The 115,343-nt window shown below is 48.7% G+C and carries 99 protein-coding genes, 1 tRNA gene and 2 pseudogenes (2 of these 102 cut by a window edge); 58 read left to right on the forward strand and 44 right to left on the reverse strand.

The window, feature by feature from the left end:
* Window positions 1-762, reverse strand: the 5' portion of a protein-coding gene (locus PGW97_RS18990) for a phospholipase D family protein (RefSeq protein ID WP_273860446.1). 552 nt of this gene lie to the left of the window's left edge; only the first 762 of its 1,314 coding nucleotides appear in the window; the start codon lies at window positions 760-762; its stop codon lies off the left edge, out of view.
* Between the two features lie 648 nt (window positions 763-1,410).
* On the opposite strand from PGW97_RS18990, the gene PGW97_RS18995 reads away from it, so the two are divergent.
* Window positions 1,411-2,427 (forward strand): manganese-dependent inorganic pyrophosphatase, encoded by a 1,017-nt coding sequence (locus PGW97_RS18995; RefSeq protein ID WP_273860618.1) that lies wholly within the window; start codon window positions 1,411-1,413, stop codon window positions 2,425-2,427.
* 101 nt (window positions 2,428-2,528) lie between these two features.
* Here the strand turns inward: PGW97_RS18995 and PGW97_RS19000 are convergent.
* Window positions 2,529-2,619, reverse strand: a tRNA-Ser gene (locus tag PGW97_RS19000).
* 808 nt (window positions 2,620-3,427) lie between these two features.
* Window positions 3,428-4,015 (reverse strand): LysE family translocator, encoded by a 588-nt coding sequence (locus PGW97_RS19005; protein ID WP_273860447.1) that lies wholly within the window; start codon window positions 4,013-4,015, stop codon window positions 3,428-3,430.
* A 114-nt stretch (window positions 4,016-4,129) separates the two neighbouring features.
* Here PGW97_RS19005 and PGW97_RS19010 point away from each other — a divergent pair, with 114 nt between their 5' ends.
* Window positions 4,130-4,573 (forward strand): Lrp/AsnC family transcriptional regulator, encoded by a 444-nt coding sequence (locus PGW97_RS19010; protein ID WP_273860448.1) that lies wholly within the window; start codon window positions 4,130-4,132, stop codon window positions 4,571-4,573.
* A gap of 75 nt (window positions 4,574-4,648) precedes the next feature.
* Here PGW97_RS19010 and PGW97_RS19015 read toward each other — a convergent pair whose 3' ends face one another.
* The 4 genes from PGW97_RS19015 to PGW97_RS19030 form a co-directional block, all read right to left on the reverse strand.
* Entirely contained in the window at window positions 4,649-5,398 is a 750-nt protein-coding gene (locus PGW97_RS19015; protein WP_047884513.1) for a DUF2076 domain-containing protein, read from the reverse strand.
* Window positions 5,399-5,751: 353 nt separating this feature from the next.
* Entirely contained in the window at window positions 5,752-6,321 is a 570-nt protein-coding gene (locus tag PGW97_RS19020; protein ID WP_047884512.1) for a YceI family protein, read from the reverse strand.
* A gap of 1 nt (window position 6,322) precedes the next feature.
* Complete coding sequence (locus PGW97_RS19025; protein ID WP_047884511.1) at window positions 6,323-6,856, reverse strand: cytochrome b; 534 nt, start codon at window positions 6,854-6,856, stop codon at window positions 6,323-6,325.
* Window positions 6,857-7,214: 358 nt separating this feature from the next.
* Entirely contained in the window at window positions 7,215-7,919 is a 705-nt protein-coding gene (locus PGW97_RS19030) for an HAD family hydrolase (RefSeq protein WP_107193834.1), read from the reverse strand.
* 333 nt (window positions 7,920-8,252) lie between these two features.
* Here PGW97_RS19030 and PGW97_RS19035 point away from each other — a divergent pair, with 333 nt between their 5' ends.
* On the forward strand, window positions 8,253-8,564 hold the full coding sequence (locus tag PGW97_RS19035; RefSeq protein WP_273860449.1) for a hypothetical protein: 312 nt from the start codon (window positions 8,253-8,255) through the stop codon (window positions 8,562-8,564).
* A 206-nt stretch (window positions 8,565-8,770) separates the two neighbouring features.
* On the opposite strand, the gene PGW97_RS19040 is transcribed toward PGW97_RS19035, so the two are convergent.
* Together PGW97_RS19040 and PGW97_RS19045 are read right to left on the reverse strand one after the other, a co-directional pair.
* Window positions 8,771-9,367: an NADPH-dependent FMN reductase gene (locus tag PGW97_RS19040; protein ID WP_273860450.1), complete on the reverse strand. Its 597-nt coding sequence runs from the start codon at window positions 9,365-9,367 to the stop codon at window positions 8,771-8,773.
* A 9-nt stretch (window positions 9,368-9,376) separates the two neighbouring features.
* Window positions 9,377-10,276, reverse strand: coding sequence for an EamA family transporter (locus PGW97_RS19045; RefSeq protein WP_047884508.1), 900 nt, complete (start codon window positions 10,274-10,276; stop codon window positions 9,377-9,379).
* Between the two features lie 393 nt (window positions 10,277-10,669).
* Here PGW97_RS19045 and PGW97_RS19050 point away from each other — a divergent pair, with 393 nt between their 5' ends.
* Window positions 10,670-11,200 carry a GNAT family N-acetyltransferase gene (locus tag PGW97_RS19050; protein ID WP_273860451.1) on the forward strand — a complete coding sequence of 177 codons (531 nt, stop codon included), beginning with the start codon at window positions 10,670-10,672 and terminating at the stop codon, window positions 11,198-11,200.
* A 173-nt stretch (window positions 11,201-11,373) separates the two neighbouring features.
* Here PGW97_RS19050 and PGW97_RS19055 read toward each other — a convergent pair whose 3' ends face one another.
* Window positions 11,374-11,961 carry a TetR/AcrR family transcriptional regulator gene (locus tag PGW97_RS19055; protein WP_273860452.1) on the reverse strand — a complete coding sequence of 196 codons (588 nt, stop codon included), beginning with the start codon at window positions 11,959-11,961 and terminating at the stop codon, window positions 11,374-11,376.
* Between the two features lie 130 nt (window positions 11,962-12,091).
* Here PGW97_RS19055 and PGW97_RS19060 point away from each other — a divergent pair, with 130 nt between their 5' ends.
* Entirely contained in the window at window positions 12,092-13,297 is a 1,206-nt protein-coding gene (locus PGW97_RS19060; RefSeq protein ID WP_273860453.1) for an MFS transporter, read from the forward strand.
* 170 nt (window positions 13,298-13,467) lie between these two features.
* Here the strand turns inward: PGW97_RS19060 and PGW97_RS19065 are convergent, their stop codons facing one another.
* Window positions 13,468-14,046 (reverse strand): TetR/AcrR family transcriptional regulator, encoded by a 579-nt coding sequence (locus tag PGW97_RS19065; RefSeq protein WP_047884505.1) that lies wholly within the window; start codon window positions 14,044-14,046, stop codon window positions 13,468-13,470.
* Window positions 14,047-14,314: 268 nt separating this feature from the next.
* Between PGW97_RS19065 and PGW97_RS19070 the strand changes: the two genes are divergently transcribed.
* Complete coding sequence (locus PGW97_RS19070; RefSeq protein WP_273860454.1) at window positions 14,315-14,845, forward strand: HPP family protein; 531 nt, start codon at window positions 14,315-14,317, stop codon at window positions 14,843-14,845.
* 167 nt (window positions 14,846-15,012) lie between these two features.
* Here the strand turns inward: PGW97_RS19070 and PGW97_RS19075 are convergent, their stop codons facing one another.
* Window positions 15,013-15,588: a TetR/AcrR family transcriptional regulator gene (locus PGW97_RS19075; protein ID WP_217392892.1), complete on the reverse strand. Its 576-nt coding sequence runs from the start codon at window positions 15,586-15,588 to the stop codon at window positions 15,013-15,015.
* A gap of 107 nt (window positions 15,589-15,695) precedes the next feature.
* Between PGW97_RS19075 and PGW97_RS19080 the strand changes: the two genes are divergently transcribed.
* The 9 genes from PGW97_RS19080 to PGW97_RS19120 all read left to right on the forward strand — a co-directional run bounded on the left by PGW97_RS19080 (window position 15,696) and on the right by PGW97_RS19120 (window position 23,115).
* A complete protein-coding gene (locus tag PGW97_RS19080) occupies window positions 15,696-16,307 on the forward strand; it encodes a glutathione S-transferase (protein ID WP_047884502.1) in 612 nt (203 codons plus the stop codon).
* An 11-nt stretch (window positions 16,308-16,318) separates the two neighbouring features.
* A complete protein-coding gene (locus tag PGW97_RS19085; RefSeq protein ID WP_273860455.1) occupies window positions 16,319-16,987 on the forward strand; it encodes a glutathione S-transferase family protein in 669 nt (222 codons plus the stop codon).
* 292 nt (window positions 16,988-17,279) lie between these two features.
* Window positions 17,280-17,849: a pyridoxamine 5'-phosphate oxidase family protein gene (locus PGW97_RS19090; protein ID WP_047884500.1), complete on the forward strand. Its 570-nt coding sequence runs from the start codon at window positions 17,280-17,282 to the stop codon at window positions 17,847-17,849.
* 30 nt (window positions 17,850-17,879) lie between these two features.
* A complete protein-coding gene (locus tag PGW97_RS25210; RefSeq protein ID WP_273860456.1) occupies window positions 17,880-18,554 on the forward strand; it encodes an AAA family ATPase in 675 nt (224 codons plus the stop codon).
* 322 nt (window positions 18,555-18,876) lie between these two features.
* The gene (locus PGW97_RS19100; protein ID WP_273860457.1) at window positions 18,877-20,118 is read left to right on the forward strand and encodes an NRAMP family divalent metal transporter; all 1,242 of its coding nucleotides are present in this window, start codon (window positions 18,877-18,879) and stop codon (window positions 20,116-20,118) included.
* A gap of 179 nt (window positions 20,119-20,297) precedes the next feature.
* Entirely contained in the window at window positions 20,298-20,765 is a 468-nt protein-coding gene (locus PGW97_RS19105; protein WP_047884497.1) for an OsmC family protein, read from the forward strand.
* Window positions 20,766-20,788: 23 nt separating this feature from the next.
* Window positions 20,789-21,208: a GNAT family N-acetyltransferase gene (locus tag PGW97_RS19110; protein ID WP_273860458.1), complete on the forward strand. Its 420-nt coding sequence runs from the start codon at window positions 20,789-20,791 to the stop codon at window positions 21,206-21,208.
* A gap of 718 nt (window positions 21,209-21,926) precedes the next feature.
* Window positions 21,927-22,301, forward strand: coding sequence for a GreA/GreB family elongation factor (locus PGW97_RS19115; protein ID WP_273860459.1), 375 nt, complete (start codon window positions 21,927-21,929; stop codon window positions 22,299-22,301).
* A gap of 430 nt (window positions 22,302-22,731) precedes the next feature.
* Window positions 22,732-23,115 carry a VOC family protein gene (locus PGW97_RS19120; protein WP_047884494.1) on the forward strand — a complete coding sequence of 128 codons (384 nt, stop codon included), beginning with the start codon at window positions 22,732-22,734 and terminating at the stop codon, window positions 23,113-23,115.
* Between the two features lie 262 nt (window positions 23,116-23,377).
* Here PGW97_RS19120 and gcvP read toward each other — a convergent pair whose 3' ends face one another.
* The 3 genes from gcvP to PGW97_RS19135 all read right to left on the reverse strand — a co-directional run bounded on the left by gcvP (window position 23,378) and on the right by PGW97_RS19135 (window position 28,146).
* A complete protein-coding gene (gene gcvP / locus PGW97_RS19125) occupies window positions 23,378-26,257 on the reverse strand; it encodes an aminomethyl-transferring glycine dehydrogenase (protein ID WP_273860460.1) in 2,880 nt (959 codons plus the stop codon).
* 125 nt (window positions 26,258-26,382) lie between these two features.
* Window positions 26,383-26,763: a glycine cleavage system protein GcvH gene (gene gcvH / locus PGW97_RS19130; RefSeq protein WP_047884492.1), complete on the reverse strand. Its 381-nt coding sequence runs from the start codon at window positions 26,761-26,763 to the stop codon at window positions 26,383-26,385.
* Window positions 26,764-26,850: 87 nt separating this feature from the next.
* The gene (locus PGW97_RS19135; protein WP_047884491.1) at window positions 26,851-28,146 is read right to left on the reverse strand and encodes a serine hydroxymethyltransferase; all 1,296 of its coding nucleotides are present in this window, start codon (window positions 28,144-28,146) and stop codon (window positions 26,851-26,853) included.
* A gap of 579 nt (window positions 28,147-28,725) precedes the next feature.
* Here PGW97_RS19135 and PGW97_RS19140 point away from each other — a divergent pair.
* The 3 genes from PGW97_RS19140 to PGW97_RS19150 all read left to right on the forward strand — a co-directional run bounded on the left by PGW97_RS19140 (window position 28,726) and on the right by PGW97_RS19150 (window position 31,574).
* Window positions 28,726-29,361, forward strand: a complete 636-nt coding sequence (locus PGW97_RS19140; protein ID WP_047884490.1) for a helix-turn-helix domain-containing protein — start codon at window positions 28,726-28,728, stop codon at window positions 29,359-29,361.
* Between the two features lie 373 nt (window positions 29,362-29,734).
* On the forward strand, window positions 29,735-30,853 hold the full coding sequence (gene gcvT / locus PGW97_RS19145; RefSeq protein WP_273860461.1) for a glycine cleavage system aminomethyltransferase GcvT: 1,119 nt from the start codon (window positions 29,735-29,737) through the stop codon (window positions 30,851-30,853).
* Between the two features lie 304 nt (window positions 30,854-31,157).
* Window positions 31,158-31,574 (forward strand): hypothetical protein, encoded by a 417-nt coding sequence (locus tag PGW97_RS19150; RefSeq protein ID WP_273860462.1) that lies wholly within the window; start codon window positions 31,158-31,160, stop codon window positions 31,572-31,574.
* 4 nt (window positions 31,575-31,578) lie between these two features.
* Here PGW97_RS19150 and PGW97_RS19155 read toward each other — a convergent pair whose 3' ends face one another.
* From PGW97_RS19155 to pdsR, 3 genes are all read right to left on the reverse strand, one after another.
* Window positions 31,579-32,220 (reverse strand): hypothetical protein, encoded by a 642-nt coding sequence (locus tag PGW97_RS19155; protein ID WP_273860463.1) that lies wholly within the window; start codon window positions 32,218-32,220, stop codon window positions 31,579-31,581.
* Window positions 32,221-32,797: 577 nt separating this feature from the next.
* On the reverse strand, window positions 32,798-35,098 hold the full coding sequence (pdsS, locus tag PGW97_RS19160) for a proteobacterial dedicated sortase system histidine kinase (protein WP_273860464.1): 2,301 nt from the start codon (window positions 35,096-35,098) through the stop codon (window positions 32,798-32,800).
* A 1-nt stretch (window position 35,099) separates the two neighbouring features.
* Window positions 35,100-35,786 carry a proteobacterial dedicated sortase system response regulator gene (gene pdsR, locus PGW97_RS19165; RefSeq protein WP_217392905.1) on the reverse strand — a complete coding sequence of 229 codons (687 nt, stop codon included), beginning with the start codon at window positions 35,784-35,786 and terminating at the stop codon, window positions 35,100-35,102.
* A gap of 376 nt (window positions 35,787-36,162) precedes the next feature.
* On the opposite strand from pdsR, the gene pdsO reads away from it, so the two are divergent.
* Together pdsO and PGW97_RS19175 are read left to right on the forward strand one after the other, a co-directional pair.
* The gene (pdsO, locus tag PGW97_RS19170) at window positions 36,163-36,918 is read left to right on the forward strand and encodes a sortase-associated OmpA-like protein PdsO (protein WP_273860465.1); all 756 of its coding nucleotides are present in this window, start codon (window positions 36,163-36,165) and stop codon (window positions 36,916-36,918) included.
* Window positions 36,919-36,966: 48 nt separating this feature from the next.
* Window positions 36,967-37,260, forward strand: a complete 294-nt coding sequence (locus PGW97_RS19175) for a hypothetical protein (protein ID WP_273860466.1) — start codon at window positions 36,967-36,969, stop codon at window positions 37,258-37,260.
* 581 nt (window positions 37,261-37,841) lie between these two features.
* Here PGW97_RS19175 and PGW97_RS19180 read toward each other — a convergent pair.
* A complete protein-coding gene (locus tag PGW97_RS19180) occupies window positions 37,842-38,789 on the reverse strand; it encodes a chemotaxis protein CheV (protein WP_217392909.1) in 948 nt (315 codons plus the stop codon).
* A 389-nt stretch (window positions 38,790-39,178) separates the two neighbouring features.
* Here PGW97_RS19180 and fdhF point away from each other — a divergent pair, with 389 nt between their 5' ends.
* Window positions 39,179-43,372, forward strand: a complete 4,194-nt coding sequence (fdhF, locus tag PGW97_RS19185) for a formate dehydrogenase subunit alpha (RefSeq protein ID WP_273860467.1) — start codon at window positions 39,179-39,181, stop codon at window positions 43,370-43,372.
* A 208-nt stretch (window positions 43,373-43,580) separates the two neighbouring features.
* Here the strand turns inward: fdhF and norR are convergent, their stop codons facing one another.
* The gene (norR, locus tag PGW97_RS19190; protein ID WP_273860619.1) at window positions 43,581-45,176 is read right to left on the reverse strand and encodes a nitric oxide reductase transcriptional regulator NorR; all 1,596 of its coding nucleotides are present in this window, start codon (window positions 45,174-45,176) and stop codon (window positions 43,581-43,583) included.
* 212 nt (window positions 45,177-45,388) lie between these two features.
* Between norR and norV the strand changes: the two genes are divergently transcribed.
* From norV to PGW97_RS19210, 4 genes are all read left to right on the forward strand, one after another.
* Window positions 45,389-46,945, forward strand: a complete 1,557-nt coding sequence (gene norV, locus PGW97_RS19195; protein WP_273860468.1) for an anaerobic nitric oxide reductase flavorubredoxin — start codon at window positions 45,389-45,391, stop codon at window positions 46,943-46,945.
* Window positions 46,946-46,947: 2 nt separating this feature from the next.
* Window positions 46,948-48,111 (forward strand): NADH:flavorubredoxin reductase NorW, encoded by a 1,164-nt coding sequence (norW, locus tag PGW97_RS19200; RefSeq protein ID WP_273860469.1) that lies wholly within the window; start codon window positions 46,948-46,950, stop codon window positions 48,109-48,111.
* 583 nt (window positions 48,112-48,694) lie between these two features.
* The gene (locus PGW97_RS19205) at window positions 48,695-49,054 is read left to right on the forward strand and encodes a hypothetical protein (RefSeq protein WP_047884479.1); all 360 of its coding nucleotides are present in this window, start codon (window positions 48,695-48,697) and stop codon (window positions 49,052-49,054) included.
* A gap of 447 nt (window positions 49,055-49,501) precedes the next feature.
* Window positions 49,502-49,921, forward strand: a complete 420-nt coding sequence (locus PGW97_RS19210) for a hypothetical protein (protein ID WP_047884478.1) — start codon at window positions 49,502-49,504, stop codon at window positions 49,919-49,921.
* 155 nt (window positions 49,922-50,076) lie between these two features.
* On the opposite strand, the gene PGW97_RS19215 is transcribed toward PGW97_RS19210, so the two are convergent.
* The gene (locus tag PGW97_RS19215) at window positions 50,077-50,544 is read right to left on the reverse strand and encodes a GNAT family N-acetyltransferase (RefSeq protein ID WP_107193836.1); all 468 of its coding nucleotides are present in this window, start codon (window positions 50,542-50,544) and stop codon (window positions 50,077-50,079) included.
* A 317-nt stretch (window positions 50,545-50,861) separates the two neighbouring features.
* Here PGW97_RS19215 and sgrR point away from each other — a divergent pair, with 317 nt between their 5' ends.
* Entirely contained in the window at window positions 50,862-52,568 is a 1,707-nt protein-coding gene (gene sgrR / locus PGW97_RS19220) for an HTH-type transcriptional regulator SgrR (RefSeq protein ID WP_047884477.1), read from the forward strand.
* A gap of 260 nt (window positions 52,569-52,828) precedes the next feature.
* Complete coding sequence (locus tag PGW97_RS19225) at window positions 52,829-52,972, forward strand: hypothetical protein (protein WP_157038311.1); 144 nt, start codon at window positions 52,829-52,831, stop codon at window positions 52,970-52,972.
* A 156-nt stretch (window positions 52,973-53,128) separates the two neighbouring features.
* On the opposite strand, the gene PGW97_RS19230 is transcribed toward PGW97_RS19225, so the two are convergent.
* From PGW97_RS19230 to PGW97_RS19245, 4 genes are all read right to left on the reverse strand, one after another.
* Window positions 53,129-54,340, reverse strand: a complete 1,212-nt coding sequence (locus PGW97_RS19230) for a D-alanyl-D-alanine carboxypeptidase family protein (RefSeq protein ID WP_273860470.1) — start codon at window positions 54,338-54,340, stop codon at window positions 53,129-53,131.
* Between the two features lie 256 nt (window positions 54,341-54,596).
* Window positions 54,597-55,037, reverse strand: coding sequence for a hypothetical protein (locus PGW97_RS19235; RefSeq protein WP_273860471.1), 441 nt, complete (start codon window positions 55,035-55,037; stop codon window positions 54,597-54,599).
* On the reverse strand, window positions 55,034-56,020 hold the full coding sequence (locus PGW97_RS19240) for an ABC transporter ATP-binding protein (RefSeq protein ID WP_273860472.1): 987 nt from the start codon (window positions 56,018-56,020) through the stop codon (window positions 55,034-55,036). The genes PGW97_RS19235 and PGW97_RS19240 overlap by 4 nt, the downstream gene beginning before the upstream one ends.
* Entirely contained in the window at window positions 56,017-56,859 is an 843-nt protein-coding gene (locus PGW97_RS19245; RefSeq protein WP_217392919.1) for an ABC transporter ATP-binding protein, read from the reverse strand. Before PGW97_RS19245 ends, PGW97_RS19240 begins: the two co-directional genes overlap by 4 nt.
* A 319-nt stretch (window positions 56,860-57,178) precedes the next feature.
* Here PGW97_RS19245 and nhaD point away from each other — a divergent pair, with 319 nt between their 5' ends.
* Window positions 57,179-58,585 carry a sodium:proton antiporter NhaD gene (gene nhaD, locus PGW97_RS19250; protein ID WP_047884473.1) on the forward strand — a complete coding sequence of 469 codons (1,407 nt, stop codon included), beginning with the start codon at window positions 57,179-57,181 and terminating at the stop codon, window positions 58,583-58,585.
* Between the two features lie 218 nt (window positions 58,586-58,803).
* Here nhaD and ltaE read toward each other — a convergent pair whose 3' ends face one another.
* Window positions 58,804-59,841, reverse strand: a complete 1,038-nt coding sequence (gene ltaE / locus PGW97_RS19255; protein WP_273860473.1) for a low-specificity L-threonine aldolase — start codon at window positions 59,839-59,841, stop codon at window positions 58,804-58,806.
* Between the two features lie 293 nt (window positions 59,842-60,134).
* Between ltaE and PGW97_RS19260 the strand changes: the two genes are divergently transcribed.
* Window positions 60,135-60,437, forward strand: a complete 303-nt coding sequence (locus PGW97_RS19260; protein WP_047884471.1) for a hypothetical protein — start codon at window positions 60,135-60,137, stop codon at window positions 60,435-60,437.
* Window positions 60,438-60,624: 187 nt separating this feature from the next.
* Here the strand turns inward: PGW97_RS19260 and nagA are convergent, their stop codons facing one another.
* Window positions 60,625-61,752: an N-acetylglucosamine-6-phosphate deacetylase gene (gene nagA / locus PGW97_RS19265; protein WP_273860474.1), complete on the reverse strand. Its 1,128-nt coding sequence runs from the start codon at window positions 61,750-61,752 to the stop codon at window positions 60,625-60,627.
* Window positions 61,753-62,082: 330 nt separating this feature from the next.
* On the reverse strand, window positions 62,083-62,970 hold the full coding sequence (locus PGW97_RS19270) for a LysR family transcriptional regulator (RefSeq protein WP_047884469.1): 888 nt from the start codon (window positions 62,968-62,970) through the stop codon (window positions 62,083-62,085).
* A 51-nt stretch (window positions 62,971-63,021) separates the two neighbouring features.
* On the opposite strand from PGW97_RS19270, the pseudogene PGW97_RS19275 reads away from it, so the two are divergent.
* Window positions 63,022-64,434 (forward strand): annotated as a pseudogene (locus PGW97_RS19275) (MDR family MFS transporter); the annotation flags it as partial.
* Window positions 64,435-64,862: 428 nt separating this feature from the next.
* Window positions 64,863-65,639, forward strand: a complete 777-nt coding sequence (locus tag PGW97_RS19280) for a DmsC/YnfH family molybdoenzyme membrane anchor subunit (protein ID WP_217392924.1) — start codon at window positions 64,863-64,865, stop codon at window positions 65,637-65,639.
* 119 nt (window positions 65,640-65,758) lie between these two features.
* Here PGW97_RS19280 and PGW97_RS19285 read toward each other — a convergent pair whose 3' ends face one another.
* Window positions 65,759-66,298 carry a hydrolase gene (locus tag PGW97_RS19285; RefSeq protein ID WP_217392925.1) on the reverse strand — a complete coding sequence of 180 codons (540 nt, stop codon included), beginning with the start codon at window positions 66,296-66,298 and terminating at the stop codon, window positions 65,759-65,761.
* 131 nt (window positions 66,299-66,429) lie between these two features.
* Window positions 66,430-67,992: a glutamate synthase-related protein gene (locus PGW97_RS19290; protein WP_207104079.1), complete on the reverse strand. Its 1,563-nt coding sequence runs from the start codon at window positions 67,990-67,992 to the stop codon at window positions 66,430-66,432.
* A 254-nt stretch (window positions 67,993-68,246) separates the two neighbouring features.
* Here PGW97_RS19290 and PGW97_RS19295 point away from each other — a divergent pair, with 254 nt between their 5' ends.
* Window positions 68,247-68,936: a VC0807 family protein gene (locus PGW97_RS19295; RefSeq protein ID WP_047884465.1), complete on the forward strand. Its 690-nt coding sequence runs from the start codon at window positions 68,247-68,249 to the stop codon at window positions 68,934-68,936.
* Window positions 68,937-69,111: 175 nt separating this feature from the next.
* On the opposite strand, the gene PGW97_RS19300 is transcribed toward PGW97_RS19295, so the two are convergent.
* Window positions 69,112-70,761: an ABC-ATPase domain-containing protein gene (locus tag PGW97_RS19300; protein ID WP_047884464.1), complete on the reverse strand. Its 1,650-nt coding sequence runs from the start codon at window positions 70,759-70,761 to the stop codon at window positions 69,112-69,114.
* A 190-nt stretch (window positions 70,762-70,951) separates the two neighbouring features.
* Between PGW97_RS19300 and PGW97_RS19305 the strand changes: the two genes are divergently transcribed.
* Window positions 70,952-71,191 (forward strand): hypothetical protein, encoded by a 240-nt coding sequence (locus tag PGW97_RS19305; RefSeq protein ID WP_242551962.1) that lies wholly within the window; start codon window positions 70,952-70,954, stop codon window positions 71,189-71,191.
* Between the two features lie 177 nt (window positions 71,192-71,368).
* Here the strand turns inward: PGW97_RS19305 and PGW97_RS19310 are convergent, their stop codons facing one another.
* The 3 genes from PGW97_RS19310 to PGW97_RS19320 are packed head-to-tail and all read right to left on the reverse strand — an operon-like array spanning window position 71,369 to window position 73,744.
* Window positions 71,369-72,733 (reverse strand): ATP-binding protein, encoded by a 1,365-nt coding sequence (locus tag PGW97_RS19310; protein ID WP_273860475.1) that lies wholly within the window; start codon window positions 72,731-72,733, stop codon window positions 71,369-71,371.
* Window positions 72,723-73,382 carry a response regulator transcription factor gene (locus PGW97_RS19315; protein WP_047884461.1) on the reverse strand — a complete coding sequence of 220 codons (660 nt, stop codon included), beginning with the start codon at window positions 73,380-73,382 and terminating at the stop codon, window positions 72,723-72,725. The genes PGW97_RS19310 and PGW97_RS19315 overlap by 11 nt, the downstream gene beginning before the upstream one ends.
* Window positions 73,379-73,744 carry a PepSY domain-containing protein gene (locus tag PGW97_RS19320; RefSeq protein ID WP_217392930.1) on the reverse strand — a complete coding sequence of 122 codons (366 nt, stop codon included), beginning with the start codon at window positions 73,742-73,744 and terminating at the stop codon, window positions 73,379-73,381. Before PGW97_RS19320 ends, PGW97_RS19315 begins: the two co-directional genes overlap by 4 nt.
* A 161-nt stretch (window positions 73,745-73,905) precedes the next feature.
* Here PGW97_RS19320 and PGW97_RS19325 point away from each other — a divergent pair, with 161 nt between their 5' ends.
* Window positions 73,906-75,792, forward strand: coding sequence for a methyl-accepting chemotaxis protein (locus PGW97_RS19325; RefSeq protein ID WP_047884459.1), 1,887 nt, complete (start codon window positions 73,906-73,908; stop codon window positions 75,790-75,792).
* A 259-nt stretch (window positions 75,793-76,051) separates the two neighbouring features.
* On the opposite strand, the gene PGW97_RS19330 is transcribed toward PGW97_RS19325, so the two are convergent.
* On the reverse strand, window positions 76,052-77,059 hold the full coding sequence (locus tag PGW97_RS19330; protein WP_273860476.1) for a DNA ligase: 1,008 nt from the start codon (window positions 77,057-77,059) through the stop codon (window positions 76,052-76,054).
* Between the two features lie 268 nt (window positions 77,060-77,327).
* Here PGW97_RS19330 and PGW97_RS19335 point away from each other — a divergent pair, with 268 nt between their 5' ends.
* The 4 genes from PGW97_RS19335 to PGW97_RS19350 all read left to right on the forward strand — a co-directional run bounded on the left by PGW97_RS19335 (window position 77,328) and on the right by PGW97_RS19350 (window position 80,907).
* Complete coding sequence (locus PGW97_RS19335) at window positions 77,328-78,143, forward strand: phosphotransferase family protein (RefSeq protein WP_273860477.1); 816 nt, start codon at window positions 77,328-77,330, stop codon at window positions 78,141-78,143.
* A gap of 377 nt (window positions 78,144-78,520) precedes the next feature.
* Window positions 78,521-79,483 carry a PTS transporter subunit IIC gene (locus PGW97_RS19340; protein ID WP_248827369.1) on the forward strand — a complete coding sequence of 321 codons (963 nt, stop codon included), beginning with the start codon at window positions 78,521-78,523 and terminating at the stop codon, window positions 79,481-79,483.
* 130 nt (window positions 79,484-79,613) lie between these two features.
* Window positions 79,614-80,285, forward strand: coding sequence for a chromosome segregation ATPase (locus PGW97_RS19345; protein ID WP_242551964.1), 672 nt, complete (start codon window positions 79,614-79,616; stop codon window positions 80,283-80,285).
* Between the two features lie 301 nt (window positions 80,286-80,586).
* The gene (locus tag PGW97_RS19350; RefSeq protein WP_047884456.1) at window positions 80,587-80,907 is read left to right on the forward strand and encodes a cupin domain-containing protein; all 321 of its coding nucleotides are present in this window, start codon (window positions 80,587-80,589) and stop codon (window positions 80,905-80,907) included.
* A gap of 83 nt (window positions 80,908-80,990) precedes the next feature.
* Here PGW97_RS19350 and PGW97_RS19355 read toward each other — a convergent pair whose 3' ends face one another.
* Complete coding sequence (locus tag PGW97_RS19355; protein ID WP_273860478.1) at window positions 80,991-82,484, reverse strand: FAD-dependent oxidoreductase; 1,494 nt, start codon at window positions 82,482-82,484, stop codon at window positions 80,991-80,993.
* A gap of 395 nt (window positions 82,485-82,879) precedes the next feature.
* On the opposite strand from PGW97_RS19355, the gene PGW97_RS19360 reads away from it, so the two are divergent.
* Window positions 82,880-83,848 (forward strand): outer membrane beta-barrel protein, encoded by a 969-nt coding sequence (locus tag PGW97_RS19360; RefSeq protein ID WP_047884454.1) that lies wholly within the window; start codon window positions 82,880-82,882, stop codon window positions 83,846-83,848.
* A gap of 250 nt (window positions 83,849-84,098) precedes the next feature.
* Here the strand turns inward: PGW97_RS19360 and sstT are convergent, their stop codons facing one another.
* The 7 genes from sstT to PGW97_RS19395 form a co-directional block, all read right to left on the reverse strand.
* The gene (sstT, locus tag PGW97_RS19365; protein ID WP_273860479.1) at window positions 84,099-85,340 is read right to left on the reverse strand and encodes a serine/threonine transporter SstT; all 1,242 of its coding nucleotides are present in this window, start codon (window positions 85,338-85,340) and stop codon (window positions 84,099-84,101) included.
* A 278-nt stretch (window positions 85,341-85,618) separates the two neighbouring features.
* On the reverse strand, window positions 85,619-87,388 hold the full coding sequence (locus tag PGW97_RS19370) for a BatD family protein (protein ID WP_273860480.1): 1,770 nt from the start codon (window positions 87,386-87,388) through the stop codon (window positions 85,619-85,621).
* Between the two features lie 7 nt (window positions 87,389-87,395).
* A complete protein-coding gene (locus PGW97_RS19375; RefSeq protein WP_273860481.1) occupies window positions 87,396-89,516 on the reverse strand; it encodes a VWA domain-containing protein in 2,121 nt (706 codons plus the stop codon).
* Entirely contained in the window at window positions 89,509-90,474 is a 966-nt protein-coding gene (locus PGW97_RS19380; RefSeq protein WP_047884451.1) for a vWA domain-containing protein, read from the reverse strand. Before PGW97_RS19380 ends, PGW97_RS19375 begins: the two co-directional genes overlap by 8 nt.
* On the reverse strand, window positions 90,467-91,306 hold the full coding sequence (locus PGW97_RS19385; protein ID WP_273860482.1) for a DUF4381 domain-containing protein: 840 nt from the start codon (window positions 91,304-91,306) through the stop codon (window positions 90,467-90,469). The genes PGW97_RS19380 and PGW97_RS19385 overlap by 8 nt, the downstream gene beginning before the upstream one ends.
* Window positions 91,303-92,292 carry a DUF58 domain-containing protein gene (locus PGW97_RS19390; protein WP_273860483.1) on the reverse strand — a complete coding sequence of 330 codons (990 nt, stop codon included), beginning with the start codon at window positions 92,290-92,292 and terminating at the stop codon, window positions 91,303-91,305. The genes PGW97_RS19385 and PGW97_RS19390 overlap by 4 nt, the downstream gene beginning before the upstream one ends.
* Window positions 92,289-93,245, reverse strand: coding sequence for an AAA family ATPase (locus PGW97_RS19395; protein WP_047884449.1), 957 nt, complete (start codon window positions 93,243-93,245; stop codon window positions 92,289-92,291). Before PGW97_RS19395 ends, PGW97_RS19390 begins: the two co-directional genes overlap by 4 nt.
* Before the next feature lie 534 nt (window positions 93,246-93,779).
* Between PGW97_RS19395 and urtA the strand changes: the two genes are divergently transcribed.
* The 17 genes and pseudogenes from urtA to phaC all read left to right on the forward strand — a co-directional run bounded on the left by urtA (window position 93,780) and on the right by phaC (window position 110,888).
* Complete coding sequence (urtA, locus tag PGW97_RS19400) at window positions 93,780-95,066, forward strand: urea ABC transporter substrate-binding protein (RefSeq protein ID WP_047884448.1); 1,287 nt, start codon at window positions 93,780-93,782, stop codon at window positions 95,064-95,066.
* Window positions 95,067-95,280: 214 nt separating this feature from the next.
* A complete protein-coding gene (gene urtB, locus PGW97_RS19405) occupies window positions 95,281-96,951 on the forward strand; it encodes an urea ABC transporter permease subunit UrtB (protein WP_443147134.1) in 1,671 nt (556 codons plus the stop codon).
* Window positions 96,952-96,955: 4 nt separating this feature from the next.
* Window positions 96,956-98,149, forward strand: a complete 1,194-nt coding sequence (urtC, locus tag PGW97_RS19410) for an urea ABC transporter permease subunit UrtC (protein WP_273860484.1) — start codon at window positions 96,956-96,958, stop codon at window positions 98,147-98,149.
* A 146-nt stretch (window positions 98,150-98,295) separates the two neighbouring features.
* Window positions 98,296-99,141: an urea ABC transporter ATP-binding protein UrtD gene (gene urtD, locus PGW97_RS19415; protein ID WP_443147139.1), complete on the forward strand. Its 846-nt coding sequence runs from the start codon at window positions 98,296-98,298 to the stop codon at window positions 99,139-99,141.
* Window positions 99,142-99,143: 2 nt separating this feature from the next.
* Window positions 99,144-99,839, forward strand: coding sequence for an urea ABC transporter ATP-binding subunit UrtE (urtE, locus tag PGW97_RS19420; RefSeq protein WP_273860485.1), 696 nt, complete (start codon window positions 99,144-99,146; stop codon window positions 99,837-99,839).
* Window positions 99,836-100,885, forward strand: coding sequence for an urease accessory protein UreD (locus PGW97_RS19425; protein ID WP_273860486.1), 1,050 nt, complete (start codon window positions 99,836-99,838; stop codon window positions 100,883-100,885). The genes urtE and PGW97_RS19425 overlap by 4 nt, the downstream gene beginning before the upstream one ends.
* 49 nt (window positions 100,886-100,934) lie before the next feature.
* Window positions 100,935-101,237, forward strand: coding sequence for an urease subunit gamma (gene ureA, locus PGW97_RS19430; RefSeq protein WP_047884446.1), 303 nt, complete (start codon window positions 100,935-100,937; stop codon window positions 101,235-101,237).
* 9 nt (window positions 101,238-101,246) lie between these two features.
* Window positions 101,247-101,615 carry an urease subunit beta gene (locus tag PGW97_RS19435; protein WP_207104081.1) on the forward strand — a complete coding sequence of 123 codons (369 nt, stop codon included), beginning with the start codon at window positions 101,247-101,249 and terminating at the stop codon, window positions 101,613-101,615.
* A 129-nt stretch (window positions 101,616-101,744) separates the two neighbouring features.
* On the forward strand, window positions 101,745-103,448 hold the full coding sequence (ureC, locus tag PGW97_RS19440) for an urease subunit alpha (RefSeq protein WP_217392943.1): 1,704 nt from the start codon (window positions 101,745-101,747) through the stop codon (window positions 103,446-103,448).
* Between the two features lie 9 nt (window positions 103,449-103,457).
* Window positions 103,458-103,916, forward strand: a pseudogene (gene ureE / locus PGW97_RS19445) (urease accessory protein UreE); the annotation flags it as partial.
* A 189-nt stretch (window positions 103,917-104,105) separates the two neighbouring features.
* Window positions 104,106-104,699: a HupE/UreJ family protein gene (locus tag PGW97_RS19450; protein WP_273860487.1), complete on the forward strand. Its 594-nt coding sequence runs from the start codon at window positions 104,106-104,108 to the stop codon at window positions 104,697-104,699.
* A 16-nt stretch (window positions 104,700-104,715) separates the two neighbouring features.
* Complete coding sequence (locus PGW97_RS19455) at window positions 104,716-105,399, forward strand: urease accessory protein UreF (protein ID WP_273860488.1); 684 nt, start codon at window positions 104,716-104,718, stop codon at window positions 105,397-105,399.
* A 10-nt stretch (window positions 105,400-105,409) separates the two neighbouring features.
* Window positions 105,410-106,024, forward strand: coding sequence for an urease accessory protein UreG (gene ureG / locus PGW97_RS19460; RefSeq protein WP_273860489.1), 615 nt, complete (start codon window positions 105,410-105,412; stop codon window positions 106,022-106,024).
* Between the two features lie 554 nt (window positions 106,025-106,578).
* Entirely contained in the window at window positions 106,579-107,319 is a 741-nt protein-coding gene (locus tag PGW97_RS19465; RefSeq protein ID WP_047884440.1) for an SDR family oxidoreductase, read from the forward strand.
* A 35-nt stretch (window positions 107,320-107,354) separates the two neighbouring features.
* A complete protein-coding gene (locus tag PGW97_RS19470; RefSeq protein ID WP_047884439.1) occupies window positions 107,355-108,566 on the forward strand; it encodes an acetyl-CoA C-acetyltransferase in 1,212 nt (403 codons plus the stop codon).
* Between the two features lie 82 nt (window positions 108,567-108,648).
* Window positions 108,649-108,996 (forward strand): phasin family protein, encoded by a 348-nt coding sequence (locus PGW97_RS19475; RefSeq protein ID WP_047884438.1) that lies wholly within the window; start codon window positions 108,649-108,651, stop codon window positions 108,994-108,996.
* Window positions 108,997-109,064: 68 nt separating this feature from the next.
* Window positions 109,065-110,888: a class I poly(R)-hydroxyalkanoic acid synthase gene (gene phaC, locus PGW97_RS19480; RefSeq protein WP_273860490.1), complete on the forward strand. Its 1,824-nt coding sequence runs from the start codon at window positions 109,065-109,067 to the stop codon at window positions 110,886-110,888.
* Window positions 110,889-111,273: 385 nt separating this feature from the next.
* On the opposite strand, the gene PGW97_RS19485 is transcribed toward phaC, so the two are convergent.
* Complete coding sequence (locus tag PGW97_RS19485) at window positions 111,274-111,621, reverse strand: hypothetical protein (protein WP_273860491.1); 348 nt, start codon at window positions 111,619-111,621, stop codon at window positions 111,274-111,276.
* A gap of 485 nt (window positions 111,622-112,106) precedes the next feature.
* Between PGW97_RS19485 and PGW97_RS19490 the strand changes: the two genes are divergently transcribed.
* Both PGW97_RS19490 and pulA read left to right on the forward strand, forming a co-directional pair.
* Entirely contained in the window at window positions 112,107-113,333 is a 1,227-nt protein-coding gene (locus tag PGW97_RS19490) for an autotransporter outer membrane beta-barrel domain-containing protein (protein ID WP_273860492.1), read from the forward strand.
* 315 nt (window positions 113,334-113,648) lie between these two features.
* Window positions 113,649-115,343 carry the beginning of a pullulanase-type alpha-1,6-glucosidase gene (gene pulA / locus PGW97_RS19495; RefSeq protein ID WP_273860622.1) on the forward strand. Its footprint extends 1,881 nt past the window's final position, so 1,695 of the gene's 3,576 nt are visible here — the first part of the coding sequence; the start codon lies at window positions 113,649-113,651; the stop codon falls past the right edge of the window.

Genomic DNA, 115,343 nt, shown 5'->3' on the forward strand with positions numbered 1-115,343 from the left:
TACCAAAAACAGTTCAGATTGCGTTTGCGACAAAATGGCATCCAGTTCATGGAGCAGTAAGTCACTGTTTGCGCTCTGATAGATTTTCTCTGGTGGATCGTAATGTAGTTCGGCTTCACCCCAGTAAAAGGACAGGGATTTATCTTGAATTTTCTTTGCAAGGGGTAATTCCGACAGCTGAGCGACATACGGCGACTGAGTTTCAATGGCCTGTTGCAGCATGGCTTCCCATTTATCCTGTTGTGCCTGAGAAACCGGCGCATAGTTATCCACCAAATCTTCGATTGGTGAAGCTGGCTTACTGTTCCAGTAAGTATCAAATTCAAGGGAGAGTTGAGGAATAATATTTCCGAGCATCAGGAGATCAAAATCCCCGAAATCGACCTCCCCATTAGCCGAAAAATATTCATCCCCGATGTTGCGTCCGCCCGCGATACCGAAAGTCCCGTCGACAATAAGCGCTTTGTTGTGCATACGACGATTTAAACGGTCAAAGTCACCAATAAACCCCAGAGCACGACTGACACGCTGACGAAATGGATTAAAGAGCCGTACTTCAATATTCGGGTGGCTGGATAGCGAGGCCATAACAGCGTCATCGCGAGATTGCATGTCATCGAGTAACACCCGCACCCGCACGCCACGCTCTGCCGCTTTATATAAGGCATAAGTGAGGAGAGAGCTGGTGGCATCGTCGCGGTATATGTAGTACTGAAGGTCGATACTGTTATCGGCGCTGTGGATGAGTGCCAGTCTTGCCAAAAAGGCTTCCTGTCCATCAGCTAGAGGGTAAAAACCGGTTAACTCAGGATGGCTGTCCACATAAGGTTGAGCAACCTTTGCAAGCCTGCTGTTGGTGTCAGCAGACATCGCCTGGCTCGGATGCTTATCGTTACTTGGGGCATGGCTACATCCAAACATAAACAAAGATGTCGCTAAAAATAAGTTTAATTGTAGTCTGCGGCAGGGCACCAAGGAAAAGTCCCGGGTTGTTTTCGACCGAAGAAAAGCAGGGATCAATGGCATAGACAAGTGTCATTTTGCTCTGAATACCAACAGTGTATGCAGCTGAGGGTTTGTTTTCAATTGCTTGCTTTGAGCTTTAGCTGTTATTGGGATTCGGAAAAAGGGAAAGTGGTGTTTTAAAGCGAACATTGGCGTATGCAATTACACCTTCGTCAGAACAGCTGCATTGACGCTGCAACCTAATCGCAAAAAGGTGAACATTGACACATTTGTAAATCATTAAACGTCATGATTTTTAAGGAAAACATCTTAACTGTGTTGTTTGTCGAAAAAAGCAAAATCGCTTACAAAGATAAGGTGAATTCATTTTCAGGAGACACTAAATTGCGTTTTGCAGGCAGCAAACTGTACTGCAAATTATCTCGATTTATTGTAAGGACAAAAATGAAACGCTCACTACTCGGTTTGACCCTTTTGGCTTCGTTTAATTGCGTTGCAGAAGGCGCATTGGATTTACATACCCTGTCTAATAACAATACAGATAACCTGGTGTGGGTAGGACATCTTAGTCCTGATACCGACAGTGTTGCGTCAGCAATTATGGCGGCACACCTCTATGGTGGCGTTCCTGCGATCACTGAAAATCCTAACCCGGAAAGTCAGTTTGTACTGAATTATTGTGGAATTGATGCTCCACAGGTAAAAACGGATTTTTCCTCATACCAAATAGGTTTGCTGGACTTTAATCAGTCAACGCAATTAGCCGCCTCTATTCAGCCGGAATCAATCACAGCGATTATTGACCATCATGCATTGGGAAGTTCCCCGATTCGTTTACCGCAAATTGTGAGTATGGATATTCGGGCGTGGGGGTCGACCGCGACGATCCTGACTGAAAGTGCAGAAAGGTTAAAAGTCGATATCCCGAAAGCAATAGCATGTGTGGGACTTGGGGCCATTCTTTCTGATACCGTAGTTTTTCAGTCGTCAACCACAACGGACTATGACAAACGTTATGCCGACAAATTGGCAAAAATTGCAGGTATTAAGGATATTCAGGAATTTGGCCAACAAATGTTGGTGGCGAAGTCGGATCTCAGTCATTTCTCTGCTGAAAGTATTTTGACGATGGACTACAAAAATTTCGAATTCGGCGGGAAGAAGGTGGGCATTGGCGTTGCAGAAACGCTGACAGCTCAGCAGTTAATTGACAGAAAAGCAGAATTTCTTACAGCAATGACATCTTTCAAAAAAGAACAGGGGCTCGATTATCTGTTCTTTTCAATCACAGATACGAAAAACAAGCGCGCCAATATTCTTTGGGTAGACAGTCAGGATAAAAAAGTGTTGGCGGACGCTTTCGGTACTGCTATCAAAGGAGACATTCTGGTTATGGATGGCGTGACGTCCCGCAAGCGTCAAATCGGTCCTGCCATTCAGAAATCCATTGAGGCACAATAACCCACTCTTGTATTCGTTGAATAACAAGTGAATCATACTGCTCTTCTGGTTTGAATGCGTATTACGAAAAAGCCCCAGCATAATTGCTGGGGCTTTGAATGTGGCGGAGAGATAGGGATTTGAACCCTAGATACGCTATTAACGTATGCCGGTTTTCAAGACCGGTGCTTTCAACCACTCAGCCATCTCTCCGTAGATCGCGAATATTACCCAGACTAGCATGTGCAGTAAAGCAATAATGTAGAAAACGCAACCATTCACTCAAAAAGTAATCAGGTTTAGTGCTTTTTAGTCTGCGAAATCCCGTTCAGGTGTCATTAAAATGCTTTGCTTACAAAATTAATTTTGTTGCATGGGTGTTAAAGATTGACATGCATCACAATTATTGAATGTGAATATTGTGATGACTAGTGGCATTAAATATGAATTTAATCAGGTATTCGTTGATGGTTGCAGGAAAATATTCGGATGAAAGGTCTTTATTTGGATGTTGTTAATTTCACAGAGTAGTGAGATTAGTGTTCCTTTTACTCTGTACTCTTCACATCACTGTGAAGTTGCGTATATTGGTTCAGGAGCCCAACAACACTGTGGTTTTGGAAGTTAGCCTTCCTGTAGTTGTTCCAGAGAAGTACCCATAATTCGTTGTGGGCATAGATTTAGTCCGAGGTAAGTAAATATTAACAAGGAGTAAATATTATGGCTAAACGCGTCTCTAACAAACGTATCCGTGAAATTCTGGATGAAGCAAAATCCAAGAAGTGACTATTTCATGCTGACTCGTCTTTGCTGAAGATAATCTTCTAAATATAATGTTTAGATAGCTTTTAATATAAATCTTCAAAAATACAGCTTTTTAACAGATGGCTTTTCAGTATTACATCTAAAGCAGTGTATACATGCAAAGAAAAGTAGTAACGTCAACAAAGTAACGAAAGCCTCCATGTCGGAGGCTTTTTGATTTAAGCAATTCTGTCATTTAGTGCATCGTTGGTGCGGGTCAAATCACCTGTACCAGAGAGCCCAGTAGTAGGGCCGCCATTCCGTAGTTAAACCAGCGTAGTTTGTTTTCTTCATTAAGGACTGATTGCATTTTCTGTCCGGCATAGGTCCACATACTGACCGCGGGCACGTTAACGAAGGCATAGGCTGCAGCAATGATTGCAATGCCTTGCCAGTTTTGTGACAGATTGAAAACACTCACTGTAGATAATGCCATTGACCATCCTTTGGGATTGAGCCATTGAAAACCAGCTGCTGACAAAAATGTCATAGGTTGGTAATCTGATGCTTGCGAGGCGCTTGGCTTACTTTTCGCAATGGCGTAGGCAAGATATACCAGATAAACGGAGCAAGCGATTTTCAGTATATCTTGTAACACGGGATAGGCTTCAAAAAAGCCAACCAGCCCGATCCCCACTAGAATGACCATGAAACTAAAACCGAAAATAATGCCTAACATGTGTGGAATCGTGCGCATGAAGCCGATGTTGGCACCAGAGGTCATGAGCATGATGTTATTCGGTCCCGGTGTTGCGCAGGAAACAAAGGCAAAAGTGGCAAGTGCTGCAAGCTGTTGATATTCCATGGTTATTATCTTCCCGTTCAAGTGTTTTTCTATGCTTGAATATTAATTTAAATCTCATTAAATTATCTGTCTGAATGTGCTTGAAACTGAAATAATTCACAATTAAGTTGTGCTATGGATAGATTTGACGAAAGAATATTGCGTGAGCTAAAAGCCAATGGTCGACTCTCGAATGTTGACCTCGCCCAGCGGGTGGGTTTATCACCATCGGCAACATTAAGACGGGTACAGGAACTGGAAAAAAAAGGAGTCATCAGCGGATACCGAGCTGTACTCGACAGAAACAAGCTGGGAGTAGGGTTTGTGGCCTATGTGTCAATTGGGTTGTCAGATCACAGCCGCAAGTCTCAGCGTGATTTTGAACTGCAGGTTATGGATTCAGAGGAAGTTGTGGAATGTCATAATATAACAGGCAGTAGTGAGTACCTGATACGGGTTGAAACTGCGGATCTGGCGTCTTATAAGCGCTTTCATTCCGAAAAGCTCGGTGAAATACCACAGGTTAACACCATTACGACCATGGTGGTGATGGATACGCCGAAAGATGAACGAGGATAAAAGGCACCCACTGGTGCCTTTTTATCTTTAATGCCTAGTATGCAGGGCGGCCTAGATCTAAGTCTGTGGCCTTATTTACACGTCTTCGTCGAAGCCGAAATCGTCTCCGCCTAGAAAGCTATCTTCGCCAAAGCCGCCTTCACCAAAGTTATCACCACCAAATCGGGTTGGATCCGCGCTGGCAAAACTGTCGTCGAAACCGGCGCTGCCGAAACCACTTTCTTCAAATCCGGCGTTTCCGAAACCTGTGCTGCCATCGGTGTAATCTGATGCGAAGCTTGAGCTGTCATCCAGGAAACCACCAGTGTTTTCCTGTGCGGCATCAGTGGATGCTGTTTCAGTGACAGAATCAGCTGTTGCGGTATCGGCTGCCGCAGCATCTGCCGATGCCGTGTCCGCAGCTGCAGTTTCTGCTGCTGGGTCATCATTGCCAAACAGGGCATTGCTGATCATGTGTCCTGCAACCATACCAACGGCTACGCTGGCAGCAGTCTGCATGAAGCTGCCGAAGGCACTTGGTTGATGAACAGGGCGAGGTGGCATCGGCTCAGGGCGGCTGCCCCCCATCATTTTACTCAGTGCACCACGATTAGCTTCCGTTTTATGGTGCTCAACGCACTGCTCCAGGTAGTCGTTCTTTTGCTTGAGCTCTTTAAGCGCCATCTCCTGAACCAGTACAGCCTGAGTTAGTTTGTAAATGGCATCTTCCTGTGAAGCAATTTCATTGCTGATCAGGCTTTCAGCATCAGCATCTTTGTTCTTTTTCGGGCTTTGCTTCAGTTTGTTGGCAACATTTAAGATGAGCTCTTTTTCTTGTGGAGTCATGGTTTACCTTCTCTAAATATGTACGGATTGCACTTGAAGTAGCACTTTAGTTAATATTTGGATTTCTGACCACCATCGTAGCCGAGGGTTCCTATTTAAATCTGTAACTATACGTAACTGAGTGATAATGGGGTGAAAATTAAACGGTATGGTGGAGGAGTGAACCAGAAGTTCAGGGCGGACTGTTCCGTTAGCGTTTGGCATTTGCAAAAGCTCACAGCCAGACTTATTGGGTAAGAGGCAAAACAGTTCAATGGCTACCTGGCGAAAGCCGAAAATGGAATAAAAAATCCGGCCTTAGCCGGATTTTTAAAGCTTTACAGAAGTGACTGCAAGTCATGATTTCGTCAGTATTACTGGCGAATACCTTCAACATGCAGTTCAAGGTCAGCATAGCTGGATGTACCCATTACCTGAATACCGAAATCTTTCAATTCAATACGGGTTGAGCCTGTGAAACCGGCACGGTAGCCGCCCCACGGGTCTTCACCTGCACCAACAAATTTAGCATCAATTTCCAGAGGTTTTGTCTGGCCATGCAGTGTCAGATCACCATAAATGGTCATTTCACCATCTGCTTTAGGCTCAACTTTTGTTGATGTGAAAGTCGCGGTACCGTATTTGCTAACGTCAAGAAAATCACCACTGCGAACGTGCTTATCACGTTCAGCGTGGTTACTGTCAAAACTTGAAGTATCAACATTGACTGTTACTTTGGATGCAGCCAGGTCTTGCGGGTCATAGCTAAATGAGCCGTCGAATTTATTAAAACGTGCTTTAATGAAGCTGTAACCCAGGTGGCTAACTTTCAGGTTGATTGAAGCGTGCGCGCCTTTAGTATCAATCACGTAGTCAGCGGCGTTGGCAATAGTTGGTACAGAGGCTGCCGCCATTAAGCCCAAAGCAATCAAATGTTTCTTCATATTATTTAACTCCCAACATTTTTTTCAATGTATTGTCCTTGTTGATGAAATGGTGCTTTAACGCAGCCAAAGCATGGATTACTGCGAGTCCTATCAGGCCATATGCCAGGTATTCGTGGATTTCGCCTGCAATGTCAGACTGATCTGGAAACAGTTCGCCCATCGCGGGTACAGAAAACCAATTAAAAACGTCAATAGCTCGCCCGTCTTCAGTCGAAATCAGATACCCAGACATAAAAATGCCAAACATCATCAGGTAAAGCAGAAAATGGGCGATTTTAGCGCTCACTATTTCCCAGCGTGCACCTTCGATTACGGGTGATTTTGCTAATAATTTCCACAACAAACGAAAAACCGTGACAATTGCCAGACAGATACCGACTGACTTATGCCAGAACGGTGCGGTTTGATACCATTTTGAGTAGTAATTCAGATCTACCATCCAGAAGCCTACTGCAAAGAGCCCAATGACAACGATTGCCGTCAGCCAATGGATAATGACCGTTAATGGGTCGTAAACTTGTTTTTGTTTCATGACCGGCACACTCATCACTATGAATGATTACTATTTTAGATTGTCTGAAAAAGAATATAAGGTGTCGTAGTTGAACAACAACATCGAATAATTTGAATGAACCTTTTCCATTTGATGCCTAAGTTAGCGATATGACGGTAAAAAAGACAAATTTTCTGATCGGTTTGACGGAAAAGTATTTGTTTCAGAATGAGATAGAAGTCTCATTGAAAATGGTGTGAGAAAAAATGAGCCGTACCTGCAATGCAGTTACGGCTCTGGATATGGTTTTTGGCGTGGCCCCGGAAATCTCTGTTTCAAGGTGCACTTTTTGCATGGAGACCGTTTTTTTTGCGCGGAATGTTCTTCTCAATCCGCATTAACGCAAAATGTTATTTTCGTGGCGCCAGTCCATGATGGTCCACTCATTCATTTGTGCATGGAGCGCCAGTGCCGGATCCGGATTTACCGCGAAAGGACGGTCTACCGCATCCAGCATAGGTAAATCATTAATGGAGTCACTGTAGCCATAACTGCCCTTAAATTGGGTGTCCTGCTCATCCAGCCAAGCTTTCATCCTTATCACCTTTCCATGTTGATAGGTCAGAGTCCCTGAGGTCTTTCCGGTTAAAATACCGTTGATATGTTCAAGTTTTATGGCAATGGCATCGTCTGCGCCAATCATGGCAGCAATGGGTTTGACCAGGTGTTCGCCAGTTGCTGAGATGATCAGCACTTTATCTCCCCGCTTTTTGTGCCATTGAATGCGTTCAATGGCATCATCATATAAGGCCGGCTTGATTTTTTTCTCGATGAAGTCGTCAACCAAGGCATTGAGAGCCTGGTAGTCCATGCCCGCGATTGGCTTTAAGGTGGCTGCCATATAAGCATCCATATCCATTTCACCTTTTGCGTAGGCTTTCATCATTTCCTGCTCTTCCTCAAGCAGTGAAGCGGGAGCGATACCTTGCTCAACCAGGTAAGCAATCCACAAGCTGGCGGAATCAGCGGCGATGAGGGTTTCATCGAGGTCAAACACAGCGAGGTAAGGATTGGCTTTTGCTGTAGGAATACTGGAGATCAACGTCTGTTCCTATTTTATTGTGAGTACTAATATTCAGTTTCTACTGGCATCCGCTCAGTTTGCAACAAGCCTATGCAAGATGTGTGACACTTATGTTGCGACAAGATGTACTTTTTAAGTCGGCAGGAGAAAGTCAAAATCAGGGCAGGGTGAGGGCGTGCTAACCTCCCGATACCTCATTCTTTGTATTTGCATAAACCTGATAAGTGGAGTTGGATCTTTGTTCCATTTCTGCCTATAGATTTAATAAATCAACAATATATCTATCTACTTATATGCCTTTCTACGCGCAGGCATGCATTGTTTTACTATTAGGAACAAGGAGCGCGGACAATGAAAAAGACACTGCTGATATTGACCGCTAACCATCTGCTCTTTGTGTTGTTTCTGGTTTTATACAAATTTCTCTGGTTACATACCCAAGGAGAAAATGTTGCTGAGGTGAGTGATTCCTCGGCTTCACTGCTGATAAGTGTCTATGGTATGTCATTGTTTCCATTGCAATTACTGGTGGAACTGGTTTTTGTACTGCGCCTTGCTTATTTAGTCATCATTAATAGTGCTCAGTTTGATCATTTCTATGCTTGGTCAGCATGTCTCGCCAGTGGCGGACTGGTGTGCTGGTTTACTTTGGTCCCTCAGTAACTCTCTGTGGTAACGCTATTTCACCTGTATTCTTTGAGGGCTGCGCACGGATGCTCAGAGCAGCAGAAAAACAAGGCACAATTCGAGAAAGAGTACTTGAATAAAAGCGTGCACTTTTGTTAAAGAGAGATACCGACAGTTTAGTATCAGATGGTCACTGTAGCAGCGATCATTGTAGCAACGATCGCTGAATTAATGATGGCTGGTTACATTCCGTATGGGAATTTTTCTGATAAACCATCAAGGGAGCGACGTACATCTTTCAGGGCCTGAGCGTAGGCATTCAACTGGTGTAAGGTGTAGCTACAGCGTTCCGCAAAATGATGATCGCTGCATTGGAGATCCTGCGTAATTAACGCTTCCGACTGTCTGAAGATAAGGTGATCAGGAATGAAGCAGGCGTGATTGTTTTTCGAACCCGTCATACGCAATTCCGAGATGGGATACACGCCATTGATACTGGCAGACACACTGGTCAATAACACCGGCTTGTGTCCCAGCTCTTTATCTGTACAAAGTAACAGGAAATTTTTCACGACGGGTGTCGCCATACCATGCCACTCAGGAGTGATGAGAATTACTGCATCGGCTGCTTGGAGTGTCTGAGCCACTGGCTGCCAGCCGTTCCACTCCTCGGAGCCTGACCAAAATCCTTCATTCCAGAAAGGCAGTGCCAGATCATGTAGATCCAGAACATCTGCGCGTGTAAAGCCTTGCTTCAGGCTCTGAGTTTTTAAGTAATTTGCCACATGCAGGCTCTGAGATGCTTCGCGCTGACTGCCAGAGATAATTAATACATTCATGGTATTGTCCTATTTTGATAGCTGAGTCGTTAAAGTGGTTGTGGTTGCTGCCTGAGGTCGGGGCAGGGAGAAATACAGTGCAATGACAATGCTGAACGCGCCGAGTAACTGGTATTGAGACAATGTTTCACCCAGGATAAAGAACCCCAACAGACAGGCAGAAACAGGACTAAGGAAACCAATGAAAGATGTGGTGACTGTCGGCAGCTTTTCGATGCCTCGGAACCAGATCATGTAGCTGAATACAGCGCCGATTAATGCCAGGTAGCTGTAACCCAAGACATTATTCACTGTCAGACTTGATGGGAGCCCTTCCAGTAACAACGTCAGAGGCAGCAGGAACAAACCACCGAAAGTGAGCTGCCAGCCGGTAAAACTGAGCAGTGACAGTCCATCCGGACGCCCCCAGTATTTGGTCAGCACAATACCGCCAGCCATACAGATTGAGCCTGCAACTCCGGCCAGAATGCCTTGCCAACTGATTCCTGCACTGGCATTGAGAACCAGCATAGCGACGCCTGTGATACCAAACACCGCGGCCAGCGCATGGTGAAAACTGAGTCTGGTTTTAAGCAGCATGACGCTGAAGAACATCACAATCAATGGCTGGCATGACATGACCAGAGCGGCAATTCCTCCCGGCAAATAATACGCAGCGACAAAGAGAAAATAGAAGAAAGCGCCAATATTCAGGATGCCGAGTATGGCCACTCGTACCCACCATCCACGGCGGGGAGCCGTCCGGCACAAGGCTAACAGAATCAATCCGGCAGGTAGAGCCCGCAGTGTTGAAGCCAGTAGGGGCATATCCGGCGGCAACAGTTCCGTCGTTACAATGTAGGTACTGCCCCAAACCATCGGTGCAAGTGCTGTAATCAGCAAATTTAAGAGTAATGTGTGCTTGGCCATGACTTCTCCTTGATGACGCACTTGTTGAGTGCGAACAGTTAACTGAGTGCGAGCAGTTAAATTGTTGCCAGCGATCTGCTAGGCAGTTAATCGCGATGTCCTGACTGGGTTAACGTGAATATGATGATTAAAAGTATCTCTCATTAGAGATACTTTTAATCTAGCGGGTTGGTTTGTTATGGTCAAGTATCTTTTGTTAAAGATAGTTAAGGGATAATTCACAGAAGTAAGGTGTTAAATAGGCGCTGGAGGTTATGGATTTGTCTGGTAAGATGATTTTTATATTCAAATCAATGCATTTCGGTGTTTGTTTTGATGTTTGTGTAATGATGCAGGCTTTGATTTTGCATCAACGAGGAAGGAAAGAAACAAAACGTTACGGAGGCCGGAGTGGTGGAAAATCATCGAATAAGACTTGAATTACCCAATATGTGTCATGTTGAATCCATGTATGAGGCGTTCGAAGAGAGTCGGGAAGTACTGGGGCGGTTTATGCCGTGGCCACATGTTGTGTCATCTTTAGATGATATTGCTGAGAACATGCAGCAAGCGATCACAAACAGAGAAAAGTTTGAAGGTGAGTTGCGTTACACCCTAATTTGCAAAGAGACCGAGCGTGTATTGGGGGGGTTAGGGTTAACGATCCTGGATAAAACCGTGCCTTCGTTTGAAATCGGATACTGGTTACGAAACTCAGCTGTAGGTAAAGGTTACATGACAGAAGCGGTTAAGCTGGTGGAGCATTATGCATTTGAAACGTTAAATGCCAACCGTATTCAGATTTGTATGGCAGATAAAAATCTAAAAAGTCGCGCTATCGCAGAACGTTGCGGTTACAACCATGAAGCGACATTACTCAATGCCCGTCGGTTACCCAACGGAGAACTGGGTAATACCCTCATTTATTGTAAATTGCCGGCATAGCTCCTGCGTAGTTCCAGCATAGTTCCCGCATTGTCCCAGAATTATCTCTGCATAACACTGATTGTTGTACGAGAGGCGATTGACACTCCGTGAAGAACGGTTCACGGAGTTAGTCAGCCAGCATCAGGCTCATTTCTGTCACTGGGAAAGCAGATCTTTAAGCAATTAACTCTTCAAGCAAGCAGTCCTTCAAGAAATAGGTTTGTGCTCTCAATAGCTTGGTGCAATGCTGCATCGGGCTGGTCATGTCTGGATATCCAGAGAGCAGACTCCATCAATCCACCGTTTATAAATCGGGCCAGAAGTTCCGGGTCGCTTTCTTTAATAATGGCTAGATCCATTAAAGTACGCAGTCTGTCGGATATGGCGCTGATGCAATTGAGCCTGATGCTGTGTAATTGTTCTGCATCTAAAACAGAATACGCATCGCGCAGCACTATCCGCTGAATTTCAGGTTCGGTCGCCATGGCCAGATAAGCATGACAACGAGCCAGAAAGGCGTTCCATGGTGATTGAATCTCTGAGGCGATGGCCGCTAGTCGCTCATCCATTTCCGCATCAACTTGTTGTAATACGGCAAAAAATAACCCTTTCTTATCACCAAAATGATGGTAAAGAGCACCGCGTGTCAGTCCTGCCTGTGCGGTTAGATCATCCATCACCGTCTCAAAAAAGCCAGCATTCGCAAAGTGCTGGCGAGCTGTGTTTAACAGTTTTAACCGTGTTTCTTCCATCATTTCGGCACGGGTTCGGCGTGTCATCATGCAGTCCTTTTTGAACAAATGTCGGGTATTAAAATATTTGACATACGCTGTGTATGTCAAATATTTTAATATACGCTGCGTATGTGAATGCAGCAAATTTCGATAAATGGATTTTTAAGGAGAAAATATGGCCAATCCATACCGATTATTGTTTAAAAAGCCGGGGACTGTGGCTTTCACTTTGGCAGGGTTAGTGGCAAGAATGCCAATTTCGATGGTGGGCATTGGAATCATTACAATGGTGGCCCAACTGCGCGATTCTTATTGGTTAGCAGGTGCGTTAGCCGCGACCTTTACGCTCACAATGGCATTTGCGGCTCCACAAATTTCGCGGGCAGTGGATCGTTTGGGGCAATCTACAGTATTACCTTATGTCACTGTCGTTAGTGTACTGGCAATGTGGTTGTTATTACTTTCAGTCAGGATGGACGTGCCGGACTGGATTTTATTTGTTCTGGCATCCTTAGCCGGATTAATGCCAAGTATGCCTGCGATGGTTAGAGCTCGCTGGACGGAAATTTTACGGGATACACCGGATTTGCATACCGCGTATTCGCTTGAATCAGTACTGGATGAGGTCTGTTTTATTCTTGGCCCGCCGCTGGCCGTAGGATTAAGTGTAATCGTCGCACCGGAAGCGGGTCCTTTGGTTGCGAGCCTGCTTCTTGCCGTTGGAGTGACGGCGTTTGTCATGCAGAAGAAAACCGAACCAAAAGTTACGCCTGAATCAATCGATGACAGCCCGCCACTATTAACATCATTTGCATTTATCACACTTATTCTGGTGTTGATTGCTCTAGGGACAATTGTTGGTTCTATTGATGTCATCAGCGTGGCCTTTGCGGAGCAGCAAGGACAGCAAGTCGCGGCAAGTTTTGTACTTTCTGTTTATGCCATTGGCTCATGCCTGGCGGGGCTGGCTTTTGGTGCAATGAAGCCACAGCGAACTTTGAATCATCAGTTGGCCATCGCGGCAACGGCAACAGCGTTAACAACCTTACCATTGATGTATGTCAGTAATTTATGGATGCTGGCTGGCGTACTTTTCCTGTCAGGAATCTTTTTCGCACCAACCATGATTATTGTGATGGGGATAGTCGAAAAAATGGTGCCTCAAACCAAGCTCACCGAAGGGTTAACCTGGATGATTACCGGTTTGAGTATTGGCGTTGCGACGGGAGCGGCTTTAGGTGGCTGGTTTATTGATCAGCACGGTATATCTTCCGGTTTTCTGCTGGCTGTCTTTTCCGGTATTTTGGTCTTTTTGCTGGCGATTTTGTATCAGTTTACTGGCAGGAATCGAGCCGTTGCGACAGTCTCACAGAAGTTTTAATTTTCTTTTCGCTGCTTATAAGTTTAGGAACTCATACTCTTAGGAGCTTAGCCTCTTAGGGGATCAGAACGACAAAACGCCAGTTGAGAGTACTGGTTTTATCTAACCAAGTTAGGGGCTTGGCGCTAACTTGGTTTTTTCAATCATGCGTAAATAAAAAGCGCGTTTAATCATTTCACGGATTGACGAAGCAGGCTGTTCATCGTTTTCCGGTATGACGATTCATAAGAAGTACTGTCTCCAAATTCTGCTCGCACTATCATTCCCTCAAGGAATGTCAGCAATATTTCGGCATGCTCATGGACCCAGTGGGTGAGATCTTCTTGATCATTACGATCATTTAGCGCTAGCACCAGAGATTGCATTAATGTTTTCAACCACGCTTTATGGGCAAGTGCGTGCTCAGCAATTGCCTGATCATGGCCTTTGAACTCCGCCAGGGCATGCATGAACATACAGCCTTTAAAGTCGGAAGCGTGAAACCACGAAAAATGCCAGTCCAATAAGGCATCAAGTTTACTAAACGGTTCTGGCTGTGCATCTGTCACCGCTTGCAGTTCTTCCTCAAAGCGCTGATGGCGGCGAATTAAGACGGCTTCAATGAGTTTGTTTTTCGAACCGAAGTGGCGGTACATCGATGTCTTCGATACGGCGGCTTTATCCCGAATCAAATCTACGCCAACGGCGGTATATCCTAATTCGTTATACAGCGCTTCAGCGATATTCAGGATGTGATCTTTCTTACTCACGGCTCATCCTCCTCAGGCGTTCCGAAATAATTTAACGCCTATCATAAAAGATTCTTGCGCTCAGGTGTACAGATCTGTATTCTTTTTGTTGTGTACAGATCTGTACACCCGTGAGGTTACACTACTCAGGGGTGGAAAGCGCTGTACGGTTCGTCTTTAAGCCATGTGGATGACACGAAATACGTTTACAAATGTTTCGCGATACAAGCTTTGATTAAAGCTGCCAGAAGAGCTTCAAAAATTTGGCTCGATAAATTCTCAGGAGATGATGATGAAAAAGCTAAAAGGAGGCGGATCGTTGCCGCCAAAACCAAGTAATGTTCAGCTACTAAAAGGCCTGATAGGTGGGTTTCTGGGCATATTAACCTTGGGATTACTCACACAAACGACGGGAAGTGTATGGCTGATGGCACCTTTCGGTGCAACCTGCGTCATATTGTTTGCCGTGCCTGACTCCCCGCTGGCGCAGCCGAGAAATGTGATTGGTGGCCATTTTGTTACTGCGGCAGTCGGGTTGGTTGCGTTGTACGCTTTCGGGGATTCGATGCTGGTAATGGCACTTGCTGTGGGTGTCGCCATTATGCTGATGCAATATTTCAGGGTGGTGCATCCGCCGGCGGGCGCAAACCCATTAGCTGTGATTCTTGCTGGTCAGCAAGCCGTCGGTTTTGATTTTCTGATCACACCAGTGCTGGTGGGTAGTGTGATGCTGGTGCTAATCGCGTCCTTTGTTAATAATCTTGGCAAAGAAAACCGCTGGCCGGTTTACTGGCATGGTGTTTCCAGGCAGAAGAGCTAATTGTTTGGATAAACCAGCAAGCCAGTTTGTTGGCTTGCTGGTCAATCAGGAAATAGCCAGAGGCGTGATATCGAAAGGGCTGCCCCCTCAGTAGAGAGGCGGTGCAGTCAACAAAAGATCTGCGCAGTTAACAGATGAGCTGCACAATTTATCGCGCAATAAAGAGATTAACTGCGAAGCAATGTCAGCAGACAATTCAGTGCGGTATCCAGGTCGTCATAACGTTTACTTTTTCCCAGAACTCGCATCCCCTGCATGTGATTTAAAATCAGACGAGCCAGATCCTCTGCAGGCAGAGACGATTTTATTTCATTGCTTTGCTGTGCATTTAGTATTGCATGCGTGATCACAAGCAATAACTGGTCAAACAACGCGTTGCCTTTTGTCAGCACGTGCTGATCTTCACCAGCATGTTCAACCAGCGCATTTTGCATAAAGCATCCGCTTGTGTTTTGCCGTTGAATAGCCGCAAACCTTTTCAGAAAAGATTCCAGCTCCGGCATTGAAGATGTTTCCTTTGTTAATTCAGACAATGAAGGAAAAGAAATTTTATTGAGGTAGGCATCCAATGCTTCGTAGTACAACTGCTGCTTATCGCCAAATGCATTGTAAAGACTGAAGCGATTGATATTCAGTGCATCCACCAAATCTGAAATCGCGGTATTGGCATAACCTTTCTGCCAGAAAAGCGCCATCGCTTCCATCAACTTTTCATCCCTGTCGAAATTCGCTTTTCTTGCCATCGCACACCTACTCTGAAACAGCTTGTAATTTATTCTTGACCGAACGTTCTGAAACTGTCTAAAGTATAACCTAAACGATCGGTTAGAAAAAGCATAAGGACCAGCAAATGAAGATTTATGAAACGGCCATGACACCGAGCTGTAAGCGTGTCTCAATTTTTTTGAAAGAACTTGGGGTTGAGGTGGACCGAATCGCGTTGAATGTCAGAGAAGGGGATAACCTGCAGCCTGCGTTCAGCTCCAAAAGCGTGAATGGCAAAGTACCGTTGCTGGAATTGGATGACGGAACAACAATTTGTGAGAGTGTGGCAATCTGCCGGTATTTTGATGAAGCGGTGGAGAATGACCTGGCGCTTTTTGGTCGTACGGCTGTGGAAAAAGCCAAAGTAGAGATGTGGCACAGAGTTGTTGAGTTTCAGGGGCTTTACGCTGCTTTTCAGGCGTTTAGGAACATCACTGCTATTTACAGTGACCGGGAAAACTGTGTTGCCGAGTGGGGGCAGGAATCCAAAGAGCGTGTTGGTGCGTTTTTACCGCTACTGGATAAGCAATTGGCAGAAAGTCCTTATGTGGTTTCTGACCGCTTCACAATTGTTGATATTACGGCCTTTATTTTTGTGAACTTCGCAATCAACGGACTGGCGTTTAGCGTGCTCGAGCAATACCCAAATATTGCCCGCTGGTTTGAAACGGTAGCAGCACGTCCCGCGTTTCAGTAACAGGTACTGATATGATTGAACTTTATACAGCGGCAACGCCGAACGGGCACAAAATTTCTATCGCACTGGAAGAAATGGGGCTCGACTATACTGTGCATGCTCTGGATTTGTCGACAAATGTGCAAAAAGAGCCTGCCTTTACTGCCATCAATCCCAATGGTCGTATTCCGGCGATTATCGACAAAAGCAATGACGATTTTGTTGTGTTTGAGTCTGGGGCTATTTTGCTGTACCTCGCCGAGAAAACCGGTAAGTTTCTGCCTAAAGACGAAAAAGCACGCTCTCAGGTTATTCAGTGGCTGATGTTTCAGATGGGAGGTGTAGGCCCTATGATGGGTCAGGCGAATGTCTTTTATCGCTACTTTCCAGAAAAAATTCAGCCAGCTATCGACCGATACCAGAAGGAAGGCCGGCGTTTGTTTGAAGTGATGAACGGACAGCTGGCTAAGCATCGCTATCTTGCCGGGGAGGACTATACCATTGCGGATATGGCGACCTGGCCATGGGTTCGAATCTATGACTGGAGCGGGATTGACATTGAAGGGTTGGATCACCTTCAACGCTGGATGAACGAATTGGCTGAGCGTCCGGCGTGTATTAAAGGCATTAACACTCCGCCGTCAGAAGATATTGATCCGGAAGAAAAAGCAAAACAGATTAGTAAAATGGTGACCAAGTAATTGGTGACTTGGTCGGCGTGACTAAACAATTGTCAGAGTCTGCAAAAGCGAACCCCAGGGTTCGCTTTTATTTTATATGGCGCATAAGAATGAGACATCACTCTGATTTTGAGTGTTTGCTGCTGAGATTGATGGAATGTTTACGAAAGGCATGCAGCATGTTGATAAACTAAATACATCACTTAAGGGAGAGAGTGAGTGTTTTCCAGCGTATGTGGTTGCCCTCTGTGAAAAGCATAAAATCCACTCTTGGCATGCGAGTCGAATCGAAAGGACGTTAAGGAAGTACTGTATGGGAAAACTTTATTCAGAACTGACAGACAAACAGATTGATTTCATTGAACAGCAGAAAATATTTTTTGTCGGGACGGCGGCAGAAACTGGTACTGTAAATATTTCGCCCAAAGGCGGAGATTCGCTGCGTGTACTTGATGAAAATACTATCGCCTGGCTCAACCATACCGGAAGTGGCAATGAATCGGCTGCGCATGTGCTGCGTAACCCCCGCATGACCATTATGTTCTGTGCTTTTGAAGGAGAGCCTTTGATTTTGAGGGCTTACGGGCAGGCGCGGGTAGTCCATGCCAGCGACGGTGCCTGGTCGAGTTTGTTGGATTTGTTCCCGCCCAGTGTCGCGGCGCGGCAAGTGTATGTGCTGGACATTGAAAAAGTACAATCGTCTTGCGGAATGTCTGTGCCTTATTACGACTATCAGGGCGATCGGCAGGAATTAAACAACTGGTTTGAACGAACCGGTGAAGCCGGTATCAAGGATTACTGGGTTAAAAAAAATCAGCAGAGTATCGACGGATTTGACACTGAGATTGTCGAGCGTGCCGGTTTGCAAAGCCCGAAGGAATAGCGGTAATTCACTCCACATAGGACAGATTCTTTGCGTGCTCCCATTCTGTTTATATTCTCGGGGTTGCCTGCGACAGGCAAAACGACGCTTGCTAAGATGTTGGCTCAGCATTGTCAGGCTACCTATTTGCGGATAGATACTATTGAGCAAGGCTTACGCGACCTTTGTCATTTTCAGGTCGAAGGTGAAGGGTATCGGCTCAGTTACCGTATTGCCAGAGACAACCTGTTGCTCGGGAATTCGGTTGTTGCCGATTCCTGCAATCCTATCTGGTTGACTCGAAAAGAGTGGCAGCAGGTAGCGCTTGATGCCGATGAAGAACGGACCTTTTGGGCAACATCGGCTCCTAAAGACAGTACATCGCCTGAAATCGAAACGGAAACCGATATGCAAGTCGCTTTCGGTGCACGAATGGCTGACGGGGATGAGGACGAAGCCCGAATATCCTTTGTCGATATCGAAATTTGCTGTTCCGACAAGGGCGAACATCGTCGCCGAGTGGAACAACGGGTTGGTGAGCGTATCCATTGGATCGATAATCTCTCCTTACCGGATTGGGAGCAAATTCAGAACCGGGAATACCATCCCTGGTCAGGAGAGGTCATTCGTATCGACACCAGCCATCGGACTGAGGAAGAAGCATTTCAGAGCTTATTGGCTGCTTTAGCTCAGCATGGATTGGAGCTTGCGAAAGACGTTAAATGATTTGGTTAAGAGAGCCATACCTTAAAGCTATCTCTCGAAGCTATACCTCAGCCACACCTCCAAAGTTATACCTCCAAAGCTCAAACAGGGCTCTCCAATCTGCGTTTTGGTCAGGCCGGGATACAGGGACAATACGCATGAACATTTTTGTCTGACAAAAATGAATAAATTTATCATTAAGACTGGACAACCGTTTGCGTAATCGATATCATCCGGCTCCGAAAAACAAAGTCGGTCAGCGGACCACCTTTATTGCACAACTGATTCTGTCAGTTGTCTTTCTTTTTTTCTAAAAGAGGGAGACACAAAAAGGATCAGAATCATGTCATCAGTCACACCATCGGTTGAATCTTCAGCCCAGTCAGTCAATCAGTCAACCAGCTGGCAGACCAAAGCCATTCTCAGCGTAGCGTTTCTCATGGCAACCACCTCTGTGGGGCCGGGATTCCTGACGCAAACTGCCGTGTTTACCAACATGTATCAGATTGACATGGCATTTCCTGTGTTTGCTTCCATGTTCATCACTTTTGGTATTGTCATGAACCTGTGGCGCATTGTCGGCGTGTCCGGCCTGCGGATTCAGGACATCGCCAACCGCGTCGCGCCGGGGCTGGGTTACCCGATTGGTATCCTGTTGGCTTTGGGTGCCGTTGCCTTTAACTTTGGTAATGTCAGCGGCTCGGCTCTGGGTATTCAGGTACTGACGGGAGTGGATACCGGATTGGGAGCGCTGTTTACCGGTATTATCGGCAGCCTGCTGTTTGTTATCCATAATGCGTCAAAACGAATGGATCAAATGGCTCGTTACCTTGGGTTATTCATGATTGTGCTGATTGCCTATGTTGCGATGACCAGTCTGCCGCCGCTGATGCCAACAGCAATTGCTGCGGTAGCCCCTTCTGATTACGGTAACCTGTTGCTGCCGACACTGACCATTGTTGGTGGCGCTGTGGGCGGTTATTACACGGGGGCACAACGTCTGGTTGATATCGGCCTGAAAGGCGAAGCCAATGTAGCAGACATTAAACGTGCTGCATGGGCGGGCATTTCTATCGCAGTGGTCATCCGTATTCTGCTGTTCATGGCGATTCTTGGTGTGCTGGTAACCGGCGTTACTCTAGACGCGAAAAATCCGGCTGCTGATGCATTCCGTCACGGAGCTGGCGAGGTGGGTTATTTCATTTTCGGTCTGGTGCTCTTTGTTGCCTCTATCACCTCTGTGGTGGGTAACTCTTACATGGCTATCTCATTGGTGAAAACCCTGTTTCCGGCCATTGCCCGCAATGAGAAAGCCTGGTGTGTCGGTTTTATTCTGGTAACCAGCCTAGGCACGGTGTTTATGAACATGCCGATTTTGCTGTTAATGCTGGCGGGTCTGGTGAACAGTCTTATTCTGCCGATTGTGTTGGCGATAGTACTGGTAGCAACGAAACGTAAAGATATCGTTGGCGATTACCGTCACCCAATGTGGCTGACCCTGATGGGAAGTGCGATTGTATTGGTCATGGGCGCTGCCAGTGCGACCAACATCAGTAACTTCATCGGCAAATTCTTCGGCGCGTAAAGTTAAAGCGCTTGTTTAAATAAATGTAAAGGCACGCCATCAACGGTGTGCCTTTTTTGTTTCTGTTGAGTAAAATCTGAAAATTATGATAGGGTTAGCGGGCCTTAGACCTGTGATTTCGTGTCTCTGCTCGGTATTTCAGGATAAACGAACAATCAACGCATTAACGGAGAGCCAGGATGGCAGAATATACGGCGGAAGTGAAATGGACACGCGGCAAGGATGAAGCCTTCAGCGACAATAAATACAGTCGCGGCCATACCTGGTCGTTTGATGGCGGTGTCACTGTGCCTGCGTCATCCTCCCCCCATGTTGTACCGCTACCTTACTCTGTGGAAGCCAATGTGGATCCCGAAGAAGCGCTGGTGGCCGCATTATCAAGCTGCCATATGCTGGTGTTCTTATCAATTGCTGCCAAGCGGAATTATGTGGTCGAGTCTTATGTCGATAATGCTGTTGGTATCATGGAAGATGATGAAAACGGTCGGACCTTTGTCTCGAAAGTGACTTTACGACCCAAAATCACATTTTCCGGGGAACGTCAGCCAACGGTTGAGCAACTGGAAAAACTCCATCATATTTCACACGAAAACTGCTTTATTGCTAATTCCGTGAAAACGGAAGTGACAACAGAAATTTTGGTTTGAACCAAGGTTGATCCGGCGGAAACATGAATCTTGAAATTACAGAAACACTTTCGGCAGCGGAAGAATACGTGGCGCTTAGGGTGACAGCCGGGCTGTCAGCCAAATCCCTGGAAGCGGCAAAAATTGGGCTACCCAACTCACTGTACATGGTGTGTATTCGTGATAACACCAAACTGGTAGGAATGGGGCGTGTCGTTGGGGGCGGCGCATGCAATTTTGAAATTGTCGATGTCGCGGTTGACCCTGCATATCAGGGGCAGGGGCTTGGCAAACAAGTAATGCATCATATCGACCGTTATTTACAGCGCACAGTGCTGGAAGGCTCGTATGTTTCGATGATTGCTGACGAACCCTCATTCTATGAAAAACTAGGGTATCGGTTGACCGCTCCCCGAAGCGAGGGAATGACCAAAAAATTTTTACCTCAGTCTCCTCACACCTGATAGCCATCTTCTCGCACCGGTACTTTTGCGTATAAAAGAGCTTAGTGTCAGTGCTGATCTGTTTGGTTCGTATCCGTTGGCTGCGACAAAATAAACCGGGAGTGCCACCACTTCCTGTTTTTCTGACTCTTTAAACTATTTCTACACTCATTTATCTCATGCACGCTTACTTTTTGCCATTTTATGCCATTCTTTTCCCCGCAGTCTTTGTTGATTAAGAAGGGACGAATTTTCTTTTTATCTATGACTACACAGTTTTTGACGCATGATGTTTAGTTGTCAGAGATGCTTTTTTGTGAACCAACATCCGTTGAAAATAAAATTCATTAATTTCACCGATATCTTAATATTAATTTTTATAATTGATGTTTTACTAGTGTTTATCTGATTTTATGATGAATTTTGAATATAAAATCTATTGGGCGAATACTATTTTAGTACATTTGGAATATTATGAAGCAATTAGTTACAATCGTTTTTTCGTCTAAATGTGTTAATGATATTGAACTTTAATCTCACAATTATTTATTTTAATGGTTGTTAATGCTGCTTTGTGTTTATTTAAAGTCCTTGCTACTTAATGAGGTTTATCTCTGGTTGATTTATATTTTTTATTTGATAGAGTCAAAGCATTAAATACGATTTATAGCAGATAAAAATAAAGTTGATATTTTCGTAAGGTACTAAATAGTAGTTTATGGATAATTAAGAGGAAATAGTGCTTAAAATAATTCAGCTTGTTGCTGCATTATTGCAACGTTTTATTTTAACCAGTGATGTGGTGACTTATCAGTCCCCTCTGTTTTTACAAAATCTTCTGGAAAAACATGAAAAAAATAAGCTGTCACCTTGCCGGAGAAAAATCGCGGTTGGTGACAGAATCAGTTTTTTAAACTTAGTCACTAACGAATACTCTCATGTCATCCTGGTTTCATCACAACACAGTGAACCGGAACATGGTTTGATATCAGCGTATTCGTACTTAGGAGGAATGTTACTCGGGCTTTCGCAAAGCGATCAGTTTGAGATCTATGTGTGGGGCAGAGTGCATCGGTTTGAAGTTACTACCGTCATGCCGAAAAAAACCATTTAAGAACTTGTATAAGCTTTTTAACAAGACCATTTTGGTAAGGAGTTAAAATGAGTAAAAAAGATTTGAAAAAACCGCAGTTAAGTTTAAAAGAGAAACGTAAAGCAAAACAGGAGAAAGCCGCTGAAAACACTGTCGAAAAACAACGTAAAAGCCGTAAAAAGTAATTATAAATACGTATTTTCATCACATAGCCAGTATGATTTCATACTGGCTTTTTATTATTTATTCCGTAATGAACGGTTAAGCACTGAACAACGCGGAAATGATAGCTGTGTTGAAAATGATATATTGATAAGACGATCATAAACTTTTCACTGATTTAGCGTTATTATTCACCCGTCTTAAAGACAGCCTTATTAAGCAAGTGTTAAGCATGTAAGAACTGTAATAAGGTGAAAATATTATTAATCTAGTGAAACAGGAGAGCGTCATGTTCAGCCACGTTTTTGTTGGTAGCAATGACCTGGAAAAATCAAAGCACTTTTACGACGCTATTTTTGGCGCATTGGGCTACCGTTCAGGAGTCAGTGTCGGCGATGAGCGTTATGTGTATTCGAATGACAAAGGTTTCTTTGCCATTACTCGCCCGATTGATGGCCAGCCAGCAACGTCAGCGAATGGTAGCACCATTGGTTTCTATGCCAAGACGCAGGAAGCTGTAGACAACTGGCATGCTGCCGGTGTCGAGAATGGCGGCATGTCTATTGAAGAGCCACCAGGCGTGCGTGATACCCCATTTGGCGCAATTTATCTGGCTTACCTCCGTGATCCGGACGGTAATAAGCTTTGTGCCATGTACCGTGTTCAGGCCTGAACCTCGGTAGACAACAGCGTTAAACCTTCAATAAGTGGCAACATGTAGGCATTAGAAGCTGGTATCAACCCTTATAGTGACCACGTGTTAACCCGTTGGGGTAGTAAAGGCATTGATCAAGCGAATCTCACGGTTCGCTTTTTTGAACCCGAATTCTGCATGTTGACGCCAGGCCGTCTAAGAATTTGCTGTCGAAGAAAGTAAAAAGGCGAACCCTGAGGTTCGCCTTTATGTTTTTCTGGTATATCAGAAAAAGTATCGATTAATCTTCGATGTAGTTCTCGATGCTTGGGCAAGAACACACCAGATTACGGTCGCCGTACACGTTGTCAACACGGTTAACGGTTGGCCAGTACTTCGACTCTTTCGTGTGTGCTGATGGGTAGCAACCCAGTTCGCGGCTGTAGCTGCGGTTCCACTCTGGATCCATAATGTCAGCCTGAGTGTGAGGTGCATTAACCAGTGGGTTATCTTTCAGATCCCACTCACCATCCTGAACACGGGCAATTTCGTGACGGATTGCGATCATGGCATCACAGAAACGATCCAGCTCAGTCAGGTCTTCCGATTCAGTCGGCTCAATCATCAGGGTGCCGGCAACCGGGAATGACATGGTTGGCGCGTGGAAACCGTAGTCCATCAGGCGCTTGGCAACATCTTCTTCAGAGATACCTGACGCTTCTTTGATTGGACGGATGTCAATAATACACTCGTGCGCAATACGACCGTGAGTACCGCGGTAGAGTACTGGGTAGTGTGGGCGCAGACGTTCCATCACGTAGTTCGCGTTCAGGATTGCCAGGCTTGTTGCTTTCGACAGACCTTCTTCGCCCATCATCGCGATGTAAGCATAAGAAATTGGCAGAATCGACGCTGAACCAAAGTTTGCAGCAGAAACCGCGTACTGAGGCTTGTCGCTTTCTGATTTCTCAACGTGGCCAGGCAGGAATGGTGCCAGGTGAGATTTCACACCAATTGGACCCATGCCCGGACCGCCGCCACCGTGTGGGATACAGAACGTTTTGTGCAGGTTCAGGTGAGAAACGTCAGAGCCGATGAAACCTGGGTTAGTCAGACCAACCTGTGCGTTCATGTTCGCGCCGTCCAGGTAAACCTGACCGCCAGCTGCGTGTACCAGTTCACAGACTTCCTGTACGGTCTCTTCGTAGACACCGTGAGTGGAAGGGTAGGTGATCATGATGCACGACAGGTTATCACGGTGCTTCTCAATCTTCGCTTTCAGATCTTCAACGTCGATGTTGCCGTTTGCATCACAACCAACAACAACGACCTTCATTGATACCATGGCAGCAGAAGCAGGGTTAGTACCGTGCGCTGAGCTTGGGATCAGACAGACGTTGCGGTGGCCTTCGCCGTTCGCTTCGTGGTAGCGCTGAATCGCAACCAGACCGGCATATTCACCCTGCGCACCAGAGTTAGGCTGCAGTGAGAATGCATCGTAGCCAGTCACTGAACACAGCATTTCAGACAGCTTGTCGGTCAATTCTGCGTAGCCTTTGGTTTGCTCTGCAGGAGCAAACGGGTGAAGCGCACCAAACTCAGGCCAGGTAATTGGAATCATCTCAGCGGCCGCGTTCAGTTTCATGGTGCAGCTGCCCAGTGGGATCATACCGTGGGTCAGTGAGTAGTCTTTGTTTTCCAGCTTCTTCATGTAACGCATCATGCGCGTTTCACTGTGGTACTTGTTGAACACAGTGTGCGTCAGGTATGCGCTGCTGCGGCGACAGCTTTCAGGAATCGCGGCAAACTCATCGCTCGCGATATCAGCTGTGAACATGGATGCTTTCAGGTTGTCACCACCAAACAGAGCCAGCAGTTCCTCAACGTGCTCAACTTTGGTTGTTTCATCCAGGCTGATACCCAGTTGCGTATCGTACTTACGCAGGTTGATGCCCGCATCCAACGCTTTCTTGTAGAATTCGTTTGTTTTCTTGCCAGTGTTCAGAGTCAGAGTATCGAAGAAGGTGTCGTTTGCCAGTTCGATACCGGTATTACGCAGACCCGCAGCCAGAATTGCTGTCAGGTGGTGGACACGGCGGCTGATCTTACGCAGCCCTTCCGGACCGTGGTACAGCGCATAGAAAGCAGCCATGTTGGCCAGCAGTGCCTGCGCAGTACAAATGTTAGAGGTCGCTTTTTCGCGACGGATGTGCTGTTCACGCGTCTGCATTGCCATACGCAGTGCCTGGTTATCACGCGCATCTTTAGAGACACCGATAACGCGGCCTGGCATTGTACGTTTGTGAGCATCTTTAGTTGCCATGAAACCAGCGTGTGGACCACCAAAGCCCATTGGTACACCAAAGCGCTGGGCAGAACCGATGACAACGTCTGCACCCATTTCGCCCGGCGATTTCAGCAGGGTCAGTGCCAGCAGGTCGGAAGCAACAGCAACCAGTGTTTTCTTCGCGTGCGCTTTTTCGATGATTTCTGTCAGGTCAACGATGTTACCTGTTGTGCCTGGGTATTGAACCAGTGCACCAAAGACATCGTGGTTATCCAGCTCGTCAATGCTGCCGGAAATGATTTCAATGCCGATGTAACCGGCACGGGTACGAACAACATCAACAGTTTGCGGATGCAGATCGTTAGAAACGAAGAACGCTTTGCACTTGTTCTTGCTGGCGCGCTGACACAGGGTCATGGCTTCTGCCGCTGCGGTTGCTTCATCAAGCAGGGAAGCGTTGGCCAGTTCCATGCCCGTCAGATCCATCACCATCTGCTGGTAGTTCAGCAGTGATTCCAGACGACCTTGTGAGATCTCAGGTTGGTATGGTGTGTAAGCGGTATACCAGCCTGGATTTTCCAGCACGTTGCGCAGGATTACGTTAGGGGTGTAGGTGTTGTAGTAACCCTGACCGATATAACTGCGATTGATGATATTTTTGCTGGCAATAGCTTTCAGCGATGACAGCAAATCTGCTTCGCTCAGTGGAGCGTCTAGCTTCATTGGCTCTGGCAGACGAATAGCAGCCGGTACAGTTTCAGCAATCAGCTGCTCGAGACTAGCGACGCCAATGGTTTCCAGCATGTGTTTTTGTTGTGCTGAATCCGGGCCATTGTGACGAGCTACAAATTCCTTGTCGTCACTCAGTGCATTTAGAAGAGTCATGTCGGTCATGGTTCTTTCCTGAACAGTTACTATCTGATGCTTGTGAGCATCATGCATCAGACGGGTCATCGAAAAATTGAGTTGTGTAGATGGAAGACCGGCTTTCAGGCTAAGCCTAAAAGCCGGTGACTCAATTAATCTTCGTCGATAGTGGCTAGGTATTTTTCACCGTCGATCAGTTTTTCAAGCTCTGCAACGTCAGAGATCTTGATTTTAGCAATCCAGCCGCCTTCATAAGGTTCTTCGTTAACCAGCTCTGGGCTGTCTTCCAGGTTTTCGTTGATTTCAACGATTTCACCTGAAACCGGTGCATAGATGTCAGACGCCGCTTTTACAGACTCAACCAGTGAGAAAGATTCGCCGGCTTCCGTTGTGTCACCAACTTCTGGCAGATCAACAAATACAACATCACCAAGTAGACCTTGAGCGTGGTCAGAGATACCCATAGTGATAGTGCCGTCACCGTTGTCGCGTACCCACTCGTGGCTTTCAGTGAACTTCAGTGTATTTTCCATGTATAACTCCTTGCGCAATCTTTCCGCAGATATTGTTAGTTTTCCCGGCCGGTAGCCAGCCGGTGTTGTTATTCCGTTTCTTTATACTTAGTGGTAAAGCGGGAAGCGGCTGCACAGTTTCTGTACCTGTTGCTTCACTTGCTGCTCTACCGCACTGTTGTCTTCCGGGTTTGCTGCCAGACCGTCCAGAACATCACCGATCCATTCACCGATTTGTTTGAACTCATCCTGACCAAAGCCACGGCTTGTACCCGCAGGCGTACCCAAGCGGATACCTGATGTCACCATCGGTTTTTCAGGATCAAACGGGATTCCGTTCTTGTTACAAGTGATACCGGCGCGCTCCAGCGCTTCTTCAACCTGATTGCCTTTTAGACCTTTAGGACGCAGGTCTACCAGCATCAGGTGCGTGTCTGTACCGCCGGTCACGATATCGCACCCGCGAGCTTGCAGCACTTCGGCCAAGACTTTCGCGTTGCTGATCACATTCTTGATATAAAGCTTGAATTCCGGCTCTAGCGCTTCACCCAGTGCAACGGCCTTACCCGCGATGACATGCATCAACGGACCGCCTTGCAGGCCAGGGAAAACCGCAGAGTTGATTTTCTTATTAATTTCTTCGTGATTCGTCAGAATCATCCCGCCACGCGGACCACGCAGTGTCTTGTGTGTCGTCGTAGTTACGACGTGAGCATGGGGAATCGGACTTGGGTGTTCACCTGCTGCAATTAAACCGGCAATGTGTGCCATGTCGACCATCAGGTAAGCACCGACTTCATCTGCAATCGCACGGAACTTAGCAAAGTCGATTTGACGAGGAATGGCTGAACCACCGGCAATAATCAGCTTAGGCTGGCTTTCCAGTGCCAGCTCTCGAACCTGTTCATAGTTGATTTCGCAGGTATCTTTATCCACACCGTACTGAACAGCGTTAAACCACTTACCGGAAAGTGCAGGGCGTGCACCGTGAGTCAGGTGGCCACCAGCATCCAGTGACATACCCAGAATCGTGTCACCCGGCTGCAGCAGTGCCAGCATTACTGCGCCGTTTGCCTGTGCGCCTGAGTGTGGCTGTACGTTTACGTATTCGCATTGGAAAAGTTGTTTGGCGCGGGCAATCGCGATGCGCTCGACTTCGTCAACGTGCTCACAACCACCGTAGTAACGGCGTCCGGCATAGCCTTCTGCATATTTGTTAGTCAGGCAGCTACCCTGGGCTTGCATTACCGCTTTAGAGACGATGTTCTCAGAAGCAATCAGCTCGATTTGCTGGTTCTGACGGTCAAGCTCTGCGGCAATCCCGGCATTCACGGCACCATCAACCTGTGCCAGGTTGGTGGAGAAAAACATCTCTAAATCGTGGTTTTGATATGAAGCTTTCATTTCACGTTATCCTCTAATCGCGCTCTTGTAAGGGAGGTTCCTTGTTCCGAGCCAAAGCGTGTTGTTCGTTATGGATAATGTTTGCCGCGGGTTGCCTGTACCGGGTAGACCGTATCGGTTGAGTGTGGCCCCGAGATCTTACAACTGCGTAACATACTTCATTATAGATAGCCGATTAAACAAAAATTTCCAATAGTGGAATACGATGTACTTTAATGGCGGCAATCTTACGCAAACGTTTGCCTTTTGTCACCTGAATTTCTACAATAGCGCTAACTTTTTCACAATATTGTGTGCTGGTCAGGGTGTTTTTAAAACGTTACAAATGTTGCTTACCCCTTGCATAGCAAGTGATTTATACAAATGTAGTCCGAATTTGGAAGTGGTTTGCTCAGGGAGTGGCTTTGCGGTTGTATGCTATTTCAGGCAAGGAAAATGCGACAAAAAATGGTCAGGTTTCCTTTAGGAAACAAATTCTCAATAATGCCGCACAGGTCATATTTTTACCCTGCGACGGCTTTTGAGTTTCCGATTGGCTATGCCAGAATGAAATGACTGCAGTAACCAAGGAAGGATGGTATGAACGAGGAACAACGGGTGGATGTATACCCGTCCATGACAGTAGTCAAAGAGCAGGAATCAGACAAAACGGAACATATTGAGCCGTTACAGTTAGGCAAGCGATTAAAAGAAATTCGCATGACACTGGGTTTGACACTGGAAGAGGCCAGTAAGCGTACAGGTCTAGCTCGCTCAACGCTGTCAAAGATTGAAAATGAACAAATATCACCGACCTTCCAGGCGATGCAAAAGCTGGCAACTGGTTTAGACATTGATATTCCTCAGCTTTTTGCTCCTCCTAAGCAAATTACCGCAACAGGGCGTCGCGACATTACCCGTAACGAACAAGGAAAGCCGCATCCGACGACGACCTATGAACATGAACTCCTGGCTACACAGCTGACGAATAAAAAGATGATGCCTTTTAAGTCACGGGTACGGGCTCGGGCATTTGAGGATTATTCTGGTTGGATTCGTCATGACGGTGAAGAGTTCCTGCTGGTGCTGGGTGGTGAGATTACGTTTTTTTCGGAATTTTATGAACCGGTCAATCTGGCAGAAGGGGACTCGGTTTACTACGACGCCAATATGGGTCATATGCTGGTTTCGGTCAGTGAAGAGGACGCCCATATTTTATGGGTGACGGCGTCTTAATTTTTCCGATTGATTGACTGTTAGCACAGCTGTTAACCGCAGCCTGTTTTCAAGTCATGTATGTGAATGCGTACATTGTGTCGTTTGTATATTGTCCGCTGACCAGGAGCGGATCACGGGTGCAAATTGGGTTAATAAAATGGTTGGTTTGTTAATGTTTGCGTGAATGACGTGATTTGAGGCAAACCGGTCACGAACGTGTTTTTGTTACGACAGGGTAAAAATCCCTGCTGATGGAATTCACTCAAACTGTGATGAAGCACGGTTTGAAAGGTTGGAAACTTTGTTTACTATAAGAAACTATAGTTAACACAGTTGAAACATCTGATAAGGAAGATCGCCGCGATATCAGCGGTGTATGGAGTATAAAAGTATGTCTCAAGAGTTACAGGTAACACCTCTGCACGCACTACACATCGAAATGGGCGCGAAAATGGTTCCTTTCGCAGGTTACGATATGCCAGTGCAATACGCGCTGGGTGTGCGTAAAGAACATATCCACTGCCGTGAATCTGCCGGTCTTTTCGATGTTTCTCACATGGGCCAATTGCGTTTACACGGTGAAAATGCGGCCAAAGCTCTCGAAGCACTGGTACCTGTCGATATTATCGATCTGCCGACTGGTAAGCAGCGTTATGCCTTTTTCACGAACGAGCAGGGCGGGATTCTTGACGATCTGATGGTCACTAACTTTGGCGATCACCTGTTTGTTGTGGTTAACGCGGCCTGTAAAGAGCAGGACATCGCGCACCTGAAAGCGAACCTGCCGGAAGATGTGACCCTAGAGCTGATCGAAGATCGTGCGTTACTGGCTTTACAAGGCCCGAAAGCTGCTGAAGTTCTTGCTCGTCTAAACCCTGCCGTTAAAGATATGATCTTTATGGATGCGATCACGATTGATCTGATGGGCGTGGAGTGTTTGATCAGCCGTTCTGGTTACACCGGTGAAGACGGTTACGAAATCTCCGTGCCTGCTGATAAGTCTGAAGCGCTGGCTCGTGAACTGCTGGGCTATGAAGAAGTGGAATGGATTGGTCTGGGCGCGCGTGATTCTTTGCGTCTGGAATGTGGTCTGTGCCTGTACGGTCACGACATCGATACAACTACAACGCCGGTTGAAGCCAGCCTGCTGTGGGGTATCAGCAAACCACGCCGTGCAGACGGTGAGCGTGCCGGTGGTTTCCCTGGCGCGGATATTATTCTTGAGCAAATTGCGACGAAAGATGTTGCCCGTAAACGCGTTGGTCTTATTGGCCTGAGCAAAGCGCCTGTTCGTGAAGGCAGCAAACTGTTCGATGCCAATGATAACGAAATCGGTATTGTTACCAGTGGTACATTCGGCCCAACTAAAGGGGCACCTGTGGCAATGGGCTATGTTCAGTCTGATCTGGCTGCACTAGGTACCGAAGTGTTTGCCGAAGTTCGTGGTAAGAAGCTGGCGATGGTTGTAGAAAAAATGCCATTTGTGCCACAAAACTACCACCGTGGTTAATGCCTTTATTCTGGCTGACTGCCGAGTTGCTTGTGGAACGTGGGTCTGCAGCCACTGACTGCCAGTAACCTATGGGGATGGGCATGACCGTCAAGCGCTTCCTCAAACACGTATTTCTACGTCAAGATGAGCGTTCTGTTAGCCAGAGACCGTAAAAGAGCCTGCATTAAGCAGGCTCTTTTTTGTCTCAGATTCAGGTTGGCATAAGAGGGAGAAATCAGCTTTTCTTAACAGACAGGCTTCAATATCGTGACGTCTCAGGCGTCATGTGCAAAGCCGAACCCTGTTTTGAGAGGTGATGAGTATGAGCCTGCACCTGAATTTCCATTCTTTGACCGCGTATGTGCCCTTCCGATGGCCGAACACCGGGCGATACTCTGCTTTATGCTCTGCGTTATGCCTTAGCACTGGTGTGGTGATCGCTGAACCGCTGCTCATGACCTATGAAGAATATATGGATCGCTGTATGAGCACTTACGGCGAAGACAAAGTGACACGCAGTGTGTGCGATGCGCAGTTTCAAGCCATTGAGAAAAAAGAACAGGATCTCATGGCGCATGTTGAGGTTTCTCAGTCCGTAACGGGTATATCTACACAGATGTCTTCACCGTCACCCTCCCAAGCTTCTCAAAACAAGCGTATTTCATCGGACGGCAATACTTCATTGAGTGAAAAGAACCGCAGTCAGAATGATGAAATGTCTCAGCCGGACAATCGCTGACAATTTATTGCGTGAGGTGAGGCGTTGGCTCAATTACACTGTCTACGGCCAGGTGTAGAGTTTCTTGCGTTGCGGGCAAAAATTGCTTCATGAGCCGTTTAAATACCTGGCAGGGTGGTTGAGAATCTTCGATTAATTTCACCTGCCGGTATTGCTGGCGCCAGCTGGACAGGTGCTGCTCGGCTTGTTTTCTGGCATCGGCGCGTTGCGGGGTATTGAAATAAGCAAACGACGCGGAATGAAACTCCGGCTGATGGGTTTCCAGTTGACGAAAACATTGCTTAATGGCCTGAATTTCTGAAATTAATTTCAATCGGGTGAAGCTTCCGCTTTGCTGTGATGCTGTTACTTCCAGTAACCGTTTCCAGGTCTGGGCAGCCAGTATGGCCATCGCTACATGTTCAGGTTGTTGATAATGCTCCAGGATATATTGTTCGAAATCATCTCTCAGTGAATTGTGGTTGGCATCCTGTCCATAGAGGTTTGCTTCATTACGCTCAATATAAACGGGGAGTTCAATGGTACTGACATTGAAGTGTGATAACACTTGCAGGGCATTAAATTGATTAATGGGTAAAGGTTGACTCATTAATGAGACGGAAAAAAATAAACAGCAGATTGCATTTAATCTTGTCAGCCATTTCATCGCCATTATTCCTGAATCGCACCTGTACCAAACTCTGAACATTTATAAGGGAAAGAACGTGAGCACAATTGGTGGTGAAAAATAATGCGATCTGTTCATCAATTAAATCTTTTTATTTCATAGGATTATTCAGGTTATGTGGACATGATCGAAGCCGCGGATTTATAACTGGCGGAGCCGAAATTGTTCAGGTTATATCTAGCCGAGAAATGTATGATGAAATTTCCCGGTCAGATCTATTCCATTTTATGCTGCTACCATTTCGTTGTTTATTGAGGTTAAAGCACAACAGGTAGCGGTATTGACCGAAAGTAATTCAGGTGACAAGCGTGTGGACCGAGAGCGAAATGATATGCGAGAGTTAATATTTGAAATAGCGCTAGCACTAGTAGCGATCGCAGCTGCGGTAGGGTTATTTTCCGCCGTCATTGCATCTTCATAAAGCACCTAGCGGTGCTTTTTTGTTTATGATTTCGCGTTGCCTAGACGGCTGTTTGTTCGCGCTGTGATGAGAGTTATCTCTCCCGGCGACGTGACTGAGGCAGCAGTGGCCGGGGAGGAAGTGTTGACGGGCTTGTCAGTCAACGTCTGAGCGGTGGTGATCACAGAGCGGCAGGGTGACCACAACGTCAACGCCATTAAGCGACACCTTATTTTGCAGTACAATTTGGCCATCATGAAAATTGGTGATCAGCCCTGCAATGAACAGCCCCAGTCCGAGATGGGGTTTGTCCTGTTTATCCTGTGTCCGGATCGACACCATTGAATTACACAACTGGGTTTCCATGCCTTTGGGCAGTAACGGGCCTTTGTTGCTGACAACCAGCCTGACCTGCGTGCCATGACGGGTCAAAGTTACCCTAATTGGCTGATCATTTTGGCTGAAATCAACCGCATTAGCGATAAGCTTATCCAGCAATTGCGCCAGATAATCTGGTGCGCCATCAATCATCAAAACGTCATCAACACGCACTGAAAATGCCTGTTCAGGATACGCCATTTGATAGCCTTGCATACATCCCGACACCAGTTCATTGAACGGGAAGACTTCTTTCTCGGCACCTTGCAGGCTTTGTTCAATGCGGGTTGCCTCTGTCATGCTCGAAAGAATGGTACTCAGGCGCTGGACACCCTCCTGAGCACGGGCAATATAACGTTGACTGTCTTCATCCTGATTTTGCAACGACAGGTTTTCAATCGACGAGCGAACCACTGCCACCGGTGTTCTCAGTTCATGCGATAAACGCGATGATAAATTTTCCAGATAGTGATTGTATTGACCTAACCGGTTGACCATTGCCGCCAAACTACGGCTGAGGTCACCAATTTCATCGGTGTTTGCAGAAGGGGTAATAGGCTGGCAGATCCGCCCCTGGTTATCTATTGCTTGTTCTGCTTCGTCACGAAGGCGACGGATTCTGCCCGATATTTTAGAGGCAAATAACAGCAAGGTCACGGTACCTATCAGTATCACGGCCAGCATTGCGTTCAGCAGTTTTTCCAGTGCACGGTTTTTGAGGGTCTGAATGCCGACGGTAGATTCTTCTGCCACTACCGCGCCCATGACGTTGTCACTGAGCCAGATAGGGTAGGCCGCAGCAAGAATCATCGCTTTCCCGTCTTCGGAACGCCGCCATTGTGAATAGCCGCGTCCTTGCAGAGCCTGGTAGATATGCACTCCCTGTAACTGGGCCGAATCTTTAATCTGATCGTCAAACGCCTGCGGCTCATTGAGCAGGTAACGGTAATAAATTGGGTGCAGCCATTTTTCTTCAAACGCTGACCACCAGGAGTTGTCGTTGTTGCCATATTTGACCGAGGTAGACCATACACCGTTGGATTCCTGAATATTGCCGGATTTGGCCAATACCCGCTGGTGGCGGTCAATAACCCAAAGTCGGGTACTGGTATGCCCCATACCTTTCAGGATGTTTTCGATATCCGGTGAAGGTACGAGGACGGTCCCCAATCGGTTTAGGTGATTGGTATTGGATGTACCGATAATGGTTTCCACTTCGCGGTTCTGGCTATTGTTCACATCATAAAAGGCAAAGCCGAGTTTGTTGCCCAGCATGGCTAAAGGCAGGCGCAGTTCGATGTTGTAGCCATTATCGGTCTGACGCCAGTAACCACTGATTTCCTCTGTTGGAATCACCGCCTCGGCATTACTGATTTCGCCCTGAAGCGACCAGATTTCAGCTTTTCCTTCGGTGAGAGCCGTCACCGCAAAACGTTGTAGTTCGCCCGTCGGAGTTGTCATGGCGACGATCAGGTGATCATTGCGATCAATCCGAACAGAATCCGGGCGGCGCAAAACCGGGCGTCGATCTGATACTTCAAACGCGGCATAAAGATAATCCCCATGCCGGCCAATTCCATGGCGGAACCGGATGCTATTTGCGTTATAAATACCGCGGCTGAACTGTACATCATCCCGGCCATAAGACAGCAGTTTATCGGTGCCGTCTGTCCAATCGTCCAGAACGCCATCGAGCGTAACAGGAGAAGTCAACGCATACGCGTAGAGATCCCTGCCTTTTTGAACCGACTGCAAGGCGCTCGTCTGTTCGTTAAACAGGTTAGGCCGCTCATTCAGTGCGGTCGCCACAGCTCGGGTCGTACCAATCAGTGTCTGCTCCTGCCCCTGACGAAGCAGCTTTTCCATTTCCAGCACATAGTTGTAGCCTAACCAGGGTAAAGCTAGCAGCAAACTGGCGATAAGAATCACTTTTGTACGCAGACCAAATGCCGGCTTAAACTGCCACGCTTTTAACGATGATATGAGTAACCGAAAGCGTTTCAACAGAGAGGTTTTTAGCCCTGAACCGTGTGGCGGCGTTGCATTGACGAAGGGCATATTCAACCGAAACTTTTTCACATCAGGCTCCCCAACGGTAACCCATACCGTAGACGGTGTTAATACAGTCGAAATCGTTATCGATCAGCATAAATTTCTTGCGTATCCGTTTGATGTGAGAGGTGATTGTACTGTCGTCGACCACTACTCGAGCTTCGTCCATCAGATCATGACGGCTTTTGACATGGCCCGGGCGTTTTGCCAGCGCATAAACCATCCAGAACTCTGTGACTGTCAGTTCAATCAGCTGTTGCTGCCAGAAAACCTGCATCTTGTTTTTGTCGATGGTGAGGGGCCCTCGCTCTAGCAAGGTGTCCTGTACGGTCGGGGTGGCCATCAGCTCGCTGCGTCGAAACAGTGCTGCGATACGCGCCATCAGGTGTGGCAGGCTGATGTCTTTGGTCAGATAATCATCGGCCCCCATACGTAAACCGCAGACGGTATCAAAATCACTGTCTCTGGCGGTCAGGAAAATAATCGGAACGGTCGGCGACATAGCACGAAGTGACTGACACAAGGTAAAGCCGCCATCAATTTCATCCTGCAAGCCGATATCAATAATGGCTAAATCGGGCAGCTGTTGTTCAAATGCAGCCTGTGCATCAGGACGATTCTCGTAGCCTCTGACGTCATAACCATGTTTTTTCAGCACGTCCATGTAGTTTTCGCGAATCGCGGTTTCATCTTCGACAATGACAATTTTTTTCATAGGTTGTATTCCTGCCAATCCAATACTGCGTCACAACACCAAGCGATTCATTGCAGAAAAACGATTGTGAACACTGTTAATGCAGTGACTATACAAGAAATCTCAAGTGATGAAAGGCCACTTTCGGGGATTCGGGCAATTGCCATTTTTTTGCCACAATTGACCATCACATTGCCTTTTTTTGTCCCTGCCAGTGCCAGAACTGCTTGGTTTAATAACCTCATCGAAACGGCGATTCCCACCGTTCAGCGAACATACGGCATACGACGATATAGCGCTGAAAACAACAAGCTTGCACCGGGAAACGTCGCTGCGAATAACCATCATCGAAAACAAGTACAAAAACCAAGCACAAAAATAAGCAGAGGAATACATCATGAAAAAGCAGCTAATTACCACTCTTATCGCCGCATCACTATTGGCATCTGTCAGCACGCCGTCTGCAATGGCGGATACTCAGTTGGGTGATGATAGCTACACCGTCGGTCAGCAGGAACAATTGGTCGGATTGGGTTCCGGCGCGGCACTGGGGGCGATTGTCGGTGGCCCGATTGGCGCAGTTGTGGGGGCAATGGTCGGTGGAATTGTCGGCACAGCCGTCGGGCAAGACCAGCATATTCAGGCTCAGGATGAGGAAATCACTGAAATTGCGGCCCGCAATACAGAATTGGAGCGAATCAGCCATAAATACAATCAGGCACAGCTTGAAATCGCCCGTCTGGAGCAGGAAAAATTTGAACTGATGAATGTTCAACCAACGGATGTTGATTTGGCACTGGAGATGAATGTCCATTTCCGAACGGGGTCCGCGGAGATTGAACCTTTGTTTAAAGCCCAATTGGATGAACTGGCGGAAGTCATGAAGCAGGCACCGGAAGTGAAATGGGTACTGGAAGGGTTTGCCGACCGCCGTGGTAGCAGCGAACGCAACTTTTCGCTGTCAGAGAGCCGGGTAGAAGCCGTACAACATTATTTGATCGAGCGTGGTGTCGACCATGAGCAATTTGATGTGGCCGCGTATGGTGATCAAAGTCCATTGAAAACAGAGCAGAACTTTGAAGACGATTTCTTCGACCGCCGCGTTACCCTGCGTAGCAGCAGTGCATCAGTACAAACCGCAGGGCATCCATAAGGCAAGGATTGCTGTCGGGACCGAGATGTACAAAGCAGGAGTTCGAGAATGTCAAAATATATAAACCAACAACGCCGTGAGGGGGCACCTTGCTGGGTGCTCGCATTTTGCCTCACTCTGATGTTGACCGTACAGGTGAATGTCAAAGCGGATGAAACCTGGGGTGAAGCCCGACCGGAATCGTCAGGTGCTCCAAGTATCACATTAGCGGATGGTCAGGTGCTCTATGCCTGGGAAAGTGACTGGGAGCAAAGCCGGGAAGCCGACTGGGAATCTGACCCTAACAATGTAGACCGCCACATTCCGCCAATGAAAGCGCAAACAGCCAATTATCGCTTTTAAGGCAGGATGAATAGACAAACAGCTAATACGGGGATAACGGATGACAAGGGTATTCGCTAACGGGTTATCGGGACATGTGCAATTGACGCACCGTCTGGTCAGAAACTGGATTTCAGAACAGAGGGACACCTTCAACAGGTTTTCTAATGACTTCTTTAAGAACTGGCCCTTTAAGAAGAGGCTCTTTGAGAAAAGACTCTCTGCGAGACGATATGTTGAAAAAGTGGATGCTGACTCATGGTGCTGGAAGGCTCAGACGTGGGATGAATCACGCTGGATTGAAGCACTGTTTAAACTCTCCGTGTTGCACTTGAGTCTGGTGTATTGTTGATTCGTAGAGTTATTCATCAGTTGAATTATCAACAAGTCGTGTATCGAATGTTTAGTCTGGCAATCACAGTGGCCTGACGAAGGTGGGTTAACGTGAGTCAATACAGGCGTTTTTCTAAGCTGGATTTTTGGGGGCCTGAGATCATGAAGACAGGAGGCGTGATGTTGCAGACAGAGAAAACTCGCCAGAAGGCGAGTTTTCGCAGCGGTATTGTGGCACTGGCAGGGGGAGAGTCCGGTGAAGGCGCTGGCTATGAAGTGCCGAGAACGTCCCGCAAACGATCCTGAACCACTTCGACCAGCAGGTCAGGCTGGAATTTCGAAATAAAACGGTCGCAACCGACTTTTTTCACCATTGCCTCGTTGAAGCTGCCGCTCAGGGATGTGTTAAGCGCAATATGCAGGGTATGCATTCGGCTATCGCCGCGGATCTCATGGGTGAGTTTATAACCGTCCATTTCTGGCATCTCGGCGTCGGTGAACATCATCAGAATCTCATCTGTCACATTTTTGCCTTCATCACACCAGCGTTTCAGCAGCTCTAACGCTTTGCGGCCATTATGGGCCTCAATGACAGTCAGCCCCAGCTGGGTCAGGGTTTCACGCATCTGTGCACGAGCTGTTGACGAGTCATCGACAATCAGCACTTTGCGCCCGTCAAAATGATTCAGAATCGCAGTATCCAGTACACCATCGGAAATTCGCACGTTGTAGTTGATGATGTCTGCCAGTACTTTCTCGACGTCGATGATGCTGACCAGCCGATCCATGCCGTCACGCTGAACTTTGGTAATGGCGGTCAGATAGTTATTCTTGCCAACCTGCTCGGGTGGCGGCTGAATATCGCGCCATGTCAAATTAACGATGTTCATGACTTCCCCCACCATGAACGCCTGCACGGTACGGTTATATTCAGTAATAATGATATTTCGTTCACTGGCCTCGCTGCCGCCGGACATCCCGATAGCACGGCGTAAATCGATGACCGGAATAGAAGCCCCACGAATGTTGGCGACCCCACTGATATTAGGGTGCGAGCCTGGCAGCATGTTCAGTTTGGGCAGTTTTACGACTTCTTTAACCTTGAATACATTGATGGCAAAAAGCTGACCGGTATGCAGCCGAAAAATCAACAGCTCAAGGCGGTTTTCCCCCACAAGCTGGGTACGTTGATCGACAGAATCGAGAAGTGTTGCCATACTGCCCGGTACTCCTAATTATTAAATTTATCAGTGGATTATATAAGCTGATTTTCAGAAATGTCACGCTGATTTAGCGCTAAAGGCAAAATAGTGCACTGCCTGATAGGCAACAACTTCCTTCATTTCCTAAATAAATATTCAGAATGTTCCAAATCAAGGAATTAAATTCTGCGGCTGATAATCTAGCCGAATACCTAAAAAAGAGGATTTTCCGTGTCCCTGCTGAATGTGTTCATGACAGGAGACTGGTTATCACTCCGTGCATCGGGCATGGGCAGTCGCTTCAGAAGCAGCTCCCAGATAAATAAAGGCGGCCAGAGCCCCCAAAAAATAATGGCGTCAGACAAAATAAAGCCCGGTGACACCAACAGAATGAGGCAATGAAGATGCATGTCACTATAGACGGACAAGTGCTGTCAGCTGACAACCGACAGACGATTCTTGAGGTCGCTCAGGCGAACGGCATTGAGATTCCATCTCTGTGCGGATTAAACAAAAACGGTGAAAAAGTGCCTTGCGGGCTGTGCGTGGTCGAAGTCGCGTACCAGCATGAACACCATCAGGCTTCTCTTCAGTCCACCATAACTACCGTTCGTGCCTGTGAAGTTGTTCCGGAGCCGGGTATGACGATTCGGACTCATAGCGAAGCATTGAGCACACAACGCCAGCAGGCACTGAAACGTATTTTGTCTGATCATTATGCCGATTGCCTGGCCCCGTGTCAGACGGCTTGTCCGGCCGGCGTCGATATTCAGTCCTACCTGTATCACATCTCCCAGAACGATCATCAAAAAGCGGTAGAAGTTATCAAGCGCACCCTACCGATGCCTCTTTCTATTGGCCGTGTGTGCCCGGCGTTTTGTGAAGCGGAATGCCGCCGGGGTATTGTTGATGAGCCGGTGGCAATTCGTCAGCTTAAACGGCATGCGGCAGACTGCGATCTGGAAGCGCAGGAGCAATATATTCCACCACGTAAGGCGGATAAGGGGAAGCGTATTGCAATTGTTGGTAGTGGCCCTGGCGGGTTGAGCTGTGGCTATTACCTGAGCAATGAAGGTTACAACGTCACTGTGTTGGAGTCGATGCCGCAGCCCGGCGGATGGCTGCGATACGGGATTCCGGAATACCGCTTACCGAAAGCGATTCTCGACAAAGAAATTGAACTGATGTGCCGCAACGGGATGACGATTCAAACCAATACGGCACTGGGCAAAGACATGCCGCTGACAGCACTGATTGAGCAATATGACGCAGTGTGTCTTGCGGTCGGCGCGTCGAAAGCGGTGGCAATGACCTATCCCGGCAGTGATTTGGATGGTTGCTATCTTGGGGTTGATTACCTTAAAGATTTTGTCACCGACAAAACTTACACCACCGGACAGAAAGTGGCAGTGATTGGAGGAGGAAACACCGCGATTGACTGTGCCCGCACGGCGATAAGAGCCGGTGCCGACACCACGCTGATTTATCGCCGTACCCGGGATGAAATGCCGGCTGAAGACTATGAGATTGTCGAAGCGGAGTATGAAGGGGTGAAATTCCACTTTCTGACAAACCCGGTTGAGAACCTGGCCGATGAGACTGGTCGGGTCAACGCCGTAAAACTGGAAAAAATGGCGTTGGGTGAGCCGGATGCATCGGGACGCCGCCGACCTGAGCCAACCGGTGAGTATGTTACTGAAGCGTTTGATACCGTAATCGCCGCTGTTTCTCAGCAACCTGATCTCAGTTTTCTGGAACAGGATGGTATTGAATTACCCGTTACGCGTTGGCAAACCGTGGACGCGGATTCACGCTCTTTGTATACCGGTGTAGCGAACGTCTTCAGTATCGGTGACTTACGACGCGGGCCGGCGACCGCCATTGAAGCCGTCGCTGATGGGCGACTGGCCGCCGAAGCGATAAACCGGTTCCTGCAAGGGCAGTCCGTGACGGCTGCTGTCGCCCCTTTTGATGCTAAGAAAGCATCGCGGGTAAAAGACATCGATCTGACGCAATATGCTGCCATTCAGAAAGCGGTGCGTGCAGTAATGCCGGAGTTGTCTGCCAATGAGCGGCAGGGGAGCTTTGCCGAAGTGGAGACAGGCTTTTCTACCAGTGATGCAATGGCGGAAGCGGCACGCTGCCTCGAGTGTGGGTGTCAGGCGAATGCCGACTGCCAGTTGCGGGACTATGCGACGGAATACGGGGTTCAGCGCGAGGAGCTGGATACCGCTGACTGCCAGAAATTCGCCGTGGATAATAGCGCAGAGTTTATCGTGTTCGATGCCAACCGCTGTATCAGCTGTGGCCAATGTGTGGCTGCCTGTAACGAGCAGGCGGTACATGGTGTATTGAGTTTTTCCCGCAACCCGGATGGCTCTGGTGCGAGCAGACCGGAATGCCGTCCCGGTTTTGAACAGGGATACAGCATGGGTGATTCGGCCTGCGTACAGTGCGGGGCTTGCGTGCAGGTGTGTCCGACCGGAGCGCTGGTGGATGCGAGGGATAAATCGCAGGGGCGGATTGAGATGCTAAAGCCGACAGAAACCATCTGTACCTATTGTGGCGTCGGCTGCAAAGTGACTCTGTTTGTCGATGAAAGCCGAAATCAGATCCGGTATGTGCAAGGGGCTAAAGACTCTCCGGTTAATCAGGGGATGCTCTGTGTGAAAGGCCGGTTCGGTTTTGATTTTATTCACAGCAAAGAGCGCCTGACCCAACCCTTAATTCGTCAAAACGGTGAGTTGCAGCCTGCCAGTTGGGATGAGGCCATTGAGCTGGTGGCGAGTAAGTTCAACCGAATCAAAACCTTGTTTGGGGGCAATGCCCTGGCGGGATTCTCATCGGCCAAAACCACCAACGAAGATAACTTTGCGTTCCAGAAGTTTATCCGGCGTGAGCTGGGTACTAACAATGTCGATCATTGTGCCCGGCTGTGTCATGCCAGTACGGTGACTGGGCTGGAGGCATCGCTGGGCAGCGGGGCCATGACCAATGATATTCCGAGTATTGCCCATTCGGATCTGATCTTTATCATTGGATCGGATACCAGTGCGGCGCACCCGATCATCGCATCACATATCAAGCAGGCGATTCGCAAGGGCACTGCGCGTCTGGTCGTGGCCGATCCAAAACGGGTAGACATTGCCGATCATGCTGAGTTGTATGTGGCACAGCGTCCCGGAACCGATGTGATGCTGCTGAATGGTATTATGCAGCAGATTCTTGTGAATGGCTGGCACAGTGAACACTATCTCCATGAGCGTGTTACGGGCTTTGAGGCGTTTGAAGCTGAAGTGATGCGTGACGCTTATTCGCCGGAGAGAGTGGAACTGGTGACTGGTGTGAAACAGGCAGACCTGATGCGGCTGGCCGAAATGATCGGACAGGCAAAGCACACGGCAGTTTATTACGCCATGGGTATTACCCAGCACACAACAGGTCACGACAATGTGCGGGCCATTGCCAACCTGCAGCTGCTGTGCGGCAATATTGGGGTTGAAGGCGGAGGCATTAACCCGCTGCGAGGGCAGTCAAATGTGCAGGGTGCCTGCGATATGGGAGCTTTGCCGGACAATTTCCCGGGTTATCAGAAAGTGACGAATCCGGAAGTTCATCAGAAATTTTCACAGGCATGGAATTGCTCTGACTTGCCGGATCAACCGGGGTTAACACTGACGGAAATCATTGATGCAGCCTGCCAGAAGCAGGTGCGTGGTCTGTATGTGATGGGGGAAAACCCGGTACTCAGTGATCCGGATCAGCACCATGTACTGCAAGGGCTCCATGCGCTCGATTTTCTGGTGGTGCAGGACATTTTCCTGACTGAAACCGCTCAGTTAGCCGATGTCGTGCTGCCTTCTTTCGCTTTTGCGGAAAAATCAGGCCATTTCACCAACACTGAACGTCGTGTTCAACGGCTCCAACCGGCTGTAAAAGCGCCGGGAGAAGCGAGAGAAGACTGGCAGATTATTCAGTCTATTGCGAATGCCATGGGCAGTGACTGGCAATATCACTCCGTGGCGGACATTACTCGTGAAATCAACCAGCTGACTCCGCAATATGCCGGAATTACCTGGGAGCGTGTCGGCCCTGATGGCTTGCAATGGCCATGTCCGCATGAAGATCATCCGGGTACCCGAGTGCTTCATCAGGACACATTTGTGCGGGGCAAGGCTGAAATGGTGGCGACGCCGTTCCGTTACGCGGCAGAAATGCCGGATGCCGATTTCCCATTGGTGCTGACGACAGGTCGTCTGCTGGAACAATTCCATACCGGTACAATGACCCGTAAAACCAAAGGCTTGGATAATCTGGCCGGACCGCGGGCGATGATTTCAGTCGTGGATGCTGAGAAGATAGGGATTACGAACGGCGAGATGATTCGCCTGGTGACCCGTCGTGGCAGTATTGAAACCCCAGCATTTGTCACGAAACGGATGCAGCCCGGTGTGGTGTTTACGCCGTTCCACTTTGCGGAGTCTGCGGCAAATAAATTGACCATTTTAGCAACCGATCCCCATGCCAAGATCCCGGAATTTAAAGTGGCTGCCGTCAGGGTCGAGAAACTGTCACAAACCGACGTCGTGGCGTGTTAGTGTGCGAGTGTGGTGCCTGAGCATTTGCCTGATGCATTTAATCTGTCATGTTAAACGGTAAGTGACACCAAAGTCCGATGTACGCATTAGCCCGACGTACGTATGTATATCCAGTGAATGTGTACGCCGGGCTTTTTTGCAAAGGTTTACGGCTTTGAGGTTGTCACACCGTAACGTCTTGGCACGACGAGGAAAGTGACCGCTGGCGTCATTTAACGCCTAAGCGTTTGGCCAGACGATGAAGATTCCCCGTGTCCAGCTTCAGGGCACGAGCCGCCGCCGCCCAGTTTTGATTACAGTGCTCATAGGTTTCCAGAATGAGCTGACTCTGGAATGAGTCCGTGGCATCTTTCAGACCGGCATCACTGAGCCGGTGATTGACCAGATCGCCAGTGGTCGTTGACTTGCAATCAGCTTTTTCCGTCTGTGGCGTGCCTGTTAAATCAGCGACGGCGTACATGGCTACTAAATCAAAATCTTCAGGAACCAGTTCAATAACGGGCGACTCGGTGGATCGTGCTGAAGCGGCAAATCTGGCACGTGCAATCACAGCCGCGCGATTGATAGCGTGTTCAAGTTCACGGATGTTTCCCGGCCAGTGATAGGCTTTCAGCATTTGACGAGCATCAGCAGAAAGGCGGATCGTTTTTACCCCTAATTTGGTCTGGCAGCGTTCAATAAAAAATCCAGCCAGTAGTACCACATCGTTATCTCTGTCTCGCAGAGGAGGGGCAACAATCGGGAATACGCTTAGACGGTGATACAGATCTGCCCGGAACTTTGCGGCTTTCACTTCAGCATGCAATTGTCGGTTGGTCGCGGCGATAATGCGTACATCCACTTTCAGGTGTCTGTCATCACCCACCCGTTGTAGATCACCGTATTGCAGAACCCGCAGCAGTTTTGCCTGCAAGGCAAGCGGGAGTTCACCCACTTCATCTAAAAACAGGGTACCGCCATCAGCCATCTCAAACTTTCCTTTCCGATCGCTGACGGCACCGGTAAAGGCACCTTTGACATGTCCGAATAGCTCACTTTCAGCGACCGACTCCGGTAACGCCGCGCAGTTGAGGTACACCAGCGGTTGCTGACTGCGCTGGGACGACTGGTGAATGGAAGCGGCAATCAGTTCTTTCCCTACGCCGGTTTCACCGGATACCAGCACAGTCAGGTCTGTACCCGCCACAGCCTGAATCTGATTTTTTAGTTCACGCATGGCCGCAGAATGACCAATCATGTTCACTGCCCCTTTGCCGGGGGCAGATGTCCCTGATGCTTGCGGGACATCGACCGCCTGGCGCTCAAGTTGCTCCATTAGCAGGGCTGTTTGCAGGCTGGCCGCTGCCAGCGCACTAATGATTCGCAACTCCTCGTTGCTGAAACGATCAAACTGGTGAGGATCGAATCCGTCGATGGTCAGCGCACCGATAAGGGTATCGTTCGCGATCAAGGGTAAGCCGACACAGGCATGGACATGCAGATTTCCCTGATGGCTGGGAATCAGGCCGTCATACGGATCCGGCAGATCACTGTCGTGAGGAAAACGAACAATGTCACCCGCTCGGGCGATAGCTTCCAGCCGGGGGTGATCGGCAATTGAAAACTGGCGCCCCATAACCTCGTCATATAAGCCATTAATGGCCAAAGGTGAAAAGTGTTGGTCCCTGAAGGCCAGCAGGGCCGAGGCATCACAACTGAACAGGGTTTTGATGACGCTGAGTAACCGTGCAAAACGATCCTGATTTGAGAGCCCCTGAGTCAGATCCAGTGCTAGCTGCGCGAGTTCTTTTGGCGTGTTTTTCATGAATGCCTCAACCATATATACATTGACAGTCATTATGACACTTGGATTGTCATAATGACACCTTAAATTGGATGTCATTATGACAATGAATCTATCAATAAACATATTAAATGATTTAAAAACAATGAGATGAAAACTTGGTATGGTAAGTGCATTACCTAAAGCAAAGACAGAGCAAGCTGTTCGCTCTGGGAATCACTAAAGGTATTGAAATGACAATTCACGTTAAGAACAACATCCATTGGGTAGGTCAACGCGACTGGGAAGTACAGGACTTTCACGGTACTGAATACAAAATGACAAAAGGTACCAGTTACAACAGTTATTTGATTCGTGAAGAGAAAACGGTACTGGTCGACACCGTGGATCACCGTTTCAGCGCACAGTTTATTCAAAATCTTGAGATGGAAATCGATCTGGCTGACATTGATTACATTGTTATCAATCATGCTGAGGAAGATCATTCCGGGGCATTAACCGCATTGATGGCACGCATTCCCGGCACACCTATTTATTGCACTGAGAATGCGGTGGATTCGATTGTCGGCCATCACCACCACCCTGAGTGGAATTTCAACGTGGTCAAAACCGGTGACACACTGGATGTCGGTAACGGCAAACAGCTAATCTTCATTGAAGCCCCAATGCTCCACTGGCCTGACAGCATGATGACTTACCTGACAGGCGATGCGGTACTGTTCAGTAACGATGCGTTTGGTCAGCACTATTGTGATGAGCACCTGTTTAATGATGAGGTGGATCAGAATGAGCTGATGGAGCAGTGCCTGCGTTATTACTCCAACATTCTGACGCCATTCAGCAATCTGGTTACGGCCAAAATCCACGAAGTGCTCAGCTTTAATGTGCCGGTAGATATGATTGCGACGTCGCACGGTATTGTGTGGCGAGATAATCCAACCCAGATTATTCACCAGTACCTGGAATGGGCAAACAATTACCAGGAAGATCGCATTACGATTTTTTACGACTCGATGTCGAATAACACCCGCATGATGGCAGACGCCATTGCTCAGGGCATCCACGATGTTGACCCAGGTGTGGCGGTGAAAGTCTTTAATGTTTCGCGTCAGGATAAAAACGAAATTCTCGCTAATGTATTTCGCTCTAAAGGCATTCTGGTCGGCTCTTCAACCATGAATAATGTCATGATGCCAAAAGTGGCCGGTATGCTGGAAGAGATCACCGGCTTGCGATTCAAAAATAAAAAGGCCGGGGCGTTTGGTAGCTACGGCTGGAATGGTGGCGCTGTTGATCGCATTCACTCCCGTCTCACCGATGCCGGATTTGAAACCACCATCGGCATGAAAACCAAATGGAAGCCGGACGGAAAAGCGATGCGTGAATGTCGGGCGCATGGCCAGATGATAGCCAGACAATGGGCGTCTCCCAAAGCAATATCAGAGATAGCGTCACCTGGAATATCACAGGCGTCTCACCAGGATGATGTAATGAGTGAGAAGACTGCTAGCCATGCCGTACCACACGCGAGTAATAGATCAGATGAGGTAGTTGTCGTGGCTTTGACAGCCCGTGAAACACCTGAACGTGGCGTAAAACCAGTCATACCGAGCTCCACGGTCTCTCAGAAGATGGTGTGCACCGTGTGTAACTGGGTTTATGACCCTGCGGTGGGAGAACCTAATCAAGGCGTTGCCGTTGGCACATGTTGGTCTGATATTTCTGCGACTTTTTTATGTCCGGAATGCGGTTTGGGGAAAGAGGTTTTTGAGCCAGTACGAGGCGTATAACTATGACATATCCAGTGGTTATTATTGGTAGCGGCTTTGCCGCTTACCAATTAGTCAAAGCGATTCGTCGTGCCGATCAGCAGATTCCCATTCATGTTTTCACCGCGGACGATGGCCATGACTACAACAAGCCGGATCTAAGCCACGTCTTCACCAGGCTGCAGACCGCCGGTGATTTGATTCGTATGACAGGCGAAGACTTTGCAAAGGAATACCAGATAGAACTGCATAGCCGCTGCCGCGTCGAAGCTATCGATCCCGACGCGCATCAGGTTTTCGCTGAAGGATGCGCATTGACGTATAGCAAACTGGTGTTGGCAACGGGTGCCCGTACATTCGTGCCTGATGTTACAGGGAGTGCTACAGACCGGATTGTCACGCTGAACAGCCTGTCGGAGTACGAAGCCGCTCAGCAGCAATTACATCAAGCGAAGCGGGTATTAGTGATGGGAGGCGGGCTGATCGGCACTGAACTGGCGATGGATTTAGCTGGGGCAGGGAAAAGTGTTGTTATTGTCGAGCCAAGCCAGACCCTGATGGGTAATTTACTTCCGGAATACCTCGCCCTGAAAATGCAGGCCGTGATGCGACACCTGAATGTTGATATGTATCTTTCAGACAGCGTGATTGAGTTGGAGTGCAATGGGAGTCATGGCATGACAGTAACGCTGGCCTCCGGTAACTGTCTACAGGCCGATGTTGTTATCTCGGCGGCTGGGTTAGTGCCCAATATATCACTTGCCAGCCAAGCCGGGCTGGATACTCGGCGTGGCATTGTCGTGGACGATACCCTGCAAACCTCGGCGCAGGATATTTACGCCCTCGGAGATTGTGCCGAAATACAGGGGAAGGTACTGGCCTATTTACAGCCTGCATTACTGAGTGCCAATGCGCTGGCAAAATCGTTATTGGGTCAGCCAGGCCGATTGGCTCTGCCGCCGATGATGATAAAAGTGAAAACACCGCATTTTCCTGTTCAGTTAGGGAGTACTGCGCAACCATCCAGCGGGACGCTACCTCACAATGCGCGCTGGCAGATGGACGTCGATCCTCAAGGCTGTACGGCAAGAATGTTGAACGACGCTGGGCAGATAAAAGGTTTTGTTGTAACGGGCGAGCATGTTTCACAGGCTTTGCCGTTATTGAAAGCCTTACAGACTGAGTAGCGAAATAGACATTTAACTAGCTGATTATAAATAAGTTTTACTTTTGTGAAAAACGAAAGCCACTCTGAAATCTCGATCTTATAAATATGAATTAGGCACACCAGTACAACCGGTATCACTCAGATGCTGAGTCTTGTTTTATGACCGTGGGTGACACTCAACATGGCCAGAAACTCAGTATTGTGATACCGGTTTTTTTGTTGGATCACAAAATAGAACAATTAATTTCAGCAACCTTAAATTCCATATTTAAAGCTAAATAAGCATCAAAACGATGGATTAAATTTCGTGTAAATTCATACCAAACTTGGAAACAAAGATTAAAAATTTGGAAACTTCTGATTTGATAACATTTCTTACAAAACACACTGTTTTTAACAAAGTTTTAACGATTAATCTGTAATTCATTAGGTAATAGGGAGTTAGAGTGTTACAAAATGTAAACTTATGAAATGTTGAGGTTTTTGTGAAAGCAACAAGATTCCTGACCTGTATGCTTCTTGAACAAAAAGTGGGAAAATAGCGTTGTGCAGTTAAATCACAGAGAAAGGACGCTTTATCCTGTTTTTGTCGTGAGGTAGATATGAAATTTCTGTCAATTTTGTTGTTGTCCGCGCTAGCGGGTGTGCTTTCTGGTGAGCATTTTCACTCATTCATGGTTGGTTTCGGCGTTGCTGCTCTGGCTGTCGGTACGGGTTACTGGCTGGCATTTCGCTGTTCAACACGCTACCCGCAACTGGCGGTGCTGATGTTGATGATGGGTGCAGCGGCCAAAATTGGTGTAACAGTAACTGGCGTAATGTGGGGGCTTGAAGCGAATTTGATCAGCTCACCATTTGTATTCTCTTTGTCGTACTTGTTTTTCTCTATTGTTGCGACGTATCTGTACGCCAAGCTGCGAGAGTTCCAGATGTCACGTCTGGTTGTAGCTAAAGCGGCTTAATGCGCCGCTTTATCCACTATTGTATTGACAAAAAACGGGCTTTGGCCCGTTTTTTGATATCTGCCATTTTTGATCGTGTGGATCCTTCTATTTTCGAAACAAATTAGCGGCTTGACGTTACCTGGATCAATAGATCGATATAGGGGATTTGTGTCGGGCCATGCAATTTGCAAATTGCATCTGAATTTTTAGTGTTTGCAGTCTGAAAATTCAGACGTGCCACAGCTGTTATGCGTGGAAGTGCTTATAAAACTCTGGGAAGCTCTTATAATAAGGAACGCCGTTGCGAAGTGGCTGTTGAATAATCTTAGCCTAAGTGCCGCCAAATTCAGGCGTGGTATTTGCATTAGTCGTTACATGAAGTGAAGGTGTGTAAAGCCGCCATCATGAACGGGAACACAAGAAAGTGGATGTGTCCCATGATTCTTACTTGCAAAGGTATAGCCAATGAAGACCACTTTTGCCCTGCTCATGCTACTGTTCTTTAGCCACATCGCTGTTGCTAATGACTTTGGCCAGGCAAAAGAATTGTCTCGTTGTTATATCATTGTTTTACCGCCTAATTTGGTGGACAAAGAAGACTACACTGAGAGCGAATTTAAGAACTTGCTGGGGCTGGAAGAACATTTTAAAAAGCAGGCAAAATTGCTGGCAGGTTCGCAGTGGGAACTGGTCTCCTTTATGGCGCTTTCCTGGGCCGAAGGGATCATCTCAACGCATCAGTTTAATGGCGAGCAGTTACATAACTATCGTGACTGGGTACTGGAATCCTGCCGGGAATATTACGGTAGTGGTGGATACAAGCACGTTCGTCTGAAAGACAGTAAGAAGTTGGCGGCCCCTAGTTCGGGTGATAAATATAATTAAATACTATTATGGCTCATCATGACTGTTTTCATGGTGGTTATAAATTGGTTTTTATGATTGTTGTTATCTGGTGTTCACGCTGCAATCAGCTTAAAGCTTCCTCACTATCACAATCACGGCTATAAGCAATTCATAGAAATCCCCCCTCATGCCTTTCAAAGCTCTTTTTCCATCAGGAGCAGCGGCTTTCCGTCGAATTCCGTTTTTGAAAAAGGGTTGTAACCCATTTTTTGGTAGATGTGTTGACCACGTGTATTGAAGGCAAATACATCCAGCCAGATTCGGTGTCGGTCTAACTGCTGTGTACAGTACGCCTCCATGGCAAGCATAGCGGCCTGACCTATGCCGTGACCTTGCTCTGCTACAACAACACGGCGACACTCGACGCTTTTCTCACCATCCAATGCCAGAATAATGAATCCAACAAGTTGAGTTTGTTTATAAATTGATAGGTAAACCCGCTTAGGATTGGCCATTTCCGCCAGATGTTTGTCAGGGGAGTAAGGAATAATAAAATTTCGGACATCAGAGAGGCTTTCAAAGGTGCAGAACTGGGCAATCTCAGTCACTGAGGATGGATGCAATCTGATCACTGAAGGTCCTTCTTGTTTTCCTGTCAGCATATGTCGATAAGCCTTATGCTGCTAGGCATTGTACTACGCGGGTTTATGCAGCATGCGGGCGAAAGATAGCGTATCAGAGTCCATATGGATATGTGTTATCGCGCTTATTGTGACTGAGTCCCACACAACGGCGGAAACAAGAGCGGCATAGTCTCACTCAGGAGTTAAGACGGGGGAATCTGTCAGGTAAGAGCTATCGCTCACCTGGTAGGAATAACTTCTGCCTATGCCGCCCATACCCGTTGGGTACATCGCTATTTTTACGTTAAAATAGGAAACCTAAAACAGAAAAAATAAGAAAATAAGGTTCCTCTTTTATGAGCGGTCAACGGCTAAAATCTCAGTTCCAGCGCCTCTTCAGTCACTTTAATGGGCAAGACAGTGACACGACCCTGCAAGAGATTTCGGAAGTCCTGTTCTGCACCCGGCGTAATGTGCGCATGGTGATGAATAAAATGGCCGAAAACGGCTGGATTGACTGGGATCCGGCGGTGGGGCGGGGTAAGTTGTCCCGTCTCACATTTCATAGTACCGACAGTGAGCTACAGCAACTTCATGCCCGAAAATTGGTGGCGGAAGGCAAACTGGAACCGGCGCTGGAAGCCCTCGATTATAATGCTGATAAACTGGCACAGATTATTCAAGAGCAGCTGGGTCATACAACGGATCACGGCCAGCAAATTGTACGGTTACCTTATTATCGTGAGTTTACCAACCTGAACCCGCTCCAGCCGTTGCGCCGTTCTGAGCAGCATCTGGTCCGGCAAATTTTTAATGGTCTGACCCGGATAAACGAGGAAAAAGAGGAAGTCGAAGGGGATCTTGCACATCATTGGGAAGCGCTGACTCCACGACACTGGCGGTTCTATATTCGTCCGTCAGTGCGATTTCATGATGGCAGCCTGCTGGAAAGTGAGGATATCATCGCGACATTCGATAAAGTCAAAAGGCACAGACTGTTCAACCACATTGAACGAATCGATGCTCCGTTTAACCATACCATTGATTTTCACCTGCATTACGACGATCACCGTTTTCCTGATCTGCTCAGTAACCTGATTGCGATGATTCAACCGGCAGAAGCCGACATGGATAATTCCAACGAGTTGTTTCCGATTGGTACCGGCCCCTACAAGGTGATTCAGAATGATACCAAGCGTTTTAAACTGGAAGCGTTTGATCAGTATTTTGGCTTCCGGGCACTGATTGACGTGGTGGATATCTGGATGTTGTCTGAAGTGGCCTCTTGTTACCTTCAACCGGCCTCAGACATCTCTCAGGTAGGGGATGTGAGTGTCTCGACTCGCCTGAAACTTGATGAAGGATGCAACTTCCTGTTGTTCAACCGAACCGAGGGACTGGCGAGTGATCCGGAATGGCTGACTTACTTTCTGGCCAAACTGAACGCATTGAATATTTTGCAGCGGCTCAATAAAGAGCAAATCGGCGATTTTCGCCTGACTAACGCTTATGGCTTATTACCGGGCTGGGCACATGTTCCGTTAAGCCGCCATCCTGTTCCTGCACCGCCGAAGCCTAAATCAGTCACCATTGCATTTGCGTGCCAGCATCCTGTGTATCCGCACGTGGCTACTGCTATCGAGGAATTACTGGCAGAAGACGGCATTAAACTGAAAATGTTGGAATTAACCACAACGGAAATTGCACTGGGTAAACATGCGGGGAAAATTGATATCTGGCTGGGGGGCATGAGTTTGATGAACCACCGTGATGATGCGTTGTTGTCCTGGTTCTTTAACTTTGACCATATTGCCCGGGCAATGCCGGAAACTGAGTTTGATGCATTGGAGAATGAAGTCGCGTTGTGGCGTCAGTCTCGTGACACTATTGCACCGTGCCAGCAATTGGGGGCGAAGTTGGTAGAGTTTGGTCAGGTGTTGCCTTTGTTCCACAACTGGCTGGGGGTTGATGACACCGGAGCCGTACAGGGTATGCAGTCTAACTCAATGGGTTGGTTTGACTTTAAATCTGTGTGGATGAAGCCTGAGCTGGATACCCACTAAGGCTAACGTCTGAAGTTCAATAAGGTATTGCTATATAGGTGATTTTTAGATTCGGGTTAAGTTGGTGTGCGGGATGCTCGAAGAACATCGCAAAACGGGCACCCAACAAAAGGCAGAGAAAGTGCTCCTTCATTGAAACGCCATGCGGCATTCACCTGATTGACATGCCATGCTTTTAAAAAGGGTAGGGGACAAGAGATGCGATGGCATCTGGCACAGTTTGAAAGAGCTAGCTGCAACAGTCATACAGGAGGTGTAGGATGTTACCTGATTACCTTGAACCCGGTGAGATTGAGCCCCTTGAAGGTGAACCCTGGGATGAATACCGAAAGGACAGTGATTGCGAAAATCGGTTTAACAGCGACTTGTTTGATACGGAAGACTTTGACGACGACCTGGACTGAAGCTCCAGGTCTGATTCAGTGTAGAGTGTGTTTATTGGCATCCGTTTTGAGTAAGTAGGCTTTGTGGTCCACAGGCAGCCACCTTGTCAATGCCATATTCACGGCTCGTTCATTAACGGGTGGCTGCACGCAATTATTCATCACTACTATTCATCACTACTGTTCAGTCACAGGTTTGGGTTCCCAGTCCTGACTGCTGAACCACTCGTTGATAGGGCGCCAGACCACATCAACCATGGATTTGTACCACGGCGCTTTTTCCGATGCTTCCTTGGCCAGTAGGGGGCGTTCAGCAATCACCTCATCATTGAGATACCACTCCACTTTGCCCACGGTCTGGCCGACTTCGACCGGTGCTTCCAGATTGTGATCGTAAGTAATCGTATAGGTGATGTTTTTTCTTTCACGGCGAGGAACGGTAATGGTGCCACCTTCTTCAACCTCAAGTTGAATGGAGGAAGGAGAGCCATACCAGACCCGCAATGGAGCCAGTTCTTTGCCGCTGAATTGGGGTTGGATATCCTGATAGAACCGAAATCCCCAGGTCAGCAATTTCTTGCTTTCAGACTGACGCGAAGATGAACTTTGAGTGCCGAGCACCACAGCAATCAGGCGTTGTCCGTTCTGCTCAGCCGATGAAACCAGACTGTAACCGGCTTCTTTGGTGTAACCGGTTTTCACGCCGTCCACATTCAGTGTGGTGTCCCATAACAGTCCATTTCGGTTCCCCTGTTTGATTTTGCCGAAGGTAAAAGATTTCTGTTTGAAGATAGGGTAGACATTCGGTAAATCACGGATGAAGGCACGTGTTAACACCGCCATGTCGTAAGCGGTGATAAATTGATCGTCAGAATCCAGGCCGTGGGGGTTAGTAAAGTAACTGTCTTTCATGCCGAGTTTTTCCGCATGCCGATTCATCATTTCAATAAAGGCAGACTGATGCCCAGCGACATGTTCTGCCAGTGCTACAGTGGCATCGTTACCGGAAGAAATGATGACGCCGTGGTTGAGATCATCCACACTGACCTGATCCCCGACATTCAGAAACATTTTTGACGAACCCGGAAATTTTTGTCCCCAGGCATTTTCACTGATAACCACCAGATCATCGGTGGCAATGTGACCCGCTTTCAGCTCCTGTCCCACCACATAAGAGGTCATGATTTTTACCAGGCTGGCAGGGGCATGTTGCTTATGGATGTTTTCACCGGCAATCACCTGACCGGATTCATAGCTCATCAGCACCCAGGCTTTGGCTGCAATTTCCGGAGGAGTAGGTAGGGGTTCCGCCTGCGATAAGACGGGAAGTGAAGCAGCAAACGCCGATAAAAGTAGCAGCAACGGTTTCCGGAACGTATTGAACATCATCACTGGTCAACCTCATGTGGCAATACACTCAGGCAGCTATTACCTGATTTACCCGATCAAAGTCGTTTTGACCCGATAAAAATAGCTTAGTAAAAATAGCTTAGTAAAAAATTGCCGTTTCTGTTCCGGATGAAAAAATTTTGCGCTGCACAGGTTGAAGTTACACGGCATGGAAAGGCCTGAAGATAACAGCCAACGAAGCATCGGTATCGTCTTTCAGGGTTACCTCTGATTAGACTTTCAGGGTTACCCCGGATTAGACGTGAGGGTGATCGGCCTGCATGAAGCGGACATGTAAATCAACCAGATGATTGCTTTCCTGCTGCCAGGCTGGTAACAGCTGGTGCTGACAGAACTCCAGCATACTGACAATCATTCGGTCCATTTTTATCAGGCACCAGCGTTTCATTGCCGGGTCTTGCTGCGGTAAACAGGCTAACTGCTGGAGTTTACTGTAACTGAATTGCAGGTAGCTGTACGCTTTGTCTGGCTTGTCAGCATGCAGATACATGCCACTTAAACGCTGGCAAACGTGAAACCAGTAAGCCAGTGCTTCACTATGGACCGGTGTCAGAACCGGTCCAAAAATTTCGGCTGGTGGCTGATTTATCAGTTTCTCCAGACAGGGAGCCGCGTCGGTGATGTTTGCTTCATCGAACGCTTTGAGTTGTTCCAACCAGCTTATCAGCTCTGTCATGCTGCTGTTGCCCCTTTCCAGTTACTTACAAAATGGTTGTCACCGACCTTTAACACACCGTTAGCGGTTACCCGGCTGATTTCACGGATCTTGTCAGCGCTTAACGCATAGTTTGGTTCAGATTCCACCAGATTGGCAAAAGGCAGATCCGGATCCGGCACGGCTGAAATCAGCAAACGGGTGTAAGGGTGGGTGGGCTGGCGCAAAATAGACTGAGTGTCCCCCCATTCAACAATTTGGCCGCGATACATAACGGCTGTTTCTTCCGCGATGTAGTGAGCGGTTGCCAGATCATGTGTGATATACAGAAACCCAATGTTCAGTTTTTCCTTCATCTCTTTCATCAGGTTCAATACCCCGAGACGGATTGACACATCCAGCATAGAGGTTGGCTCATCGGCAAGAATGATTTCGGCACCGACGGCAAGCGCTCGCGCTAAGTTGACTCGTTGACGTTGGCCGCCGCTTAGTTGATGCGGATACTTGGCCAGATCACTGGTTGGCAACTCGACCTGTGTCATCAGTGTTTCTAAGCGCTCATGCAGTGCGCTGGTATCGGTAACCTGCTGATGAATTTTCAGGGGCCTGGTGAGGTGATGCCGGATGGTGTGGGTAGGATTGAGGGAGCCGAATGGGTCCTGAAAAACCATTTGTACTTTGCTGCGATAGTGCAGCAGGTCATTCCGCCGGGTAATCTCATTAATGTTTTTGCCATGGAAGAGGATCTGGCCCGATGTTACCTTGTGGACTTTAGTGATAAGACGAGCGCAAGTGCTCTTGCCGCAACCTGATTCACCCACCAATGCCAGTGTCCGACCCGGGTACAGTTTCAGACTGATATTATTGAGTGCGCGAAAGGTGTCTGTGGCACTGAATCCACCACCGGCAGCAAAGTCTTTAATGACATTCTTCATCTCAATAACAGGTTCGGCGCTGATGTCGGTGCGCGTTGTGTTTTCAATATGGTGGGTTCGTAAAGTCATGCCGGGATTTCCTCACTGATTGTAATCTGGCGTGTGCTCTGGTGAATATTAGGGAACGAGTCCCACAGTTGACGGGTGTATGGATGCTGCGGGGCATTTCGGATCTGCCGGGCTATGTTCACTTCCACTATCTCGCCGTGACGCATGACGGCAATGCGATCACAAAGCTGGCTCATCAGAGCAAGATCGTGCGTGATAAAGAGCACTGAAAATCCAAACTCTTTTTGCAACTGAAAAATTTGCTGCAGAATTTCACGCTGCACAACCACATCCAGTGCGGTTGTGGGCTCGTCCATGATGATGAGTTTCGGGTTCAGGCTGAGTGCAATCGCGATCACCAGTCGCTGGCGCATGCCCCCACTGAATTGGTGTGGATATTCATTCAGGCGCTCACGGGGAATGTTGACGAGATCCATCAGCTTTTCAGCGCGCGCCCGGGCTTGCACGTTGCTGTAACCGAGATGGTGACGCATGACATCGGCGAATTGCTCGTGAAGGGGGAGCACAGGATTGAGCGAATTCATGGCACTCTGGAACACCATGGCAATGTCTTTCCAGCGAACTGCCGCCATTTGAGGCTCGCTCAGTGTGAGCAAATCACGACCGTCAAATGTTATCTGGCCATGAGTGATCATCGCGGGTGGTTTATGTAAGCGGTTGATGGCAAAGGCGATGGTACTTTTACCGCAACCCGACTCGCCGGCCAGCCCGAAAATCTCGCCTTTGCCAATATCAAAGCTAACCCGTTTGACGGCCTGGAAGTCGCCGTCATTGGTGATATACGTCACCTCCAGCTCCCGGACTTTAATTAGAGGATCAGTGTGATAAGCCTGTTCCATGTCGTTCCCTTCTGAGTAATCATAAAACCAAATCAATAATGCAAATGAAAACTATTATCATTTTTGGTGGGGTGTAAAGTGAAGAGGGTCTGCGGGGCTGAAAATTATCGAGCCAAATAGCACTTTTTTCACAACAGTTTCAGATTTTCTCAAACTAATATCAGGGAGTGTAATTACGCTCACACTGTTAACTTAATGTTGCGTAGGTTGTTATGTTATTGGAATGCTTCACGTAAATGCCATTATGAAAGAGGTACACTGATTAATATCCATTTATTTCTCAGGGAGTGAGTGAACGATGAGAGTGAGTCATGTCTTAATGTCTGTACTGGCTGTCTGTGCAGCGGCTCCGGCATTGGCGGTGGAAGGCGCAATGAATCTCACCCATTCAACGGTGGGGTATGCATCATTACTGATTTTTGCGCTGGCATACTTGCTGGTAATGGGGGAGGAATATCTCAAGCTCCGTAAGTCGAAACCCGTGCTACTGGCTGCGGGGGTGATGTGGCTGATGATTGGGTACGTCTATCAGGAACATGGCATGGGGGAGGTCGCTAAAGAAGCGCTTGAACACAACCTGCTGGAATATGCAGAACTTCTTCTCTTCCTGCTGGTGGCCATGACGTACATCAATGCCATGGAAGAGCGGCGTTTATTTGATGCCCTGCAGGGATGGATGGTTAGCAAAGGATTCAATTTCCGCAGCCTGTTCTGGCTAACCGGGATGTTGGCTTTTGTGATTTCTCCCATTGCTGACAACCTGACTACTGCGTTGCTGATGTGTGCTGTGGTGATGAAGGTAGGTGGCAGTAACATCCGCTTCATTAACCTAGCGTGTATCAACATTGTGGTTGCGGCTAACGCCGGAGGGGCGTTTAGCCCATTCGGTGATATTACAACGCTGATGGTGTGGCAGGCGGGGTTGGTCGACTTCATGGGATTCCTGGATTTGTTTCTGCCGGCGTTGGTTAATTATCTGGTGCCCGCGACACTCATGTCGTTTTTCGTCCCTCAAACTCAGCCGAATACTGCAAGTGAATATGTGGAGATGAAACGCGGCGCACGTCGTATCGTATTGCTTTTCATTCTGACCATAGCCACAGCGGTTGGCTTCCATGGCTGGGTGCATTTCCCGCCAGTAATGGGGATGATGATGGGGCTTGCATACCTTCAGTTCTTTGGTTTCTACCTGCGTAAAACCTTGCACCGCTCTCTGGAAAGGAAAAAAGCCATTGCGATAGCCAACCATGATGAAGAAGCCCTGAGACGATTAGGTTCTGTAGTGCCGTTTGATGTGTTCAAGCGAATCTCTCATGCTGAATGGGATACCCTGCTGTTTTTCTACGGTGTGGTGATGTGTGTGGGTGGGTTGAGCCTGCTCGGATATCTGGGACTGGTTTCTGAAGTGATGTACACCGAGTGGAATCCGGTCTGGGCAAACATTATGGTTGGCTTGTTGTCAGCGATCGTCGATAACATACCGGTGATGTTCGCTGTATTGTCAATGCAGCCCGATTTATCGCTGGGGAACTGGTTGCTTGTTACGCTGACTGCCGGGGTGGGGGGAAGCCTGTTGTCCATCGGTTCTGCGGCGGGTGTAGCACTAATGGGTGCGGCGCACGGCAAGTATACCTTTTTTGGCCACCTGAAATGGACACCGGCGATCGCCTTGGGCTACGCGGCCAGTATTTTGTGTCACCTGTTGCTCAATAGTCGTTTGTTCTGAGTCTTGCCGCTTTGACAAGAAAACATTTTTCCGGTCATACAAAACCATAGAGCGGTCCATAGGGCGCTTTGATCAAAGACATCGAAGATCAAAAACGAAAAGGCACCTCAGGTGCCTTTTGTCGTTAATCTTCGCTCAGTTTGTTACTTGGTTTATTTGTCGCTGGCGTATCTTTGTGAGCAAAACTTTGTAAACGGACTTTGCAGGTGAAACCAGTGTTAGTCGGTTTGCAGATGCGGTGCAAGATTGCTGACTGTCGTTTTCAGTGCCGAAATAAACGTATCAATATCTGCGCGCGAAATGTCCAGATGTGTGACCAGACGCATTGGTTGACCCGCACTGATCAGAATGCCTTGTTCTTTGAGTATTGCTACAAGCTGATGTTGATCCAGCGAGGGGTCCACTTTGGCAAAAAGCATATTGGTCTGTATATGTTGGGTATTGACGGAAAATCCTGCCACCTGATTTAGTTGCTCTGCCAGATATCGGGCATTAGCATGATCATCAGCCAGACGCTCAATATGATCTGTTAACGCGATCTTTGCGGCAGCGGCGAGAATACCCGCCTGGCGCATCCCGCCACCCAGTACTTTACGCCAGCGGCGGGTACGCTGAATAAATGCGCTGTCACCCAGCACCAGTGAGCCAATTGGTGCGCCCAGCCCTTTAGACAGGCAAATGGTCATGGAGTCGAAGTACTGGCTGATGTCAGTAATATCGATGTTCAATGCAACAGCGGCGTTGTACACCCTCGCACCATCCAGATGAAGTTTGAGTTGGTGCTCATCAGCAAATGCCCGTGCCTGAGCGAGATAGCTCAACGGCAGAATTTTACCATTGATGGTATTTTCCAGACTTAATAACCGGGTGCGGGCAAAGTGTGGATCATTCGGCTTAATGGCTGCTGCCAGCTTGGTGAAACACAATGTCCCGTCTTTCTCATTCTCAATCGGCTGAGGTTGAATTGAGCCAAGAACGGCCGCTCCGCCCCCTTCAAACTTGTAGTTGTGCGCCTGCTGGCCGCATAGGTATTCGTCACCACGTTCACAATGAGCCATTAGTGATAAAAGGTTTGCCTGAGTACCAGAGCTGCAAAACAAAGCACTCTCGAATCCGTGGCGTTCGGCTGCCCATTGTTCCAGCTCATTGACGGTTGGGTCGTCCTGGTAAACATCGTCGCCAACAGCGGCTGTAGACATTGCCTGGCGCATGGCTGGGGTAGGTTGTGTCACGGTGTCGGAACGGAAGTCAATCATTGCATCATCCTTGCAGTGTTTTTTGCCAATATATCATAGCGACTGAAAATGTAACCGAATTCCATGCGCTATAAGTTGTTAAGATTGAGAAGCCTGCAGGCTGTCAAGGTGATGAAACGTTATTTGTTCCGTGCTTGACGAAGGGCAAAAAACTTCCGGAATATTTGTGTTGATTTGATGAATCTTTATTTAACCCCTACCAGGTTGACTAAACTTACCATTGATCCTGTTGGGTAACTTTGAACACTTACCGGGATCATTCTTATGGCTGAGTTCAGATAGGAGGCTGGTGTATGTTGGCTGAGCATAGGCAATATCTATTGCCAGAGGGATGTGGTTTACATGCAAAAGTAACCGTAATCCCCACCGGAGAGCTGGAAGTCAATATATTAGAAGAAGATAATCACTATAAAGGTGAATTTGATGAGCTGTACTTCTATTCTGCTGGTAAAAAAACAGAATTAGTGTGCAAAGATCAGCTAAAGCCAGAGAATATTCGCTGGCACTTATGCTTAACCAGTGATGACGCTAGAGAGCTGGCTAAGCTAATTGAGTTGGCTGAAGAAGAATTCGAGATCTTGATGAGGGATCTCTAATCGCTCATTCCAACCCCAATTTTTGTATCTGATAGCCGTACCTTTAAAGCCCTGTACATCAGTACAGGGCTTTTTTAGCTGCGACTCTGCCAGCTGACAAATTGGATGGTTATGATGAAATGGGGAGGTTTAGATAGTTAGTCTCTTCTCTCTTTTATCTTCCTACCCTTTGCGAGCCGAAAGCCTGTCAGAAGCGCTTATTTCCCATTTGATATACGCTGCATACGTCATTACTGGCGTTCAACAACGTGATATTGGCTTTGTAGCCGGGCTCCAGTTTGCCGTACTCGTGATCGAGACCAATGGCGCGCGCTGGATATAAACTGGCCATCCGTAAGGCTTCCTCGCGGGATATTCCTACATGCTGAATCAGGTTTTTTACACCTTCAATCATAGTGATGGCAGCGCCTGCGATAGTGCCATCTGCATAATGGCATTTCCCATCGGTCACGTACGCTTTGGTGCCAGCCATATCGTATTCCGTCATATCGGTTCCGGCGGGTGTTACCGCATCGGTTACCATAAAAAGCTTATCCTTGAGGATCTCATGTGCGATTCGAACGGAAGCAAAATCAGAATGTATGCCATCGACAATGATACCCGTGTAAGGTTTGCGATCGAAAATATAGCCCACAGCACCCGGTTCGCGGGAGCCCAACGGGCTCATGGCGTTGTACAAGTGCGTTGCTAATTCGAGGTGATCTTTCGTATTAAGCTCATGGTAGCTGGCATTGGTATGGCCGAGAGAAACCCGGATTCCGGCCTGATGCAGGATATCGATAACAGATTGCGGGGTATGTTCAGGAGCCAGGGTCACAACAGATATCTGGTCTTTGTGATCGGCGAGATAGAGCGCTGTCAGTTCATCTAAAGTGCGAATGTGGTTTTCGTTGTGCGCCCCTTTCTTTTCTTTGCTAATAAAGGGGCCCTCAAGATGCAATCCCAGCACACCCAGTGCCGATTTATTCTCGAGGCCGGCGACGACATCAATGGCGTGACACATGCTGTCATGCTGGCTGGTGATGAAAGTCGGTAAAAATTGTGTTGTGCCGGACAGCAGATTGGTCCTGTTCATCACATCCAGTGTTTTTTCGCTGGTTTGTGTATTAAACAGTACGCCACCGCAGCCGTTGAGTTGCAGATCGATAAATCCTGCCGTCGCAGTCAGCCCGTCACCGTTGTATTGTTGGCTCGGCAGGACAACCGATTCATTCATTGGCACAATATCGAGAATGATGTCGCCATCTACAATGATGGCCTGATTGGGCAAGATGGTGGAGCCATTAAAGACGTTAACATTTGTGATAGCGTACATGGGCGTTCCTACTGATTTATCAATGCGACAGCAATTAATTCCGGTTTATCACCTACGCTGGCCTAACCGTTTTTATGGAGCGATTGTTTGGGCTGATGAGCCGACCAGTTCTATGTCCAGTGGTGTGTCTGCGTAGTGATTGTTATTTTTTGATAAAAAATAAGTTATTGCAATCATCCTGATTTGTCAACTGCTGTGCCCAAAACTGTGTCCTTCTCCCAGCAGAATACCAAGGTATATTTTGCAAAAGCTCTCTCAAAAGCTTTTCTGGGAAGGTTCTTCTGGTAAAGGGCTTACTCTAATGATTGCCTGAGAAAGAGGACTCTATGGTTACTGTGAATTCAGGCCGGTCCAGTTTTCATGGAAGAAGTCAATCAGTGCCTGTGTTCGCTCCGGCAAGTGTTTGCGGCTGGGATACAGCATCATGACATCAGCCCCTTCAATCTGCCATTCGGGTAACACCTGTATTAATTCACCATTCTCCAGCGATGCTCGGACGTACCATTCGGGGAGTTTTGCCACGCCAAACCCTGAGATAGCCGCATGATGAATACAGTCTAGTTCGTCAGACTGAATCCGTCCGTTATGCTTAAGACTGACGCTATTTCCGTTCGGGTGAAGAAAATGCCAGCGTTGATCAGGGTTTGAGGTTAGCAGGAGATGGCGTGCCAACTCATTTGGGTGCGAGATCGCCGGATGAGTCGTCAGGTATTCCATGCTGGCGCAGAGAATTGCCGGGTTGTGGGCAATTTTCCGGGACACCCAATCTGACGGAGGTTGCCGGCCAAAACGCAGGGCAATGTCGATATCTCCTCGCATAAAGTAGTCGGCTTGGTTACCCAATTGAAAACGCAACTGAATGTTTGGGTGGTGTTTGGCAAATTCCAGTGCAATTAAACCCAGAGGGTGTTGGGTTGGAATAATCGGTGCATTGATCACAATCAGCCCAGACAGCTGATCTTTTTCATCATCGATTTCTGCCACGCGTGCCTGCAGGTCGTCAAAGAGAGCGGCAAACTCTTTCACGAACAGCAGTCCGTCTTTGGTCAGCTGCATGTCTTTGGCATGGCGAACCAGCAGCTTGCGGCCACTGTCACTTTCAAGTTGTTGAATACGGCGACTGAGCGTACTGGTCGGAATGTTGATTTGACGGGCTGCGGCAGCAAAGCTTCCTGCTTTGACTACCCGGAGAAATAAAGCAAGATCATCAAGTTTCATACAGTGATCCCAAAAATGGAATTTTGACCTTCATTATATCCTGTTTTCGAAATTCACTTCATGAATTATCCTTGCCATGCCATTGAAGGAGAATGTATGTCGCCAAAAACCATCTTTGCCAGTGTCGCGCTGGTTATTGCGTTAGGATCTTTAGAAAAAAGTATCGTGACCACTCCGTTACCCATTATTGGTGACGAGCTGGGAGCCGGTCAGGCTTTGACCTGGGTTGTCACCGCTTACCTGCTTGCTGCCACGGCAGTCTTACCGGTATACGGTAAGCTGAGTGATATTTTTGGGCGGGTGAAAATGCTCAACGCCAGCATTGTCTTGTTTGTGCTGGGTTCGGTTGCGTGTGCGTTGGCACAGGATCTGCCGACCCTGATAGCCGCCCGTGTCCTGCAAGGAATTGGCGGCGGTGGACTGATCGCTCTGGCGTTTACGGTGATTGCCGACTCTATCCCTGCACGCGAAGTGGGTAAATATCAGGGGTATATCTCTGCGGTTTACGCGGTGTCCAGCATTGCTGGACCATTGCTCGGCGGCTACTTTGCTGAACACCTGAGCTGGCGTTGGGTGTTCTGGATCAATATTCCACTCGGTGGACTGGCGCTATGGATGATTAATACCAACCTGAAGCATCTGAATCAGGGGCGAGAAAGTCAGTTCGATTGGCTGGGCGCCGGTCTGCTGATGATCGCAACAACTCTGCTATTGCTGTTACTGTCTCCGGAAGCGGCTATCAGTAAGGTATTCCTGGCATTTGCGCTGACAATCAACCTGATTGCTCTGGTGCTGGTGGAACGCAAGGTTTCTGATCCAATTTTGCCTGCGAGGCTGACCCGTCTGCCGGGTTATATGATCAGTGTCTCTCTTATTATGTGCTCGCAGCTGCTGATGTTTGCGGTGCTGGTGTATTTACCGCTGCAAATGCAGTGGCAGCAAGGGATGACGGCCTCAACAGCCGGTTTGATTATGGTGGTGTTTATGATGAGCATCACGGCTGGGGCGTATTTTGGCGGTAAACGTATTGCTAAAACTGGGGTGTATAAATCACTCGTTGTCCTTGGTTTTGCCATGGCCAGTGTGGCGCTGGGCTTGCTGTATTTCGGCATGCTGACGAAGGTTGCCCTGGCGCTGGGTGGCTTGGGATTGGGGTTGACCTTACCGGCATTGGGCGTTGTGGTACAGAACGTACTGCCGGCATCAGATCGTGGTATTGGATTGTCCATGTTCGGTTACAGCCGAGAATTGGGTGGTGCGATTGGCGTGGCACTCTGCGGCGCGTTGTTCCACATGAAAGTACCGGTGCTTGTCGGTGAAGGCGCCGGACACGGGTTGTCACATTTTGATCCTCAGGTTCTGGGCGAAGGATTTACCCTGACTTATGCGGGAATGGCCGTGGTTTCCGTCATTGCGCTGCTAGCCACCATCGCTTGCCTGAAAGCGCAATCGCTGGCAGAACACGTCACTCATGATCAAACGCTTGAGTCCGGACATGAGCAAGGAAACCTGCCAGCCGGAAATCACATACCCGATAGAAAAGACACCGCAGAAACTGAAGCAACAGGAGCGGCTGGTGATACAGGGAAAGGCAACGATGGCACGGAATAGTTGTGTTGGGTAACTTCTCAGGGGCCGTCTCGGGGCTAGACGTTCGGAAGATGAAAGATAGGCTCTGAAACAGAGCCTTGAAGCAATGATTCCGAATTATGACACCCGAAACTATGGCATGAAGTTTTAGAGCATTTTACTGGTAAAAAAACGTATTGGGTTCACGGCCAGCAGATAGCCGCAGAGGCCCGGATTTCATTAGCATTACGGCTAGGAGTGGGGCAGAATAACGCCCCGTGATTCACGAATACAGCAGGAGAATTAGGTGAAAGAGGTGCATCATGGCTTGGTTTGAATGGCCATTGATTCTGTCCAGTGTGTTAGCCGGTGTGGCTATTGGCGCATTTTTGATAAATGGAGCTGTTATCTTATCCGGCAAACTGTGTTTTGGTCAGTCTGATCGCTTACACCGTACGATGCCGGTATTGTGGCTGATGATTTTTCTGTCGATGTTTTTCAGAGAAACCACACTGATTCTTGCCGCGGCAGAAACGGCTTACCAGCCAAGTCTTGCCGCTATTCTGGTGTTTACGTTTTTTGCGCTGGCCCTGATTTATTGGTTTGCCGAAAAGGCACTTTGGGGCAGTGATGGATTGCGCCGTAGCCTGTTGGTTCTGGTCATGCTGGTGGGGGCGGGGATTTTTCTTCTGGCCTTCCAGGGACACGGATTTGTGATGCAGAATGATTCACGACTGGCGGTGGGTTACTTTCTGGCCGTGGTCTTGTGTGGTGGCACGCTACTGGCTCACACTATGTTGATAAGAGCAGAGCACAAAGTCGAGCCTCTGAACCGGATATTGCCTTATGTCGGGCTGGCTATCGCGGTGGTTGGTTTGCTCGCCGCACTTCCGCAACTCACTATTCTTGCTGAGGAATTGGAGTTGATGGGTGAGGTGATGCCATTTGTCACCCAATTACTGAGTGTGGGATTACTTCTTGGCGCTCTGGGCGTCTGGTTTATGCCTGCCCTGACACGCAGTAAACCGGTTGCCGGAGTCATGACATTTGCGTTGGGGCTCAATGCGGTAGCGGCGTATTTGGTTGGGACTGGTATCTAGGCAATGCTCATTCTATAAGCCACATCAAATAGCCTGGCTTACAGATAACAAATCTCAGAGAGAATAAAGCCGCGATAGTCGCGGCTTTGTCGTTCTAAGATTCTCAATATTTTCAGGGACTACTTGATGATGTTCAGAATCTGTTTGAATCGCTCTCCCTGGGCGACTTCCTGCAACTCGAAGAGCACCATTTCGGTACAGGTGAGAACAGCACCAGCCTGCTGTAATTTGGTCAGGGCAAGCTCGCGGTTTTCACCGTTCCGGGACGAAACTGCGTCGCGCACGATTTCAACGTGGTAACCGGCATCAAGTAACTGGCGCACTGTCTGATAAACGCAAATGTGCGCTTCAATACCCATCACCAGAACATTTTTACAGCCTGTGTCTTTAAGGGCTTTAACAAACTGTTCGTCACGATAGCAACTGAAGCTGTTTTTCGCGATAGGTTGCAGCTCGTGCAGATGATCTGAAATCTGAGGAATGGTCGGCCCCAGTTTATCCGGCAGCTGTTCAACCCAGATGATCGGCAATTCCAGAATTTTGGCGCCTTTCACCATGGTTTCCAGGCTATGAAATAATGCATCCTTGTTGTCCATGATTTGCGCGAGTTTCCCCTGGACATCGACAATGACCAGAGCTGTATCGTTTACAGTAAGCATGGTTGTATCCTTTCAGTATTAGAGTAAGAGTCTCAGTAACATCTGTTTTCGTTATTGGTCACTGATAATCATAATACAAAAATCGATACTTCGAGATATCAGGCGCACTTAATATGTTTTATATCAGTGTGTTAATCCCTTAATTTGAAACCGGCATATTCAATGCCAGCCAGTCTTGCCATGTCGTGATGCCAGGTCGCCAGGTCTTCTTTATTGAATTGATTCAGGTGATGGTGGCCGCAGGCGCGTGCCATGACTTGCATCAGCTCCACTGAGGCAGTCAGAAAATTGGCAAGCTGGCGGGAGGCTTTGTCTGGATTGAGCTTTTGCCGCAGATCCGCTTTCTGAGTCGCAATACCGGCCGGGCAATTGTTAGTGTTGCAGATGCGTGCAGCCACGCACCCGATGGATTGCATCGCACTGTTGGCGATGGCGATACCATCAGCTCCCAGCGCCAGGGCTTTGATGAAATCCGCCGGGGTTCTCAGTCCGCCGGTGATAATCAGGGTGACGCTGTCACTTGCTCCTTGTTTGTCGAGGAAATAACGTGCTCTGGCAAGTGCCGGAATGGTCGGTACGCTGATGTGGTCTCTGAACAGCTGAGGCGCGGCGCCGGTGCCGCCACCGCGCCCATCCAGAATGATATAGTCTGCGCCAGCCTCCAATGCAAAACCGATGTCACGCTCAATATGGTTCGCACTGAGTTTGAAGCCAATTGGGATGCCCCCGGTAATCACCCTGACATTGTCCGCAAAGGCTGCAAAGTCCCGCGGTGTTCTCAAGTCTCTAAATGTCGGTGGGGAAATGGCGTCTGTTCCTTCTTCGAGGCAACGGGTTTTCGCAATTTTGCCGACATTCTTCGCTGCTGGCAGATGGCCTCCCGTGCCGGTTTTGGCCCCTTGGCCTCCTTTAAAATGAAATGCCTGTACCTTTTTCAGTAAACCTTCGTGGTAGCCGAATTTCGCGCTGGCTAATTCGTAAAAATAACGGGAGTTGGCTTGTTGTTCTTCTGCCAGCATACCGCCTTCCCCCGAGCAGATACCGGTACCGGCCAGCTCAGCCCCCATTGCCAGGGAAATTTTGGCTTCTTCTGACAACGCGCCGAAGCTCATGTCTGACACCAGTATGGGAATATCCAGTACCAGCGGCTTTTTGGCTTTAGGGCCGATCACAAGCTCAGTCCCCACCTTGGCTTCTTCCTGCAAAGGTTTGGTCGCAAGTTGTGCTGTCATGATCTGAATATCATTCCAATCGGGTAAGTCATAACGGGGGACTCCCATCGCGGTAATCGGTCCGTGGTGTCCCATTTTACTCAGTCCCTCTCTCGCCAGTTGATGAATAAAGGCGACGGTGGGTTCTTCTTTGGTTGGCTGGGCAACGGGCATGTCTTCGCCTGCTGATGCCGAGGTGCTGAGGTTTTCTCTGCCCGGACCCTCTTTACCCACGTCTTCGGCATTAAAACGTTGATGGGTGCCGTCGCAGAATGGGGCGTGACCGGTGTGCTTACAGGCACAAAGGTACTCTTCGCCGTCTTTCTCTGCCTTAAAAGCCAGTGGTGTCAGACCTGTGCCCTTATGGGAACCATCGCAAAACGGTTGGTTTGCCGAACGTCCGCAAACACAGAAGTGATATTCTTTCCCTTTTTCCAGCTGTACTTTCACTGGACGGTTATTGGCAATCACAGGCTTAGACATAAGGATCTCCTTCCCGGTACGCAATCAGAAAAGCACGTCAATTTCAGATTTATACAGCTGTAAAGTATGGAAGAGGAAAACGAGGTTTGCTGTCGCATTCGCAGGCAGAGCAGGGCTGCTTTGCTATATTTTTCACTGAGATTGCATGTTTTACCGCCGCTTTTTAATGCTTTGTAACGCCCTGAGGCTTTACAGGAACATCATTTCACGAAACAATGCGACCGTTTATTTTTGGAAAAATACTGTAAAAGATTATGGCTGAGAAAAAAGCAAGTCCTCTTAATGATTTGATTTTCAATGTTATTGTGCCTTCAGTGGTACTGATGAAACTGAGTGGTGATGAATACCTGGGATCAGTTGGTGCGCTGCTGGTTGCGCTTGCCTTCCCGGTGTTGTTCGGTGGCTACGAATTGATTAAATACAAGAAATTCAATTTCATTTCTCTGCTCGGTTTTGTGAGTGTGCTAATGACCGGCGGAATTGGCTTGCTGGAGTTGGATGCTAAATGGCTGGCAGTCAAAGAGGCACTGATTCCTGGTTTGATTGGTCTTGGGGTCTTTATCTCAACGTTCACTAAGTATCCGGTGGTTAGCAAAATGCTGATCAATGACACTGTACTGAATATGGCGTTGATTAACGAAAAGTTACAAGAATTCAATAAGAAAGCTGATTTTGACCGTAGCCTGGTTTTTGCCAATTATCTGTTTGCTGGCACGTTCGTATTTTCATCAGTGATGAACTATGTGTTGGCGAAAGTGATTGTAACCAGCCCGTCAGGATCTCAGGCGTTCAATGAAGAATTGGGGCGTTTGACGTTGGTCAGCTACCCAATGATTGCGATTCCTTCGATGGTGATGATGATGGGTATTTTCTACTACATGTGGCGTCAAATTCGTCAGATGACACAGCTGGAAACCGCTCAAATCCTTAAAACCGAGAAGTAAGCTCAAGCGGAACAGGACACACAGCAGTGATGTAAATGTAGTGGTATAGAGACAGAGCTCAGCCAATACATTGAGCATTTTTGCAAAGCGCTATCGATAAGACAACAAAAAGCCCGCATTTGCGGGCTTTTTGTTTGGCTGAGGAATCATCAATTCCCTAACCAGGAGATGTGGCTTACTTAAATTCCGCTTTACGCATCCGGTTAAGCACTGCCATAACCTCAATCACGCGAGGTTTAGCAATATCACCGTAGTTAGGCATTGTACGGAACCAGTTGTCGTCTGCCAGCATGGTTTCAAACGCTTTGCTCGGGTTTTTCTCCCAGCCTTTGTTTTGTGCAATCTGGAACCACAGCCAGCCAACCGCATGCAACTGGCTGGAATCTGCGACTTGCTCAAGTGCCTGCAAATCAACGTACTCGCGGCCAAAGCGCAGGGACGATTTGTCTTTCACCTGAATACGGAACTTACCATCTTCAAGCAGGGCTTTCATCGCCACACGATTCAGCTGACGGGTACGCGGGCGTGTGATCTCGCTGCTGCCTTCAAGTTGACGACGGGTAGGATGCTCGGCAATCACGGCTTTGGCTTTTTCTGTGACATCCAGAGCTTGATAGTTGTGCATCTGAATCACGGTATCGGCAACGTCCAGGTAGTCGCCCGAACCGCCCATAACCAGCAGAACAGAAATACCTAGCTGATCACGCAGCAGAGAAATGCGATCGACCAGTGGAGTAATCGGTTCATCATTTTTCGCAATCAGGGCTTGCATGCGCTCGTCACGAATCATGAAGTTCGACGCAGAAGTATCTTCATCGATCAGCAGGGCATTGGCACCCGATTCAATGGATTCCTGCAGCCAGGCCGCCTGAGACGTTGAGCCGGAAGCATTCTGGGTCGAGAACATGCTGGTATCTTTACCCATAGGCAGATTACTGATGTATGGGGTTAGGTCAACCTGATGCACACAACGGCCGTCTTCTGCGCGGATCTTCGTAGCCGATTCATCCGTGACAATATATTCGCGGCCATCACCAGGAATATGGTCGTACACTGAGCTCTCAATCGCGTTCAGCAGCGTTGATTTACCGTGAAAACCGCCACCAACAATCATGGTAATGCCTTTTGGCACACCCATGCCCCGAATTTTACCACGGTGAGGGGCAACCAGCTCTACCGCCAGACTTTCCGGGCTGACAAACGGAATAGCATCAGGCATCGGCAGTTCACTGTTACCGGCCAGACGCGGCAGAATGCTGTCATCAGCAACGAAAGCCATCAGCCCTTTATCAGAAAGCTGTTTACGCAGCGCAACCTGATCTTCAACGGTTTCACAATGACGTTTCAGCGCTTCCATTGGCAGTTCTCGGGCAATGGTGGCGCGACGGATAATTTTCGGTAGTGTAAACGTCAGCAGATTGAGGGTTTTCTTTGCAATAATGGTGCGACCGTCAGATGGCAGATCAACGCGAAAACGCAGTTCAAGTGCATCATCGTCAAAGACAACGGCTGTGCGGTCAATAATGCACTGTCCCGGGCGATCAATCTGAATTTCGTTGATCTGTTGGGCCAGTTCTGCAAACTGACGGGCAATGAAATCACGGGCAGCCCGTTGGTAATCAGGAGACTGTTCTTTGAGCCATTCCAGATCGGTCAGCGACCATTTGCGGCGAGCGCGAACTCGTGAAGCCGGGGCATAGGGATCTGCCTGAGTAATATCGATGAAGAAATCGAAGTCAACGAAATGGTATTCTCCGCGTAGGCTGGAGTAGCTGCGGTAATTGTGACGGTCAATTTTATGTAGTTTTGCTTCGAGTAATTGCATGTCGACTCGATACCTTCGTTTTAAATTCCGGGGGCAGGATTCTACACCAAACCTTTTTGAGACGCATATAATCTTTAGGTTTTCAGTGCTTATTCTTTAAAACTGGCACTCAGGTGTCCTACCATCGTCTAATTGAAGCCCTTTTGATGGTGTCATTTAATGAAACAGACATTATCAAAGGAGTATGGTCATGTTACCTGTAGCGATGAGTGTAGCTGAATACCTGTTTGTTCTGACAGGTATTGGCATGTTAATGACCGGCATTGTGCAATATGGCCGCCGTACCAGTGACTGGGGCGGGATTGTGAAAATGTTTTATAAGCGCATTGGGATGACGGTCAGTGAGTACAAATGGTATCGCCTGGGTATCGGCGTACTGATGTTGGGTATCGTGATTCGGATTCTGAATTTGACCCTGTGGCCGATGTAAGCCTGCTTCATCGGTACAAGTGAGATGAAACAGGCTTGTTGCCGTTCTTGTCGCATTAGCTTCCGGTGATCATCGTTCAGGGTGATAACCACCGGAACTGTTGCGCCTGGTTACATCAGGTAAGTTTTATCAGGTCATTAGATGAGTTGCGAGTTACTTGTCGCCACTTATGTGCAACTAGTTACGTGGTTTCGGCAACTGAACCGTTGCCCGTAATCCGCCTAGCGGGCTTTTATCCAGCCCGAGGCGACCCCGATAAGTATGGGTCAGTTCTGCAACAATACTGAGCCCCAGTCCGGTACCCGGTGTGGTTTCATCCAGCCTCACTCCGCGCTTCATGGCGTCCTGACAGGCTTGCGCATCAATACCGGGCCCATCATCGTCAATAACGATGGTCACCGTGTCTCTGTCGCTCTCAGTCGTTTTTGTGCCTGGGGTCGGAGGCAACTGGTGAACGCGAATCAGGCTGGTTGCCCATTTGTAGCTGTTTTCGATCAGGTTACCCAGAATTTCATCCAAATCCCGTTTCTCTACCGCTACCATTAAATCACTGTCCAGCTCATTAACCAGGATAAGATCTCTTTCTACATACACTTTATCCATCGCCATTGAAATGGCATCCACTCGCAAAGACGGAGCGGTTTTGGCGGCGAGAATATTGGCTGCACCAGCCATACGGGCACGGCCCAGATGGTAATCAATGTGTTGCTGAAGTTGGGCCAGTGTTGGCTGCAAACGCGCTTTTTCTTCTGGCGGCAGCTTTCCGACTTCATTGTGAAGCACGGCTATAGGGGTTTTCAGGGCATGAGACAAATTACCGGCATGGTTTCTGGCGCGTTCCAGCACTTCCTGATAGTGGAAGAGCAGGGCATTTAAATCATCAACAACCGGGCGGATTTCCGCCGGGTAGCGACCGCTGAGCTCTGAAGCTTCACCATCACGAACTTGTTTGAGCTTCTGCTGCAGACGACGCAGCGGTAGCAGCGACCAGCTGACCTGAAACCAGATCAAGATCAGAATCCCGATGACCATCACCGTCAGAATCATCCACAGCCCGTTAGTCAGCTGTTTCAGGGTGTGAAGTAACGGTTCCTGGTTCGCGGCAATGACTACATCGACCGGCTCCTCTTTTTCCGGCAAGAAGAACTGACGTTTTACGACCAGCAAAGACTGCTGATTAGGGCCGGTGTAGCCATTTTCTTCGTCTCCTTGAATACGGGTATCCCATAGCGAGCGTGATCGTAATTCGAGCCCGTTGATGCTCAGGCTCCAGTAAAGGCCACTGTAAGGCTGCTGAAAACGAGGATTAGAAAGCCGCTTGGGCGGAATGACATTACGGGTGCTGTCGACATCCACCATCGCTGTCAGTTCATCCATATAGAGATAGAGTTGCTCTTTCTCTTGGTCGACGAGATAGCTTTTGATGAAAGTCGGCACCACATAACTTGCCGCAGCAGTAATGCCCAACAGCCATACCGCCGCTGCCAGCAGCAGTCGGCTGCGTAGACTCGGCAGAGGGCTGGATGCAGGATTAATCTGCATTGATTCGGTATCCGAGGCCACGAACGGTTTTGATCACATCGCCGCCAATCTTACGTCGGATACGCCCGATAAAAACCTCAATGGTATTGGAGTCTCGATCGAAATCCTGTTTGTAGATATGTTCAACCAGCTCGGTACGGGAAATCACTTTGTCAGCGTTGTGCATCATGTACGACAACACTTTAAATTCGAGGGCAGTCAGTGAAATATCTTCACCATTGTGAGTGACTTTGGAACTACGTGTATCGAGGCTTAAACCACCCACCTGAATCACCGGTGAGGCATTGCCGGTTGAACGTCGGAGCTGAGCACGTAAACGGGCGATAAGTTCAACCATTTGAAAGGGCTTGGTCAGATAATCATCGGCCCCGGCATTTAGCCCTTCCACTCGCTGGGTCAACTCGTTACGGGCACTCAGAATAATCACCGGACAGGAGACGTGTTCTTCACGAATGCCTTTTAACACGGTCAGACCGTCCAGTTTTGGCAACCCCAAATCGAGCACTATGGCATCCCATGGCTCTGATGTGGCACGGTATAACGCGTCAATCCCGTCACTGGATAATTCCGCAACCCAGCCACTTTGTTCAAGTCCGGCGACAATTTGATCCCCAAGGGCTAGTTCGTCTTCTACCACCAGTACTTTCATTCGGAATCCTTGATAATGTGTTCTAAACCACGGCCTTTTATTTCGGTTAGGGTGAGAGTTTTGGCTTCGTACTCGACTTTAACGACATTATTTTTCGGATCGAGTAGCTTGAGCTCATAAACCCAGACACCGTCGTCTTCTTCCAGCTCTACTTTGATGATTCTGCCATTGAGCTGACGTTTTACTTTGGCCTGAAGCTCGGAATAAGGACGAATTAAGCCCTGCTCAACGGCAAGCATGACATCCGTTTGGCGTTCATCAACTTCCAGCGGGACATCATCGACACAGAATGCGGCCGGACTGATGACAGAAAGTGATGCAGCCAGAATCAGTGAGTGTAATAAAAGGCGTTTACTATTCATGAGTTTGAGTGTAACGAAACCTTGATGAATCTGGAATGAATATCATCATGAAATTTAGTGGGTTTTGATTAAAAAAGTACTATTCACAAGTCGCATATAATATAGTGCTCACACTTAAAACCTCTTTTTTATTAACAATTTACAAACAATTAAGGGATGCGATGCAGTTATCATTAAAAGCAAAGCTTTTGCTGTCGAGCTTTGCCGCCATTTCTATTACGGCTGTCGCCCTTGGAAGCTTTTCGTACCTGTCGGCAAAAGATCAGGTCTGGCAGTCGATCAAAAGTGAAAGTAAACATACGGCTATAGCGGTGACCAAGGGGATTGATGATTGGCTTTATGGGAAGCAAGCTGCAGTTTCAGCTGTGGTTAAAGTTCTGGAACGACAGGACAATCCGGATGTTGTTGCCCACTTGAAGCAGTCGCTGGACTCCGGTGAATTCGGGCTAAGCTACTACGGCAGTCGTGAGGGGCAAATGTTCCGTCATGATCCGAGCCTGAACACGGCGGGTTATGACCCTCGTACGCGCGGTTGGTATAAGCAGGCGCAGTCTGCGGGCAAAGCCATCATCACTGCACCTTATATCAGCCACACAATGCAGACACTGGTCGTGACGCTGGCTGAGCCAGTCAATAAGCTTGGTCAGATGCAAGGTGTTGTCGGGGCAAACCTGGCATTGGGTAAGCTGACACAGGATGTTCTGAATATTCCAGTACCGGGCGACGGTTATGCCATGCTGTTAGATCTGAATAATCAGATTGTAGTGGCACACCCGAACGGTCAGTTGCAGCTAAAGCCGTTGTCTGAGCTGGGTTTGTCTGCAGGCATACTTCAAAATGCGATGCGAGAAGGTGGTTTCTTCTTCAGTAACTTTGATGGCCGAGAGCGAGCCGTTGCGGTGAACACGGTTGAGGCCTCTGGCTGGGCTCTGGTTCTGGTCATGGATAAAGCAGTACTGGAAGCGCCGCTGCAGCAAATGCTGATTGATGAAATTATCATTGGTTTGATTGTGATGCTGGGTGTAGGTGGTGTTGTCAGCTGGATGCTGACCCGTCAGTTACGCGAGCTGAACAATGTGTCGATGGCACTGGCAGATATTGCCAACGGTGAAGGGGATCTGACGGTACGCATTGATGTCAACAGCGAGGATGAAGTGGGCAAGCTGGCATCAAACTTTAATCAGTTTGTGGCACGTCAGCATGTGATGGCTTGTCAGCTGCGCGATATTACCAGTGAGCTGAACCGAAATGCGGCAGAAGCGGCCGCAGCGGCGACACAACGCAGCGAAAATATCCGTCAGCAGCAGGATGAAATCACCATGGTGGCGACGGCGGTGACGGAAATGGCCAGTGCAACGCAGGAAATTGCCGGCAATGCTGAGCACACCGCAAAGACGGCTGAACAGGCAGTGACCCTGGCGGGAGAAGGCCATCAGCAGGTCAGCCAAAGTCAGTCCTCTATTGGTAATCTGGCCAGCGAAGTAAACAGCGCCGTTGGCATTATTGAAGTGCTGAATGAGCATGCCCAGAAGATCAGCACGATTCTGTCGACTATCCGTGCTATTGCTGAGCAAACAAATCTACTGGCTTTGAATGCGGCCATTGAAGCTGCTCGTGCCGGTGAGCAAGGTCGTGGTTTTGCGGTTGTGGCTGACGAAGTGCGCGTATTGTCCCAGCGTACTCATACCTCAACGGAAGAAATCCAGTCGATGATTGAGACCTTGCAGTCAACCACTCGTCAGGCGGTTACTGTTATGAGTGACAGCCATCAGTTGGCAGAAACCAGCGTACAGGATGTGGATGCCGCAGGTGTCAGCATCAGCAGCATCACGCGTGAAATAAACCTGATAAGTGATATGGCGACACAAATTGCGTCTGCTGCCGAAGAGCAGTCAAGTGTGACGGCTGAAATCAGCCGAAATACAGAAGGCGTGCAGGAAGTGGCTAACCAAATGGCTCAGGAAGCGCTGGAAGCCGCGAAACAGGCTGAGAACCTGAAAGCCCTGGCAGACCAGCTTGAGCTTGAGGTAAGACGCTACAAACTGTAGTTCGAGTCAAGCTGTAATTCGAGTATCTGTTTAATACATCAGCAAACGCCCTGTATGGAGTCATTCATGCAGGGCGTTTTTATTTTTGGCGCGTTTTTTTCAGTTTGAACGGTGTTTATCACCTTGAACCCCGCGTATCTCCTGCGCATAGATGAGAGACTATTAATAAGGGTTTTAGATGTGGTTAAAAAACGGTGGTTAAAAAAATATGGTTTAAAAATTGTGGTTTAAAAATCTGCGCATTAACGGCCAGGCTGAGTTAAATGTCCGGACTTTCACGAAGACGAATAAAACGGGCAAAGCGTGGGATGCCACGGTCGGTATAGCCGTTAAATCTGAATTGAACAGTACTGCCTATGGGCGGTGGGTTAGCACGTTCAAGGTCAGAGAATCCACTTCCAATTTTGAATCGGATATTGTCTGAGGTTTGTACCCAGATTGCTCCCATCTTTCCCGTGTATTTTCCTTTACCCGGCTCGTATCCCACAATAATGGCTTCGCTGTCTTGGTGCGTCTTTAGCTTGATAAGTCCGTTACTGATACCATTCTGATAGGCGTTGTTTTTGTGATGAAGCATGACCCCTTCACCGCCGTCGGTATCAATATGCTTTAACAGCGTTTCAAGTTGCACATAGCGTTCAAGCCTGCGTTGCTCAATGACACGAATAAAGGGTTCATCAATGTGCTGCGATAAACTAGAAAGCGCCTCTAAACGTGTTTTGAAGGGGCCTGCGACAGAAGGTGCATCAAACAGCATAAAGTTGACAGCCTGCCATTGCTGAGCATTAGGAACTTTATCCCTGATAATGGTTGCCAGTGTCTGAAATTGGCCACGACCAATCCATAATTCACCTTCAATGATGGTCTGTCGGGGTAACGAACGGGTGAACCAGTCAGGGGCATAAATAGGGTTTCCCTGCCGCGTTTTCAGCTGAACGCCATCCCAAATCGCACGAATGCCATCCAGCTTTTCACTTACAAAATAATCATTGAGTGATAAGGATCCCTCGGTAACGGTGCCAGAGCTATCTCTAGCGATAGGATGAGGTACTGCATTTTGGGCAGTGATAATTGCATGCAGTGTTTCAAGGCTGACAGGGCTTGATCGCATGACAGTGAATGGGGATTGTAAAGGCTCTGGAGCAACTGAATCTGGATTGAGTTGCAAAGATTGGGATGAAGCACAAACCCCGAAAGGGCTGATACTTAGGCCGATCAGTGCGGCCAGCATGGCAAGGCGAGAAGGCTGAATCACGGGTTGGCTCATAATGTTACCTGCGTTCATGGAAACGGGATCTTTACCCTAATACCTGTGGTATGTGATGAAGACAGGTTCTGGCCGCCTGATACACGTAATTTCGGGAGACCTATCACCAGTTATGCAATGGATGGAGCATTTACACTGAAATTGCGGGTAGACTGACGGCTCAAAAGCGGTGAGAAAGTTGCCTGTACAGAGCCGCTTAAGTTAATAAACTGATTACTTAAATCAATTTACAGGCGACTGAAGTCCGGCAACAGGGAGAGTTGAGTCCATGGCTGAAGAATTGGCACAAATGGGGGCATCAAGTGTTAAGAAAATTTATTGGCAGGGGAATTGGGCGATTCAAAAGACAGACGCCTCACTGCTGGAAATGATCTTTTACCGCGATGTTGCACCTGAGTTGCAGCCTCTCGGCGTGCAAACACCGAACTTACTGGCATGTGATGTCAGTACCCGCCGGTTAGTAATTGAATATCTACCCACTAAAGTGCAATTAACTGATGCATCACTCATGCAGGCATTGGCTCACCTTGCGGCGTTACATGAGGTGAAAGGGATTATGAGTCGTCCACCCATGTTTACCTGCACCTGGACGTTGTTCGCCACTGAACAGGCACTTGATGCTCTCAGACTTGATCATCACACGGCACGGGTTATGGTGGAATTACAAAGTCAGTCGGATTATTTGTTTGAACCGCTGCACTTTTTGTCCGGTGACAGCAATGAAGGCAATTGGGGGAGAAATAAGGCAGGGCAACTCTGCCAGTTCGACTGGGAGCGATTTACAGTGGGGCATCCAGCCATAGATTTGGCACCAATGATTCCCGGCATGGGAAGCCGTGATAACTACGAAGCAATGGCAGACATGTACTTAGCCCATCGTCATTGTTCCTCGGGCACCGTCCCATCACGGGCTGAATTGATTCGTCATATTGCACTGGCAAAAGCCTGGCTCATTGTTGAAGTCGTCACCATCCTAAAGCAAAGGAAGCACCCTGCTATCGGAAAATATCTCGACTGGTATCGCCAGGTCTTACCCGATTGGCTACAGCACTCCCATAAACTCTGCAACCTGAGTGTTCTGTGAAAGTGGAGCGTGTGCTGTGATCCAGGGACGTACGAAATATGAAGATGCCAGATGCCAGATGCCAGATGCTAGGCGACAGGTGCAATGAGCTATTTGCAGGTGCTTTGCGAATGACAAATGCCTGATAATGACCCAGAAATGATATTGAGTGCATATTTTATAAGAAAAGCAGCAACATAAAGATGGCAGACGTCATTGGCACCCAGCCTTGAGTGAGATAAAATCCGCCATCTTTATGTTCAATCACCACATTTTTCATACAACATTATAAAAATATGCAACAACAGCAGCTATTCTCATCCCGTTTAAGTGCTTTTCTGGCACGAAAAAACATCTCACTATCAGCGCATACTTATTTGATTCATGCCATGAGCTTTATGGCGTTGGGTTTGTTTTCGTCTCTGCTGATTGGCTCGATTCTTAATACTATTGGCATCAAGTTCGGTATTCCGTTGTTTACGGACACTCTATGGCCGCTGGCAAAACAAATGACAGGGCCGGCCATTGCCGTTGCTGTGGCTTATGCCCTGAAAGCACCGCCGTTGGTTCTGTTCTCTGTCACGACAGTTGGAGCCGCAGGTGCTGCAGTTGGCGGGCCGGTCGGTGCGTTTGTTGCCGCTTTGGTTGCGACGGAAACCGGTAAGCTGGTGGCAGGTGAAACCAAAGTGGATATCCTGGTCACACCGGCCGTGACAGTGATTTGTGGTGTGGCCGTTGGTGCCTGGATAGGCCCTTACATCGGTGCGCTCATGACTTCGTTAGGCGATTTGGTTATGTCAGCCACTCAGTTGCAGCCGCTATTGATGGGCATGGTGGTTGCGGTATTGATGGGGATGGCATTAACACTGCCAATCAGCAGTGCGGCGATTGCGATTATGTTAAGCCTTAACGGACTGGCTGCAGGGGCGGCAACCGTTGGTTGCTGTGCGCAGATGATTGGTTTTGCGGTGATGAGTTTTCGCGAAAACCGTTGGTCGGGTTTGGTCGCGCAGGGACTGGGGACTTCGATGCTGCAAATGCCCAATATCATCCGTAACCCTAAAATCTGGTATCCGACTATTTTGACCTCCGCTATCCTTGGACCCATTTCGACCCTGGTGTTCTCAATGGAAAACACACCGCTCGGGGCGGGGATGGGGACATCCGGTTTGGTCGGACAGATTCAGTCATATATTGCTCTTGAGGCCGCTGGCTGGCAAAGCAGTGATATTTACCTGAGCATTATCTTGCTGCATTTGGTGTTACCTGCCGTGCTGACGTTGTGTTTCTCAGAACTGATGCGCAAGAAAGGGTGGATTAAACCGGGGGATCTGGCGCTGGATGTTTCGGGCACTAAGTAAGCAATTGAACTATTCCCCTGTTTTTTCAGGATGTTTGATATTACTTTGACATTCGTGCTCACCTATACTGGTAACATAGAGAAAATTATTATCTGGTGGTCTTGGTTACCGACAGAGCATGGATAAAAGTATGACATCTTGGAAAGTATCTTTAGTGGCTGGTTTAGTGTTAGGCGGAATCTTAGCCACTGCCGCTTTACAGCGTGAACCGGGTCCGAGTCAGGAAGCTTATGATGAACTGTTGCAGAAAAATGCCCAGTTGGTAAGTGAACAAGAGTCGATGACGGCGCGATTTGAGCAGTTCGAAACGGATAAAGCACTCGAACTTGAAGCGATTAATACCTTGCTGCGACAAAAAGAAGAAGCGCTTGATGCGCAGAAAAGCAAATATGAGCAGGAAATCGCCCAGCTGAAGCAGCAACAGCAAACCATCAAAAAAACGGTGGTGGTAACCAAGAAGAAACTGGAAAATCAGGTTGTTGAACTGGCATCAACGGCTGAAAAACAGAAAAAGGTTTTGGATAACTCTAAAGCGCTTTATCAGCAACAGCTTTTATTGCAAAAGCAGGTTGCTCAGGCGGAAGTGGATGTCAGTACGGCAAAGCGTAAAGCGAAAGAGTTCAAGAAGGCTTGTGATGAATTTAAGTCCGGTACTAGTTGGAACTGGGTATCTCAGGCCGATTGTGACAAATATGAAGCCCGTTTAAAAGCTGTCGATGATGCGCAGGCGCAGCAAACTGCGTTAGAGCAGGAATTGGCAGAGCTTAATCAGAAGATTGATATTGAGATCCCAAAACCTTAATTGCCTTTAACCTCTGCTCACAACGCGCAGGCTGCGAGCCAGTTAATGAAGAACGCCAAAAAGACGAGGAAATCCCTCGTCTTTTTTTGTTAAACCTAAGGTGGCAGCAGAATAGTTTTTACGAGTAACAAGTGACATGTATGTCGACCTGGTCATGAAGTCTATTTGTACCAGAGCCAGAAGCACTGATGAAAGGCAGCACGGAAATGGAATCCTGAACCCCAATTCAAAAGCCAATACCGAAACCAGAAACCAGAAATGAAAAAATTACTCATCGGTTTTAAACAAAGGAACCCGAAAAATGCCGAACGTATTTCATGCCATTCCCGGCGCATTACCCGAAGAATTGATGGAGGATTTGGTTTCGACGTCCCAAGTTAGGATTGAGCGGATTGTTTCGCGTGGCCATACGACACCGACAGATCAATGGTACGATCAGGATGAGCATGAATGGGTTATGGTGGTTAAAGGACAGGCCCGATTGCTGTTTCAAGAAGGGATGAAGGAAATCAGTCTGAATGAAGGGGATTACGTTAATATTCCCGCTCATGTCCGCCATCAGGTTTCATGGACCAAGCCAGATGAAGAGACCATCTGGCTTGCCATTTTTTACCATGATTAATGCACACACTGAGAAGTGACACTGCGTGTTTTAACTGTTGTACTTAAGCCAACAGTTGAGATCTTTCAGGAGCGAAGACAATCTCAAGCTAACGGATAAGACAATGTTTTTGCCAGTGCTTCCGGGTATTCGCGTTCTATAGCCAGCTCAATCGCCTTCGATTCCACTTCATGATGAGAAAGTGACGATGTCACCGGGAAGGCGTTTTTCTGACTCTCTGAACCGGACTTCAGCGTGATTAAACCATCACGTTGTAACTTTTCCAAAATACTGTCAGCGGCGGATAGTGCAGAAGACGCTTTTACAATTTCTGTTCTAGCGTAACGGTGCCCGTCAAAAGAAATATCGGCAGCCCGCAGAGTGGCATCATCACCGGGAATTTGCTGAGCACCGAACAGTGGTTTACCGCCAATCGTCGCGGACTCGTACGCCGGAACAAAACGGGCGATATGACTGATAGCTCGCTGCGAGCGCAGGTGAATATCTTCAGTTTGCCACCCGGTAGTCAGCTTACGGATGAAGCGTTCAGCCAGCTTTGGTTGGGCACTGTCCGGCGTGCTGGCAACCAGCCCTTCACGGAACAAGGTGATGTCTTCTGTCATTCCATGTAACTGGAAAAATCCATCAGGATAAGGAGTGAGCTGCGCCATGCCATCCGGAGTGCCGCGTTCACCATGGAAAATGACCTCCGGCCAAACGCCTTCACATTCCAGCCAACGGGTAACATAGGCGGCTTTGAATTCCACCAATCGCTGACGTTTCAGTTTGGCCAAATCATCAATAACACCGGTCTGGAAACCGCAGGCATTGACCAGATAATCCACTTGCGTGCTGAGACGTTGAGACTGCTGCGAAGCAGAATCGTACTGTTCAAACTCGATGCTCCAACGTAAATTGGCTTCCTGATTCACTTTTACCACGCGGCTACGCGTGTGTACCTGGCAGCTTGGTAACCGATCCAAAGCCAGATTGGCTGTGGCGGCCAGACGGAACACACTCCATCCATATTCCTGTACCAGTACCATCGGGTATTTAAACTTATCCAGTTCCAGATGTTTGGCAACAGGAATCATCCAGTCATCAAGACGTGTTGGCGTAACAGGGTTAGGCTGGCAGCGTAGTTGCTCCATAGCCGCACGATCGTACAGCTTGAAGTAATGTTCGGGATTACCCAGGACACGATTTCCGACATCTTCATTAACCAACTGGCGGTAAGCAGCCTGAAGCTGAGTCAGACGTGGCAGCAGGGCGTCTGGCTGACCGGCATCATGCTGCGGTATAGCGACCACTGTCGGGCGAATATTGGTGGTGTGCGGAAATACTTTAAGTGTCTCGATGGACTGTTTTAGCAGGGTAAGGCACTGCTCGTCAGAAATCTCCCGATAGAGGTTCCCCCCTGCGTGCAAGTGGCAGATTGGCGGCCCATTGACCAGGCTGCTCCCTTCTTCAAACAGTTCTACCTCAATACCTAATTCGGCCAGACGTAGTGCGATGGTTGAACCTGCAATACCACCACCGATGATACCTACCGACAGCGGGCTGTGTTGAGGATCTGCAGCGAAGCCTTGATCTTTCATAAATGAGTAAGCCGTTTTCAAAAATAATCTGTTGAAACTGGGTCGATTCTACTGTGCAGGGGAGTTATTGAAAACCGAAAAACTTTAGGGACATTCGAATTCTGTCTCATGACACTGTCAGAAATTAAAGACAAGGAGTGTTATTGATTAAAAAAGTTCAATATTGTGTCAAATTTATCCTATGTTATTGATGAGGTTTACGTTCACAGTTAGCATGTATTTGCTTTTGGGTGATAGGGTGCACATAGGATGGCTGTAAGCTAAGCCGTAAACTCACCAAAAAACAGCGACCTCTAAAACTGGTGATTTTTTTGGTAAGGAAATTTGTACAAACATCCAGAGTGTTCTACACATAACTTTAGGCAGTGGCATAAACAAAAAAAGGAACAAAACGTATGGCAAAAATCTTAAAATTGCTACCGTTGGCTATTTTGATTTCAGGTACGGTGAGCGCAGCGACAGATAACCCTTGGTATGTCGGTGCTCGAGTTGGTGGGACAACCTTCGATAATCAGGATGGTGTCCTCAGTGGTCAGGATCTTGATAAGAATGACTGGGGTGGCGGTGCATTCCTTGGTTATAACTTCAACAAATGGTTTGGCGTTGAAGTAGGTTATACCTACCTGGGTCAGGCTGATTATCTGAATGACGGCTTTGAAGTTCAGGGTATGGATTTCGTGGGTAAATTCACTTACGAAGTTTCTAAGTCGTTTGATCTTTACCTGAAAGCGGGTGGTTACTGGTTTGATGCTGACAATGGTGTTGTGAACGAAAGTGATACCGGTGTCAGCGGAACAGCGGGTGTTGGTGCGGAATACTTCTTTAACAATGACCTGTCTGCGCGTCTTGAGTACCAGTACTACAACCAAATCGGCGATAAGCCATCTCCTGGTGAAAGTGATGTGCATTTCTACGGTGTGAGCCTGGTTTATCACTGGGGTGCTCCAGCACCTGCGCCTGTTGTTGAACCAGAGCCAATGCCAGAACCTGTACCGCAAGTTGTGCGTGTTGATGCAGTGAGCGCAACTCTGCCGTTTGCGTTTGACAGTAAAGCATTGTCTCCTGACGACATTCAGAAACTTCAGCCAGTGGCTCAGCAACTGGTCGATTACCCTGATACCAAACTTTACGTCGTAGGCCACACAGACAGCCGTGGTTCACTGGAATACAACCAGAAACTGTCTGAAGAGCGTGCGAAAGAAGTAGCCGGTTATGTTGGTCAGCACTTTGGTATCTCTCCTAGCCGTGTTGTTGTGAAAGGCAGCGGTGAACTTGAGCCAGTTGCATCAAACGATACTGATGAAGGCCGTGCACAAAACCGTCGTGTAGAAGTCTATGTTCCTGGCTTCGAAATGACGAAGTAAGCGAGATCTGAAGTCAGCTATATCTACCGCAACTGTTTGTTTAGGTACGATTCTGCTGTAATTGATTTTTTCGATACACGCAGAGCAAATAAAAAATCCAGCCCACATGGGCTGGATTTTTATTTTGGGCTTGGTTCTGCTTGTTGGTTGCTGTGTCTCGATGACTGTCTGTCTTAGTCTGTTGTCCGGTAACAACTACGTTGTAGAAACAACTCAGAAACACAGCGTATCCAATAAAGCCTGTAAAAATTTATGCGGCTTCAGCATCAGCCGCTTGTGACTTTGCCTCGGCAGCCTTACATGCTGCAGCGGTAAAGATCACGTCGGTTGAGCTGTTCAGCGCTGTCTCTGCTGAATCCTGAATCACACCGATAATGAAGCCAACCGCTACAACCTGCATTGCCACTTCGTTTGGAATGCCAAACAGGCTACATGCCAGAGGAATAAGCAGCAGAGAACCGCCCGCAACACCAGATGCACCACATGCAGAAACCGCCGCAACAATACTCAGTAGAATCGCTGTCGCAATATCAACATTGATACCCATTGTGTGTACCGCCGCCAGTGTCAGCACTGTGATAGTGATTGCGGCACCACCCATGTTGATGGTTGCACCCAGTGGGATAGAGACTGAGTAAGTATCTTCGTGCAGATCCAGGTCTTTACACAGCTGCATGTTCACAGGGATGTTAGCTGCTGAACTACGTGTGAAGAATGCGGTAATACCACTTTCGCGGATACAACGCAGTACCAGCGGGTATGGGTTTTCTTTCGTTTTGAAGTACACGATGGCAGGGTTAACGATAAAGGCAATTACAGCCATAGAACCCAGTAGTACACCCAACAGGTGTGCGTAACCAAATAGTGCGTCAAAACCGGTTTCAGCAAAGGTACTCGCAACCAGGCCGAAGATACCGATTGGTGCCAGACGGATCACGAAACGAACGATTAGCGTAATACCGTTGGAGACATCGTGGAAAACCTGCTTAGTCGCATCGCTTGCCTGATGCAGTGCAAAGCCTAGTGCAATCGCCCATGCAAGGATGCCGATAAAGTTACCTGTCATCAGAGCGTTAACTGGATTATCAACGATCTTGAATAGCAGGGTATTAATCACCTCAGTGATCCCTTCAGGCGGGTTAGCACCTGTTGCACTGGTAACCAGAGTCAGAGTGGTTGGGAAAAGGAAACTCATGGCTACTGCTGTCACCGCTGCCATGAATGTACCGAACAGATACAGCACAACAATTGGTTTCATGTTGGTGTGAGCGCCTTTCTTCTGGTTGGCAATGGATGATGCGACCAGAATAAAGACCAGAATCGGAGCAACTGCTTTTAGCGCGCTGACAAACAGACCGCCAAGGAAACCAACCTTGAGAGCAGATTCCGGAGAGAATAGAGCAATAACAATACCGGCGATAATACCGAAGAGTATTTGTACCACGAGGCTGCCATTGGCGACCCGTGCCAGAAAGGGTTGTGATTGATTCATATTACATCCTGCTTATTTTTTACTTATATGTGGAAGCATTTAATATTGCTTCCGCCGCATTTTGTAACAGGAATTGTGGCATATTTCTATAGCCAATCAAAGAAACTTTTACTTTACTCAATATTAACATTTGTTTCCCCTTTATTGGCAAAGTGCTGCCGTATCAGGGGCGGCGATGGTGGTTTTCTTAACAATTTGGGGTTTTAAGGGGCGATAATGTTAAAAAAGCCCACATTACGTGGGCTTTTCGATACGATTGTCATTAACACATCCGACGATTACGGCACAATTGGTGCAAGGTGAGAGCGACTTTTTGCCTCTTCTTCACTCGGGGTTGCCCGTAAATTATTCAGTATTGTTAGTAATTTTTCTGTGTTCACCTGTGAGCTTTCAGGGGATTCACGGGCAAAACGTTGTGCCATGATGTTCGCAACCAAGGCAGAAAGTTCCTCTCGTTGCGGGTGCGTCGGGTTGTATTTTGTCCATTGCTGGAAAAAGGTTTGCAACTGGATGGCATCATTACGTTTGACTGCCGCCATCATCCCATCCACGGAGTCCGCATAAGTGGTTAAACCTGCGCGCATCTCCGGCTGCTTCATCAGTGTACGCAGTTGACGTTGGGCATTTAGCCACAATTTAACCGTGCACAGCCACAATGTGGCGAATCCCAGAGCTACCCAAGGCCACCAATCCGATTGGGTTGTGGAACCGAATTCCGCGGTGGTATTTGCAGATGCGTCAGACGGAGAAGTAACCATCGAGGTGTCTGCTGGGTTAGTTGGTTGGCCGCTTGTTTGAGTGCCTGTTTGCGTAACCGTCTGGCTCATTGCGCCGGACAGGTTAACCGGGCTGGAACCTTCACCTGGCACTACGTGTAGTGTCAGACCATCGATACGGCTGGTTTGCTGCTTACCTTCAACAGTGTTCCACCAGTTAATGGCGAGTGATGGCAGTGTGAGCTCACCAGACTCCCGAGGAATGATGACTTGCTTCAGCGTCATGGTGGTGTAGTTTGCATCGGTGCCATAAACCGGTTTTTCGTCATACACCCGAACTGAGCCAGGATACTGAAGGTTCAGGTTCGGCAGTCGACTTTGTTCGGCATTTTTGATCCGAAGGGTAATCGTGCGAGTCAGAGGCTCGCCGACTTTTACGGTCGCTGACTCCGGCTGCCAGTTTTGCTCAAGTTGCAGGTCTTCCGTCGGTAGCCATAGCCCCTGATAATCTGAAGGCTTATCTTTTACCGCAATAGAAAAATCTTCCCCTTGTTTCTCGACCGGCACACGCAAGGTAGAGCCAAATCCACGACTGCCTTTAATAATGCTGCCTTTGAATGCGGCACCGCGCAGCAGGATATTGCCGGGCTTATTCGCCGTGATTTGGTAATTACGGGTGATAATCAGGTAGCGGCGCCCATTCAGCACGGTTTCTACCTGGTGGTCATCACCGATTTGGCGTACATCCAAGCCATCCCCCGAGGGCGCAATCAAGCTAGCCTGACTCATTTGCTCCCCGATACGAATCCGTACGGTGTAGCGAATGGTTTCGCCAAGATAGAGGGCCTCTTTATCGACATTCGCACTGATGTGAATATCTGGTTGTGCAGAAGCCGCGTTGCCGTCACTGGCCGACTTCATCGAGGTGATTGTTATTGGCTCCGTTCGGCTGGAACCGATTTTGAAGCTCGGAATGGTAAACGTTCCGACTGCTTTGGTTGCAATGGCCACTTTCCATTCTGTCTGGCGGGTTACTACGCCATTGACGAAGCTGGTTCCGCTACTGATGGACGGCGTGCCGTAATTGAAATCATCGTCCAGCACCGACAGATCGAGTGCATTGGTGTTCACGTTGTCATCAATGCTGATCTGCAGCTGAAATACCTCATTGACCCCGACAACATTTTTCGACACGGTTGCAGTCGCTAGGGCGGCATAGGAAAAAGAAGAAAACATCGCCAACAGACTGAAAGCGAGTCCGAGCATCACCTTGAAGGGGGTGCGCGAAGCGTTGCTGTTTAGTCCTGGTCGCAGCATATTAAACCTGTTCATCTTTGGGTTACCATGAATTTTCTGACGCATTAGGTGCTTGCTTTTGTCTGGCTTGCAGAATTAATTGGGCACGGATCAAACCACTGGTGTCATCCTGAACCTGTTCAAGTTTTTTCAGTACGGGATCGCTGGCTGAAATAGAGCTGTTACTGCCTGTTTCCGCAGCGGAGGTGGCAACGGATGGTGGTGCATCTGAATCTTGTTCCTTGCCATTGTCAGCGGATTGCTCATCGGCTGAAACGGCTTGTTGGCTGTCAGGCTGTGTCTCCGTTGGTTGCTGCTCTGATTGCTGGACGGTTTGTTGGGCAGTTTGCAAATCACTCTGTTGATCTGCCTCTTGTTCAGATCCCGCATGCGAAGCCGAGCGAGAGTCATCCGGTTTAGCATCAGCCGTACTTCCGGAAGTAGCGTTTGTATTCTGACCCGCATTGCCAGCATCACTTTGTTGATTTTCAGCATCACTCTGTGATTCTGATTGCCGATCATCACTTTGTTGCGGCTGAGCCTGATTTGGCTGGCCTGGCTGCTGTCCGGATTGTTCCCCTGACTGTTGATCAGGGTGTTGCCCCGACTGTCCATCCTGTCCCGCATTTTGCCCCGGATCTTGTTCTGATGATTGTTGCGACGACTGCTCTTGTGAGGAGTCTGCGTTTTGCTGCTCAGACTGCGGGTCATTGGAATTAGCTGGATTGTCTTGCTGTTTGCGCTGATTTCCACTCTTATCTTGTTGCTGATCGGAAGGTTGTTTATTCGTGCTATTTGCCTGATCTTGTGGTGATTCAGGCTGATTTGCTTTCAGTTGTCTGGCAATCTCGAGGTTGTGTCTGGCGTCCTGATTATCCGGATTATGTTCAAGCAGTCGCTCATAGATTGAAATGGCGTCGTCATACTGGCCGATTTGCACATAAGCATTGCCGAGATTGTATTGCGAGGCGTCATTCTCAAGTGGCTTCAGTGTTTCAATCGCTTTGTCGTATTCGCCGGCTTTGTAATAGGCTGCACCTTTCCACGCTGCAGACGAGAATACTTTGGCCGATTCAGCGTACTGTTCGTCCTCAAACAGCTGATAAGCACGTTGGTCACGGTTTTTGAAAGCGAAACCTGTATCTGCGGCATAACTTTGATCCACAGGAATGAAAATCAGACAGGCTGCCAGCAACACACCCCGGCGAAAACCCAGCAAAGCAATGACAATGACCGGAATCAGCAGCCAGAAGCCATTATTCAAGCGTTCTTCCAGTTCCTGTTTGTCTTTGTCCTGAACCGTACTTTGAGGTGGCTTAGCTGTCGCTGCGATTAACGCGTTGACATCACTATTCGTTGGCTTTGCTAACTGCAGTACGCCCCCAGTTTCTTTTGTCAGTGGGAGTAGGGTACTGAGATCAACGCGTGATATGACCGTGCGACCTGAATTATCAGTTTGCAGACGACCATCCGGTAAGGCAATCGGGGCTCCTTGTGTGGTACCCATAGCCAGAACCGAAACCCGATATTCAGTGTTGGCAAGTAATGCCAGGCTGTCGTCAGACTCTTTGTCACTCAGGCCGTCAGTGATCAGGATAATGTCCCCCTGAATATGGCCTGCCTGTTTGAGCAAAGTGATAGCTTCCTGGATCCCGGCGGCCGCATTACTGCCCTGTATAGGCAGGATCTCAGGCGACAGATGAGGAATCAGGGTAGACAGGGTCTGACTGTCTTTGGTTAACGGGCTGACGGTGTAGCCGTCGGCAGCGTAAGTCACCAGTCCTGTACTGCCTTCTTTCCAGCCGGGTAGCAGATCTAACGCTTTAAAGCGTGCCTGAGTCAGACGATTCGGGGTAATGTCTGTGGCGTACATAGATCGGGACATGTCCATCACCAGCACGCGGGCTCCCGACAGGCTGTAAGCGGGTAGGGTGGTTTTTTGCCAGCTTGGGCCTGCCAGTGCTGTCACACTCAACAGCCAGAAGAACGGCAACCAGGTAAGCAGCCCTTGTACAGGTTGACGCTCATTCAGCCCGAGTCGGGCAGCAAGGTGAGGGGCAATCAGCCCCTGCTGAGTTTTTTGGCGGATTAGCCAGGGCAAGATAACGCCCAGTGGAATCAATGCCAGAAACCACATCGGATAAAGAAAAGTCAGACTAGCCATTTCGTTTTCTCATAACCACAATCACAACAGACAACAACAGCGCAGCGGCCAGCGGGAAACGAAACAGTTCCTGACGTGGACGCCAGGTTTGCTGTGCCTGATTGACCGGCTCAAGCTGGTCGATCATCTGATAAATGTTTTCCAGCTCCTGCGGATTACGCGCGCGGAAGTATTGTCCGCCTGTCATTTCAGCGATTTGTGTTAAGGTTTTTTCGTCCAGATCCTGTGAAGGATTGACCGTACGGCTGATGAAGAATGAACGCTGTTCCATCTCCTCAGCACCTACGCCGACGGTGTAAATCGTGACATTACTCCGGGCTGCCAGCTCTGCGGCTTCGATCGGATCTATCACACCGGCAGTGTTGGCACCATCACTTAACAGAATAATGACCCGCTGCGGCGCATCACCGTCAATGAAGGTACGGGTTGCAACGCCCAGCCCTTCGCCGATCGCGGTGCTCTGGCCAATCAAACCCAGAACGGTACGATCGAGCTGTTGCTGAACGGTATGGCGGTCAAAGGTGAGCGGTGTTTGCAGGTAAGCATGATTGGCAAACAGCACCAGACCAAGGCGATCGCCTTTACGTTTACCAATGAAATCATGCAGTACCGATTTTACTGCGGTCAGTCGATCAATTGCCTCACCTTGCGGTGTGATCATGTCTTCCATTGACATGGAACCAGAAAGGTCGACAGCCAGCAGCATATCCCGGTGATCCGGATTGATTTCAATCGGATCGCCATACCAGACTGGCCTTGCCATGGCGAGAAGCAGGAAAATCCAGCCAATCGACATTAGCACCGCCAGCCAGCGGCTGCGTTGTTGCTTCTGGCCTAATCCGTCTGGCAACTTTGGCAGCGGGATCGCTGAAGGAGGCGGAGTGGATGGCATCAGCCGATAAACCAGATAAGGCAGAGGCAGAAGGATCAGCGCCCATAGCCAGAGAAACTCAAACATGGCCGGACTCCTTGCTCGTTGCCTGCAGTTTCTCTGACGGGACAGTTTTTGACGGCAGAGGAGTTGGCAATGCGTTGTCTATGTGCGCGCTGTCTGCAGATGTATATGCAGACGGGACGGTGTGTTGCGTCATCGTGCCTGAAGTGAACTCCGCTTTCTGAATCCACCGCCTGGCCTGCTGATAACATTTTTTGAATGTTTGATCATCCAGTGGCTCTGGCGAGAACAAACCCTGCTGCCAGACCGATGCAAGTTCAGTAAACCCGCGGTGTTTCTCCGGCAGGCAGCTATCAAGAAATGTCAGCCATGCGCTTCCGGTCAGGCCCGCGACGTCTGCGCGGGGCAGGTAGCTCATGGCCATCTGGCGCAACAAGAGATTCAGTTGGTTGAAGTGCTCAGCAGATCGGAGTGACCTTAGCTGATGTAAGGCTTCCTGACGCGCCTGATTGGCCCTTTTATATCGTCGCAGGGTAATCAGCAGCCAGGCAGCCACAAGGCCAAACAGTGCTAATAGCATCCACCATCCCCATGCCAGCGGCCAGTAACCTGGCTCAGCAGGAAGATGGAGACCTGCCAGAGAAATCGCTGGTGTACTCCCAGATGTGGCAGGTGCCGATACATCCGGTAATGTTGCGGCAGGCGCTGCAGTTAATGGCACCTGTGCTAAAGCCGTGTTTGTAAAAAATGTCGTTGCCAATACTGTCATTGGCATCGCACTTCGCCAGACTTTCGCACTGGAAATAGCACGAAGTGTATGTTGGCTTGGGGATTTATGAAGCCGTTGCATGTTTGTCAGAAACGTATTGAACAGGGAATTGCCTCTGAGTCTCATGATGCACTCCCGTTAAATCCAGATTCGGCGTTGCGTCCGTTTTGTGCCATGCCAAGCTGCATCATCAGTGGGATGGCAGCTGACAATGGATGAAGAGGAATCGCTAGGCTTTTACACAAGCTGTGTAAAAATGCCTGGAGTTGCTGATACTGCTCATTCAGTCCTTGCCGGGTCTTCTGGGAAGAAAAATCCAGCCACGCGGTCTTTTCCTGATCGGCGACATAGGCGGTACCGGAGAAGGCCGTTTGTCCGGATTCCAGCGGATCAAACAGTTGCACGAACTGAATCCGATTGTGTTGCCTTAGTTGGCTCAGGCGGCGTTTGTCTGTTATTTCCAGCTGATAAAAATCGCTGAGAATGACGATTTCACTGCCTTTAGGGCAAAGATGATGTAAATGTTTGAGTGCATCAGCAAAGGGCAGGCGCGTTTGCGGCTGAGTCGCTGAATGGCTGAGCATCAGGTGTTGCCGATGTGCATCGATCAAGGCGTTGATGACACGCAATGGCCCCTGTTGACGGGCAGTAGGTTTGCACTCAATTAGAGTCGAACCGGTGTAAATCATGGCACCGATGCGATCTTGTTCACTGACGGCCAGCCAGCTGAGCAGGCTGGCAAAATGGGCTGCCTGCACGGATTTGAGCATCAGCTGCGAGCCAAATTGCATACTGGCGCTCATATCCACTAACAGCATGACCGGTTGCTCACGTTCTTCGGTAAACAGCTTAGTGTGCGTTTTGCCGGTACGAGCGGTTACCCGCCAGTCAATTGCCCGGATGTCATCACCGGGCTGATACGGACGGACTTCAGAAAAATTCATCCCCCGGCCTTTACGGCGACTTTGATGGTGACCGTTGAGTTGTGACCAGACGCTTTGCGAAGGTGGCAGCCAGCGCACAGTTTGGTTTTTGTAATGCAGCAACTCAGCCAGACACAAATTGACGCCGTCACTGTGTGGGGGCAGTGCTGGGGTCACGGAATCTGTCATGCGCAAGCTACCTGAGTGATCAACTGTTCCACGATGGTGTCTGGTGAAATCGCTTCGGCTTGCGCTTCATAGCTTAGTAACAGGCGGTGGCGCAGAACCGGATAGGCCATTTGCTGAACGTCTTCTGGCGTAACAAAGTCACGCCCGCTCAGCCAAGCATGAGCACGGGCGCAGCGATCTAATGCCAGGGTGGCACGCGGGCTGACGCCCATCTGCAGCCAAGCGGCAAGCTGGTCGCTGTAACGGTGCGGCTGACGTGTTGCCATTACCAGGCGAATGATGTATTGCTCGACATCTTCGGCCATATGGATATTGAGCACAGCTTTGCGTGCCGCAAAGATTTCTTCCTGGGTCAGATGTACCGGTTCTGACGCTTCAATGCCAAGTGCCTCACCGCGGTTCAGCCTCAGAATCGCCAGCTCGCTGCTGTCATCCGGGTAGTTCACATTTAGCTGCAGCAGAAAACGGTCAAGCTGCGCTTCAGGCAGCGGGTAGGTACCTTCCTGCTCAATCGGGTTTTGCGTTGCCATAACCAGAAACAGTTCCGGCAGCGGATAGGTTTTACGTCCGGCAGTGATTTGTTTTTCAGCCATGGCTTCAAGCATCGCCGCCTGTACTTTCGCAGGTGCACGGTTAATCTCATCTGCCAGCAGTAAGGCATTGAAAATAGGGCCGGGCTGGAACGTAAACTCCCCGGTTTCAGGGCGGTAAATATCGGTTCCCGTCAAATCAGCCGGCAGCAAATCGGGGGTAAACTGAATGCGGTGGAAACTGCCTTCAATGCAGTCTGAAAGCACTTTGACGGCGCGGGTTTTGGCCAGTCCCGGAGGGCCTTCAACCAGTATATGACCATCTGCCAGCAGGGCAATCATCAGTTGTTTAACGAGGTCAGGCTGACCAATCACCTGGCTGTTCAGGTAAGTTTGAAGGCGCTGGAAAGTAGAAGTCAACATAGTGGGTTTGTGTCCTATTAATACTTCAGTCGACAAAGACATATGGACTTTCAGACTCAATTTAAAGAGGAAAGTTCATCAAAATTATGTTGCTGAACAGGGACAATCTGGATGAGATAAGTTTGCTGTGGCACGCCACTTACTACTAACTATAGTGAACAGCAAAATATTGAGGGAAATGGGTGACACCGCTCATCTGACTGAAATCATCTTTTCAGCTGCGGGCCACTGGCGCAATAGCATCCGAGCCTTTTTATGGCATGTCATTATAGGCTGGTGCAACGCCAAGGTGCAGAGTATGAATAATCTGACATAAATTAGTGCATATGTGCCTGCTTTTATGCACTAAAAAAGTGCTAGCAAGTCAGGAATGCCCGGATTTATCGAATGTAATTGAATGGTTTCTGGCGTGGTTAAAAAGGAAGCTTTAATAACTTGATGATTTTTATTGAAAATAAAATTTAGCTGATAAAGATAACAACATTGGCATGATGGCTGCTTTGTGAAGATAAGTTATTCACAAGGAGTATAAATATGTCAGCGAAGACTACCCATCCCGCACTGATTGGCGCAGTGGCATCCCTGTTTTTCTCCAGCCAACTATTGGCCGCTGAAGAGACTATCAAAGTCGGCGTTCTGCATTCCCTGTCCGGCACGATGGCCATCAGTGAAACGACCCTCAAAGATACGATTTTAATGCTGGTGAACGAGCAGAACGCCAAAGGCGGTTTGCTGGGGAAAAAGCTGGAAGCCGTGGTGGTGGATCCGGCATCAAACTGGCCGCTGTTCGCAGAAAAAGCCCGGGAACTGTTGGAAAAAGAAAAAGTGGATGTGGTGTTCGGTGGCTGGACGTCGGTATCCCGAAAATCAATGTTGCCGGTTTTTGAAGAACTGAACGGCTTATTGTTTTATCCGGTGCAGTATGAAGGCGAAGAATCCTCAAAGAATGTCTTTTACACCGGCGCCGCGCCAAACCAACAGGCGATTCCTGCCGTGGACTACATGATGAACGAGTTGGGAGTCAAACGCTGGGTATTGGCGGGGACTGACTATGTCTATCCACGCACAACGAACAAGATTCTTGAAGCCTATCTGAGTGCCAAAGGGGTAGATAAAGCCGACATCATGGTCAGCTATACCCCGTTTGGCCATTCTGACTGGCAATCTATTGTGTCAGATATCAAAAAATTCGGCAGCACCGGCAAGAAAACCGCGGTGATCTCTACGGTGAATGGGGATGCCAATGTGCCTTTCTATAAGGAATTGGGAGCGCAAGGGGTTTCCGCTGAAGAGATTCCTGTCGTTGCGTTTTCAGTCGGCGAAGAAGAGCTGTCCGGCATGGATACCTCACCGTTGGTTGGTCACCTGGCGGCATGGAATTACTTCATGAGTGTGGATACTGATGCCAACGCTGATTTCATTGAAAAATGGCAGAAGTTTATCAAAGACGATAAGCGGGTGGCGAATGACCCGATGGAAGCCAGTTACATCGGCTTCAATATGTGGGCTCAGGCGGTACAAAAAGCCGGAACAACGGAACCGGATGCCATTCAGGACGCCATTATCGGGATTACCGTGCCGAACCTGACGGGGGGATACGCCACTATGATGCCGAACCACCATATCACTAAGCCAGTGTTACTTGGGGAAATCCAGGAGGATGGCCAATTTGAAGTGGTGTGGGAAACAACCGGCGTGGTGGCGGGGGATGCGTGGTCTAACTACCTGCCGGGCTCTAAAGACCTCTACGCCAGTTGGCAAAAGCCTTTCTCGTGCGGCAGTTTCAATGTGGTGACCGGGAAATGTGCCGGTGTTAAGTGATGGTGCTAAGTGATGGCATAAGGTGGCAGTGTCACCTTATGCCTGAGTTACCGAGTCATGCTGAGGTTCTGAGTAGCGCTTGGCTGCGCATGGACTAGCGCTTGGATAAAAGGAGCGGTGTCTGTCTGCCCAGAGGCAGGCACCGTTTCAGACCGAACGGTGACATTCTTCAGTGCTTCGCTCAGGTCTTGTACCACCTTCATGGAAGAAGATTATGAAAATATATTGGTGGGGATGGCCATCCAGCCATGCTCCGAAACGCTTTCTGGCCACTTCTGTGACCTTTCTGTTGATGATGTTCGCCTTGTTTATCGGCAGTACCGTCGCGAATGCCCAAGTGAATACGTTTGAAGACGCCGCTGAGCGGTTCAGCCAACGTCAGTTTGCGCCTAAGCAGGAAGCGGTAAACTGGCTGGTTTCAAATCAGCACCCATTCGCAAGGGACATTCTGTCCGGTCTGATGGATGGGCGTCTGTATTATCAGCCATCAACGCGGCAGCTCTATCTGATTGAGTCACTCAGTCGCGGTGCGACGGCAATGGAATTCCCTTCCCTGACTCCGACGGAGATTGTTCAGACCCGCGATTTTCGAAAAGTTCGGGTCAACAATGCGCTTAGGGTAACGATCCGCCAGGGTATAGCCCAGTTGGATCTTACATCGACATCGGAAACGCGTCGGCTGGCGGCGGCAAAGAGCTTGCTGGGAGAAACATCACCGACGGTGCTGATGCTGGTGGAGCAGGCCTATCAGACAGAAACCTCAGAGCCGGTCAAAGATATCCTTGCGTTGGTTCTGGCAATCGCGAATATCCAATCCGGGGAGGCGAATCTCCGACAATCAGCCATAACCGTGTTGTCGGACTCACTTGAACCGGCGGCATATCAGGCCTTGCTGAAGGCCAGAGAGACGGAACTGCAAAAAGCCGTTGAGGATCAGACCGCGTTGCCGACCTTGAATCGGGCAATTGATGCCTATCAGCAAAGCCAGCGTGTGTATGAAATGGCTGAAACCCTTTTTTTTGGCCTCAGCCTGGGATCTGTGCTGGTGTTGGCCGGTATTGGCCTTGCTATCACTTTCGGGGTGATGGGGGTGATCAATATGGCGCATGGCGAACTGATCATGATTGGTGCCTATACCACGTACGTGATCCAGCAATTGCTGCCTGATCATATCGGGTTGTCATTATGGCTGGCGATCCCGGCTGCGTTTGTGGTCTCTGGTGCAGTGGGGATTGCAATTGAGCGTGGTGTGATCCGTTTTTTATATGGACGCCCGCTTGAAACCCTGCTGGCCACCTTTGGTATCAGCCTCGTGTTGCAACAGGCTGTCCGCAGTGTGTTTTCTCCTCTGAACCGCTCTGTCAGTACACCGGACTGGATGAGCGGAATGTTGGAAATTAACCCGTTACTTGCCCTGACGTACAACCGACTGTACATCATCCTGTTCTGCCTGATGGTGTTTGGGGCACTGGTTGTTCTTTTGAAAAAGACCCCGCTGGGTTTGCAGGTCCGTGCTGTTTCGCAAAACCGTGCCATGGCAAGAGCGATGGGGGTACGTTCGGAATGGGTCGATGCCATGACCTTTGGCTTAGGGTCAGGCGTCGCCGGGATAGCAGGGGTTGCACTTTCTCAGCTCAGTAATGTTGGCCCGAATATGGGGCAGAGCTACATCATTGACTCTTTTATGGTGGTGGTGTTTGGCGGTGTCGGGAACTTGTGGGGAACACTGGTTGCCGGGTTAAGCCTGGGGATTTTCAATAAAGTACTGGAGCCTTGGGCTGGCGCTGTTCTGGCGAAAATTCTGGTGCTGATTTTTATTATTCTGTTTATCCAGAAGCGGCCTCGCGGGTTGTTCCCGCAACGTGGTCGTGCGGTGGAGGGCTAACCGTATGCTGGTTTCAATACTTAAATCTGATCGAGGCGGGCAGGTACTGCTTGGCGTGCTGGTGGCGCTGGCTGTTGTGGTTCCAGCACTCAACCTGCTACTGGCACCGGATCATCCGCTGCATGTTGATACGTACACGATCACCCTGATGGGCAAATACCTGAGTTACGCCTTACTGGCGCTGGCGGTGGATCTGGTATGGGGGTATCTCGGTATTCTGAGTCTGGGGCATGGCGCATTTTTTGCTCTTGGCGGTTATGCCATGGGGATGTACCTGATGCGTCAGATTGGCGACCGAGGCGTGTATGGCCATCCGGAATTACCTGATTTCATGGTGTTTCTTAACTGGGACGCGCTGCCGTGGTTCTGGCAGGGGGTTGATATGTTCTGGTTTGCCTGTCTGATGGTCGTGCTGGTGCCTGGTCTTCTGGCGTGGGGATTTGGTTATCTGGCATTTAGGTCCCGGGTTTCAGGTGTCTATCTGTCGATCATGACACAGGCACTGACTTTCGCCCTGATGCTGGCGTTTTTCCGTAACGAAATGGGGTTTGGCGGTAACAATGGTCTGACAGATTTCAAAGACATTCTTGGTTTCAGCCTGCAGGCGACAGAAACTCGCCTGGCACTATTTATTGCGACGATTTTAGCCTTGATTTCAGGTTATTTGGTTTGCAGAGCCGTGATTGCCAGCCGTGTCGGGAAGGTGGCCATTGCTGTCAGGGATGCTGAATCGCGGGCCCGTTTCATCGGCTATCAGGTTGACCACTATAAGTTATGTCTGTTTGTGCTGTCGGCGGTCATCGCCGGTGTGGCGGGCGCTTTGTATGTTCCTCAGGTCGGTATCATCAATCCTGGCGAATTTGCCCCCCTGAACTCTATTGAAGTGGTGGTGTGGGTTGCTCTGGGCGGAAGGGCGACTCTGTACGGTGCGGTGATCGGGGCGGTGCTGATTAATTACCTCAAAAGCTGGTTCACCATTGAGTTTCCTGAAATCTGGCTGTTTGTACTGGGGGGCATGTTCGTTCTGGCAACCCTGTTTCTGCCCAAAGGCATGACCGGTTTGCTGACGTCATGTTTCGCCTGGCTTCAGTCTATTCGCTGCCGGGTGATGGAAAAAACGTTTCCCAGTAGCCGCCAGACTGAGCTTGCAAAGAGGCCGCTGACTGGCCAGCAAGAAGAAAAGGAGGCGTTGCTATGACTGTACATTTATCTGTTACCGGGAACACGCCAAAGGTATCACACCAAGTCGCATCCTATTCGGATCCCCTCGGACTGACTGATGCAGTAACTGAAATCGGTCATGAAACCACTTCTCTCGGGGGCAGCCCTGAGCGTCAGGGAGGCATGACTGAAAACCGCACTGGGTGGAGCGGAAAAATGCGGGATCTGGTGCGTCGTGATCAGGTGTTTGAATTTCTGATGCCTAATCAACATCCGCTTATTGATACCCGCCATAACATGCTTCTGTATCTCGAAGGGGTGTCGAAATCCTTTGACGGATTTCAGGCTATCCGGGATCTCAATCTTTACATTCGTGAAGGGGAATTGCGCTGCATTATCGGACCGAATGGTGCAGGAAAAACCACCATGATGGACATCATCACCGGTAAAACCCGGCCGGACAGCGGTGCGGTGTGGCTGGGCAGCAATATTAATCTGCTGCAGATGGATGAAGCACAAATTGCCAATGCCGGTATTGGCCGTAAGTTTCAGAAACCCACCGTGTTTGAGTGCCTGTCCGTATTTTACAACCTGGAACTGGCGATGGCCGGTGCCAGAGGAGTCTTTGCTGTTCTTCGGGCGCGTCTGAGCGGTGAACAGCGGGATCGGATTGCACAAGTGCTGGAATTGATCGGGCTGGCAGAACAAGCCGGTAAGTTAGCTGGCAGTTTGTCCCATGGCCAGAAGCAGTGGCTGGAAATCGGCATGTTGCTGATGCAAAAACCGAAATTACTGTTGGTTGATGAACCAGTTGCGGGAATGACCCATCAGGAAATGGATAAAACAGCAGAATTGCTGCGCTCGCTGGCAGGAGAACACGCCGTCGTGGTGGTCGAGCATGATATGGACTTTGTCCGTTCGATTGCAACAACGGTGACCGTGCTTCATCAGGGGCATGTCCTTGCAGAAGGTAACATGGCCGATATTCAGGCTAACCCGAAAGTCAAAGAAGTGTATCTCGGAGAATGAACATGCTCGCAATCAATGGACTGAATCACTTTTACGGCGAAAGCCACACCCTCTGGGATATTGACCTGACGCTGACTGCGGGGAAATGCACGGTTTTGATGGGGCGTAACGGAGTCGGAAAAAGCACCTTACTGCAATGCATCATGGGGCTTGAGCCTGTGAAAAGTGGCTCGTTGCGGATCGGAGATAAAGAGATGAGTTGTTTGTCGGCAGAAAGTCGCCCCCGTCACGGTATTGGTTATGTCCCTCAGGGGCGTCAGATATTTCCGCTTTTAACAGTGGAAGAGAACCTGCAGATCGGCCTGCCCGTCAGACCGCGGGGTGACAGGCGGATTCCAGATCTCATTTACGCGCTGTTTCCGGTGCTGAAAGACATGCGCCATCGTCGAGGCGGCGACCTTTCGGGCGGCCAACAGCAGCAGTTGGCGATTGGCCGTGCGCTGGTCGTGAATCCGTCACTGCTGATACTGGATGAACCGACGGAAGGGATTCAGCCCAACATTGTGCAGGAAATCGGCGACATCATTCGACGGCTGAATCAGGAACTGGGGCTGACGGTACTGCTGGTGGAGCAGAAACTGCCGTTTGCCCGAAAAGTCGGTGACCATTTCTGCCTGATGGATCGAGGCAGGATGGTGGCTGACGGACGAATGCCTGACTTAAGTGAGGCACTGATCCAGGAGTATCTGACAGTATGAGTACGCAACAGGCACTGTCCAATCTCAATTTAACAGCCCGTATCATTGCGGATAAAGTCAACCAGGAAACGCCTTTGGACGGGAACCCTGACGCGAGTCAGATCCGTTTAACTCAGCGTTTTCCTGCTATTTCAACTAAACCCACGCCGGATAGTCTTGCTGAACAGTCAGGCTGGAAAGCGGAGATCCAGCTGGGCTTCTCTCCGGCTCGTACCATGGCTGCTGAGACGCCCAAAACGGTCGTGCATCATCGCCGACAGTCTGGCCCACTGGCAATCCAACGGCCGCTATACCCTGAAGGATCACCTTGTCATGTCTATCTGCTGCACCCGCCGGGTGGTGTGGTCGGCGGCGATCAGCTTCGGATTCAGGCGCAGTCAGACAGTAGAGCGCACGCGCTGGTTACCACACCCGGGGCGACCAAATTTTACCGCTCGGCTGGTGCGTATGCGTATCAGCGTCAGGAACTCAGGGTTGAAACGGGTGGGATTCTCGAGTGGTTCCCGCAGGAGAACATTTATTTCCCTCAGGCAAAAGTTCGACTGGATACCGAGATCACGATCGCTGAAGGCGGACGTTTTGTGGGTTGGGAATTGCACTGCTTTGGACGGCCTGCACTAAAAGAGGGCTTCGATTCTGGCAATGTCGTGGGCTGTACCCGTTTAACAGTGAATCAGCGTCTGGTGTTAGCGGAACAAATTAACGTTCAGGGCGGCGACATGCACCAGCATCATGCGGGGTTGCGGGGTTATGCCATGATGGGAAGCCTGTTTGTGGTGCATGCTGATGAGCAACTACTCAAAGTGGTACAGACCTTGCTTAATGAACATTCGGATTATTTGAATAAAAACAACATGGTGGCAGCAGTAACCGCCTTGTCTGGTGATATCCGAAGCTCCAGATCTGATGACCAATCCGTGCTGGTGGTTAGGGCCATGGGGCAGAGCAGCGAGTCAATGACACGACTGTTCACCCGTATCTGGCTACAGGTCAGAACCCATTGGCTCGGGGAGTCACCGGCGATCCCCAGAATCTGGGCGACCTGAGCTATCAACAATACGTGACAAACTGACTATATAAATCATAGGGCTATAGATGGAACTGACCCCAAGAGAAAAGGATAAGTTGCTGCTTTTTACAGCAGCACTGTTGGCCGAAAGGCGCAAAGAAAAAGGCTTAAAGCTCAATTACCCGGAGTCTGTCGCGTTGATCAGTGCGGCGATCCTTGAAGGTGCACGCGAAGGAAAAAGTGTCGCGGAACTGATGGATCACGGACGCACGATCCTGACTGTCGAGGATGTCATGGAAGGGGTGCCTTCAATGATCCATGACGTTCAGGTTGAAGCAACGTTTCCAGACGGAACCAAGCTGGTGACCGTGCACGATCCGATTGTGTAGGGGGCTGCTATGTCTACTCTGCCCGAAGATAAAGCTGGGATCCTATCTGGTGCTTTGATCCCTGGCGAACTGCAAGTGGCTCAAGGTGACATTGAGCTGAATATTGGATTGCCCACTTTGACGATTGCCGTTGCCAATGTCGGCGACAGACCCATTCAGATCGGTTCTCACTATCACTTTTATGAAGTTAATGACGCATTGAGGTTTGAACGGGAACCTACCCTGGGCTTCAGGCTGAACATCGCTGCCGGAACAGCAATGCGTTTTGAACCGGGACAAACCCGCACCGTTGAACTGGTCAGCTATTCGGGGAAGCGGGTAGTTTATGGCTTTCAGGGCAAGGTGATGGGACCGGTTTCTGCAAAACGGTCGTGTTAGAACGCTGAACTAAACATAAAGCAACTATTGATTTGAAAATTAAAGAAGAACACTGCATGGGCGCCGTGTTTTTGTACACGCCATGCTGCTGAGGAACAGCGGAAAAGAACAATGCAATCGGAGTGCTGAATGGCAAAAATATCAAGGCAAGCTTATGGGGAAATGTTTGGCCCGACGGTCGGCGATCGATTACGGCTTGCTGACACCGAGCTTTGGCTAGAAGTCGAAAAAGACTTCACCAGCTACGGCGATGAAGTGAAGTTTGGCGGCGGAAAAGTGATCCGTGATGGGATGGGACAAAGTCAGGCCCTGTGTGCAGAGGTGCCGGATCTGGTGATCACCAATGCCGTCATCCTTGATCATTGGGGCATCGTGAAAGCCGATGTTGCGGTGAAAAATGGCCGTATCGCGGGAATCGGAAAGGCCGGGAATCCTGATGTGCAGCGAGGGGTAGACATAGTGATCGGGCCGGGGACGGAGATTCTGGCCGGTGAGGGCTCTATTCTGACCGCCGGTGGTATTGACTCACACATCCACTACATATGCCCGCAGCAAATTGAAGAAGCGCTGTGCTCAGGGGTCACCACCATGATCGGCGGTGGGACGGGGCCAGCCACAGGCACGAATGCCACGACTTGTACCCCCGGCCCCTGGAATATCCACCGGATGCTTGAAGCGCTTGACGGTTTTCCGATGAATTTCGGGCTGTTGGGCAAAGGCAACGCCAGTTTACCGGAACCGCTCAGAGAGCAGGTAGCCGCCGGAGCGATTGGCCTGAAACTGCATGAAGATTGGGGAACCACACCCGCGTCGATTGATAACTGCATGAGTGTCGCCGAGGAAACGGACATTCAGGTTGCCATTCATACGGACACTCTGAATGAATCGGGTTTTGTTGAATCAACACTGGCGGCTATCGGCGACCGGGTCATTCATACCTACCATACCGAAGGAGCCGGTGGTGGGCATGCGCCGGATATTATCCGCGCCTGTGGCGAATCCAATGTGCTGCCGTCATCGACTAATCCGACCCGCCCTTATACGGTCAACACCGTGGATGAGCATCTGGATATGCTAATGGTATGCCACCATCTTTCTCCGTCAATTGCGGAAGATGTCGCCTTTGCGGAATCCCGTATACGCCGTGAAACCATTGCCGCAGAAGATATTTTGCATGATCTTGGTGCATTTTCGATGATCGCATCGGATTCTCAGGCAATGGGGCGAGTGGGGGAAGTGATCACCCGTACCTGGCAGACGGCGCATAAGATGAAAGTTCAGCGTGGGAGCTTGCCGGAAGATTCTGCCTACAGTGATAACTTCCGCCTTAAACGCTACATCGCCAAGTACACGATCAACCCTGCCATTACACATGGGATCGGCCATGAGGTCGGCTCTGTGGAAGTGGGAAAACTGGCCGATATGGTGCTGTGGAAACCGGCTTTTTTCGGCGTTAAACCCAGTGTCATTCTGAAAGGCGGCATGATTGCAGCTGCACCAATGGGGGATCCCAACGCGTCTATTCCGACGCCACAGCCCGTACATTATCGGCCGATGTTCGGCAGTTTTGGCCGTGCAGCGGCGAATACCTCCATGCTCTTTTTGTCCCGTCAGGCTGTGGATGACGGCATACCCGCGGAACTCGGTCTGCAGAGTCTGATTGGTACCGCGAAAAATTGTCGGACGGTCCGCAAGGCCGATATGGTGCACAACAGTTGGCAGCCACAGATTGAAGTGGACTCACAAACTTACCAGGTTCGCGCCAATGGTGAACTACTGGTTTGCGAGCCTGCGGCGGTATTGCCAATGGCTCAGCGGTATTTTTTATTTTAAGGGGATGCCATGTTGGTTTTAACGAAACATATTCAGGCAGCTGATGCCTCAGAGGTGGCGGACGTAGAGTCTCTGCACCCATTAAGTCTCTCTATTGATGATCGGGTTAAAAGCCGATTCCTGACGCAGCTGGCAAACGGAACGGAAGTGCGCTTGTTTCTGCCAAGAGGCCGGATTCTGCGACACGGTGACGTGCTTGAAAGCGAGTTTGGCGAGCGGGTGAGAGTAGAAGCGGCTGCAGAGCCTGTATCGACGGTTTACTGTCAGGATCTGCATTTGCTGGCCCGAGTGGCCTATCACCTGGGAAACCGCCACGTTCCGCTGCAAATCAGTCCGGAGTGGGTGCGCTATCAGACCGATCATGTGCTTGATGCCATGGTGGAAGGTCTTGGTGCAAAGGTGACTGCTGAGTGTGCCCCTTTTGAACCGGAAGACGGGGCGTATGGCGGGGCTCTTGGCGGTCACCATGGTAGTAGCCGTAACCACCAGCGTCATCAAGAAAATAGCGACAATAGCAATCACGGAACTAACCGCGAAAGTGTCCACGAAAGCTGCCAGAACAGCCACCATCACTAAATTGGTAAAGAACGACAAAAGTGGATGACTTCATCCTTTATTGGCGGGAAGCCTGACTAACAAAAAAATAAGGAAATAATGATGACACATCTCAAGCAACTGTCTCACGCACTCACGATCCCTCTTCTGACTGGGTTGGCATTACTGAGCTCTGGATCCGTCTGGGCGCATCCCGGACATGATGAATTATTGGAAAACAGCAGCCTGATGGCGGGATTGCTGCACCCGCTGACCGGATTTGATCATCTGGTCATGCTGATCGGGGTTGGCTTTATCGCATCTCAGATGGCACAGCGCTCACATGCCGTTCGGGTGATGGTGTCAGCCATTGTTCTGTTGCTTGCTGGCATGGCGATGGGAGCCTTGAGCGGGTTTGCGACAGGCATAGAAGCGATGATCCTTGCGTCTGTCGGCGTTGCAGCCGTGGCGTTGTATCGCCGCCAGGGAGTTGCATCTACCTTGCTATCTACACTGGCGGTATCACTGGTGCTGTTTCATGGCTGGGCTCATGGCCTTGAAGCCAGTGGTAATGCGCTGGCAGGATTTGCCACAGGCATGATCGGCAGTGCCTCGTTACTAATCAGCACCGGCTATCTGCTTGGCCGTAAAGTGAGCCCGAAATGGCAGAGTGCAATGGTAGCAGTCAGTGGCGTGGTGCTTGTCCTGGCCGGTTAATTGACGGATTCACGCGATGACAGAGTGCACGCAAACACTTTCAAATTTTCGCTTGTATCAGCTGATTAGTCCGTCACTACCTATTGGTGCGTTTACTTATTCGCAAGGGTTAGAGTGGGCAATCGAAGCTGGATGGGTAAGTGACAATGTCACTTTAGAAGGCTGGCTGTTGGATGTTTTGCATCACAGCCTGGTGACCCTTGAGCTGCCAATTCTCAGGCGGTTATATCAGGCTGTTACTGTTCAGGATGACGAGCAAGCCAGGCGATGGAATGAATGGTTATTAGCCAGCAGGGAAACGATGGAACTTCGGCAGGAAGAGTTACAGCGAGGGCGGGCAACCGCCCGCTTACTGGAGCAACTGGATCCCGCATTAACTCAGGAACAGATTCAGCTCGTAAGAGATTCTCAACTGGCTGGATTTGCACTGGTTGCTACCCGGTGGGGCATCAGCACAGAAGCGTTATGTGCCGGCTATCTCTGGAGTTGGCTGGAAAATGCCACGATGGCGGGAGTGAAGCTGATCCCGCTTGGGCAGACCGCGGGACAGCAGATTCTGATGACGGTATCCGAGCATTTATCGGATGCTGTGACCGCATCACAGTATGTGGCTGACCATGAGATAGGGAGTTTTACACCGGCTCAGGCCATTGCCAGCGCTCGTCACGAAACCCAGTACACCCGACTCTATCGATCTTAAGGAAGCAATCATGAATCAATCACATTCACCGTTACGAATCGGTGTTGGGGGGCCTGTTGGCTCCGGAAAAACGGCTTTGCTTGAAGTGTTGTGCAAGGCAATCAGGGACCGGTACAACATTGCTGTCGTGACCAACGATATTTATACCCAGGAAGATGCAAAAATTCTGACCCGGGCGCAAGCGCTGGCCGCAGACAGAATTATCGGGGTGGAAACCGGAGGGTGTCCGCATACCGCAATTCGTGAAGATGCATCCATGAACCTGGCTGCTGTTGAGGAACTGTGTGCCCGGCATGAAAACCTAGATATCGTCTTTATCGAAAGCGGCGGTGATAACCTCAGTGCGACTTTTAGCCCTGAGCTGGCGGATTTGATGATTTACGTGATCGATGTCGCGGAAGGAGAGAAAATTCCGCGTAAAGGCGGGCCGGGTATTACCCGATCAGATCTGTTGGTGATTAATAAAATCGACCTCGCGCCCTATGTTGGTGCATCTTTGACCGTGATGGATCAGGACACCGCGAGAATGCGGCCAAATAAACCTTATGTTTTTACAAATTTGAAACAAGGGGAAGGTCTACCAGAGATAATTGATTTTATTATTACTAGGGGAATGCTTAGTTAATTTTCTTATGAAATAAAGCGCATTAATATAAACAGAAAGCAGATACGAATTATTCCTATCTGCTTTTTTTCTTTTTAAACCACTTACTGGTTGCGCATTTTTAGTGAGCTTAATGCATTATTTTTGTGCAAGTTTCGTTGAAAAGGCTGGATAAATTTAATCTTTATTCAGTCTCCCACCACTATAAACGCTGAATTTAAATAATTATTCAGGGTGTTCTAAAGTTGGCATTTAATATGCTCATCAAAATATAACAATACTGACACATTTGATGGTTAAGGTCGTTGCATTTTATAAGTGTGATTCTATGCAGGAATATTTGGTACGACCATTAATTCCCCTGGTTGATATATCTATGTGCCTGTGTTCTTATAATATTTATGCAATAGAAAAGTCACCCAAGTGTCTTTTTAGCTCGCTAGGATGCAACAAAGATTAGAAACTGAACTGACATTCGGTTCACGTTGGTTAGTGGCCCTTAATGGCAATGATAGGCAAGCAATTGTAGTTAAGGGTTTTTTATCATCATCATGATGGAAATGGAGTCTTCTGTAATGAGTAAAACAGCATTAGTAACTGGCGCTAAAGGCGGTATTGGTTCTTCTATCACTCAAGGATTGGTCGAAGCGGGCTATCGTGTTATTGCAACTTATTTCCCTAATGGTGAAGCAAAAGCCAAAGAGTGGTTTAAGGAAAATAATTATTCAGAGGAACAGGTTCGTTTATTCCCTCTGGATGTGACGGATACGGCGTATTGTAAAGAAGCTTTAACAACTTTGTTGCAAGAGGAAGGCAAGATTGATGTACTTGTTAACAACGCCGGAATCACTCGCGACACCACATTTAAGCGTATGACCAAAGAGCAATGGGACGAAGTGATCACCACTAACCTGAACAGTCTCTACAACGTCACACATCCTCTGTTCGCTTCAATGTGTGATCATGGTAATGCTCGCATTATCAATATCTCTTCGGTGAACGGTCTTAAAGGCCAGTTTGGCCAGACAAACTATTCTGCGGCAAAAGCAGGCATGATTGGTTTTACTAAGGCACTGGCAGCAGAAGGCGCGCGCTTTGGTGTTACCGTCAACGCAATTGCTCCTGGGTACACAGGCACTCCAATGGTTGAAGCCATCAAGCCTGAAGTGCTGGACAGCATCAAAGCAGAAATTCCGATGAAACGTCTGGCTGCACCGGCAGAAGTTGCCGCAGCGGTTGCATTCCTGGCAAGTGATGCCGCTGCCTACATTACCGGCGAGACACTGTCGGTAAACGGCGGTCTGTACATGCACTAATTGACACATTCGATTGAGTAAGGACGCTAAGCACTATGTCAAAAGTTTATATTGTTGCAGCTAAACGTACGCCTATTGGCAGTTTTAACGGCGCGCTGAAATCTGTTTCAGCGGCACAACTGGCTGCTACAGCAATCAAAGCCGCTCTGGAAGAAGCGAAAGTTGCACCAGAGCACCTGGATGAAGTGATTCTGGGTAACGTAGTTGGTGCAGGTCAGGGCATGGGTCCTGGTCGTCAGGCAGCCCTGTATGCAGGCGTGCCAAATGAGGTCCCTGCTTATACTTTGAATATGGTTTGTGGCTCCGGGATGAAAGCAGTCATGGATGCAGCGGCGCATATCAAAGCTGGCGATGCGGATCTGGTTGTTGCGGCGGGTGCCGAGAACATGTCTCAGATTCCTTTCTGTGTGCCGGGCTCTTCCATCCGTGATGGTCAGAAGATGGGTAACCTGCAATTGTCTGACCTGCTGATTGCTGATGGTCTGACAGATGTATTTAACAACTACCACATGGGCGTAACGGCTGAAAACGTGGTGGAGAAAGTTGGCCTGACGCGTGAGCAGCAGGATAACTTCGCACTGGCCAGCCAGCAGAAAGCCGTAGCGGCCATTGAGCAAGGTAAATTTGTTCAGGAAATCGTTCCGGTTGAAGTGACAGTACGTCGCCAGACCACTGTTGTCGATACGGATGAGTATCCAAAAGCGGATGCAAGCATCGAAGGGCTGGCCAAACTACGTCCTGCATTTAAGGCTGAAGGCGGTTCTGTCACAGCGGGTAACGCATCAGGCATCAATGACGGCGCAAGTGCGATTATCGTCGCTTCTGAAGCTGCCGTTGCTAAATACGGTCTGACCCCGCTGGCTGAAATTGAAAGCTACGCACAAGCAGGTATTGCCCCGGAAATCATGGGTCTTGGCCCTGTGCCGGCGGTACAAAAAGCCCTGGTGAAAGCAGAGTTGTCTATTAATGACATCGGTCTGTTCGAATTCAACGAAGCGTTTGCCGGTCAGGCGCTGGGTGTCCTGCATCAGCTGGCTGATGATCTGGACGTTCAAGTGGAAGATCTGGCGGAACGTTCAAACGTAAATGGTGGTGCGATTGCACTGGGTCACCCTCTGGGCGCATCCGGCAACCGTATTATTGTCAGCCTTCTTCATGAAATGCGCCGTCGTGGTACAGAGCATGGCCTTGCCACCCTCTGTGTTGGTGGCGGCATGGGTACGGCAATCGTACTCAAAAACGTTTAATTAGATAGGCATTCAAACTAGTGCTCGGTTTGAATCATGGCCCGGGCACAACATTCATTACTTGGCATGAAGGAAACAAGCTATGTATACGGAAATGTTCAAATCTTTCTCTGAGCAGACTGAGAAAACTCTTGCACCATACGTTAAGTTCAACAAAGTGTTCACGAAGAACGTTGAAGAACTGACTGAACTTCAACTGGCAGCCGTTCGTGCTTATAGCGATCTGGGCCTGTCTCAGCTTAAAGCTGTGAGCGAAGTGAAAGATGTTCAGTCTTTCGCTGCTTTCAACAGCCAGCAGCTGGAAACGCTGACTAAGCTGTCTCAACAGCTGATCGACGACAGCAACAAGTTTGCTTCTATCGCTCAGTCTTTCAAGACAGAAGTTGATGAGCTAGTTGCTGAAAATGTAAAGCAAGTCAACCCAGCGTAATTCAAATGACCACTCAGCCGCTCCCGTTCGGGAGCGGCTTTATTAGTCCCGATATAGAGGTCATTGTAATGAACCAGAACTTCTTTACGGACTACTTTGCCAAGCTCCAGGAACTCAACCAGGCATGGTGGAAGGAGATGGATTCAGGCAAGGCAGCCATGAATACGCCTTTAAATAAAGCCCTCAATGAAGTCAGCCTCGATGACACGGCCAAGTTTATGGAAAAGGCCGCTGCGCAACCGGCAGTGCTCGCACAGCTTCAAATGGAGTGGTGGGAAAATCAGATGCAGATCTGGCAAAACGTCACGATGAAAAGTGACAATGAGCCGGATATTGTCCAGCCGGAAAAAGATGACAAACGTTTTGTTGACCCTGCGTGGGAAAATGAGGCGTTTTATAATTTCATCAAGCAGTCATATTTGTTGTTCAGCAACAAGATGAAAGAGACGATCGATTCGATCGACGGGCTGGATGAAAAAGCAAAAGAGCGCCTGGGTTTCTTCTCGCGCCAGGCCATTAATGCCCTGTCACCAACGAATTTCATTACCACCAACCCGGAATTGGTAAAGCTGACCGTTGAAACAAATGGTGCGAACCTGGTGAAAGGCATGGAGCTGCTGCAACAGGATATTCAATCCAGTGCGGATGTGCTTAAAATCCGTATGACTGATGATTCTGCGTTCGAGCTGGGTAAAGACGTTGCAAATACACCGGGTGAAGTGGTTTATAAAAACCACCTGTTTGAGCTGATTCAGTACAAGCCGCTGACAGAAAAAGTGAATGCCACGCCATTACTGGTAGTACCGCCTTTCATCAACAAGTACTACATTCTCGACCTGCGTGAGAAAAACTCGATGGCGCGTTGGCTGGTAGAGCAGGGACACACGGTATTTATGATGTCGTGGCGTAACCCGGATGCCAGCATGTTTGATGTCGACTTTGACGATTATGTCGTTGACGGTGTCGTTAAAGCGGTCGATGTTGTTGAAGATATTACTGGTGTCAGCGAAATGAACGCCGCAGGTTACTGCATTGGTGGTACATTGCTGGCAACTGCATTGGCGTACTACGCTGGTAAGCGCATGCGTAGCCGCATCAAATCCGCGACGTTCTTCACAACGTTGCTGGATTTCTCTCAACCGGGAGAAATCGGTGCGTACATCAATGACCCGATCATTTCGGCCATTGAGGCACAGAACGAAGCGAAAGGTTACATGGATGGTCGTTCATTGAGCGTAACGTTCAGTCTGCTGCGTGAAAACAGCCTTTACTGGAACTACTACGTCAATAACTACCTGAAAGGCAACAGCCCAATCGATTTTGATTTGCTGTACTGGAACGGTGACAGTACCAATATCGCCGTAGCATGTCACAGCACATTGTTGCGTCAGTTCTATCTGGAGAACAAACTGGTCGACCCTAAAGGATTTAAAGTACGTGGTGTGTATATTGATCTGTCGAAGATCAAGATCCCGACTTACTTTATTTCGACACAGGAAGACCACATAGCGCTCTGGCAGGGAACTTACCGTGGGGCACGTAACCTAGGCGGCAAGATGACGTTTGTTCTCGGTGAATCCGGCCATATTGCTGGCATTGTTAACCATCCTGCTAAAGGCAAGTACGGTTACTGGACCAGCGGTAAGGTTGTGAATGATCCGGAAGCTTGGCTGGACGGCGCTAAACGCCATGACGGTTCCTGGTGGGGACACTGGAATGAATGGCTGGCTGGGTTTGAAGAGGGTGAACCGGTCGCACCGCGTATCGCCGGAAGTGCAAACTATCCGGTACGTGGTGAAGCTCCGGGTGACTATGTTCGCCAGAAGCTGCCGATTGAAGTCTCTAATGCACTGAATGAATACCACGAAGTGCCTGAAAAGACCGACGGCTAACACGGCCAAACTAGCCATAAACTATTTTGTCACTCACATCCGTTGGCTGACAAAACTCTCAACCAGCGCTTAGGCGCTGGTTTTTTTATGTCTGCTGAAAACCTGAGTACGGATGAAGGCAAACCTATGAATAACAGCAAAACAGTGAATAACAGCAAACCAGTGGATTACGGTGAGCGAGTCCAGGGTTCTGGTGGTTACAAGAACAAGCAGACCAGATAGTAAAGTCTCTCAAAACAAGGTGATAACAATAGCTATTTTGTATTATGAAGCCCAGTCTGTATTGTGTTATCCCACGTGTAGCCTACTCATTCGTTTATTTTGTCATAGATGTAAGCCTGAAGGTCACTGGTTGAAAAGATAGAGCGTGTGCATCAAGAATCGGCTATTTACGCTGAATAATCGGGCTGGGGCAGAGCAATTCTGTTTCCTGCAAAACGGCTTTTTGTAGTTCATCATCATGCTCCAGTGCAGGGTAATTGTGTTTAACATTTTCCATGCAAAATTTTGCGGTATTGATAATAGCCATCATCTCATCCTGAGACTGGACAACTCGGGTTAAATCTCCACTTTGCTCAGCATCTGACAACATGCTCATGACGCTTTCAGCTTGTTGATACGGCGCTTTAAGACATTCACAAATATCCTTGGCGATGATGTGTGGTTCTTCGGCGAAAGAGACGGTACTGGCGACAAGTAATGAGCAGGAAACAAATGCTGTAGATGGGTTCATAATCAGCCGCAATCTGGGATTTTTATAAGTATAGTCATTCAGCTGTTGATACATTTGGTAGTAGCGTCACACAAGGCAAATTTTTTCTCTTATAGAGTAAAATGTCATAAGTATTTACGGACTGGTATAAATCTGTCTATAGAAAATTAAGTATAAGAATATTCACTATTTTTCTTTTGTATCCGCATAAGTCTGTTTCAATACTCACCCATTAGAATTTTTCCTATCTACCTGATATGTAATGGCATTCATGGTTGTGGGCAATATTGTGCTGGCAAAGTGGCGCAAAGGTTGTATTTTTTTTGCGACAAAAACTTCATGGCTGTTTTCTATACTCAGTTCGTTCAATGTGAAGTAAATCACGCTCCGGTAAATCACAGACAGCTTTCGAGTCGCGCTATGAACACGACAGTTTCTCGAATACAGCCAGTCAGGGTGGTGCGATAAAACCAAAAACGGAGTCGTGACTGTCATTGGGGGACGCTATGATGATGTCGTTGAGGGGATGGATTTGCTTTACCTCAGCCTCATGCCTGATGTGTGCACCAATGTGGGGACTGGCGCAAGAGCAGGATGCCGAAGCATCACTGAGTAGTCGGATCTCTGCAGAAATGTCCGGTGCCGTATCAGATCTGATGGTAATGGCGAGCAATGTCAGGGTAGACAAGGTTGATAAGAAAGTACGATCGCAGTTGGATTCTGCATCGTCTTCGGGTATTCGTTTTAATGGCCTGTCTGACCGTGCGTCGTCAAATCGTGCGACATTACGTTATGACCCGTTTTCTTTGTATTCTTTGCCGGTCAATTCTGAATTAGCCGTCTATAACGATACGGCATTGGACGGAGACTCGTCGTCAGCCATCGGCGGCTATGTGCGAGTAGATAACAAGTCAATGGGTAAACCACGTGGCCTGAATACGTCCAAAGAGCAGGAACACAGCGGCTATTCGCTGACACTGGGGGGCGATTACCTATTTCGGGAAAACTATCTGTTCGGGTTGACCCTTGGGCTGCCGTTTTATCAGTCAGGTAACGAAATGAAGGATACGGAAATCGATGGATTGATTGCATCCGGTTATTTCAGTTACTTTCGGGATAACTGGTATCTGGATTTTACCGCCAGCTATGCCGTGATGGATACCGACATTGAACGCCAGGTCACCATGTATACCGATACGGTGGTTAATAACGCCAACGAAGCGGATTCGGATATCTGGGTTTTTTCACTGGGCAGCGGATACCTATTTAGCTATAACTACCTGAATATCGCGCTGGAAAGCAGTTTGCAATACACCTTATCGGATACGGATCGTTATTCTGAGAGGGTCTCAACAACCAGTTCTAATTATTTGATCACGAAAGTTGAAAACGTTGATGCGCTTGAATCGACCATGCTGATTTCCGGGTTGAGTGTATCGCATCCTTTTCGGACACCGTTTGGCGTATTTCAACCCTATGCCAAAGGTTATCTTCACTATGATATGGCCAGTGGTAATCAGCGGGTGATCTCGCAACTCAAATCCAATTATTCGGGCACGATTCTACCTATCGTCGTCGACAGTAATGACAAGGTTTATGGCCGGATGCATCTTGGGTTATCAGGGGCGTTTAACCGCGATTGGTATGGGTATGCTGAAGCCAGCAGCTTACTCTGGCATGATGATTTATCTGCATACACTTTTTCGGTAGGGGTAAGTATTGGACTGGATTAGCCATGTTTGTCATGAGCACGAATTTATTCAGACGATGCTGAATACCTCTTTGATGCCGGTATCCTGATCAGATACCGGCATTTTTGTGACTGTTATAAACATCTGTGCAACAAAGCAAAAAACCTCTCGTCCACACAAACAGTGATTTAGAGCCAAAACATTTTAACTTGTTGTTATTAAACTATATTTGGTTGCTGTTGATCACGGTTTGCATATCACGCTTTTGAGTATGGTTTCCGCCATAATAACAATCCAATCAGCATTACTTCCCCCCAATTAGGTAATGACGACCAAGGAATTTACGTGAATTTTAAAATGTCTGCTGTGGCGAAAGCCATCATGCCGCTGTGCTCTGTTTTTTTGCTGGCTGGCTGCAACAACTCATCATCAGAAAATAATCCGGGGAGTGTTGAATCCGGTAAATTAGTTGCTATCGGCGAGAATCAGGCAGCGATTTACTTTAAGAATAATGACACCGCCAAGTCATCCGTTACGCAGGAATACAGCGGATATACCCTATATGTGTGGAATGATGAAAGTTGCAGCAATTACGCAGGTACAGCAACCAGCTGGGAGAAAGGACTACCAGTCAGTGGTGTTGATGAAGAGCTGGGAGCTTACTGGGTTATTGATATCAACGATAATGCTTCACAGTGTGTGAATTTTATCCCACGTGACGCCAACAACGATAAGCCATTGGGTGATTTCAATGCCAAACTGGCGCTTTCGCAGGTGCATGCCGACGGTAACTACGTGTTTACCAAGTCTGGTATTGCGGCGGTGTTCCCTGAGTATATCCCGGCATTTCCGGCCAATACGCTTCGTCTGTACCTCAATATGGGAGAGGAAGACATTGGCGGTATGACACTCCATGCCTGGAATGATGCAAACTGCGACAGCTTTGGCGGCGACGATACGGCTTGGGACAGCGGTTTACCGCTGACTGGCTCCAGTAAGACATATGGCGGCTACTGGGATATTCCACTTAAAGCGGGCAGCCAGCAATGTGTGAATGTGATACCGCACCGTGGCGATGAAAAACCATTGGTTAGTGATTCCCGCTTGGATCTCGAAGCGGCTGCCAAAATTGGGTATGTCGCATTTACCTTCAACGGAAACGCCACTGTGTACTATCGTCCGATGGCAACCTTGCCCGCTGCCGAGCTTTCCGGTGCATCCGCTCACTGGTTAACAGGCGACATACTGGCAATGGAAGCGGGAGCCAGCCGTGTCGAGCTGCTCTATGCTGAAAACGCTGGAATCGCCTATGATGCGAACCGCCAGACATTCAATCAGGTCGACCGTGTGATTTCTGCGCATAGAGCAGGGAGCAACAGCTGGGCAACGGAGTTTCCTCACCTCAGTGAGCTGGAAAGCTGGCAGCTCGATTTTACGGACGTGGGATTGTCAGCTAAAGATCTGCTGAAAGGACAGTTGATTGCGGTAGCTTATGACAGTCAGGATAAGCCTCTGGTCATTACGCAGGTTCAGCCTGCCGGAGCGCTGGATGCTTTGTATGCTTCAACCGCAGCGAAACACACTTTCGGTGCCGTGATTAACAGTGGCGACGTCCAGTTTGCGCTATGGGCCCCAACAGCTCAGTCAGTTTCTTTGGTGAAATATGGGCAGGATAAAACCGCTCAGGCCAGTTATCCGATGCTCTTTAATCGAGAAAGCGGTGCATGGGAGCTGACATCCGGGGACTTTGCCGCAGGCGATTTTTATCGCTATAAAGTGAAAGTGTATCACCCGGTCAGCAAAGGGATCATGGAATACGAAGTGACGGATCCATACTCGTTAAGTCTGTCTCTCAACTCCGAATTCAGTCAGGTCGTGGATCTGAATGATCCGGCGTTAAAACCAGACGGTTGGGATGAGTTGAAACGCCCGGTTGCGCAGACCAATCCAAGCCGCTTTGTGATCTATGAATCTCAAGTACGTGATTTTTCTGCACTGGATGCATCCACGACCCACAAAGGGAAGTTCCTCGCGTTTACGGAATCTGACTCC

This window comes from Photobacterium sp. GSS17, from assembly GCF_028621875.1.
GTDB lineage: Bacteria > Pseudomonadota > Gammaproteobacteria > Enterobacterales > Vibrionaceae > Photobacterium > Photobacterium ganghwense.

Excerpts from the sequence above, each read along its gene's own strand:
- PGW97_RS19135 (WP_047884491.1), bottom strand. The coding sequence starts at position 28,146 with ATGAAAGCTTCATATCAAAACCACGATTTAGAGATGTTTTTCTCCACC.
- PGW97_RS19475 (WP_047884438.1), top strand. The coding sequence starts at position 108,649 with ATGTATACGGAAATGTTCAAATCTTTCTCTGAGCAGACTGAGAAAACT.
- PGW97_RS19425 (WP_273860486.1), top strand. The coding sequence starts at position 99,836 with ATGAGTACGCAACAGGCACTGTCCAATCTCAATTTAACAGCCCGTATC.
- ureC (WP_217392943.1), top strand. The coding sequence starts at position 101,745 with ATGGCAAAAATATCAAGGCAAGCTTATGGGGAAATGTTTGGCCCGACG.
- PGW97_RS19100 (WP_273860457.1), top strand. The coding sequence starts at position 18,877 with ATGTCATCAGTCACACCATCGGTTGAATCTTCAGCCCAGTCAGTCAAT.
- PGW97_RS19150 (WP_273860462.1), top strand. The coding sequence starts at position 31,158 with ATGAGCCTGCACCTGAATTTCCATTCTTTGACCGCGTATGTGCCCTTC.
- PGW97_RS19045 (WP_047884508.1), bottom strand. The coding sequence starts at position 10,276 with ATGGCCAAGCACACATTACTCTTAAATTTGCTGATTACAGCACTTGCA.
- PGW97_RS19290 (WP_207104079.1), bottom strand. The coding sequence starts at position 67,992 with ATGTCTAAGCCTGTGATTGCCAATAACCGTCCAGTGAAAGTACAGCTG.
- PGW97_RS19450 (WP_273860487.1), top strand. The coding sequence starts at position 104,106 with ATGACACATCTCAAGCAACTGTCTCACGCACTCACGATCCCTCTTCTG.
- PGW97_RS19015 (WP_047884513.1), bottom strand. The coding sequence starts at position 5,398 with ATGACTCCACAAGAAAAAGAGCTCATCTTAAATGTTGCCAACAAACTG.
- PGW97_RS19225 (WP_157038311.1), top strand. The coding sequence starts at position 52,829 with ATGTTACCTGATTACCTTGAACCCGGTGAGATTGAGCCCCTTGAAGGT.
- PGW97_RS19240 (WP_273860472.1), bottom strand. The coding sequence starts at position 56,020 with ATGACTTTACGAACCCACCATATTGAAAACACAACGCGCACCGACATC.
- PGW97_RS19345 (WP_242551964.1), top strand. The coding sequence starts at position 79,614 with ATGACATCTTGGAAAGTATCTTTAGTGGCTGGTTTAGTGTTAGGCGGA.
- PGW97_RS19205 (WP_047884479.1), top strand. The coding sequence starts at position 48,695 with ATGAAATTTCTGTCAATTTTGTTGTTGTCCGCGCTAGCGGGTGTGCTT.
- PGW97_RS19010 (WP_273860448.1), top strand. The coding sequence starts at position 4,130 with ATGGATAGATTTGACGAAAGAATATTGCGTGAGCTAAAAGCCAATGGT.
- PGW97_RS19330 (WP_273860476.1), bottom strand. The coding sequence starts at position 77,059 with ATGAGCCAACCCGTGATTCAGCCTTCTCGCCTTGCCATGCTGGCCGCA.
- PGW97_RS19305 (WP_242551962.1), top strand. The coding sequence starts at position 70,952 with ATGTTACCTGTAGCGATGAGTGTAGCTGAATACCTGTTTGTTCTGACA.
- PGW97_RS19470 (WP_047884439.1), top strand. The coding sequence starts at position 107,355 with ATGTCAAAAGTTTATATTGTTGCAGCTAAACGTACGCCTATTGGCAGT.
- PGW97_RS19395 (WP_047884449.1), bottom strand. The coding sequence starts at position 93,245 with ATGTTGACTTCTACTTTCCAGCGCCTTCAAACTTACCTGAACAGCCAG.
- PGW97_RS19380 (WP_047884451.1), bottom strand. The coding sequence starts at position 90,474 with ATGTTTGAGTTTCTCTGGCTATGGGCGCTGATCCTTCTGCCTCTGCCT.
- PGW97_RS19035 (WP_273860449.1), top strand. The coding sequence starts at position 8,253 with ATGAAAAAGACACTGCTGATATTGACCGCTAACCATCTGCTCTTTGTG.
- PGW97_RS19455 (WP_273860488.1), top strand. The coding sequence starts at position 104,716 with ATGACAGAGTGCACGCAAACACTTTCAAATTTTCGCTTGTATCAGCTG.
- ltaE (WP_273860473.1), bottom strand. The coding sequence starts at position 59,841 with ATGATTGACTTCCGTTCCGACACCGTGACACAACCTACCCCAGCCATG.
- PGW97_RS19270 (WP_047884469.1), bottom strand. The coding sequence starts at position 62,970 with ATGAAACTTGATGATCTTGCTTTATTTCTCCGGGTAGTCAAAGCAGGA.
- norW (WP_273860469.1), top strand. The coding sequence starts at position 46,948 with ATGACATATCCAGTGGTTATTATTGGTAGCGGCTTTGCCGCTTACCAA.
- PGW97_RS18995 (WP_273860618.1), top strand. The coding sequence starts at position 1,411 with ATGAAACGCTCACTACTCGGTTTGACCCTTTTGGCTTCGTTTAATTGC.
- PGW97_RS19280 (WP_217392924.1), top strand. The coding sequence starts at position 64,863 with ATGGCTTGGTTTGAATGGCCATTGATTCTGTCCAGTGTGTTAGCCGGT.
- PGW97_RS19325 (WP_047884459.1), top strand. The coding sequence starts at position 73,906 with ATGCAGTTATCATTAAAAGCAAAGCTTTTGCTGTCGAGCTTTGCCGCC.
- PGW97_RS19080 (WP_047884502.1), top strand. The coding sequence starts at position 15,696 with ATGAAGATTTATGAAACGGCCATGACACCGAGCTGTAAGCGTGTCTCA.
- fdhF (WP_273860467.1), top strand. The coding sequence starts at position 39,179 with ATGCATGTCACTATAGACGGACAAGTGCTGTCAGCTGACAACCGACAG.
- PGW97_RS19370 (WP_273860480.1), bottom strand. The coding sequence starts at position 87,388 with ATGAACAGGTTTAATATGCTGCGACCAGGACTAAACAGCAACGCTTCG.
- PGW97_RS19300 (WP_047884464.1), bottom strand. The coding sequence starts at position 70,761 with ATGCAATTACTCGAAGCAAAACTACATAAAATTGACCGTCACAATTAC.
- PGW97_RS19020 (WP_047884512.1), bottom strand. The coding sequence starts at position 6,321 with ATGAAGAAACATTTGATTGCTTTGGGCTTAATGGCGGCAGCCTCTGTA.
- PGW97_RS19025 (WP_047884511.1), bottom strand. The coding sequence starts at position 6,856 with ATGAAACAAAAACAAGTTTACGACCCATTAACGGTCATTATCCATTGG.
- PGW97_RS19215 (WP_107193836.1), bottom strand. The coding sequence starts at position 50,544 with ATGCTGACAGGAAAACAAGAAGGACCTTCAGTGATCAGATTGCATCCA.
- PGW97_RS19260 (WP_047884471.1), top strand. The coding sequence starts at position 60,135 with ATGTTGGCTGAGCATAGGCAATATCTATTGCCAGAGGGATGTGGTTTA.
- PGW97_RS19390 (WP_273860483.1), bottom strand. The coding sequence starts at position 92,292 with ATGACAGATTCCGTGACCCCAGCACTGCCCCCACACAGTGACGGCGTC.
- PGW97_RS19120 (WP_047884494.1), top strand. The coding sequence starts at position 22,732 with ATGTTCAGCCACGTTTTTGTTGGTAGCAATGACCTGGAAAAATCAAAG.
- PGW97_RS19335 (WP_273860477.1), top strand. The coding sequence starts at position 77,328 with ATGGCTGAAGAATTGGCACAAATGGGGGCATCAAGTGTTAAGAAAATT.
- pdsR (WP_217392905.1), bottom strand. The coding sequence starts at position 35,786 with ATGAAAAAAATTGTCATTGTCGAAGATGAAACCGCGATTCGCGAAAAC.
- urtA (WP_047884448.1), top strand. The coding sequence starts at position 93,780 with ATGTCAGCGAAGACTACCCATCCCGCACTGATTGGCGCAGTGGCATCC.
- PGW97_RS19230 (WP_273860470.1), bottom strand. The coding sequence starts at position 54,340 with ATGATGTTCAATACGTTCCGGAAACCGTTGCTGCTACTTTTATCGGCG.
- urtD (WP_443147139.1), top strand. The coding sequence starts at position 98,296 with ATGACTGAAAACCGCACTGGGTGGAGCGGAAAAATGCGGGATCTGGTG.
- PGW97_RS19435 (WP_207104081.1), top strand. The coding sequence starts at position 101,247 with ATGTCTACTCTGCCCGAAGATAAAGCTGGGATCCTATCTGGTGCTTTG.
- ureA (WP_047884446.1), top strand. The coding sequence starts at position 100,935 with ATGGAACTGACCCCAAGAGAAAAGGATAAGTTGCTGCTTTTTACAGCA.
- pdsO (WP_273860465.1), top strand. The coding sequence starts at position 36,163 with ATGAAAAAGCAGCTAATTACCACTCTTATCGCCGCATCACTATTGGCA.
- PGW97_RS19070 (WP_273860454.1), top strand. The coding sequence starts at position 14,315 with ATGATGAAAAAGCTAAAAGGAGGCGGATCGTTGCCGCCAAAACCAAGT.
- PGW97_RS19235 (WP_273860471.1), bottom strand. The coding sequence starts at position 55,037 with ATGACAGAGCTGATAAGCTGGTTGGAACAACTCAAAGCGTTCGATGAA.
- PGW97_RS19285 (WP_217392925.1), bottom strand. The coding sequence starts at position 66,298 with ATGCTTACTGTAAACGATACAGCTCTGGTCATTGTCGATGTCCAGGGG.
- PGW97_RS19310 (WP_273860475.1), bottom strand. The coding sequence starts at position 72,733 with ATGCAGATTAATCCTGCATCCAGCCCTCTGCCGAGTCTACGCAGCCGA.
- urtB (WP_443147134.1), top strand. The coding sequence starts at position 95,281 with ATGAAAATATATTGGTGGGGATGGCCATCCAGCCATGCTCCGAAACGC.
- PGW97_RS19355 (WP_273860478.1), bottom strand. The coding sequence starts at position 82,484 with ATGAAAGATCAAGGCTTCGCTGCAGATCCTCAACACAGCCCGCTGTCG.
- PGW97_RS19375 (WP_273860481.1), bottom strand. The coding sequence starts at position 89,516 with ATGGCTAGTCTGACTTTTCTTTATCCGATGTGGTTTCTGGCATTGATT.
- PGW97_RS19175 (WP_273860466.1), top strand. The coding sequence starts at position 36,967 with ATGTCAAAATATATAAACCAACAACGCCGTGAGGGGGCACCTTGCTGG.
- PGW97_RS19085 (WP_273860455.1), top strand. The coding sequence starts at position 16,319 with ATGATTGAACTTTATACAGCGGCAACGCCGAACGGGCACAAAATTTCT.
- PGW97_RS19320 (WP_217392930.1), bottom strand. The coding sequence starts at position 73,744 with ATGAATAGTAAACGCCTTTTATTACACTCACTGATTCTGGCTGCATCA.
- PGW97_RS19060 (WP_273860453.1), top strand. The coding sequence starts at position 12,092 with ATGGCCAATCCATACCGATTATTGTTTAAAAAGCCGGGGACTGTGGCT.
- nagA (WP_273860474.1), bottom strand. The coding sequence starts at position 61,752 with ATGTACGCTATCACAAATGTTAACGTCTTTAATGGCTCCACCATCTTG.
- PGW97_RS19075 (WP_217392892.1), bottom strand. The coding sequence starts at position 15,588 with ATGGCAAGAAAAGCGAATTTCGACAGGGATGAAAAGTTGATGGAAGCG.
- PGW97_RS19315 (WP_047884461.1), bottom strand. The coding sequence starts at position 73,382 with ATGAAAGTACTGGTGGTAGAAGACGAACTAGCCCTTGGGGATCAAATT.
- PGW97_RS19110 (WP_273860458.1), top strand. The coding sequence starts at position 20,789 with ATGAATCTTGAAATTACAGAAACACTTTCGGCAGCGGAAGAATACGTG.
- PGW97_RS19245 (WP_217392919.1), bottom strand. The coding sequence starts at position 56,859 with ATGGAACAGGCTTATCACACTGATCCTCTAATTAAAGTCCGGGAGCTG.
- norR (WP_273860619.1), bottom strand. The coding sequence starts at position 45,176 with ATGAAAAACACGCCAAAAGAACTCGCGCAGCTAGCACTGGATCTGACT.
- gcvP (WP_273860460.1), bottom strand. The coding sequence starts at position 26,257 with ATGACCGACATGACTCTTCTAAATGCACTGAGTGACGACAAGGAATTT.
- PGW97_RS19465 (WP_047884440.1), top strand. The coding sequence starts at position 106,579 with ATGAGTAAAACAGCATTAGTAACTGGCGCTAAAGGCGGTATTGGTTCT.
- urtE (WP_273860485.1), top strand. The coding sequence starts at position 99,144 with ATGCTCGCAATCAATGGACTGAATCACTTTTACGGCGAAAGCCACACC.
- phaC (WP_273860490.1), top strand. The coding sequence starts at position 109,065 with ATGAACCAGAACTTCTTTACGGACTACTTTGCCAAGCTCCAGGAACTC.
- PGW97_RS19485 (WP_273860491.1), bottom strand. The coding sequence starts at position 111,621 with ATGAACCCATCTACAGCATTTGTTTCCTGCTCATTACTTGTCGCCAGT.
- PGW97_RS19105 (WP_047884497.1), top strand. The coding sequence starts at position 20,298 with ATGGCAGAATATACGGCGGAAGTGAAATGGACACGCGGCAAGGATGAA.
- PGW97_RS19340 (WP_248827369.1), top strand. The coding sequence starts at position 78,521 with ATGGCGTTGGGTTTGTTTTCGTCTCTGCTGATTGGCTCGATTCTTAAT.
- urtC (WP_273860484.1), top strand. The coding sequence starts at position 96,956 with ATGCTGGTTTCAATACTTAAATCTGATCGAGGCGGGCAGGTACTGCTT.
- PGW97_RS19005 (WP_273860447.1), bottom strand. The coding sequence starts at position 4,015 with ATGGAATATCAACAGCTTGCAGCACTTGCCACTTTTGCCTTTGTTTCC.
- PGW97_RS19490 (WP_273860492.1), top strand. The coding sequence starts at position 112,107 with ATGATGATGTCGTTGAGGGGATGGATTTGCTTTACCTCAGCCTCATGC.
- gcvH (WP_047884492.1), bottom strand. The coding sequence starts at position 26,763 with ATGGAAAATACACTGAAGTTCACTGAAAGCCACGAGTGGGTACGCGAC.
- gcvT (WP_273860461.1), top strand. The coding sequence starts at position 29,735 with ATGTCTCAAGAGTTACAGGTAACACCTCTGCACGCACTACACATCGAA.
- PGW97_RS19385 (WP_273860482.1), bottom strand. The coding sequence starts at position 91,306 with ATGAGACTCAGAGGCAATTCCCTGTTCAATACGTTTCTGACAAACATG.
- nhaD (WP_047884473.1), top strand. The coding sequence starts at position 57,179 with ATGTCTGTACTGGCTGTCTGTGCAGCGGCTCCGGCATTGGCGGTGGAA.
- PGW97_RS19180 (WP_217392909.1), bottom strand. The coding sequence starts at position 38,789 with ATGGCAACACTTCTCGATTCTGTCGATCAACGTACCCAGCTTGTGGGG.
- PGW97_RS19040 (WP_273860450.1), bottom strand. The coding sequence starts at position 9,367 with ATGAATGTATTAATTATCTCTGGCAGTCAGCGCGAAGCATCTCAGAGC.
- PGW97_RS19055 (WP_273860452.1), bottom strand. The coding sequence starts at position 11,961 with ATGACACGCCGAACCCGTGCCGAAATGATGGAAGAAACACGGTTAAAA.
- sstT (WP_273860479.1), bottom strand. The coding sequence starts at position 85,340 with ATGAATCAATCACAACCCTTTCTGGCACGGGTCGCCAATGGCAGCCTC.
- PGW97_RS19155 (WP_273860463.1), bottom strand. The coding sequence starts at position 32,220 with ATGAAATGGCTGACAAGATTAAATGCAATCTGCTGTTTATTTTTTTCC.
- PGW97_RS19295 (WP_047884465.1), top strand. The coding sequence starts at position 68,247 with ATGGCTGAGAAAAAAGCAAGTCCTCTTAATGATTTGATTTTCAATGTT.
- norV (WP_273860468.1), top strand. The coding sequence starts at position 45,389 with ATGACAATTCACGTTAAGAACAACATCCATTGGGTAGGTCAACGCGAC.
- sgrR (WP_047884477.1), top strand. The coding sequence starts at position 50,862 with ATGAGCGGTCAACGGCTAAAATCTCAGTTCCAGCGCCTCTTCAGTCAC.
- PGW97_RS19360 (WP_047884454.1), top strand. The coding sequence starts at position 82,880 with ATGGCAAAAATCTTAAAATTGCTACCGTTGGCTATTTTGATTTCAGGT.
- PGW97_RS19090 (WP_047884500.1), top strand. The coding sequence starts at position 17,280 with ATGGGAAAACTTTATTCAGAACTGACAGACAAACAGATTGATTTCATT.
- PGW97_RS19350 (WP_047884456.1), top strand. The coding sequence starts at position 80,587 with ATGCCGAACGTATTTCATGCCATTCCCGGCGCATTACCCGAAGAATTG.
- PGW97_RS19140 (WP_047884490.1), top strand. The coding sequence starts at position 28,726 with ATGAACGAGGAACAACGGGTGGATGTATACCCGTCCATGACAGTAGTC.
- ureG (WP_273860489.1), top strand. The coding sequence starts at position 105,410 with ATGAATCAATCACATTCACCGTTACGAATCGGTGTTGGGGGGCCTGTT.
- PGW97_RS19210 (WP_047884478.1), top strand. The coding sequence starts at position 49,502 with ATGAAGACCACTTTTGCCCTGCTCATGCTACTGTTCTTTAGCCACATC.